General features: G+C 63.0%; 106 protein-coding genes, 1 tRNA gene, 1 other RNA gene and 2 pseudogenes (2 of these 110 running past the window's edge). 38 read left to right on the top strand and 72 right to left on the bottom strand.

Features of this window, described 5'->3' with window-relative positions:
• The 10 genes from GTW23_RS03655 to GTW23_RS03610 all read right to left on the bottom strand — a co-directional run.
• A protein-coding gene (locus GTW23_RS03655; protein WP_252914660.1) for a UDP-N-acetylmuramoylalanyl-D-glutamyl-2,6-diaminopimelate--D-alanyl-D-alanine ligase crosses the window boundary here: on the bottom strand, positions 1-889 show its 5' portion. The gene continues 545 nt to the left of window position 1, outside the view; the window shows 889 of its 1,434 coding nt (coding positions 1-889); its start codon is at positions 887-889; its stop codon lies off the left edge, out of view.
• Entirely contained in the window at positions 886-2,355 is a 1,470-nt protein-coding gene (locus GTW23_RS03650) for a UDP-N-acetylmuramoyl-L-alanyl-D-glutamate--2,6-diaminopimelate ligase (protein WP_252914659.1), read from the bottom strand. Before GTW23_RS03650 ends, GTW23_RS03655 begins: the two co-directional genes overlap by 4 nt.
• 78 nt (positions 2,356-2,433) lie before the next feature.
• Complete coding sequence (locus tag GTW23_RS03645; RefSeq protein WP_252914658.1) at positions 2,434-4,176, bottom strand: peptidoglycan D,D-transpeptidase FtsI family protein; 1,743 nt, start codon at positions 4,174-4,176, stop codon at positions 2,434-2,436.
• Positions 4,173-4,529: a cell division protein FtsL gene (gene ftsL, locus GTW23_RS03640; RefSeq protein ID WP_252914657.1), complete on the bottom strand. Its 357-nt coding sequence runs from the start codon at positions 4,527-4,529 to the stop codon at positions 4,173-4,175. The genes GTW23_RS03645 and ftsL overlap by 4 nt, the downstream gene beginning before the upstream one ends.
• Before the next feature lie 3 nt (positions 4,530-4,532).
• Positions 4,533-5,558 (bottom strand): 16S rRNA (cytosine(1402)-N(4))-methyltransferase RsmH, encoded by a 1,026-nt coding sequence (rsmH, locus tag GTW23_RS03635; RefSeq protein WP_252914656.1) that lies wholly within the window; start codon positions 5,556-5,558, stop codon positions 4,533-4,535.
• 26 nt (positions 5,559-5,584) lie between these two features.
• Positions 5,585-6,013, bottom strand: coding sequence for a division/cell wall cluster transcriptional repressor MraZ (gene mraZ / locus GTW23_RS03630; RefSeq protein WP_152007894.1), 429 nt, complete (start codon positions 6,011-6,013; stop codon positions 5,585-5,587).
• A 450-nt stretch (positions 6,014-6,463) separates the two neighbouring features.
• On the bottom strand, positions 6,464-8,218 hold the full coding sequence (locus GTW23_RS03625) for a TRAP transporter permease (protein ID WP_152011440.1): 1,755 nt from the start codon (positions 8,216-8,218) through the stop codon (positions 6,464-6,466).
• Positions 8,219-8,314: 96 nt separating this feature from the next.
• Positions 8,315-9,256, bottom strand: coding sequence for a TAXI family TRAP transporter solute-binding subunit (locus tag GTW23_RS03620; protein WP_152011439.1), 942 nt, complete (start codon positions 9,254-9,256; stop codon positions 8,315-8,317).
• Between the two features lie 153 nt (positions 9,257-9,409).
• On the bottom strand, positions 9,410-9,769 hold the full coding sequence (locus tag GTW23_RS03615; protein ID WP_193217201.1) for an SH3 domain-containing protein: 360 nt from the start codon (positions 9,767-9,769) through the stop codon (positions 9,410-9,412).
• Positions 9,770-9,923: 154 nt separating this feature from the next.
• A complete protein-coding gene (locus GTW23_RS03610) occupies positions 9,924-10,484 on the bottom strand; it encodes a TetR/AcrR family transcriptional regulator (RefSeq protein WP_252914655.1) in 561 nt (186 codons plus the stop codon).
• A 146-nt stretch (positions 10,485-10,630) separates the two neighbouring features.
• Between GTW23_RS03610 and GTW23_RS03605 the strand changes: the two genes are divergently transcribed.
• Together GTW23_RS03605 and GTW23_RS03600 are read left to right on the top strand one after the other, a co-directional pair.
• Positions 10,631-11,089, top strand: coding sequence for a (2Fe-2S)-binding protein (locus GTW23_RS03605; RefSeq protein ID WP_152007891.1), 459 nt, complete (start codon positions 10,631-10,633; stop codon positions 11,087-11,089).
• A gap of 1 nt (position 11,090) precedes the next feature.
• On the top strand, positions 11,091-13,334 hold the full coding sequence (locus tag GTW23_RS03600; RefSeq protein ID WP_252914654.1) for a xanthine dehydrogenase family protein molybdopterin-binding subunit: 2,244 nt from the start codon (positions 11,091-11,093) through the stop codon (positions 13,332-13,334).
• A 45-nt stretch (positions 13,335-13,379) separates the two neighbouring features.
• On the opposite strand, the gene GTW23_RS03595 is transcribed toward GTW23_RS03600, so the two are convergent.
• On the bottom strand, positions 13,380-14,048 hold the full coding sequence (locus tag GTW23_RS03595) for a 5-formyltetrahydrofolate cyclo-ligase (protein WP_252914653.1): 669 nt from the start codon (positions 14,046-14,048) through the stop codon (positions 13,380-13,382).
• 181 nt (positions 14,049-14,229) lie between these two features.
• Between GTW23_RS03595 and GTW23_RS03590 the strand changes: the two genes are divergently transcribed.
• Positions 14,230-14,634, top strand: coding sequence for a DUF427 domain-containing protein (locus GTW23_RS03590; protein WP_252914652.1), 405 nt, complete (start codon positions 14,230-14,232; stop codon positions 14,632-14,634).
• A gap of 136 nt (positions 14,635-14,770) precedes the next feature.
• On the opposite strand, the gene GTW23_RS03585 is transcribed toward GTW23_RS03590, so the two are convergent.
• From GTW23_RS03585 to GTW23_RS03575, 3 genes are all read right to left on the bottom strand, one after another.
• The gene (locus tag GTW23_RS03585; protein WP_152007887.1) at positions 14,771-15,244 is read right to left on the bottom strand and encodes a YciE/YciF ferroxidase family protein; all 474 of its coding nucleotides are present in this window, start codon (positions 15,242-15,244) and stop codon (positions 14,771-14,773) included.
• A gap of 325 nt (positions 15,245-15,569) precedes the next feature.
• On the bottom strand, positions 15,570-16,169 hold the full coding sequence (locus GTW23_RS03580) for a hypothetical protein (protein ID WP_252914651.1): 600 nt from the start codon (positions 16,167-16,169) through the stop codon (positions 15,570-15,572).
• Positions 16,170-16,289: 120 nt separating this feature from the next.
• Positions 16,290-17,315, bottom strand: a complete 1,026-nt coding sequence (locus tag GTW23_RS03575; RefSeq protein ID WP_252914650.1) for a DUF4189 domain-containing protein — start codon at positions 17,313-17,315, stop codon at positions 16,290-16,292.
• A 149-nt stretch (positions 17,316-17,464) separates the two neighbouring features.
• Here GTW23_RS03575 and GTW23_RS03570 point away from each other — a divergent pair, with 149 nt between their 5' ends.
• On the top strand, positions 17,465-18,121 hold the full coding sequence (locus GTW23_RS03570) for a LuxR C-terminal-related transcriptional regulator (RefSeq protein WP_252914649.1): 657 nt from the start codon (positions 17,465-17,467) through the stop codon (positions 18,119-18,121).
• A complete protein-coding gene (locus tag GTW23_RS03565; RefSeq protein ID WP_252914648.1) occupies positions 18,122-19,933 on the top strand; it encodes a sensor histidine kinase in 1,812 nt (603 codons plus the stop codon). It begins immediately after the preceding gene.
• 48 nt (positions 19,934-19,981) lie between these two features.
• Here GTW23_RS03565 and rnpB read toward each other — a convergent pair.
• Positions 19,982-20,421: RNase P RNA component class A (rnpB, locus tag GTW23_RS03560), an RNA gene on the bottom strand.
• Positions 20,422-20,689: 268 nt separating this feature from the next.
• Here rnpB and GTW23_RS03555 point away from each other — a divergent pair.
• Positions 20,690-22,078, top strand: a complete 1,389-nt coding sequence (locus tag GTW23_RS03555) for an MATE family efflux transporter (RefSeq protein ID WP_252914647.1) — start codon at positions 20,690-20,692, stop codon at positions 22,076-22,078.
• A gap of 180 nt (positions 22,079-22,258) precedes the next feature.
• Here the strand turns inward: GTW23_RS03555 and GTW23_RS03550 are convergent, their stop codons facing one another.
• From GTW23_RS03550 to GTW23_RS03540, 3 genes are all read right to left on the bottom strand, one after another.
• A complete protein-coding gene (locus GTW23_RS03550; protein ID WP_252914646.1) occupies positions 22,259-22,771 on the bottom strand; it encodes a lytic transglycosylase domain-containing protein in 513 nt (170 codons plus the stop codon).
• 264 nt (positions 22,772-23,035) lie between these two features.
• Positions 23,036-23,797, bottom strand: a complete 762-nt coding sequence (locus tag GTW23_RS03545) for an N-acetylmuramoyl-L-alanine amidase (protein WP_252914645.1) — start codon at positions 23,795-23,797, stop codon at positions 23,036-23,038.
• Positions 23,794-24,504, bottom strand: coding sequence for a J domain-containing protein (locus GTW23_RS03540; RefSeq protein WP_152007879.1), 711 nt, complete (start codon positions 24,502-24,504; stop codon positions 23,794-23,796). The genes GTW23_RS03545 and GTW23_RS03540 overlap by 4 nt, the downstream gene beginning before the upstream one ends.
• Positions 24,505-24,644: 140 nt before the next feature.
• Between GTW23_RS03540 and GTW23_RS03535 the strand changes: the two genes are divergently transcribed.
• Positions 24,645-25,550 (top strand): DMT family transporter, encoded by a 906-nt coding sequence (locus GTW23_RS03535; protein WP_152007878.1) that lies wholly within the window; start codon positions 24,645-24,647, stop codon positions 25,548-25,550.
• A gap of 113 nt (positions 25,551-25,663) precedes the next feature.
• Here GTW23_RS03535 and GTW23_RS03530 read toward each other — a convergent pair whose 3' ends face one another.
• Both GTW23_RS03530 and GTW23_RS03525 read right to left on the bottom strand, forming a co-directional pair.
• Positions 25,664-26,650 (bottom strand): aldo/keto reductase, encoded by a 987-nt coding sequence (locus GTW23_RS03530; protein ID WP_252914644.1) that lies wholly within the window; start codon positions 26,648-26,650, stop codon positions 25,664-25,666.
• Between the two features lie 61 nt (positions 26,651-26,711).
• A complete protein-coding gene (locus GTW23_RS03525; RefSeq protein ID WP_252914643.1) occupies positions 26,712-27,245 on the bottom strand; it encodes a winged helix DNA-binding protein in 534 nt (177 codons plus the stop codon).
• Positions 27,246-27,366: 121 nt separating this feature from the next.
• Here GTW23_RS03525 and GTW23_RS03520 point away from each other — a divergent pair, with 121 nt between their 5' ends.
• Positions 27,367-30,993: a hydantoinase B/oxoprolinase family protein gene (locus GTW23_RS03520; protein WP_252914642.1), complete on the top strand. Its 3,627-nt coding sequence runs from the start codon at positions 27,367-27,369 to the stop codon at positions 30,991-30,993.
• Positions 30,994-31,029: 36 nt separating this feature from the next.
• Here the strand turns inward: GTW23_RS03520 and GTW23_RS03515 are convergent, their stop codons facing one another.
• Positions 31,030-32,565, bottom strand: coding sequence for a putative bifunctional diguanylate cyclase/phosphodiesterase (locus GTW23_RS03515; protein WP_252914641.1), 1,536 nt, complete (start codon positions 32,563-32,565; stop codon positions 31,030-31,032).
• Positions 32,566-32,910: 345 nt separating this feature from the next.
• Here GTW23_RS03515 and GTW23_RS03510 point away from each other — a divergent pair, with 345 nt between their 5' ends.
• The 4 genes and pseudogenes from GTW23_RS03510 to GTW23_RS03500 all read left to right on the top strand — a co-directional run bounded on the left by GTW23_RS03510 (position 32,911) and on the right by GTW23_RS03500 (position 35,678).
• Entirely contained in the window at positions 32,911-33,804 is an 894-nt protein-coding gene (locus GTW23_RS03510) for a glycoside hydrolase family 25 protein (RefSeq protein ID WP_375590852.1), read from the top strand.
• A 60-nt stretch (positions 33,805-33,864) separates the two neighbouring features.
• Positions 33,865-34,092, top strand: a pseudogene (locus GTW23_RS23545) (GNAT family N-acetyltransferase); the annotation flags it as partial.
• Positions 34,093-34,127: 35 nt separating this feature from the next.
• Positions 34,128-34,370: a hypothetical protein gene (locus tag GTW23_RS03505; RefSeq protein WP_252914640.1), complete on the top strand. Its 243-nt coding sequence runs from the start codon at positions 34,128-34,130 to the stop codon at positions 34,368-34,370.
• A gap of 120 nt (positions 34,371-34,490) precedes the next feature.
• Positions 34,491-35,678, top strand: a complete 1,188-nt coding sequence (locus GTW23_RS03500) for a lytic murein transglycosylase (RefSeq protein WP_252914639.1) — start codon at positions 34,491-34,493, stop codon at positions 35,676-35,678.
• A 4-nt stretch (positions 35,679-35,682) separates the two neighbouring features.
• Here GTW23_RS03500 and GTW23_RS03495 read toward each other — a convergent pair whose 3' ends face one another.
• A complete protein-coding gene (locus GTW23_RS03495; protein WP_252914638.1) occupies positions 35,683-37,251 on the bottom strand; it encodes a cation:proton antiporter in 1,569 nt (522 codons plus the stop codon).
• A 374-nt stretch (positions 37,252-37,625) separates the two neighbouring features.
• On the opposite strand from GTW23_RS03495, the gene GTW23_RS03490 reads away from it, so the two are divergent.
• The 3 genes from GTW23_RS03490 to GTW23_RS03480 all read left to right on the top strand — a co-directional run bounded on the left by GTW23_RS03490 (position 37,626) and on the right by GTW23_RS03480 (position 41,029).
• Positions 37,626-39,728 carry a methyl-accepting chemotaxis protein gene (locus GTW23_RS03490; protein WP_252914637.1) on the top strand — a complete coding sequence of 701 codons (2,103 nt, stop codon included), beginning with the start codon at positions 37,626-37,628 and terminating at the stop codon, positions 39,726-39,728.
• A 159-nt stretch (positions 39,729-39,887) separates the two neighbouring features.
• Complete coding sequence (locus GTW23_RS03485; RefSeq protein ID WP_252914636.1) at positions 39,888-40,391, top strand: RrF2 family transcriptional regulator; 504 nt, start codon at positions 39,888-39,890, stop codon at positions 40,389-40,391.
• Positions 40,388-41,029: a hypothetical protein gene (locus tag GTW23_RS03480; protein ID WP_252914635.1), complete on the top strand. Its 642-nt coding sequence runs from the start codon at positions 40,388-40,390 to the stop codon at positions 41,027-41,029. The genes GTW23_RS03485 and GTW23_RS03480 overlap by 4 nt, the downstream gene beginning before the upstream one ends.
• 23 nt (positions 41,030-41,052) lie before the next feature.
• Here GTW23_RS03480 and GTW23_RS03475 read toward each other — a convergent pair whose 3' ends face one another.
• From GTW23_RS03475 to GTW23_RS03465, 3 genes are all read right to left on the bottom strand, one after another.
• Positions 41,053-41,298: a hypothetical protein gene (locus tag GTW23_RS03475; protein WP_152007867.1), complete on the bottom strand. Its 246-nt coding sequence runs from the start codon at positions 41,296-41,298 to the stop codon at positions 41,053-41,055.
• A 108-nt stretch (positions 41,299-41,406) separates the two neighbouring features.
• Positions 41,407-41,892 (bottom strand): DUF421 domain-containing protein, encoded by a 486-nt coding sequence (locus GTW23_RS03470; RefSeq protein WP_252914634.1) that lies wholly within the window; start codon positions 41,890-41,892, stop codon positions 41,407-41,409.
• 158 nt (positions 41,893-42,050) lie between these two features.
• On the bottom strand, positions 42,051-43,268 hold the full coding sequence (locus GTW23_RS03465) for an alanine racemase (RefSeq protein WP_152007864.1): 1,218 nt from the start codon (positions 43,266-43,268) through the stop codon (positions 42,051-42,053).
• 141 nt (positions 43,269-43,409) lie between these two features.
• On the opposite strand from GTW23_RS03465, the gene GTW23_RS03460 reads away from it, so the two are divergent.
• Together GTW23_RS03460 and GTW23_RS03455 are read left to right on the top strand one after the other, a co-directional pair.
• Positions 43,410-44,321: a DMT family transporter gene (locus GTW23_RS03460; protein WP_252914633.1), complete on the top strand. Its 912-nt coding sequence runs from the start codon at positions 43,410-43,412 to the stop codon at positions 44,319-44,321.
• A gap of 34 nt (positions 44,322-44,355) precedes the next feature.
• Positions 44,356-45,621, top strand: coding sequence for an amidase (locus GTW23_RS03455; RefSeq protein WP_252914632.1), 1,266 nt, complete (start codon positions 44,356-44,358; stop codon positions 45,619-45,621).
• A gap of 596 nt (positions 45,622-46,217) precedes the next feature.
• Here the strand turns inward: GTW23_RS03455 and metF are convergent.
• The 5 genes from metF to GTW23_RS03430 form a co-directional block, all read right to left on the bottom strand.
• A complete protein-coding gene (gene metF / locus GTW23_RS03450; RefSeq protein WP_152007863.1) occupies positions 46,218-47,132 on the bottom strand; it encodes a methylenetetrahydrofolate reductase [NAD(P)H] in 915 nt (304 codons plus the stop codon).
• Between the two features lies 1 nt (position 47,133).
• Positions 47,134-48,147 carry an ArsR/SmtB family transcription factor gene (locus GTW23_RS03445; protein ID WP_152007862.1) on the bottom strand — a complete coding sequence of 338 codons (1,014 nt, stop codon included), beginning with the start codon at positions 48,145-48,147 and terminating at the stop codon, positions 47,134-47,136.
• A gap of 205 nt (positions 48,148-48,352) precedes the next feature.
• Positions 48,353-48,979 carry an MOSC domain-containing protein gene (locus GTW23_RS03440; protein WP_252914631.1) on the bottom strand — a complete coding sequence of 209 codons (627 nt, stop codon included), beginning with the start codon at positions 48,977-48,979 and terminating at the stop codon, positions 48,353-48,355.
• A 117-nt stretch (positions 48,980-49,096) separates the two neighbouring features.
• Positions 49,097-50,857, bottom strand: a complete 1,761-nt coding sequence (locus tag GTW23_RS03435) for an ABC transporter permease (protein WP_252914630.1) — start codon at positions 50,855-50,857, stop codon at positions 49,097-49,099.
• 9 nt (positions 50,858-50,866) lie between these two features.
• The gene (locus GTW23_RS03430; protein ID WP_252914629.1) at positions 50,867-51,853 is read right to left on the bottom strand and encodes an ABC transporter substrate-binding protein; all 987 of its coding nucleotides are present in this window, start codon (positions 51,851-51,853) and stop codon (positions 50,867-50,869) included.
• Between the two features lie 195 nt (positions 51,854-52,048).
• On the opposite strand from GTW23_RS03430, the gene GTW23_RS03425 reads away from it, so the two are divergent.
• Entirely contained in the window at positions 52,049-52,471 is a 423-nt protein-coding gene (locus GTW23_RS03425) for a hypothetical protein (RefSeq protein WP_252914628.1), read from the top strand.
• 41 nt (positions 52,472-52,512) lie between these two features.
• Here the strand turns inward: GTW23_RS03425 and GTW23_RS03420 are convergent, their stop codons facing one another.
• From GTW23_RS03420 to GTW23_RS03410, 3 genes are all read right to left on the bottom strand, one after another.
• Positions 52,513-53,193, bottom strand: a complete 681-nt coding sequence (locus GTW23_RS03420) for an SDR family oxidoreductase (protein WP_252914627.1) — start codon at positions 53,191-53,193, stop codon at positions 52,513-52,515.
• 100 nt (positions 53,194-53,293) lie between these two features.
• Positions 53,294-54,943: an energy-dependent translational throttle protein EttA gene (gene ettA, locus GTW23_RS03415; RefSeq protein WP_252914626.1), complete on the bottom strand. Its 1,650-nt coding sequence runs from the start codon at positions 54,941-54,943 to the stop codon at positions 53,294-53,296.
• 72 nt (positions 54,944-55,015) lie between these two features.
• Positions 55,016-55,246: a hypothetical protein gene (locus tag GTW23_RS03410; protein ID WP_252914625.1), complete on the bottom strand. Its 231-nt coding sequence runs from the start codon at positions 55,244-55,246 to the stop codon at positions 55,016-55,018.
• A gap of 135 nt (positions 55,247-55,381) precedes the next feature.
• Here GTW23_RS03410 and GTW23_RS03405 point away from each other — a divergent pair, with 135 nt between their 5' ends.
• Positions 55,382-56,326, top strand: a complete 945-nt coding sequence (locus GTW23_RS03405) for an alpha/beta fold hydrolase (protein ID WP_252914624.1) — start codon at positions 55,382-55,384, stop codon at positions 56,324-56,326.
• Positions 56,327-56,349: 23 nt separating this feature from the next.
• Here the strand turns inward: GTW23_RS03405 and GTW23_RS03400 are convergent, their stop codons facing one another.
• On the bottom strand, positions 56,350-58,128 hold the full coding sequence (locus tag GTW23_RS03400) for a hypothetical protein (protein ID WP_252914623.1): 1,779 nt from the start codon (positions 58,126-58,128) through the stop codon (positions 56,350-56,352).
• Between the two features lie 264 nt (positions 58,129-58,392).
• On the opposite strand from GTW23_RS03400, the gene caiB reads away from it, so the two are divergent.
• Together caiB and GTW23_RS03390 are read left to right on the top strand one after the other, a co-directional pair.
• On the top strand, positions 58,393-59,598 hold the full coding sequence (gene caiB / locus GTW23_RS03395) for a succinate--glutarate CoA-transferase (RefSeq protein ID WP_252914622.1): 1,206 nt from the start codon (positions 58,393-58,395) through the stop codon (positions 59,596-59,598).
• Complete coding sequence (locus tag GTW23_RS03390) at positions 59,595-61,259, top strand: thiamine pyrophosphate-binding protein (RefSeq protein WP_252914621.1); 1,665 nt, start codon at positions 59,595-59,597, stop codon at positions 61,257-61,259. The genes caiB and GTW23_RS03390 overlap by 4 nt, the downstream gene beginning before the upstream one ends.
• 12 nt (positions 61,260-61,271) lie before the next feature.
• Here the strand turns inward: GTW23_RS03390 and GTW23_RS03385 are convergent, their stop codons facing one another.
• The gene (locus tag GTW23_RS03385; RefSeq protein WP_252914620.1) at positions 61,272-62,180 is read right to left on the bottom strand and encodes a LysR family transcriptional regulator; all 909 of its coding nucleotides are present in this window, start codon (positions 62,178-62,180) and stop codon (positions 61,272-61,274) included.
• Between the two features lie 125 nt (positions 62,181-62,305).
• On the opposite strand from GTW23_RS03385, the gene GTW23_RS03380 reads away from it, so the two are divergent.
• From GTW23_RS03380 to GTW23_RS03365, 4 genes are all read left to right on the top strand, one after another.
• The gene (locus tag GTW23_RS03380) at positions 62,306-62,857 is read left to right on the top strand and encodes a carboxymuconolactone decarboxylase family protein (protein ID WP_252914619.1); all 552 of its coding nucleotides are present in this window, start codon (positions 62,306-62,308) and stop codon (positions 62,855-62,857) included.
• Positions 62,858-62,912: 55 nt separating this feature from the next.
• Positions 62,913-63,392 (top strand): nuclear transport factor 2 family protein, encoded by a 480-nt coding sequence (locus GTW23_RS03375; RefSeq protein WP_252914618.1) that lies wholly within the window; start codon positions 62,913-62,915, stop codon positions 63,390-63,392.
• A gap of 18 nt (positions 63,393-63,410) precedes the next feature.
• Positions 63,411-64,025 (top strand): pyridoxamine 5'-phosphate oxidase family protein, encoded by a 615-nt coding sequence (locus GTW23_RS03370; RefSeq protein ID WP_252914617.1) that lies wholly within the window; start codon positions 63,411-63,413, stop codon positions 64,023-64,025.
• A 138-nt stretch (positions 64,026-64,163) separates the two neighbouring features.
• Positions 64,164-64,577 (top strand): thiol-disulfide oxidoreductase DCC family protein, encoded by a 414-nt coding sequence (locus GTW23_RS03365; protein ID WP_252914616.1) that lies wholly within the window; start codon positions 64,164-64,166, stop codon positions 64,575-64,577.
• Between the two features lie 2 nt (positions 64,578-64,579).
• Here GTW23_RS03365 and GTW23_RS03360 read toward each other — a convergent pair whose 3' ends face one another.
• The 3 genes and pseudogenes from GTW23_RS03360 to GTW23_RS03350 form a co-directional block, all read right to left on the bottom strand.
• Positions 64,580-66,235, bottom strand: a complete 1,656-nt coding sequence (locus GTW23_RS03360; RefSeq protein ID WP_252914615.1) for a glycoside hydrolase family 3 protein — start codon at positions 66,233-66,235, stop codon at positions 64,580-64,582.
• A gap of 80 nt (positions 66,236-66,315) precedes the next feature.
• On the bottom strand, positions 66,316-66,654 hold the full coding sequence (locus GTW23_RS03355; protein ID WP_152007846.1) for a protein tyrosine phosphatase family protein: 339 nt from the start codon (positions 66,652-66,654) through the stop codon (positions 66,316-66,318).
• Between the two features lie 155 nt (positions 66,655-66,809).
• A pseudogene (locus GTW23_RS03350) lies at positions 66,810-66,989 on the bottom strand ((2Fe-2S)-binding protein); the annotation flags it as partial.
• A gap of 198 nt (positions 66,990-67,187) precedes the next feature.
• On the opposite strand from GTW23_RS03350, the gene GTW23_RS03345 reads away from it, so the two are divergent.
• Positions 67,188-68,861 (top strand): ABC transporter permease, encoded by a 1,674-nt coding sequence (locus GTW23_RS03345; protein ID WP_252914614.1) that lies wholly within the window; start codon positions 67,188-67,190, stop codon positions 68,859-68,861.
• 96 nt (positions 68,862-68,957) lie between these two features.
• On the opposite strand, the gene GTW23_RS03340 is transcribed toward GTW23_RS03345, so the two are convergent.
• From GTW23_RS03340 to GTW23_RS03315, 6 genes are all read right to left on the bottom strand, one after another.
• Positions 68,958-69,416, bottom strand: coding sequence for a DsrE family protein (locus GTW23_RS03340; protein WP_152007843.1), 459 nt, complete (start codon positions 69,414-69,416; stop codon positions 68,958-68,960).
• A gap of 113 nt (positions 69,417-69,529) precedes the next feature.
• The gene (locus tag GTW23_RS03335; RefSeq protein ID WP_252914613.1) at positions 69,530-69,877 is read right to left on the bottom strand and encodes a hypothetical protein; all 348 of its coding nucleotides are present in this window, start codon (positions 69,875-69,877) and stop codon (positions 69,530-69,532) included.
• Between the two features lie 551 nt (positions 69,878-70,428).
• A complete protein-coding gene (locus GTW23_RS03330; protein WP_252914612.1) occupies positions 70,429-70,683 on the bottom strand; it encodes a single stranded DNA-binding domain-containing protein in 255 nt (84 codons plus the stop codon).
• Positions 70,684-71,027: 344 nt separating this feature from the next.
• Positions 71,028-71,780: a maleate cis-trans isomerase family protein gene (locus GTW23_RS03325; protein ID WP_252914611.1), complete on the bottom strand. Its 753-nt coding sequence runs from the start codon at positions 71,778-71,780 to the stop codon at positions 71,028-71,030.
• Positions 71,777-72,943, bottom strand: a complete 1,167-nt coding sequence (locus GTW23_RS03320) for a M24 family metallopeptidase (RefSeq protein WP_252914610.1) — start codon at positions 72,941-72,943, stop codon at positions 71,777-71,779. Before GTW23_RS03320 ends, GTW23_RS03325 begins: the two co-directional genes overlap by 4 nt.
• The gene (locus GTW23_RS03315) at positions 72,936-73,979 is read right to left on the bottom strand and encodes a pyridoxal-phosphate dependent enzyme (protein ID WP_252914609.1); all 1,044 of its coding nucleotides are present in this window, start codon (positions 73,977-73,979) and stop codon (positions 72,936-72,938) included. The genes GTW23_RS03320 and GTW23_RS03315 overlap by 8 nt, the downstream gene beginning before the upstream one ends.
• Positions 73,980-74,156: 177 nt before the next feature.
• Here GTW23_RS03315 and GTW23_RS03310 point away from each other — a divergent pair, with 177 nt between their 5' ends.
• Positions 74,157-74,639, top strand: a complete 483-nt coding sequence (locus GTW23_RS03310; protein ID WP_152007837.1) for an Lrp/AsnC family transcriptional regulator — start codon at positions 74,157-74,159, stop codon at positions 74,637-74,639.
• Positions 74,640-74,722: 83 nt separating this feature from the next.
• On the opposite strand, the gene GTW23_RS03305 is transcribed toward GTW23_RS03310, so the two are convergent.
• The 7 genes from GTW23_RS03305 to GTW23_RS03275 all read right to left on the bottom strand — a co-directional run bounded on the left by GTW23_RS03305 (position 74,723) and on the right by GTW23_RS03275 (position 81,478).
• Positions 74,723-75,175, bottom strand: coding sequence for a MarR family winged helix-turn-helix transcriptional regulator (locus GTW23_RS03305; protein WP_152007836.1), 453 nt, complete (start codon positions 75,173-75,175; stop codon positions 74,723-74,725).
• Entirely contained in the window at positions 75,172-76,332 is a 1,161-nt protein-coding gene (locus GTW23_RS03300; RefSeq protein WP_252914608.1) for an Acg family FMN-binding oxidoreductase, read from the bottom strand. Before GTW23_RS03300 ends, GTW23_RS03305 begins: the two co-directional genes overlap by 4 nt.
• Before the next feature lie 221 nt (positions 76,333-76,553).
• Positions 76,554-77,372, bottom strand: a complete 819-nt coding sequence (locus GTW23_RS03295) for a sugar phosphate isomerase/epimerase family protein (protein ID WP_252914607.1) — start codon at positions 77,370-77,372, stop codon at positions 76,554-76,556.
• Between the two features lie 10 nt (positions 77,373-77,382).
• Positions 77,383-78,201, bottom strand: coding sequence for a carbohydrate ABC transporter permease (locus GTW23_RS03290; RefSeq protein ID WP_252914606.1), 819 nt, complete (start codon positions 78,199-78,201; stop codon positions 77,383-77,385).
• A complete protein-coding gene (locus tag GTW23_RS03285; protein ID WP_252914605.1) occupies positions 78,198-79,070 on the bottom strand; it encodes a carbohydrate ABC transporter permease in 873 nt (290 codons plus the stop codon). The genes GTW23_RS03290 and GTW23_RS03285 overlap by 4 nt, the downstream gene beginning before the upstream one ends.
• A gap of 61 nt (positions 79,071-79,131) precedes the next feature.
• The gene (locus GTW23_RS03280) at positions 79,132-80,406 is read right to left on the bottom strand and encodes an ABC transporter substrate-binding protein (protein WP_252914604.1); all 1,275 of its coding nucleotides are present in this window, start codon (positions 80,404-80,406) and stop codon (positions 79,132-79,134) included.
• Complete coding sequence (locus GTW23_RS03275) at positions 80,393-81,478, bottom strand: ABC transporter ATP-binding protein (protein WP_252914603.1); 1,086 nt, start codon at positions 81,476-81,478, stop codon at positions 80,393-80,395. The genes GTW23_RS03280 and GTW23_RS03275 overlap by 14 nt, the downstream gene beginning before the upstream one ends.
• 331 nt (positions 81,479-81,809) lie before the next feature.
• Here GTW23_RS03275 and GTW23_RS03270 point away from each other — a divergent pair, with 331 nt between their 5' ends.
• Together GTW23_RS03270 and GTW23_RS03265 are read left to right on the top strand one after the other, a co-directional pair.
• Positions 81,810-83,117, top strand: a complete 1,308-nt coding sequence (locus GTW23_RS03270) for a hypothetical protein (protein ID WP_252914602.1) — start codon at positions 81,810-81,812, stop codon at positions 83,115-83,117.
• A gap of 17 nt (positions 83,118-83,134) precedes the next feature.
• On the top strand, positions 83,135-83,911 hold the full coding sequence (locus GTW23_RS03265) for a COG3904 family protein (protein WP_382265808.1): 777 nt from the start codon (positions 83,135-83,137) through the stop codon (positions 83,909-83,911).
• 277 nt (positions 83,912-84,188) lie between these two features.
• Here the strand turns inward: GTW23_RS03265 and GTW23_RS03260 are convergent, their stop codons facing one another.
• From GTW23_RS03260 to GTW23_RS03240, 5 genes are all read right to left on the bottom strand, one after another.
• Positions 84,189-84,797 carry a glutathione S-transferase family protein gene (locus tag GTW23_RS03260; RefSeq protein ID WP_152007828.1) on the bottom strand — a complete coding sequence of 203 codons (609 nt, stop codon included), beginning with the start codon at positions 84,795-84,797 and terminating at the stop codon, positions 84,189-84,191.
• On the bottom strand, positions 84,794-85,801 hold the full coding sequence (locus GTW23_RS03255; protein WP_252914600.1) for an SDR family oxidoreductase: 1,008 nt from the start codon (positions 85,799-85,801) through the stop codon (positions 84,794-84,796). The genes GTW23_RS03260 and GTW23_RS03255 overlap by 4 nt, the downstream gene beginning before the upstream one ends.
• A gap of 45 nt (positions 85,802-85,846) precedes the next feature.
• Complete coding sequence (locus tag GTW23_RS03250; RefSeq protein ID WP_252914599.1) at positions 85,847-86,599, bottom strand: type 1 glutamine amidotransferase domain-containing protein; 753 nt, start codon at positions 86,597-86,599, stop codon at positions 85,847-85,849.
• Positions 86,600-86,701: 102 nt separating this feature from the next.
• Positions 86,702-87,802 (bottom strand): AraC family transcriptional regulator, encoded by a 1,101-nt coding sequence (locus GTW23_RS03245; RefSeq protein ID WP_252914598.1) that lies wholly within the window; start codon positions 87,800-87,802, stop codon positions 86,702-86,704.
• Between the two features lie 140 nt (positions 87,803-87,942).
• Positions 87,943-88,974: a Fe(3+) ABC transporter substrate-binding protein gene (locus GTW23_RS03240; RefSeq protein ID WP_252914597.1), complete on the bottom strand. Its 1,032-nt coding sequence runs from the start codon at positions 88,972-88,974 to the stop codon at positions 87,943-87,945.
• 417 nt (positions 88,975-89,391) lie between these two features.
• Here GTW23_RS03240 and GTW23_RS03235 point away from each other — a divergent pair, with 417 nt between their 5' ends.
• Complete coding sequence (locus GTW23_RS03235) at positions 89,392-89,979, top strand: TetR/AcrR family transcriptional regulator (RefSeq protein WP_252914596.1); 588 nt, start codon at positions 89,392-89,394, stop codon at positions 89,977-89,979.
• Between the two features lie 61 nt (positions 89,980-90,040).
• Positions 90,041-91,018 (top strand): zinc-binding dehydrogenase, encoded by a 978-nt coding sequence (locus tag GTW23_RS03230; protein ID WP_252914595.1) that lies wholly within the window; start codon positions 90,041-90,043, stop codon positions 91,016-91,018.
• Positions 91,019-91,080: 62 nt separating this feature from the next.
• Here the strand turns inward: GTW23_RS03230 and GTW23_RS03225 are convergent, their stop codons facing one another.
• A complete protein-coding gene (locus tag GTW23_RS03225; RefSeq protein WP_252914594.1) occupies positions 91,081-92,058 on the bottom strand; it encodes an aldo/keto reductase in 978 nt (325 codons plus the stop codon).
• 59 nt (positions 92,059-92,117) lie between these two features.
• The gene (allE, locus tag GTW23_RS03220; RefSeq protein ID WP_252914593.1) at positions 92,118-92,864 is read right to left on the bottom strand and encodes a (S)-ureidoglycine aminohydrolase; all 747 of its coding nucleotides are present in this window, start codon (positions 92,862-92,864) and stop codon (positions 92,118-92,120) included.
• Positions 92,865-93,125: 261 nt separating this feature from the next.
• Between allE and GTW23_RS03215 the strand changes: the two genes are divergently transcribed.
• Positions 93,126-94,019, top strand: coding sequence for an NAD(P)-dependent oxidoreductase (locus tag GTW23_RS03215; RefSeq protein ID WP_252914592.1), 894 nt, complete (start codon positions 93,126-93,128; stop codon positions 94,017-94,019).
• A 140-nt stretch (positions 94,020-94,159) separates the two neighbouring features.
• Here the strand turns inward: GTW23_RS03215 and GTW23_RS03210 are convergent, their stop codons facing one another.
• Positions 94,160-94,324, bottom strand: a complete 165-nt coding sequence (locus GTW23_RS03210) for a hypothetical protein (RefSeq protein ID WP_193217195.1) — start codon at positions 94,322-94,324, stop codon at positions 94,160-94,162.
• Positions 94,325-94,603: 279 nt separating this feature from the next.
• Between GTW23_RS03210 and GTW23_RS03205 the strand changes: the two genes are divergently transcribed.
• Complete coding sequence (locus tag GTW23_RS03205) at positions 94,604-95,851, top strand: GGDEF domain-containing protein (RefSeq protein ID WP_252914591.1); 1,248 nt, start codon at positions 94,604-94,606, stop codon at positions 95,849-95,851.
• Between the two features lie 126 nt (positions 95,852-95,977).
• On the opposite strand, the gene GTW23_RS03200 is transcribed toward GTW23_RS03205, so the two are convergent.
• Positions 95,978-96,703, bottom strand: coding sequence for an alpha/beta hydrolase (locus tag GTW23_RS03200; protein WP_252914590.1), 726 nt, complete (start codon positions 96,701-96,703; stop codon positions 95,978-95,980).
• Between the two features lie 60 nt (positions 96,704-96,763).
• Here GTW23_RS03200 and GTW23_RS03195 point away from each other — a divergent pair, with 60 nt between their 5' ends.
• The gene (locus GTW23_RS03195) at positions 96,764-97,807 is read left to right on the top strand and encodes a helix-turn-helix domain-containing protein (protein WP_252914589.1); all 1,044 of its coding nucleotides are present in this window, start codon (positions 96,764-96,766) and stop codon (positions 97,805-97,807) included.
• Between the two features lie 152 nt (positions 97,808-97,959).
• Here GTW23_RS03195 and GTW23_RS03190 read toward each other — a convergent pair whose 3' ends face one another.
• From GTW23_RS03190 to GTW23_RS03180, 3 genes are all read right to left on the bottom strand, one after another.
• Entirely contained in the window at positions 97,960-98,328 is a 369-nt protein-coding gene (locus GTW23_RS03190; protein ID WP_252914588.1) for a hypothetical protein, read from the bottom strand.
• Between the two features lie 16 nt (positions 98,329-98,344).
• The gene (locus GTW23_RS03185; RefSeq protein WP_252914587.1) at positions 98,345-98,599 is read right to left on the bottom strand and encodes a hypothetical protein; all 255 of its coding nucleotides are present in this window, start codon (positions 98,597-98,599) and stop codon (positions 98,345-98,347) included.
• A 724-nt stretch (positions 98,600-99,323) separates the two neighbouring features.
• Positions 99,324-99,399, bottom strand: a tRNA-Ile gene (locus tag GTW23_RS03180).
• Positions 99,400-99,777: 378 nt separating this feature from the next.
• Here GTW23_RS03180 and GTW23_RS03175 point away from each other — a divergent pair.
• Complete coding sequence (locus GTW23_RS03175) at positions 99,778-100,533, top strand: SIMPL domain-containing protein (protein WP_252914586.1); 756 nt, start codon at positions 99,778-99,780, stop codon at positions 100,531-100,533.
• 131 nt (positions 100,534-100,664) lie between these two features.
• Here the strand turns inward: GTW23_RS03175 and GTW23_RS03170 are convergent, their stop codons facing one another.
• From GTW23_RS03170 to GTW23_RS03150, 5 genes are all read right to left on the bottom strand, one after another.
• Positions 100,665-101,051 (bottom strand): hypothetical protein, encoded by a 387-nt coding sequence (locus tag GTW23_RS03170; RefSeq protein ID WP_252914585.1) that lies wholly within the window; start codon positions 101,049-101,051, stop codon positions 100,665-100,667.
• 282 nt (positions 101,052-101,333) lie between these two features.
• Positions 101,334-101,705: a hypothetical protein gene (locus GTW23_RS03165; protein WP_252914584.1), complete on the bottom strand. Its 372-nt coding sequence runs from the start codon at positions 101,703-101,705 to the stop codon at positions 101,334-101,336.
• Positions 101,706-101,921: 216 nt separating this feature from the next.
• Positions 101,922-102,530, bottom strand: coding sequence for a GNAT family N-acetyltransferase (locus tag GTW23_RS03160; protein ID WP_252914583.1), 609 nt, complete (start codon positions 102,528-102,530; stop codon positions 101,922-101,924).
• Between the two features lie 20 nt (positions 102,531-102,550).
• A complete protein-coding gene (locus tag GTW23_RS03155; protein WP_152007810.1) occupies positions 102,551-102,964 on the bottom strand; it encodes a ketosteroid isomerase-related protein in 414 nt (137 codons plus the stop codon).
• 1,198 nt (positions 102,965-104,162) lie between these two features.
• Complete coding sequence (locus tag GTW23_RS03150) at positions 104,163-105,368, bottom strand: DUF930 domain-containing protein (RefSeq protein WP_252914582.1); 1,206 nt, start codon at positions 105,366-105,368, stop codon at positions 104,163-104,165.
• A 227-nt stretch (positions 105,369-105,595) separates the two neighbouring features.
• Here GTW23_RS03150 and GTW23_RS03145 point away from each other — a divergent pair, with 227 nt between their 5' ends.
• Both GTW23_RS03145 and GTW23_RS03140 read left to right on the top strand, forming a co-directional pair.
• On the top strand, positions 105,596-106,270 hold the full coding sequence (locus GTW23_RS03145; protein ID WP_152007808.1) for an SDR family oxidoreductase: 675 nt from the start codon (positions 105,596-105,598) through the stop codon (positions 106,268-106,270).
• Between the two features lie 155 nt (positions 106,271-106,425).
• Positions 106,426-107,040: a glutathione S-transferase family protein gene (locus tag GTW23_RS03140; protein WP_252914581.1), complete on the top strand. Its 615-nt coding sequence runs from the start codon at positions 106,426-106,428 to the stop codon at positions 107,038-107,040.
• Between the two features lie 15 nt (positions 107,041-107,055).
• Here the strand turns inward: GTW23_RS03140 and GTW23_RS03135 are convergent, their stop codons facing one another.
• The 3 genes from GTW23_RS03135 to rpoD form a co-directional block, all read right to left on the bottom strand.
• Positions 107,056-107,289, bottom strand: coding sequence for an RND transporter (locus tag GTW23_RS03135; protein WP_152007804.1), 234 nt, complete (start codon positions 107,287-107,289; stop codon positions 107,056-107,058).
• A gap of 135 nt (positions 107,290-107,424) precedes the next feature.
• The gene (locus GTW23_RS03130) at positions 107,425-107,697 is read right to left on the bottom strand and encodes a DUF2442 domain-containing protein (protein WP_252914580.1); all 273 of its coding nucleotides are present in this window, start codon (positions 107,695-107,697) and stop codon (positions 107,425-107,427) included.
• 297 nt (positions 107,698-107,994) lie between these two features.
• Entirely contained in the window at positions 107,995-110,040 is a 2,046-nt protein-coding gene (gene rpoD / locus GTW23_RS03125) for an RNA polymerase sigma factor RpoD (RefSeq protein ID WP_152007801.1), read from the bottom strand.
• Between the two features lie 121 nt (positions 110,041-110,161).
• Between rpoD and GTW23_RS03120 the strand changes: the two genes are divergently transcribed.
• Positions 110,162-110,413 (top strand): hypothetical protein, encoded by a 252-nt coding sequence (locus GTW23_RS03120; RefSeq protein ID WP_152007800.1) that lies wholly within the window; start codon positions 110,162-110,164, stop codon positions 110,411-110,413.
• Positions 110,414-110,472: 59 nt separating this feature from the next.
• Here GTW23_RS03120 and dnaG read toward each other — a convergent pair whose 3' ends face one another.
• On the bottom strand, positions 110,473-111,778 hold the 3' portion of the coding sequence (gene dnaG, locus GTW23_RS03115; protein WP_252914579.1) for a DNA primase. It continues 716 nt past the right edge of the window; the window shows 1,306 of its 2,022 coding nt (coding positions 717-2,022); its start codon lies beyond the right edge, outside the window; its stop codon occupies positions 110,473-110,475.

Below are 111,778 nucleotides of genomic sequence, written 5' to 3'. Positions count from 1 at the left end.
CCAGCGCGTTCTGCACCTGATGCCGTCCGGGCGCGCCGATCTTGACCGCAACTTCATCCGGTCCGATCCGTGCGGTGATTGTCGAACAGTCAGGCAACAGCTTGCATTTGAGCAGCCGGTAGTCTGCCTTGGCGTTTTCCCCGAAACTCAGAACGTTCCCGACACCCAGTTCTCCGGCGCGCTTTTTCAGCCAGCCATACTTCTCGTTGTCGCGATTGAGAAGCACATGACCGTCTTCCACCACGCCTTCCATGATCTCGGACTTTGCCGCCGCGATTTCCGTCAGGTTCTTGAAATTGCCCAGGTGCGCCGCGGCAATGGTGGTGATGATGGCAATATGCGGTCTGACCATCTTGACCAGCGGACGGATCTCGTCGGGATGGTTCATGCCGATCTCGAACACGCCATAGGCCGTGTCCGCAGGCATCCGCGCCAGTGTCAGGGGAACGCCCCAGTGGTTGTTGAACGACGCCGCAGACGCGTGAACCGCGCCGCTGGGCTCGAGCGCATGGCGCAGCATCTCCTTGCTGGAAGTCTTGCCCACCGATCCGGTCACCGCGATGATCCTGGCTTCCGACCGCTCACGGGCGGCGCGTCCGAGGTCTTCGAGCGCGGCCAGAACATCCTTGACCACGATCATCGGTGCGGTCAGCCGGCCGAGCGCCGGCAGTTTGGCTTCCGACACGACGAGCAGGCTGGCCCCGTTGGCCACCGCCACACTGGCGAAATCATGACCGTCAAAACGGTCGCCCTTGATGGCGAAAAAGGCGTCGCCCTCACCCACGGTCCGGCTGTCGATGGAAATGCCCGTCACGCCATCCGGCACAGCGCCGACCGGACGCCCGTCCATGGCTTCGATCATCTCTTGCGCGGTCCACAGCAGGGTCATGCCTTGAGTTCCTCCAGTGCCTTGCGGATTTCGATATGGTCTGAAAAGGGCAGCACTTTCTCGCCGATGGTCTGTCCTTCTTCGTGCCCCTTTCCGGCAACAATCAGCGTGTCGCCGGCGTTGAGCATGCCGACCGCCTGACGGATCGCCGCCGCCCGGTCGCCGATCTCGGTCGCGCCTTGAGCCGCAGCCATGATCTCGGCGCGGATGGCCGCAGGGTCTTCAGAGCGCGGATTGTCGTCGGTGACGATCACCACGTCGGCGAGTCGCGTCGCGATTTCGCCCATGATCGGCCGCTTGCCGCGGTCGCGGTCGCCGCCGCAACCGAACACGACAATCACCCGGCCGGTGGTAAACGGCCGCACCGCCTCCAGCACATTTTCCAGCGCTTCGGGCTTGTGGGCATAATCGACATAGGCGGGCGCCCCCTTCGACGTCGTGCCGACCAGTTCGAGCCGGCCCGATGCCCCGCTCAGATGGTCCAGCGCCGCCATCGCCTGGTCTGCTGACGTGCCGCTGGCAATCGCCATGCCGGCCGCAACCAGCGCATTGGCAACCTGGAAATCGCCCGCCAGCGGCAGGTGCACCTCGAAGATCCGCCCGTCCATGTGAACTTCGGCAATCTGCTTGTCACGCAGGTGCTCAACCCGCTTGAGGCTCAGGAAACCGCCCTTGCGGCCAACGGTCAGCACGCGGGCGCCTGCCCTTTCGGCAACCTCGACAGCCTTCGGCGACCAGCGGTCGTCAGCGAAGATCACCGCCGGCGCACCTTTGGGAAGCAGCGTGTCGAACAGGCGCATTTTTGCCGCCATGTAGTCGTCCATGGTCGGGTGATAGTCCATGTGATCGCGGCCCAGATTGGTGAAGCCGGCAACGCTCAGTGCCACACCGTCGAGCCGGCGTTGATCGAGCCCGTGGCTCGAGGCCTCCATCGCCGCATGGGTCACACCTTCGCTGGCCAACTCGGCCAGCAAACGGTGCAGCGCCACCGGGTCCGGGGTCGTCAGCGTGCCGTATTCGGTACGACCGGGCGCTGTCACGCCGGTGGTGCCGAGCATGGCAGCCTGCTCGCCGGCATGGGCCCAGATCTGCCGCAGGAAGGAGGCGACCGAGGTTTTCCCGGCCGTGCCGGTCACCGCCGCCATGACACGCGGCTGCGGACCGAAGAAGGCGGCCGCCATCCGCGCCAGCGCCTGTCTCGGATCCTCGGCCCTGAGCACCGGCACGCCGATATCCGGGAGCTCCGAGCTCAGGCCCGCCACAACAGCCACGGCGCCGCGGGAGGCAGCCTGTACGGCAAACCGCGCACCGTCTGTCTTCACGCCCGCCAGCGCAAAGAACAGGTTTCCCGGTTCGACCATGCGGCTGTCGGCTGTCAGCCCGGTAACCGGAAGCTCGGTATCGGCGGTCTGCGAAGCGACGACAGATCCGGGTGGCAGGGCGGAGATCAGGGCGGACAGTTTCATGAAGTGCTATGGTCTTTCATTGCTGCGGCGGAACCCGGAATACGAGACAAACAAACGCCCTGCCCGCCACTTGTGTTTTCAGTATGACAGGGACAAAGCCTGCATATCATTTCCAAAACGCGGCCTGACACCCAGAAATGCAGCCGAACGGCGGATGATTGCGCCAACCGTTGGAGCGGCATTCAGACCGGCAGTGGCCGAACGCATGCCCTCTTCCGGTTTGGGTTCGTCGATCACCACCAGTACAACATACTCCGGATTATCGATCGGGAAGGCAGAAAGGAAGGCATTGAAGCGAACAGCCGACGAATAACGGCCATCAACCACCTTTTCGGCCGTGCCGGTCTTGCCGCCGACGCGGAAACCGTCAACAGCCGCACGCGAGCCGGACCCGCCCGATCCCTTGGTTGCGTTGAGTTTCATCAGGTAGCGCATGTTCTGACTGGTCGAGGGCTCGATCACCGGGACCGCGACTGTTGCGGCTTGCTCGGCGGTACGCGGCAGGAAGGTCGGTTCGATCAGCTTGCCGCCGTTCATCAGTGCTGCCGCGGCAACCGCTGTCTGCAGCGGCGTGGTCGAAACCCCGTGGCCGAAGGAAATCGTGATCGAGTTGATCTTCTTCCACTCCGCCGGCTGGTTCGGCATTGCCACTTCCGGCAACTCGGTCTGCATCCGGGTCAAAAGCCCCAGCCGGGTGAGAAACTCCTTGTGGCCGTCGATACCGACGAGATCCGCCATCCGGGCAGTGCCGATATTGGACGAATAGATGAAGATCTCCGGCACGCTGAGGATGCGGTTCTTGCCGTGGAAATCCTTGATGGTGAAGCCGCCGATGCGGATCGCGCCGCGGGCATCGAATGAATCCGACATCTTCACCAGGCCTGAATCGAGCGCCATGGCCGTCGTGAAGGCCTTGAACGTCGAGCCCATCTCGTAGGTGCCCGCCGACATCCGGTTGAGCCGGTCCTTCTGCAGCGCTTCGACCGGGTTGTTCGGATCATAATCGGGCAGCGACGACATGCCGATGACTTCGCCGGTGTTCACGTTGAGCACCACCCCTGCCGCCGCAATCGCCTTGTAGCGGTCCATTGCCGCCGCAAGCTCGTCGCGCAGCACGTGCTGGACCCTCAGATCGAGTGACAGGCGCACAGGCTTGAGATCCTCGTTGACCGTCAGCCCCGCCGCCGCCAGGTCACCAAGCCCTTGTCCGTCGACATATTTCTCCATGCCGGCGATGCCCTTGTTGTCGATGTTGACGTGACCGACAACATGCGAGGCCGTGGGGCCTCCCGGATAGAATCGCCGTGTTTCCGGCCGGAATCCGATGCCGGGAATACCAAGCGCCAGGATCTGGCTCTGCTGCTTCGGTGTCAGCTGACGACGCAACCACTGGAACCGGGAATTCGATGACAGTTTGCGGTGAATGCCGCGCATGTCGAGATCCGGCAGCACCGTGGCCAATAGCTCGATGGCCTCGTCCGGGTCGACGATCTTGTTGGGCTCGGCAAACAGCGACACGGTGCGAATGTCGGTGGCCAACACCTCGCCATTGCGGTCGAGCAGGTCCGGCCGCGAGATCAGCAGCTGGTCTGCGCGCGATATCGAGGAGACGGTTTCCGGGGACCGCATCCCGTATTGTACAAGCCGCGCCCCGATAGCCGTGTAGAACAGGCCGAAACAGGCGATGGCGATGATAATGCGGTTCTTCGCCTGGGCGCCTTGTGCCTTGCGCACACCATCAAATTCGAGCGGCGTCTGGCTTCGGCCCGCCGGCTTGCTGGCTGCCCTTTTTCCGGAAAGGAGTATCCCCAGTTTTCTCATGGCTGCACCGACCCCGTTGTCAATTCCGCATCTGTGACACCTTCGGCGATCTGCGGTTCGAAATCGCTTGCCCGTCCGGGCAGTTCGTCAGGCTCCGCCATCTGCTCGGGAGCGATCGGCTTGAGACCGAGCTCTGCCTCGAATGCCGTGGAAAGCTGCTGAAGCCGCGACGGCTGGTTGAGCAGGCTCCAGTCGGCCTCGAGCAGATCGATGGTTTCTTCCTGCAGCTTGATCTCGGCCTGCAGCTCTCGCACTTCGGCCAGCTTCTCTTCCGCTGCATGCTTGATCTGGTAGGTGATTGTGGCGGCGGCGACCATCGCCACGACAAGCACCACGTCGAGCGTTCTCAGCATGGATCAGCCTCCGAGCGCCGCGAGCGCGGCCAGGTTGGGGACGGGAAGAATATCGGCGTCGGCCTTGCCCGCAGGTGCGCCGGTGCGCGAGCCTGCCCTGAGCTTGGCTGACCGTGAGCGTGGATTGGCCTCGCACTCAGCCTCCCCGGCTGTCACCGGCTGCTTGCCGATCAGTGTGAATGTCGATTGCCGCTCTGCCACCATCGGCAAATGGCGCGAGCCCGACGCCTTGCCGGCCCGGTCCTGGAAGAACCGCTTGACGATCCGGTCCTCGAGCGAATGGAAGCTGACCACCACCAGCCGCCCGCCCGGCTTGAGTGCCCGCTCGGCGGCAAACAGCGTCCGCGCCAGTTCACCAAGCTCGTCGTTGACATAAGTTCGAAGCGCCTGAAACACGCGTGTGGCCGGATGGATCTTGTCCTGCGGCCGCCGCGGCGACACCTTCTCGATCAGTCCGGCCAGCTGCCGCGTTGTCTCGAAGGGCGCCTTCTGCCGCTCCGCCTCGATCGCCCGCGAGATCCGTCCCGCATGCCGTTCTTCGCCCAGAATGCCGAAGATACGGGTCATGTCGGAGGGCTTGGCCCGGTTGACCACGTCGGCGGCGCTGACGCCCGATTGCCCCATCCGCATGTCGAGCGGCCCGTCGCGCATGAAGGAGAACCCGCGCTCGGCCTCGTCGATCTGCATCGAGGACACGCCAATATCGAGCACCACGCCGTCAAGGCTTGCCTCCGCGACATGATCGAGCAGTTCGGAAAACCTTGCATGGATGAGCTTGAGCTTGCCGCCCGAAGCCTCGACCATCGCAGCACCCGCGGCAATCGCATCCGGATCACGGTCAAAGGCAACGACATCCGCCCCGGCCTCGAGGATGGCGGCGGTATAGCCGCCGGCCCCGAAGGTGCCATCGACAATGGTTTCGTCGGAGGCCGGTTCCAGGGCTGTCAGGACTTCCTGGAGAAGAACCGGAATGTGGCGGACAGGTCCGCCTTGGACGTCAGTTTCACCGTCGCCCATGTCCGCCACCATTCCGTTTCTCCATCCGTTGCGGACGGTCAGGAAATGGCCGTCCGTTCTTTCCGGGCCCGCGACTGCATTTCCTCGAATGCCGCCGGCTCCCAGAGCTGAAAATGATCCCCCCGCCCCGCGAACGTCACCCTGTCGGTGATGCCCGTGAAATCGCGGATGAAATCCGTCACCAGAAGCCGACCCTCGCCATCGAGCTTCATGAACACCCCGCCGCCGTGAATAAGCAGCGACATCTTGTTGGCTTCCGCAGAGAACGGGTCCGCCGATCCGATCATCCGCTCGAAGCGTTCGAGCACTTCCGGCCCGGCCATCGAGACCGCCGGAAACACGAAATCCTGCCAGGCGTAGAGCTCTTCCACCGCCGAGCGCGCCAGCACAGCACGGAACATCGATGGCACGGAAACCCGCCCCTTCGCGTCGATCCTGTTTGTCGCATTCGACAGGAACCGGTTCATGACTCTGTACCGCCGCTTCCGCCTGTTGGCCCCACTCCATCGATCCCCCGGTTGGGCACCGCTCATCCGCGCACAGGACTTCCAGGGCGGCGAACACCGCCTTCACGGATTCCGCTTGGAACCGCAGTCCGGATTGGGATGAAACGGCGGATGCCCGCCTGCTGATCTTGGGCATTTGGGATACCATGGGCCACTATGGGCGTCAATGGGAACCACCCCCATCAGGCGCACGAGTTTGCGCCATTAATATCCTGTCAAGATTAACGAAGGGTTAGGAATGATGGACAGAGTGTGAACGCAAAACGAGCCGGGAAGCCGCCTTTCCAGGCTCGAAATACTCCACTGCAGGTGCTTTCAACACATCGAAACCGTCGAGACAGGCGAAGCAGCCGGGACGGCCTCGATCATATCCACTTTGTTTGCGAAGGCCCGAAAGCAGGCAGGCGAGTTTCAGCCGAGCATCACCGGACCAAACAACACCGCAAATCCCGCCAAACCAAGCGCCGCACGGCGCAACGGCGTGAACACGCCGATCAACGCGTAGGAGATCAGCGCCAGCCCCAGTCCGATCTGCACCAGTGCCAGGATGGCCGCAAGCGGCTCGGTCGCAAGACCCATGATCGCCGGGTTGGCAACCATCGTCAGCGGAATGATGTAGAGACCGAGGCCGAGACTCATGGCGGTGACCGCGACCTTCAGCCAGTTCTCGCCGATCATGCCGGCGGCAATGAAGACTGCGCCGCAGACCGGCGGCGTTATCGTCGACAGCAGCGCGAACCAGAACACGAACAGATGCGCTTGCAAGGGTTCAAGCCCCAGCTTGGTCAGCGCCGGACCGGCTACCGACACACAGATCACGTAGGCCGCCGTCGTCGGCACCTCCATTCCGAGCACCAGGCAGGCAAGCGCCGTCAAGAGCAGCGACGGCCACAGCATGCCGCCCGAGGCCGACAGGATCAGCGAGGTGATCTTCACCCCCAGGCCGGTGATCGACAGCACGCCGATGATGATCGAGGCGCACAGGATGATCGCCGCAATCATCGACACCTGCCGGGCCGCCGTGATCACCGCGTTTTCCATCCGGAAGAGGATTCTGCGGATATCCAGCACGCCGTCAGCATGGAAGAACAGCATTGCGAAGCCGACGAGGATGGCCAGGCAGGCGGCATATTGAGGCGTGTACCGGGCTGCGAACATGCCCCACATCAGCACCGCGAAAGGAATAGCAAAAAACGCCGAGGTGATGATCACCGCGCGCAGATCCGGGCGGTCTTCCCTGGCCAGCCCTGCCAGCTCATAGCGGCTGGCATAGCCGTTGATGCCGATCCAGACGGCGAAGAAATACAGAAACGCCGGCAGCAGCGCCGCCGCCATGATCGCCGTGTAGGGAACGCCGGTGAGTTCGACCATGACGAAGGCGCCCGCCCCCATCAGCGGCGGCATGATTTGCCCGCCCGACGACGCCACTGCCTCCACCGCTGCCGCAAGCCGTTTCGGGTAACCGAGCCTGGTCATTGCCGGCAGCGTGATCGCACCGGTCGAGGCAACATTGGCCGACGCCGAACCGGAGATCGAGCCGAACAGCGCAGACGAAATCACCGACACCTTGGCCGCCCCGCCCTTGAGCCGGCCGGCCGCGGCCGAGGCGATGTTCATGAAGCCCTGGCCCGCCTCACCGGCATTGAGCACCGCCCCGAAGATCACGAAGATCGCCACGACACTGACCGACACCCCGGCGAGGCTGCCCCAGATGCCGCCCTCGGCAATGGTCAGCGTGCCGAGAAAACTCGCAAGCGGCGTGCCGGAATGGCCGAATTCTCCCGGTATATGCTGTCCGAAAAGGCCGTAGATGAGCGCCAGCAACGCCACCGTCGGCAGCGGCCAGCTGATCGCCCGGCGCGCTGCCTCCAGCACCACCAGGAGCAGCACGATGGCGATACCAGTCTGCACATCACCTTCGAGAAACCCGTATTGGTCGCCCAGTTCCGAGTGATTCCATGCCACCCAGAGACTTGCCGCCATCCCCAGCCCGCAAAAGGCGGCACCGCTTGCCCGGTAAGCCCGGCTGCCTTCCACGAACAGGAAGATCCAAGGCAGCGCCAGCGCCAGGTGCAGCGGCCGGCTGACCAGGTTCGGCACCAGCCCCCAGAAGATCAGCCCGAGATGAAACACCACCAGGCACACGGCGCTGGCAATCATGGCCATTCGCATCCGACAGGCTCCCGGTTTTCAGGATATTGGGGGCGGATTGAGGTGAGACGTGCTTCCCGGCTTCGGCAGCCGGGCAGCAACTGCAGCTTCTTACTGCTGGTCTGCCGTCAGCTCGATCCCGGCTTCCGTGTAGTAACGGACCGCACCCGGATGCAGCTTGGTGTTGATGTTGGACATCAGCGCCGCGTCGACGCCCTTCCACCAAGGCGCGTCCTCGGCCATGGCAGCCTTGCTTTCCCAGAAGGTCTTGGTCAGCTGATAGGCGGCATCATCGCTCATCGCGGTGGTGGTGAAAGCCGCAACCGGCAGAGAGGTGGTGGCGATGTCGGCGCTCTGGCCGGCATAGGTTCCGGCCGGGATGACCAGCTTCGACCGCTTGGTTTCCGCGATCTGTTCATCGCTGAGCGACAGCACGACGACATCGGTTGAGGCGGCGGCCTCGATCACGTTCGGCGCGGGCCATGAGCCGGCGGTCACGAAGCCGTCGATCTGACCGTTCTGCAGCGCCGGAACAGCGTTCGACAGCTCGACCTCGGCCAGGTTGACCTTGCCTTCAAGGCCGAACAGCTTGAGATATTTCTCGCCCTCGGTCGCGCCGAAAGATCCCTTGCCGAGCAGGATGGTCTTGCCTTCCATGCCGGCGAAATCGGTCACACCGCTGTCAGCCGACATGACGAAATGCATGGTCAGCGACGGGATCGGAAACAGCGCCCGGATCTCGTCGAATTTCGGATCGCCCTTGCCCTCGAACATCGCCTTGCCGCCCTGGGCAAGCCCGATCAACGCCGGCGGCGTGGTAAAGACATAGTCGCCGCCACGCGCCTTGGCTTCCATCACGTTCTGCACCGAGCCCTGGCTTTCCTCCACCGTGACGATGATCTCGCCATCGGTGCCGGCCTTCATCGCTTCAGCCAGTTGCACGCCCATCTGGTAATAGGACGAACCGGTTTTCGCGGACTTGTAGGTGATGCGTGTTTCTGCGAACGCGCTCGATGCGAACATGCCGGCGCAAATCCCCAGCGCCAAAACCATTGTCGTGTTTTTCAATTGCTTTCTCCCAACAAGCGTTTGAATTCAGAATAGCTTCCGAACCGTGGTCTTCGCATGAAAGAAGCGGTTTCGCAATTTGCGATTATCAGCAGACCCGAATATCCGGCCGCGGTTGACCGGCCTTCACGAGGCCTGTCAGGGACAAACCCCGCGCGCATCGACATACTTTCCCGACACCCAGCCCGATGGCATCGGCGTGCCCCACATCGGCTGCATGCAGCGACCCGACATGCAGGTGATCGCGTACCAATTTCCGCGCCGGTCGTAGACCGAAACCTCGTCGCCGCGGTAGACCTCGCCAATCTGCTGAAAGCTCGATCCCGGCCCCGTGCGCACCGCCAGAAAGCCGTTGCCGCGCGCATGGTTGTACTGGCTGATCGGCTTCACCCCGACGACATAACCGGTGCAGTCACCGGCTAGCGCCGGTCCATTCGACCATCCGGCAAACCCTGCCAGCGAGAGGGCGAACAAGGCGGATCTGATTGAAAGGGCCATAAGTGTTTCCTTCGGACATTGAGCAACATCGGCTGTCCTCAATCTGCGCACACATGCATCCCGCCGCATTGACGTGGATCAACGGCCGGATGCGCAAGACCGCCACCATCATGCGCCATTGCAAGCCGCCCGCGCCCTATGCCGCGAGACAGGCTCAGCCCTCGCCGAGCATGATCATCACGCTGCTCTTCAAGGTGGCGAGCAGGCTTTCGAGATGCTTGCCGTCGCGGGCGGTGAACTTGAAGCTCGAGGCGCTCGCGTAGAAGAAATCCGCCAGCTCCGCGGCTGTCATGCCGTGAGCGGCAAGTGCATCCCTGCGGGTGTCGAAGAGGCCCGCCAGAAGGTCGATCTTGCCTTGCTCGGCACCAAGATGGGTCGCCGCACCATCCCCGCTTCCGATCATCAGGTCGCCTGAATCCGGCATCTGCTTGATCTGGTCAAAGAACCGCACGATCGCGCAGTCGAGAAAGATGTCGATCCGTTCACTGATCGTTTCGGCGGATTGCCACGCCTCGACCACCTCGTTGATCACGCGTTCGGAGATCAGCTGCATCGCTGCCGCCATGATCTCGTCCTTGTTGGCGTAACGGGCGTAAAGCGTTGGCCGCGACATGCCTGCCTGTTCGGCAATGTCGCCCATTGTCGCCTTGCGCACGCCGTAGCGCGCAAACACCGCGATGGCGGCATCAAGAATTTTGTGGTCACGGTCTGTCATATCAATACATCTTGACAACTATTGTAATTTTGTAAAATACTTTCTTCGACGATGTCGGGAAAACGACCAATGGCCACGCCCTGCTGCCGGTTCCGCTCCCCATATACCGCATTGACCAAACCCTGCTGCTGCTTGGAGGCACGCCGATGAAACTCACCGTAGACGGAAAAATCCATGAGGTCGATGTCGAACCCGACATGCCGCTGTTGTGGGTGCTGCGTGACGAACTCGGCATCACCGGCGTGAAATACGGTTGCGGCATCGCCCAATGCGGCGCCTGCACCGTCCATGTCGATGGCTATGCCATCCGCTCCTGCCAGCAGCCGGTTGGCGATCTCGAGGGCGAGGTCACCACCATAAACGGCCTCGGCACACCTGACGCGCTGCATGCGGTTCAGGCGGCCTGGATCGAACATCAGGTCGCCCAGTGCGGTTATTGCCAATCTGGCCAGATCATGTCCGCTGCGGCATTGCTGGCGGAAAATCCCAACCCGAGCGACGAAGACATCGACGATGCAATGAGCGGCAATCTGTGCCGCTGCGGCACCTATCCACGCATTCGCGAAGCGGTGAAAACCGCCGCCAGAACCGTCAGGAGCGCTTGATATGGGCCGTTTGAAGACATTCACCCGCCGCGCCTTCCTGATCGGCTCCGTCGCAGTCGCCGGCGGCGTCGCCTTCGGCGCCTACATGGTCAACAAGCCGCACGCCAATCCGCTGCTGGACAATCTTGGTGACGGCGAGGCAGCCCTCACCCCTTACGTCCGCATTGACGCGGATGGGGTGACCCTGATCACCCCCCGCGCCGACAAGGGCCAGGGCGCCTACTCGGTCCAGGCCGCCCTGATCGCCGAGGAACTCGACGTCGAGCTCGACCAGGTAAAGATCGATCCGGGCCCGCCCTCGCCCGCCTACTGGAACACCGCGCTTGCCGACGAAGCCGCCACGTTCATGGCGCCCGGCGGCGGTGTGGGCGAAAGCATCGCCTACGGGGCCCTGTCTGCGGTGATGAAGACCATCGGCATGCAGATCACCGGCGGCTCCACCACCGTTCCCGACGGTTTCGTCAAGCTGCGCCAGGCCGGTGCCGTGGCCCGCGAAACCCTCAAGCTGGCCGCAGCGCAGAAGACCGGAGCAGCTGCCAGCGAGCTGAGGACCGAGGCCGGACGCGTGCTGCTTCCCGATGGGTCGTCCCTTGCCTATGCCGAACTGGCACCGATCGCCGCCACCATCGACCCGCCGCAGGACATCCAGTTGCGGGCACCATCCGAGTGGCGCCTGATCGGCAAGCCGATGCAGCGCGTCGACATCGTCGCCAAGTCGACCGGTACGCAAAGCTATGGCATCGACCACAAGGTCGACGGCATGGTCCACGCCGCGATCAAGCTCAACCCGGCGCAGATCGGTCCCTTGATTGGTTTTGACGCCGGTGAGGCGCTGAAGATGCGCGGCGTCAGCAAGGTCGTCGCGGTCACCGGCGGCGTGGCGGCAATCGCCGACAACACCTGGCGCGCCTTCCAGGCCGCCGAGGCGGTCGAGGCCGAATGGGGGCCCGCCCCGTTCCCGGCTACAATGGATGAACACTGGCAGGCGCTCGCCGACAGCTTCACCGAGGATGCGCTCGACAGCCGCAAGCGCGATGACGGCGATGTCGAGATCTCGATTGCCGAAACCGGCGAGATCATCAGCGCCGAATACCGCGCGCCCTACCTGGCCCATGCGCCGCTCGAACCGATCAGCGCCATCGTCCGGGTCGATGACGACCGCGCCGAGGTCTGGACCGGCACGCAGATCCCGCGCTTCATCCAGAACAATGTCGGCAAGATCGCCGGCATCGATCCGGAGAAGGTCACCGTGCATGCGCTCTACATGGGCGGCAGTTTCGGTCACCGGCTGGAGGACGAAGTGGTCAAGCAGGCCGCAGAGATCGCCGTCCAGATGAAGGGCACGCCGGTCAAGCTGACCTATTCGCGCGAACAGGACATGAGCCACGATTTCACCCGCCAGATCGCCATGGCGCAGTTGCGCGGCGTGGTCCGGGACGGCAAGGTCGAGACCTATGATCTGGGCATCGCCATGCCTTCCGTCGTCGTCTCGCAGATGAGTCGCCAGGGCCTGTCTGTGCCCGGTCCCGATAGCCAGATCGTCGCCGGGGCCTGGGACCAGCCCTTCACCATCCCCAACCAGCGCGTAACCGGATACCGCGCGCCCGAACTCGCGCCGATCAGCTCCTGGCGTTCGGTTGGGGCTTCCTCGAACGGCTTCTTCTACAATGCGGGCCTCGACGAACTGATCCATGCCGCCGGTGCCGATCCGATGGAGGAACGGCTGCGGCTGTGCAGCAACCCCGAGGCGCGCAAGGTGCTCGAGGCGGTCGCCGAGATGTCGGGTTGGGACGGCGTTCTCGGCGATGGCCGCGGCCGCGGCGTCGCCTTGACCCAGTCCTTCGGCGTTCACTGCGCCGAGGTGATCGAGGTCAGCAACACCGAATACGGCATCAGGATCGACAAGGTCTGGGTCGCCGCCGAAGTCGGCACCGTCGTCGATCCGGTCAATTTCGACAATCTGGTCAAGGGCGGCGTTGTCTTCGCACTCGGCCATGCCATGAATTGCGAGATCACCTACACCGACGGCATTGCCGACCAGAGCAATTTCGACAGTTTCCAAGGCATGCGCATGTACCAGTGCCCGACAATCGAGGTGCGCGGGCTTGAAAACGGCGACCGTGTGCTGGGCATCGGCGAACCACCGGTTCCGCCCGCGGCCGCGGCCCTGGCCGGCGCCATCTTCGCCGCGACCGGAACAAGGTTGCGGGAAATGCCGTTCAGCAAGTTCGTCGATTTCGCCTGAGCCGCCAGAAACAGTTCGCCCGGCATCATCTGCCGGGCGGCTTCGTCAGCCTGAAGAGTGGTCGGAGACCGTCCCGTCACCCAGCACCACCTTGTGCATGGGAATGTCCCAGGGCATCGGGAAGATCGTCTTGATCCGCGCGAACGCCTGACCAACGCCAATGATCAGCACCTCGCCGTCAAGCCGCGCCAGCGTCCGGTCGTAGTAGCCCCCGCCATTGCCGAGCCGGTACCCGTCTTCATCGACACCGAGAAGCGGAACGATCACCACGTCCGGTGTCACCGGATCCGGCTCTGCCGGCACGGGAATATCCCAGATCCCCTTGGCCATGACGCATCCCGGGCTCCAGCGATGAAACTCCACCGGATGGTTCTTCTCCACCACGACAGGCAGGCCGATCTGCGAACCACGGTCGATGGCCCCGGCCATCCAGCCATGCAGGTTGACCTCGCCACGGATCGGCCAGAAGGCGGCAATCCTCCGCCCCGCCACATCGCCAAGTATCTCGTCCAGCCGCAAGGAGATGGCGGCCGAAGCAGATTTCCTCTCGTCGGCGGACTGGTTCTGCCGGGCAGCATAGAGCCGCTTGCGTTCGGATTTGCGGAATGTCGAGACATCCTGCCAGGTCTGCGGATCGACGACATGGCCATCGACAAGCAGATGCGCAAGGCAGACCGTGGAACCCGGAACGTCATCTTCGTCTTCATGGGTCATGGCAGCGATTAAACACCCCGCACGAGGCCATTCACAGGTCTGATTGCGGCATGCCTCGTCTCACCGGCTGACTTTGCCAATGGTTGGCACACCTGCGCCCTTACCATGTCAAAGCGGCCCGGATCATGATAAACCGGAAAGCAGGGTCACACGCCCGCCACCTCAAACCACAGGCGAGACCATGCAAGGCTCAAACTCCGGCGATGCCAATGTCCCTTCGCTCGAAGGGGCCATTCGAAACCCAAACAACCCGAACCATCTCATGGTCATCAGGCGCGTCAGGCGAACCGTAAGCGTTCATGTCGGCGACACGCTGATTGCGCAAACGCAAGACGCGCTCCGCGTCTTGGAGATGGGCAAGTCCCTCTACGATCCAGCCATATACATCCCTGCGTCTGATATCATTGCCAGTCTCGAACCCGTCGACAAATCCACCCACTGCCCGCTCAAGGGCGATGCGAGCTACGTTTCGTTCAACGGCAACGAGATCGCCTGGACCTACGACCGGCCGCTTGAGGGCTCCCGGCAACTCGCGGGACATTTCGCCTTCTGGCCGGACAAGGTCAGGATCACGGAAGGCGACTGAGTTCGCACGCCGACTGCCCCTCCTGCCATCCTTCATGTGGCTTGCCGCGAACAAGCTGCGGGAGCACGGCATAGAACCGTCCTCCCGCAGCAAGCCTTAGCGCACGCAGCATGGCAGTGCGCAGATCCTGATTGCCCTATTCTTCGTTGATCGATGAAACCGCCAGGTTGGTCAGCTTGCTGTTGGCGGCCTTTTCCTCGTCGAGTATCCGGGTGAGCAGGTCATGGGCTTCACTGTGGCCAAGCACCTTTGCCCATTCCCTCAAGGTACCGTAACGGGCGATTTCATAATGCTCGACGGCCTGGGCGGCAGCAATCAGCGCGGCGTTCTTGGCCACGCCGGTGGCCTCGTCGATGATCCCGTCGGTTTCCTTGATCAGACCTTCGATGGCATCGCATTTTTCGCCTGAAGCGGTCTTGCCGATCGACTTGAACACCTTCTCCAGTGTCTTGATCTGGCCCTTGGTTTCTTCAAGATGCTCGCCGATCGCATCCTTCAGCTTCTTGCCGTTGGCGGCTTGCTGAACCTTCGGAAGCGCTTTCACCAGCGCGTTCTCGGCATAGTAGATGTCTTTCAGAGTGTGTTCGAATGCATCGGACAGGGTCTTCATGGCGTGTTTCCTTTGAAAATGATTTTGTGCGGCATGGTTTCTGAGCGGCCAGGATGGAACGACCTGATCCCTGGAATGAGGGTGATCGCCGTCCTGTCTGCGCTCAACGAAGTTGCTGATGATTGGTTCCCGGCACTGCGGTGCAACCGGGCCCTGCACCGTTCAAAGGCGGCCTGCCTCACTCTGTCGCGGAACACGCCAGTTCCGTAGGAAGGGATAGAGTTGGAATGATCTGGAAAAATACCAAAAAGACCTGGGGCACCACGGCGAGCTGAGCTGCGCCGGGTGCCCAGGTCCCTGTCACAAGCCGGACCAGTGGCTTGAGTTAGAATTTCACTTTAAGGCCGGGCGACAAAAGCACCGTGGTCCGGTTGGTCTGAGCACCGAAAGTGCGGCCGACCTCGGCTTTCATCGTCAGGTAAACCCGGTCCTGGACAAGGCTGTAGTCCAGTTCCACGCCGCCATAAACCGCATTGGCATTGTCGGTGAGCTTGGTGGTTGCGCCAACGCCGGTCACGGTCGTCTGGGTAAAGAAGCGCCGCAGGCCCACATAGGGCGCGATGCCAACCTGCTCCATCTGCTTGCGCGCCTTGACGAAGCCGCCAACCGAGGCAACCCGTGTGCTGGTGGTCATGGTGCCCGTGGTCTTCTTGCCATTGCCAAGAGTGTGAAACACGTTCAGGCCACCGCAAAGATCGAACCCGCCGGCATTGGCGCGGCAGACCTCGCCGCTGGCATCAACACCGTAATAGGTCTTCGCCACATTCGAAGAACCGCTGAAGATCAGCGCGCTGCCGCCGATCGTGCCGTTGAAATAGAGATCGCCGGAAGACATAAGCGCTCCATCCTGGGCCTGTGCGGCGGTCGAAAGGGCCAGTCCTGCGGCGACCACTACTCCTGCGGTCAGATAAGATGCGAGCTTCATGACATACTCCTGCTCAATATCGTGATGAAACCAGACTACCCGCCCGGCCCCTCGGCCTGAATGTATGGAATCATACACTTTTGTCGTTTGGCGACCGGCGGCCTTGCGGCAGTCCTCGATTCAGCGGCAATGCGAATAACGGATCGCGCAGGATCCTTCGGCATTGCTGCAAAATCCCATGGCGAAGCTTTCAGCGGCCCGCTTGCTGTTTCCCGCACCGAACCAGTGGCCGTTGCGATTGCCGCCCACCAGCGCATGGCACTGGGCCTGTGTCATGTCCTCGATGCCGCAGGAAGCATCGCCGCAATACTGCATCGCGTAAGACTGTGCTTCCTGGCGGCTGGCCCCGGCACCGTGGCCGAACCGCCCGTTCGCGCCAATGGCAAAGGCCATCCAGCCACCGCCGCTCGCGACCGTCTGGACCCGGGCCGGCGCCTGGCTGCGAAGCAGCGAGGCGCAGTCACCAAACATGCCCGCGATCGCGCCTCCATCCGAGCACATGATGCCGCCCCACTGGTAGGCGACCCCGCCGCCGTGCCGGATTTCGAACCAGTCATAGCCATCGAACCGGACACCGGTATTGGCCAGCACCGATACCGGCGTCCCTTCGGCGAGGCTTCCAGCAACCGAGAAGTTCGTTCCCGGACCGTTGCGCAGCTTGCCGCCGAGCGACCGCGCCTTCTGTCCGCCGAGCGGTGTCTCGTTGCCACCAACAGCACCCGAAGCATGGTCCTGTGATATCGCGCGTTCGGCGCAGGGAACCGGTGCGTCGTTCGGATACTGCTTGAAGCGAAGCCGGGCATCGGTGCCCTTGCCAAAGAAACTGTAGCTGCGGCTGTCGAAGCTGAACCCGCTGGCCACGCGCTGCTCGCGCGCGGTTTCAGTTTGCGCCGCCGATTCCGCCGCGCTGATGTATTCGCTCTTGGGAGAGATCCGCGCGGTGGAGCTTCCGTCAACCCAGAACACTTCGACCTCGTAGAAGACGTCACCCTCGGGTTCGCACTCATAGACCGTAAGCTCCGAGGCCTGAGCGGCTGGCATCGCTGCTGTCAGCACTGCGCCGAGCGCCACTGCCATGCCGCCGGTGACAAGCAACATGCGACGGAAGCTTTGCAGGGCGGAAATGCGAGGAGAGTGGACAGACATGGCAGTATTCCCGATCATGGTTTGGTCTTGGTCGGGGGAAATCTATTGCCGGCTCGGGTGCAGGCACAATAGATGGATTAATACATGCAAGCCTGGCTGTTCCTTTGCTAGACTTGCCACCATGCACACTCTCGCAATCGACCCGCATCATGGCTGAAACTGTTTCTCACTCCGTTCTCATTGTCGAAGACAGGCGCGAGATCGCGCTGCGGCTCAAGTCAGCCATCGAGAAGACGGACGAACTCAGCGTCTGCGCCATCGCCGATGACGTCGACGGCGGCCTCAACCAGCTGTACGCGCACAGGCCCCGCATCGTGCTCGTCGATCTCGGCCTTCCCGACGGCTCCGGCATCGAGGTGATCAAGGCCGTCTCCGGGGCTGACTGGACCTGCGAAGCGCTCGTCGTCAGCATCTTCGGCGACGAGGCACGCGTAATCGATGCCCTGCGAGCCGGCGCCCGCGGCTACGTGCTCAAGAGCGGATCGCTGGCCGCCATCGGCAAGGACGTACTGTCGGTAATCGAGGGCGGCAGCCCGATAAGCCCGCAGATTGCCCGTCATCTGCTGGCCATGGTCAGTTCGGGCACCGCCGGATCCTCCGAAGGAGCCCCGCAGATCGATCTGACCAATCGCGAAACCGAGATCCTCAATGCCGTCGCCAAGGGCTACAAGCGCCGCGAGATCGGGGAAAAGCTCGGCATCTCCACCGGGACCGTCGGCAACCACATCAACAACATCTACCAGAAGCTCAACGTCAATTCGAACACCGAGGCCATTGCCCGGGCGACACGCATGGGGCTTCTCTAGGTGCAGAACAGCCGCACGCTTCTTGCCGTCCTCGCCTGGATCGCAGCCATTGCAGGGCTGATCTGGGCGTTGAATATCGGTGCCATCGAGCCGATCGACCCTGCGGTGATGCTGACCGCGGGACAGGTCTGTGAAACACCCGGATGCGCGCAACCCCGCGACATTGAGCTTCCTCATCATTTTCCCGCACGCCATGCCGCCGGCCACGAAACCCGGCACCTGCGCTTTGATATGTCCCTGCCAAAGATCCCCGACAGTCTCCAGGCGCTCTATCTGCCGAGTTACGCCGACGAAGTCTTTGTCAGCGTCAACGGCGCACAGGTTTACGGCAACGAACTCACCGACCGCCAGCCTGCACGGATGTGGAACATCCCGGTGCTGGCGACGGTTCCGCAAAGCCTGTTGCAGCCCGGTCAGAACCGGATCGAGATCACCCTCTACGGCTATCCTCAGGAAGGCCTGGTGCTCGAGCCCTTCCATTTCGGCGAAGCACAGCTTCTCACTCCGCACTACAATTGGCGGTTCATCACCAGCGCCGGGATGGCGCGCTTCAATCTCGGCTTCATGACCATAGCCGGAATCATGCTCGGCATCATCTGGTTCGCCCGGCGCAGCGAACCGATCTACGCGCTGCTGGCCACCTCCTGCGGCTTTGCCTGCATCATCTGCATCCATTTCGGCTTCGACACCAGTGCCATCGGCTACCGCTGGTCGACCCTGATCTGGCAGGTCTCGGTGAGCATTTATGTCTATCTGATATTCAGGTTCTGCAATCATTACATCGGTGAAGGCCTCAAACCACTCGAGACAGTCAGTCTGGTTCTGATCATCGCCGAGTTGGCTGCCGGTTCCCTCGTCCCGGCCCCTTATCTCTTCGACACACTGCTGCTTTTCAAGCTGCATCCGGCGATCCTGTCGTTCCTCGTGCTGGCGGTGCTGCTCGGCAACAGGAGCAAGATCGACAAGCCCGACCTGCGCATCTTCTTCTTCTTCCTCTCGATGGCCTCGGCCATGGGCGTCTATGAACTCTACATCACCGCGGTCGTGGATCCGGGGCGCAATCAGCACATCTTCCAGTTCATGCCGCTGGCCATGCTCTGCGTCTGTCTCTGGCTGGTGATCTCACGCTTCATGCTGTCGCTGCGCAGCTACGAGGAACTGACCGGAACGCTCAAGCAAACCGTCGCGGCCAAGACCGAGGAATTGCGTCTCACCTACGAGAAACTCGGCCAGGCCGAACGTTTGAAAGCGATCAACAACGAGCGCCAGCGCATCATGCTCGACTTGCACGACGGCATCGGCGGCCAACTGGTGAACACGCTGGCTTACATGCAGAACAACGAAAAGGGCGACGCGGTCATCAAGACAGCACTTGAAGACGCGTTGCGCGACCTGTCACTGATGCTTGACAGCCTCGAGACCGATGCCAGCATCTCGACCTTGCTCGGCATGCTGCGCACCCGTCTGGAAACGCTTCTGGCCGAACATGCGCTCGAATTCGACTGGCGCATTGATGATGAACCGGAACTGCCCCATCCCGGCCCGTCGCAGAATCTCAACCTGCTCCGGATCGTCCAGGAGAGCATCACCAACATCATCAAGCACGCCGAAGCCAGTATCATCACCATCGCCTCCGACCGCAATTCGATCACCATCAGTGACAATGGAAAGGGTTTCGACCCGAGGCCGGACGGCCGCAGGCACCATGGCCACGGCCTCGCCGGCATGCGTCGCCGCGCCGGAAGCATCGGCGCCGATTTCGACCTCAGCAGCGATCCAGGTGGCACAACGATACGGCTGGTCTGGCGTTGAGCCGCGCCACACGCACCCTCACCGCCGCGGGTTGCCGATCAGATTGAAAACGCCAGCCGGCCTGTAAGCCGGGTTCTGTATGGCCCTGGCCCTTGCGGACCAGAACGTGGCAGCCATTCCTCTGGGATACGCATTGCTGCGCACCTCAAGCAACCTACCCGGATGATCAACCCCGGAAAAAGGGCCGGGCTTGCGCCCTGCGTCATCCCTATTCGGTTTTGCTCCCGGTGGGGTTTACCGTGCCGCTTCCGTTGCCGGTCGCGCGGTGGGCTCTTACCCCACCCTTTCACCCTTACCCCGCCGCCTCATTGCCGCTCGACCGTGGGATCGGATCCGGCAATCAGGTGGCGGGGCGGTTTGCTTTCTGTGGCACTTTCCCTGGGGTCGCCCCCGCCGGATGTTATCCGGCACCGCTTATCCGTGGAGCCCGGACTTTCCTCACCCTGCTGTCTTTCGACGCTGCAGGGCGCGGCTGCCCGGCCGACTGGCGCGCCCTCCTTAGACCACCGTAGCACGGATGGCCAGAACAATAGCGGTTGCCCGCGCCAAGGGTTCCGCCTGCGCAAGATCGACAATTGACAAATCCAGCATCGGGGCCTATCGAACCCACAGGGTGAAGGCCCCTGCCGCTCGCTGGCTTGTCCATGGTGAAGCCCTTCGCATCAAAGTCTCATCCACCGATTTCAGTTGAATGCGGTCCGATGGCAACGCGAGCACCCTTCCTGATCCGCATCCAGACACTGAAAGAGGTTTGTGATGACAGGATTGTCCACACCCCACGACAACATCTATCTTGCCGGATCATTGCCGGCACTGTTTGCGAAAACCGCCACGCCGATCATTGTCGTCATGGGCGTCAATGGCCTTTTCACCGTGGTCGACGCCTATTTCCTGGGTGCCTATGTCGGAGCGGACGCGCTGACAGCGGTCACCCTGATGTTCCCGCTCTACATGCTTCTGGTCGCGCTCGCGACTCTGGTCTCGAACGGCTTCGCCAGCGTCTTCGCGCGCATGATCGGCGGCGGCGAGCGGAACAGCGCAGGTATCGTGTTCGCCCAGGCCGTTCAACTGGCGCTGGTTGTCTGCGCCATGCTGATCGCACTGTTTCTGCTCGTGGGCGACGCGCTCAGCCTGATGGCCGCCAATGGCGACACCGCTTTGGCCGGGATGGGCTATACCTATATCTCCATCCTGATCCTGTCTTCGCCGCTGGTCTTCGTGCTCTCGATCAACATCGCCGCCCTGCGCAGCGAGGGCCTGCTCACCGCCATGGCAGCGATCACGCTGATGTCGGCATTGCTCAACATCGGCTTCGACTATGTCTTCATCGTCGAACTTGGTGCAGGCGTCGCCGGTTCGGCCTATGGAACCGTGCTGGCAGAGCTCTGTTCAATGCTGGCCGTGATCCTCTACCGGAGATCTGCCGGGCGGAGAACTATGGCCCCGAGACTTCCCGCCTGGCCCGGAGCCGGACATTGGGGCGAATTGCTGGCACTCGGCGCGCCCTCGAGCCTGGGCTATATCGGCATGTCGCTGTCGGCGGGTCTGACACTCTACTGCCTGCAGCTCTGGGCGGCGGAGACCTATGCCGCGACGGCAGGCGCGTTCGGCATCATCACCAGGCTGATCACCTTCACCTTCCTGCCATTGCTGGGGCTGAGCATGGCGTTCCAGACCATAGCCGGCAACAATTTCGGTGCCAGACTGCCAGTGCGAACCGACAGGAGCATCAAGATTGCTGTCCTGCTCGCCCTGGTCTACTGCATCATCGTGGAGCTGGTCTTTCTCGGCACCCGTTCCCAGATCGGCTACATCTTCATCGAGGATCACGCCATCGTCGGCGAGATCGCCCGGATCCTGCCCTACATCGTCCTGACCACCTTCATCTTCGGTCCGGTGATGATGATCGGGTCCTACTTCCAGGCGATCGGTGATGCGCCCAGAGCAGCGCTGCTGGGCCTGTCGCGAACATATATGTTCGCGCTGCCCCTGACCTTCACGCTGCCGTTCTGGTTTGGTGAACCGGGCATATGGTATGCGGGCATTGTCGCCGAGCTGCTGGTGTTGATCACGACCATGCTCGTGCTCATGCATCGCAAACGGCGAACTGGAAATCGCTGGGGGCTTCTCGAAGCACGGGGCTGAACGCGGAACAAGCGACCCGGCGGAATTGGCTGTTTGCCAAAATAGCGCCGGACACTTCACCTGCAAACGCAAAGCGACCGCCAGAAATGGCGGTCGCCAATTCTTCTTTTTCCCGGAACCTTTTTCACCAAACCGCGTTGTGTGATCACCAGGTTGATGAAAGCAGGGGCACCTCCAGCCTTATTTCATCAGCCTGGCAACCTTGCCGCAGTAGCGCTTGGAAACGGGATTCATCCGTTTTGCGCCATGGCCAGCATTGTATTTGAGTATGGTGCCGCAGGTGCTGCCGCCGCCAAGCTCATGCGCCTTGGCAAGATACAGCATGCCGTACTTGATGTTTGTCTCTGGGTCATAGAGCCCTTTGGAAGACCCGCGATATCCCATCATCCGCGCGGTCGCTGGCTTGATCTGCATCAGCCCGATTTCTCCCGCCGCTCCGCGCGCCGTCGGCCTGTAATTGCTTTCCACCGAAATCACCGCATGGGCCAGCGCCTCGGGCACTCCGTGGCTCTTGGCGTAGCTTGAAATCAGTTTCCCGTAGGGCCGCGTGGAATAGCCAAAGCTCATGCTCGAGCTCTTGATCTTGCTGTTCGAGATCGAGCCGGTCGTCTCGTTGGAGGTGCCGGTGGTTTCGCAGCCCGAGAGCGCAAGTGAGAGCAAGGCCGCCGCGGCAGCCGTGAAAATGAGACGCATGTTTTTAGATCACTCCGATAGCGCCATGCCCGAACGTTCATCGATGAGGACGGGTCATACCCTTGGCGCGTTGCTTTTCAGTCCGGAACCGTGACCGGCTTATGCCGTCGCCCGTTCCGTGCGTGGAAGCCACCTCAATCAGGGCGCAGGCCGGCGTATTTATGGCCGGTAACCCAAAAAATGCTGCATCGCAATAAACTTAGATGTCAGAGTGTAACACTGCGCTTGCCGTGCGGTGGTTTTGCCACGGCATTCGAAAGCCGCTCACGCCACCGTCGGAAGCGCCGTCAGCAGCTTGTGCAGGGTGCCAATGGTCGAGGCGTCGGCGATGCCGTCGACCCGCTGGGGACGGAAGTGCCGTTGGAACGCCCGAACCGCCGCGGCCGTCTCGGCGTTGAAGGCCCCGTCGACGCTCACCTGGTAGCCGTACAGCGCCAGCATGGTCTGCAGCGCCTCCACCGGCTGGCCCGCATCGCCTTCCTGGAAAAACCGCCCACCACCTACCGGCAACGGTTCGACCCAGTGGCCGATGCCCTCTTGATGAAGCCGTTGCCAGGGGAAATTTTCGCCCGGATCCTGCTTGCGCATCGGCGCGATGTCGGAATGGGCCAGCACCCGGTCGGCTGAAATCGCATGACGTTCGATGATGTCGCGGCACAGCGCGATCACCGCCCGGATCTGCGCCTCTTCGAAATCCGGCGAGCCGGCATCGTGGCCGGGATTGGCGATCTCGATGCCGATCGAGGACGAGTTGATGTCGGTCTCGCCCTTCCAGCAGCTCTGGCCCGCATGCCATGCCCGCGCGGTTTCGGGCAGCAGCTGGGTCACCACTCCGGCCTCGTCGACGAAGTAATGCGAGGACACCTGGCTCTCCTCGGAGCACAGCCAGTCCAGCGCGGCCTGGGCGGTCGGCATGCCGGTATAATGCAGGATGAGCATGTCAGGGGTACGCCCGCCCTTGCGCTCGCCACAATTGGGGGACGGGCAAATCCGTGCGGAGCTGTAGTCGGGAACAAAGGCACTCATGCGGCGGCGCGGGCTTTCTCGATCACCGAGAACGCATCATTGAGCGTCGCCATCCTGTCATTGGCGATGGTCAGGAATTCCTCGGGCACACCACGAGCGCGCAGCCGGTCGGGGTGGCTTTCCGAGGCAAGAGCCCGGTAGCGCTTCTTCACCTCTTCGAACGGCGCAGTCTCGGGCAGGCCGAGCACCGCATAGGGATCGATGCCGTCGGGATGAACGTGACGGGCCATGATGCGCTCGAAATAGGCTTCGTCGAAGTGGAAGATATCGGCCACGTCGGCGATGAATTCGAGCTCCTTGTGGTGGATCACCCCGTCCGCCTTGGCGATGTGAAACAAACCGTCGAGCACATCCTCGAGCATGGCGCAATTGGCCTCGCCCGAGCCGCACATGCCCGCCACCCGCTGGGCGTAGGCCTGGTAGCCGGCGACATCCTGCTTGGCGAGATTGTAAAGCCGCGCCACATTGTTCGCCTCGGCCTGCGGGATCGCGAAGATTTCCTGGAAGGCGCGCACTTCTTCCGGCGCCACGATGCCGTCGGCCTTGGCCATCTTCGCCGACAGCGCGATGACAGCCACCGAAAACGCCACCTTGCGCCGTGTTTCCGGATCGCCGGCGAACACCGTGCGCACGGCTTCGATCACGCCCGAAAAGGCGGTGGAAGCGGTTTCGCCAATGGCGTCAAACAGGCGGCTGAACAAGGACATTGAACCTTCTTACGTGATTTGGTCTCAAAAATCGAGTATGGCGCAATGCACAATCGTTGAACGATGCATTTCGCATCGCGATCGGTTCCATCGCCGGAATTCGTTGGACCCGCGCCGGATCGCCCCGTAATGCCGTTGTCATGACAGATACACCGCTTCCCTCCGCGCCAACCCCGAAGGCCTCCGCCCACCCGCTCACCGGCATGGCGCTCGGCTTCATCGGGGTCGTCATCTTCGGCGCCACCCTTCCGATCACCCGCATCGCCCTCGAGGGGTTCTCGCCGGCCTTCATCACTTTCTGCCGCGCGGCCATCGCCGCCTCGGTGGCGGGCGTCACGCTTGCCCTTCTGAGAAAACCATTCCCGCGCCAGCATTCGCTCTCGTTTTTTCTTGCAGGCCTGTTGCTGGTCTATGGCTTCCCGGCTTTTTCAAGCGTCGCGATGCAGACCGTGCCCGCATCCCATGGCGGGGTGGTGCTGGGCGTGCTGCCGCTGATGACCGCCACCTTCGCAGCCCTTTTCGGCGGCGAGCGGCCCGGCCTCGCCTTCTGGGCCTGGAGCCTGACAGGGGCGGCACTGGTGCTGGTCTTTTCCCTCTCCGGCGCCGATATCGAGCCCGGCATCGGTGATTTCTGGCTCGCTTGCGCCGCCCTGTCGGCCTCCTGCGGCTACGTCATTTCCGGCAAGCTCGCCCGCACCCGGTCGGGATGGGAGGTCATCAGCTGGGCACTGGTGGTCACCGCGCCGCTGTCGCTGGCGGGCACGGTTTTTACCTGGGAAAGCGGCATCATCCGGCCCGACGGCCATGCGCTCGCAGCACTCGCCTATCTCTCGCTCGGCTCGATGTTCGCCGGCTTCATCTTCTGGAACCAGGGTCTCGCCATCGGCGGCATTGCCCGTGTCGGCCAGGTGCAGCTGTTGCAGAGCTTCGTCACGCTCGGCCTTTCGGCCCTGCTCCTGGGCGAAACAGTGACCCCGGTCATGCTCGGCTTCGCGCTCGCCGTCGGCATCGTCGTCTGGTGCGGCCGCAAGGCCAAGGTTGGGTGACGAGGGCTTAGAGCCGATCATCTTTAGATTACAATCGTCCTGTCTTGGCGAAACATCCGTGTGCACCAAGCTTGGAAGTCCACCAAATCGCTTCCAGCTAAAGATGACCGGCTCTAGCTGTGCCCCGCCACCTCGCGCGGCTTGTAGGCGCCTTCGAGCAGCCGGATCGAAGCCGCGTCGAGCTTCACGTCAAGCGCACCGATGGCTTCCTCAAGCTGTCCGATCTTGGTGGCGCCGACAATCGGTGATGTGACGTAGGACTTCGACAGGACCCAGGCATAGGCCACCTGCGCCGGCTTGACGCCGAGCTTGGCCGCAACCTTCTCGACCCGACCCAGGATCGCGTAGTCCTGTGCCGAACCGAAATAGCCTTGCGCCATCTTGTCTGTGGCTGCCCGGTTGGTGGCCTGCCCCTCTTTCGGCCGGTTGCCCGCCAGGAACCCGCGCGCGATCGGAGACCAGGGCACGACACCCACCCCTTCGGACGCGCAATAGGGCATCATCTCACGCTCTTCCTCGCGGTAAGCGAGGTTGTAGAAATTTTGCATCGCCACGAATGGCTGGTAGCCCCGCGCCTTCTGCATTTCCCTGAGCTTGGCGAACTGCCAGGCCCACATCGACGACGCCGCGACATAGCGCACCTTGCCGGCCTGGATAACCGCTTCGAGGGCTGCGAGCATCTCTTCGTGCTCCGTGTCGGGATCGAGGCGGTGAATATAAAGGAGATCGATGTAGTCCATGCCGAGACGGTCGAGCGACTGGTCGACCTGGTCGAAGATGTGCTTGCGCGACAGCCCGCGGTCATTCGGCCGGCCGTCGCTCATCCTCAGCCCCACCTTGGTCGCCACCACGATCTCGTCACGCCGGGCGTAGGTTTTGAGCGCCTTGCCGGTGATCTTTTCGGAATCACCGAAATTGTAGTGATTGGCCGTATCGAAGAAATTGATCCCGCTCTCGACCGCCTTGCGGAAGAACGGCTGCGCCTCGTCTTCCGGGATCACCCAGGGGTGCGTCGGTCCGCCCGGTGTGCCGAAACTCATGCAGCCAAGGCACAGCGGCGAAACCTTAAGGCCTGTCTTTCCCAGCCGGACATAGTCCATGCGCCCTCTCCCGTCGTGATTGAAAATATGGCTCGACGATAGGCAGCCGACAGGCTCGCGGTCAATAGCTGGCGGCAGCCCGCGAGGCCTGGTCATATTGACCCGACATCACCCGCATCAGCGCTGCTATCTCGCTGACCCGGGATTCGTCCAGACCAAGTGACTTGACTGACTCAATCAACAATTTCTCCCGCAGATCCCGGTAACGCAGGCACAGATCGGCCCCGTCCCTGGTGATCCGCGCCGTCTTTTCCTTGCCGCGGCGGCCCGATTCCACCAGCCCCAGCGCCTCGAGCTTCTTCAGCGCATAGGCCACCACATGGGTGTCCTCGATGTTGAACATCATGCACAGTTCCGACTGGCTCTTGTCGCGCTCACGATGATTGACCGCGTGCAGGATCTGCACCTCGATCGCCGACAGCCCCTCGCCGCCCGCAGCGGAAGTGCAGCGGGTGATCCAGCGCTGGAAGGCATTGCTCAGGATCACAAGTGCGAATTCCATTTCGGAAAGTGCAGGCAAGCCGCCATCGGCCAGATGCGACGCCGAAACAATCGGGCCGATGCCCTTCTGGGTTGCGGAATCCTGTCGGGCCATTTTTCACTCACATTTTATCGACAAAATATTGACGTTATGCTGACAATAAGCATTATACGCGGACAAGAGCCGCTGTCCATGGCAAGATCCGGAGCGGCGAGAACCTGCTGGAGGCATGATCATGACGGGCGTTTGGGATTTCTGGATCGATCGTGGCGGCACCTTCACCGATGTGGTCGGCCGCGCCCCCGATGGCACGCTGCACCAGCGCAAGCTCTTGTCGGAAAACCCAGAAGCCTATCCCGATGCCGCCATCCAGGGCATCCGCGATCTGCTTGGCGTCGATCAGGACAGCCCTATCCCCGCAGAACGCATCGGCCACGTCAAGATGGGCACCACGGTTGCGACCAATGCGCTGCTCGAGCGCAAGGGCGACCGCACCGCTCTGGTCATCACCAGGGGCTTCCGCGACGCGCTCCGCATCGCCTATCAGGCCCGGCCCGACATCTTCGCCAAGGAAATCATCCTGCCAGAGCAGCTCTATGAACGCGTCATCGAGGTCGATGAGCGCACCATGGCGGACGGCAAGGCGGTGCGTGGTGTCGACCTCGAAGCGCTCGAGCCGGAACTCGCAAGGATCCGCGCCGACGGCATCGATTCCGTCGCCGTGGTGCTGATGCATTCCTGGCAGAATTCCATCCACGAGATCATCGTCGAGGATGCCTGCAAGCGCGCGGGCTTTGCCCAGATCTCGGTCAGCCATCAGGTCTCGCCGCTGGCCAAGCTCGTCGGCCGTGGGGACACCACCGTGGTCGACGCCTACCTCTCACCCATTCTCAGACGCTATGTCGACCGCGTTGCGAGCGTTCTCGGCGCTACGCCCTCGGGCGAGCCCGGACCAACATTGCAATTCATGATGTCATCCGGCGGCTTGACCGCGGCAGACATGTTCCGCGGCAAGGACGCCATCCTGTCGGGCCCGGCCGGCGGCGTCGTCGGCATGGTCGAGACCGCGGCCCTTGCCGGTTTCGACAAGGTCATCGGCTTCGACATGGGCGGCACTTCCACCGATGTCGCCCACTATGATGGCGACTATGAGCGCGCCTTCGACACCGAGGTCGCCGGTGTCCGCATCCGCGCGCCGATGATGCGCATTCACACGGTGGCCGCCGGCGGCGGCTCGATCCTGCATTCGGGCGAGGGCCGCTTCCGCGCGGGCCCTGATTCCGCCGGCGCCAATCCCGGTCCTGCCTGCTACCGCCGCGGCGGTCCGCTCACCGTCACCGATGCCAATGTCATGCTTGGCAAGCTGCAGCCCGACTTCTTCCCGGCCATCTTCGGTCCCGGCCAGGACCAGCCGCTCGATGTCGACGCCGTTCGCCGGGCATTTGACACCCTGGCGAGCGACCAGCCCGGCAAGAGCGCCGAAGAAATAGCCGAAGGCTTCATCACCATCGCCGTCGAGAACATGGCCAACGCCATCAAGAAGATCTCCGTGCAGCGCGGTTATGACGTCACCCGATACCTGCTCAACTGTTTCGGCGGCGCCGGCGGCCAGCACGCCTGCCTTGTCGCCGACGCGCTGGGCATGGAATCGATCCTCATCCACCCCTTCTCGGGCCTGCTCTCGGCCTACGGCATCGGCCTCGCCAGCGTCTTCGCCAGCCGCCAGCAGGCATTGATCAAGCCACTGGAAGAAGACAGCCGCACCGATGTCAAACTGCTCGTCGATGTGCTGTGCAAGGGCGTGTTCGAGGAACTCAAGACCCAGGGCGTGCCCGACGATGCCATCAGCTGGCGGCCGATGCTGCAATTGCGCTATGACGGAACCGACACCACCATTCCGGTCGCCTTCTCGGATTTCGATTTCGCTGCTGCCCGCACCGAATTCGAGACCGCCCACAAGGCCCAGTTCGGCTTTGTCTACGAGAACAAGACGGTCATCATCGAGGCCATATCGGTTGAAGGCATCGACGACCGGGAAGACCACCGCATCGAGCCCGAACACGCGCTCGATTCGGCAGAGATATCGGACGGAGAAACCCGCCCGGTCTACGCCAATGGCAAATGGCACGACGCGCGGATTGTCCGCCGCGACCGGCTCAGCCCCGGCAACCGCCTCAAGGGCCCGGCGCTGATCATCGAGCCCAACCAGACAATTGTCCTGGAGCCGGGCTGGGAAGCAACCATCAATGCCCGCGATCACGTCTTGCTGACCCGCTATGAAAAGCTCGACCGGGCGCTGGCCATCGGCGCCGACAAGGCCGATCCGATCATGCTCGAGGTGTTCAACAACCTGTTCATGTCGATCGCCGAGCAGATGGGCGTGACGCTTCAGAACACCGCCTATTCGGTCAACATCAAGGAGCGGCTCGACTTCTCATGCGCCGTGTTCGACCGCAACGGAGCCCTGGTCGCCAATGCGCCGCACATGCCGGTGCATCTGGGCTCGATGGACCGCTCGGTGGAAACCATCATCCGCTTGAACGAAGGCGACATCCATCTCGGCGACGTCTTTGCTTTGAACGCCCCCTACAATGGCGGCACTCACCTGCCCGACATCACCGTTGTCACTCCGGTGTTCTCCGACGACGGAACCGAGATTCTGTTCTGGGCGGCCTCGCGCGGCCACCACGCCGATGTCGGCGGCACCGCACCCGGCTCGATGACGCCGCTCGCCACCACCGTCGACGAGGAAGGCGTGCTGATCGACAATTTCCGCATCGTCGAGCGCGGCCGCTTCCGCGAAAAGGAGCTGATCGAGCTTCTGACCGACCATCCCTACCCCGTTCGAAACGTCACCCAGAACGTCGCCGACCTGAAGGCCCAGATCGCCGCCAACGAAAAGGGCGTCGCGGATCTGAGAAAGATGGTCACTGACTTCGGTCTCGATGTCGTCGAGGCCTATATGGGCCACGTCCAGGACAATGCGGCGGAAAGCGTCGCCCGCGTGATCGAGACCCTGTCGGATTGCGAATACGAGTATCCGACCGACACCGGCCAGGTGATCAGGGTGAAGATCTCGGTCGACCGCGAGCGTCGCGAGGCGACTGTCGATTTCACCGGCACCTCGGATGCGATGGAAAACAACTTTAACGCCCCCGAACCGGTGGCCCGCGCCGCCGTGCTCTACTGCTTCCGGGTGATGGTCGAAAAGCCGATCCCGATGAATGCCGGCTGCCTGCGCCCGATTCACATCGCCATCCCCGAAGGTTCGATGCTCAAGCCCGCCTATCCGCGCGCCGTGGTCGCCGGCAATGTTGAGACCTCGCAGCACGTCACCAACGCCATCTTCGGGGCGCTGGGCGCTCTCGCCAACAGCCAGGGCACGATGAACAATCTCACCTTCGGCAACGCCAGGTACCAGTATTACGAGACCATCTGCTCGGGCTCGCCGGCGGGTTACGAGAACTCGGGCCGCGGCTTCCATGGCACCTCGGGCGTCCACACCCACATGACCAATTCGCGGCTGACCGATCCGGAAATCCTGGAAATGCGCTTTCCCGTTGAACTCGAGGATTTCCACATCCGAGACGAATCCGGCGGCAAGGGCCGCTTCAGCGCCGGCAATGGCACGAAGCGAACCATCCGCTTCCTCGAGCGCATGGATCTCGCCATCCTGTCCTCGCACCGCAACCGCCCGCCGCTCGGCATCGATGGCGGAGGCGAAGGTGAAGTCGGCAAGACCGAGGTCCGCCGCCGCGATGGCAGCATCGAAACGCTGAAGGCCTGCGACCAGACGGTTCTGGAAGCCGGCGAAGCCGTCATCCTGACCACACCGACCGCAGGCGGCGCCGGCAAGCCCTGATCGGACCGGGAAAGCCGGTCAGGCCTGGTTCTGCTGTCAGGCAGACTTGGACAATGTCGGCACCTCGAGAGGCGCCGTTTCCCGGAAGGACGTGGAAAAGCGTGAGACCTGCAGGGCGCAGAGCCGGACACCGGCAAAGCCGCCCTGCACCTGTTCCGCACCGGCGTCACAGGCGCATTTGAGATCATCCTCGCTGTCCACACCGGTCAGGATCACCGCGGTTTCAACAGTGGAAGCGAGCTGCAGGAACAGGGTCAGCATCTGCACGACACGGGTCTTGCCGGCGAGCTTCCTGATCTTGCCAAGGTCAAGCCGCACCCGGTCGACCGGAAAATCGCGAACCATCGACAGTCCGGCAATGCTGGCGGCAAGTTCGCTGACCGATATCTTCACACCGTGCTCGCGCAGCTGCTCGAGGTTTGCCAGCACGATTGCGGCCTCGCGCCGTGCCGCGTTCGACTCCACATCCAGGACCAGCCGTCCCGGCTCGAAACCGGACTTTTCAAGCGCAGAGATCACGAAACCGGCAAAGCCCGGATCGCGCAACTGGACTGCCGCGACCGGCAAAGTCAGATCCGCCTTGTCGATCCATCCGCTTGCATCCTCAAAGGCGCGCTCGAGCATCCATTTGCCCAGCGGCAGGATCAGGCCGCTTGCCTCGGCAACAGGAAGGAACACCTCCTGCGCCAGATCGCCATCCTCGGGATGCGCCCAGCGCAGACGAACCGAGAACCCCGAAACCGAAAGGGTCGAGATCTTGACCACCGGCTGGTAATCAAGATGGAATGCGCCCGTTGCCAGGCCATGGCGCATGTTTGCTTCCATCTGCTGACGACGCCGGTGGCTGCTCTCCATTTCATGGGTAAAGAAGCTGTGCTTCACGCCCGGCTTTTCCTTGGTGTGGTACAGCGCCAGGTCGGCCCGCTTGAGCAAATCGGAGAGGCTGCCGACCTGCTCGTCGGTGATGGCAAAACCGATACTGCCACCAGTGTCTATCTTCCCGGCCGGGCTTTCGACCGGACGGAACACAAAGGCCGACAGGCCGTCGCAGAAGCTGGAAATGGTCTTGATTCCCGGCGCGTTTTCCCACAACAGCACGAATTCGTCGCCACCCAGCCGATAGACGCGCTGTCCCGCCTGGCAATAGGCCTGCATCCGCTCTGCCAGCACCTTGAGGACCAGGTCACCGGCCGCATGGCCCATTGTGTCGTTGATGTATTTGAAGCGGTCGAGATCGAACAGCAAAAGGGCCGTGTGCTCGGCCTGCCCGCTCCTGCAGCGGAGGATCCGCCCGACATCTTCACCAAGCGCATGGCGGTTGCGCAAACCGGTCAGGCCATCGTGATAGGCTGCCTGACGCAGCTGCTCTGTCGCCGCCCGTTCGCTGCGGATCTGCCGCGCCAGCCGGTCATGGCGATAGCCCAGCCCGGCAACCAGCAGGACCATTCCCAGCGGCGCAGCAATGGCTGCCATTCCGAACGGACTTGTAAGAAAGACATACCCTGCATGCGCCATGCTGGCGCCGGCAAGAACTTCAGTTGCAATGGCCGCCAGTGGCGTCACAATTGCCATAACCAAACCAGCGATTGCATATCGCCTGAATGCGTTTGGTACATACGTATTCAGCATCATGCCAAAGACTCCTGTTCCGAAGTCCAGATGCCCCCTCATCGCTTAACAAAAAGTGACCACGCGGACGCCGTGGTAAACGACTGATTGATGGCATTTTTCAAAATTTAACGATTTGTCAGTAAACAGGGGAAGAGTTCAGGCGTGGCCAGGGTCCCGCAGGATGGCGCGGACCCGCAAGCATCCGCTAAACCACTGAAATGAAACACTGTTTCGCTGAAAGTCTCATTCATGCACTCCCGTAAGACAGTATTAACGCTATCGAAGCTTAGTTTCGCCTTGCGACAAATGCTGGGGCGCTCCCGGCCGGTACGCCAGGAGACAGCCGGCTGGCTGTCGTCCAGGTCTGTCGCCGCGCTGCTGCTGGTTGCCGCCACCAGCCTGGCCGGCTGCAGTTCGACAGGGCTTGAAGACAGCCTGCAGCCCATCGGCAACGCCAAGAAACAGACGGCGCAGTCGAACAGGCCGGACGTCAAGAAGCTCGATCCGCCCGGGAACGGCCGCTACGGCGACCGCAAGCCGGTCGATTTCGGCAAGTATCACCCCGACCGTTATCCCGTTCACGGCATCGACGTGTCCAAATGGCAGGGCGATATCGATTGGAACGAGGTCAAGCGCGCCGGCGTCGCCTTCGTCTTCATCAAGGCGACCGAAGGCGGCGACCACAATGACAGCCGCTTTCCGGAATACTGGCGCGGCGCCCGCGCCGCCGGCATCCCGCACGCACCCTACCATTTCTACTATTTCTGCCGCCCGGCGCGCGAACAGGCCGAGTGGTTCATCGCCAACGTACCGCGGGAATCGGTGCAGATGCCGCCCGTTCTCGATGTCGAGTGGAACCATGCTTCGAAGACCTGCACGACACGTCCGGATCCCGAAACCGTGCGCATCGAGATGAAGGTCTGGATGGATATGGTCGGCCGCCATTACGGCAAGCGCCCGATCATCTACACACCGGTCGATTTCCACCGCGAGAACCTCGACGGCCATTTCCAGAACTACCAGTTCTGGCTCAGATCCGTTGCCGCCCACCCGCAGGACATCTATCCCGACCACCCCTGGACCTTCTGGCAATACACCGGCACCGGCATGATGGACGGCATCAAGGGCGACACCGACATCAATGCCTTCGCCGGCAGCAAGAAGCAGTGGGAAGCCTGGCTGAGGAAATATGCGCGGTAGGCAGCGGTTTCGCCCCACGCCATTCCAGCCTAAGCTGTGAGTGGAACAGTGCAGAACCGGATGGAGGCGAAACTGCAAGATATTGAGATTCGACCGAGCCGGTCCGATGACATGGCCTCCATCGAGAGGCTGTATCCCGCGGCCTTCCCGGAGGAGGACTTGCTGCCGCTGGTCCGGCAACTGCTCACGGAAGACCCCGGCATCCTCTCGCTAGTGGCCGAAGCCGGCGATGCGACGGTCGGCCATATCCTGTTCACCCTGTGCGGGATTAGCGGAAGTGACGCCAAGGCCGCACTCCTGGCTCCGCTGGCCGTCGCGCCCGAATGGCAGCGAAAGGGCATCGGCTCAAGCGGGACGGCGTGGCCCATGTCTATGTGCTCGGTGATCCCGCCTACTACGGGCGCAGCGGCTTCAGCCCGGAAACCGGCGTCGCCCCGCCCTATCCCCTGCCCGAGGAATACCGTGAAGCCTGGCAATCGCTCGGCCTGGGATCAGCCCCATTGCCGGATCACGGAACTCTCGGGCTCCCGGACGTCTGGATGCAACCGGCGCTGTGGGCTCCGTGAAGCCGATCCTCCGGCGCCAGCAGCTCGGCAAGACCCAAGACTTTGCGCATCCAAGGAATCACCTCATCATCGCCACAAATCCGGGGTCCATTCATCGCCCCATCAGGAGTTGACGCCGCCATGACATCGAAGCTTCCCTTAGCCATCCTTCTCGCAGGCCTCGCAGCCACCCCGGCCATGGCGCAGGCGCCCGCCTGCGGCGGCAATTTCGCCCAGTTCCTCGAAGGCGTGAAAGCCGAAGCGATGGCCAATGGTGTCAGCGGTGAGGTTGCGACGCGCGCGCTGCGCAACGCCTCAATCGACAACAAGGTGCTGTCGCGCGACCGCGCGCAAGGCGTTTTCCGCCAGACCTTCCTCGAGTTTTCCAGGCGCTCGGTCAGTTCCAACCGCATGCAGGTCGGCGCAAAGAAGATGAAGCAATACGCCAACACCTTCGCCCGCGCGGAGGCCGAGTATGGCGTGCCGGCCGCCGTCATCACCGCCTTCTGGGGCCTGGAGACCGATTTCGGCGCGGTGCAGGGCGATTTCAACACCATGAACGCGCTGGCGACGCTGGCGCATGATTGCCGCCGGCCCGAACTGTTCCGTCCGCAGCTGATCGCGGCCGTCGAGATGGTCGGCCATGGCGATCTCGATCCGAACGGCACCACCGGCGCCTGGGCCGGAGAGATCGGCCAGGTCCAGATGCTGCCAAGGGATATCATCGAATACGGCGTGGATGGCGACGGCGACGGCCATGTCAATCTGAAGACGTCTTCCGAAGACGCAATCATGACCGCCGCGAAATTCATCAAGTCGCTGGGCTGGCGCGCCGGTGAACCCTGGTTTGCCGAAGTCTCGGTGCCATCGGGCAACTTCCCCTACGAGAAGTCAGGGCTGAACGGCGGCATGACGCTCAACGACTGGACCGCGCTCGGCGTCAGCTTCCCCAACGGCCAGCCGACCTCGCAGAACCTGCCCGCTGACCTGCTGTTCCCGCAGGGCCGCAACGGCCCGGCCTTCCTGGCGTTTCCGAATTTCTCGATCTATCTCGAATGGAACCAGAGCTTCATCTACACCACCTCGGCGGCCTACTTCGCGACAAGGCTGGCCGGCGCCAAGCCCTATGACGCGGGCAATCCCGGCAACGGTCTGGACGATGCGTCGATGAAGCAATTGCAGCAGAAACTGGCCGCCCGCGGCCATGATGTCGGCAAGATCGACGGCATTCTCGGCGGGGGCACCCGCGCCGCGGTCCGCGCCGAACAGCTGCGCCTCGGCCTTCCCGCCGATGGCTGGCCGGATCCGGCGCTGCTGGGCAAGCTCTGAAGCTCTAGGCGGTTCCCTTCTCGGGCTTCTCTGCCGCCGGCGGAGCACCGTCACCCGAAGGCTCGGGCACAGTCTCGCTGTCCGAAGCCGGGGCGGCTGCAGCATCGTCGGCGCTTTCAGCCGCTGCACCGGCTGGTTCCACTGGCGGCACGGCACTGTCTATGGATTCCGCCTTGAGCGCCGATTTGCGCATCTTCCGCTGATAGAGCGCGAAGCGTGCCGCGCGGTAGCGGGCCCTGGCAGCCCACACCACGTTCTCGACGCCGTCGAGTTCGTCCTCATAGGCCTGTGCCAGCGCTTGCTTGTAGGAGCTCAGGCTTTCACTCGCCAGGTCCTCGACACGCTCCATCAGATTGAACCAGATCGGCGACACCAGCAGCGAGATCGCCGTCACCGCGATCGCAAGCCGGTAGATGTCGGAGCCGAACGCGCCCGAAGCAAAGCCTGCAGCCGCCAGCACGAAGGAAAACTCCCCGATCTGCGCCATCGACAAGCCGGCCAGCAGCGCCGTCTTCGGATCCGATCCTGTGATCCGGAGCAGGAAGATGTTGAGCGCCGTCTTCAGCCCCACCACGAGAAGGGCCGCGGCAAGCACCAGAGAAATGTTGGCGAGAATGAAGTCGAGGTCGATCAGCAGTCCGATCGAGAGAAAGAACACCACCAGCAGAATGCTCTGGATCGGCTCGATCACCGGGATGATGCGGCTTCTGAGCGTGGAGTTGCCGATGACGATGCCCGCCAGGAATGCGCCATAGACCGGCGACAGACCGGCGAGACCTGACAGCGCGGCCGCCGAAAAGCACAGCGCCAGCGATCCGATCGCCAGCAGATCGACATTGTTCTCGATCGCTTCGGCAAACGGCAGCTTGAGTTTCGGATGCCGTCCGAACCACCACAACAGCCCGGCAAGCAACGCCACCGCGACCACCACCTTGAAGGCGACATCGGCAAGGTCGAACTCGTCACCGCCCAGGCTTGAGACCAGGATCAGCATCGGCACGACCGCGAGATCCTGCGCAATCAGGACGCCGACCGCAATCCGGCCCGGCGCGGCGCGCAACTCGCCCATCTCGTCGAGCATCTTCATCGCCACCACCGTGCTCGAGAGCGCGATGATAAAGCCCAGGATCAGCGTCTCCGACGGGCTGGCATCAAGCATGAAGGCCAGAAGCGCCGCCAGCGCCATGGAGGCCACCAGTTGCCCGCCGGCCACGATCACTGCCGGCTTGAGGCTGAGCACGAAGGCCTTGATCGACAGTTCCATACCGATGAAGAACAACAGCACCACCACGCCGAGTTCAGCCAGCAGCGACACGTTTTCAGATGTCGAGATCACGCCCATGCCGGTGGGGCCGAGCGCCAGGCCGGCCAGGATGAACCCTACCAGCGGCGGCTGCCTGAGCCGCATGAAGCCGAGCCCGAGAAGGGCCGCGATGGCGACGGCGATCGCGATCGCCACCATCGCATCGCCATGGTGCCCGCCCTGGCCGACAGCCTGCTCGACGACTTGCGCGACAGCCTGCTCGACCACGCCGCCAACCGCTTCCACTGCACCTGAAATCTGTTCTTCCATCAATTACTCCTTGCCGGCAAGCCTAGTGTGCTTTGCAGCAAAAAGGAAACGGCATTGATGCCGGAGACCGCGGATGTTCTGACGGCCGATAAGGGACTTGGACAATTCGCGGGCTTGATCTCTTGCTTTGCAATCATGGCTTTTGCAGTCCTCCATGACGCAGATCCCACCAAACTGCACCCCTATATTTCGAGCTCACCCGTTTACCGAACTGCAATGATTACAATTGATATTCATTTTAATATTTTAATTTGTGCATATTTTAGAGTTGCCTTCATTTCAGCGGATACAGCCTGCTCGTCACTGAACCGTGGACCGCAACAGCCACATGCCCTCGCCCGCAGCGGTATTTCTCCGCACCTAAGGATCCCGACATGATCAAGATGAACATCAGCAGCAAGTTCAACACACTGCTTTTTGGCGGCGCCCTCATTTCTGCCGTCGCTGTCGCAGGAACGGTGTTCACGCTGAGCGAGCTCTTTGTCTCCCAGGCAATGCAGGACAAGCTCACCAGCGTTGAGGGAGAGTTCAGGTCCGAACTTGCGAGTTCGCAGCGCGCGGCCACGATGCTGGCTCTGTTTGTCTCCGAACAGCAGACATCAAAGGATGCGATGGCAGCAGGCGATCGTGATACGCTGACACGCGAAAATCTCGGCGCATTCAGCGCTTTGAAAGACAAGTACGACGTTCGCCAGTTTCAGTTTCATCTTCCGCCCGCAACCTCCTTCCTGCGGGTTCACAAGCCCGAGAAGTTCGGCGACGACCTCTCCGGGTTCCGCAACACGGTGCTGGAGGTCAACAGGACCAAACAGACCCTGAACGGTCTTGAAGCCGGCGCTGCCGGCATCGGCATCCGCGGCCTGGCACCGATCTCGAAGGATGGCCAGCATCTTGGATCTGTGGAGTTCGGGCTCAGCCTTCACAGCGGTTTCGTCGAAAAATTCACGAAGAACAGCGGGCATCCTGCCGCCATCTTCGCCATCGGCGACAACGAACTCAGGCAGATCGGCAACACCTTCTCGGGTGACATCAGCCCCGACAAGGTTTTCGATCTTGCAGGCCTCGTCGACAAACGCGAGACATTCGAGACAATGCCCGGCACCGGCGAAGCGTTCGCCGCCGTCATTTTCCCGGTCAAGGATTTTTCCAACACCACCATCGGATTGGCGGTCGTGGCGGTGGATCGAACCAGCTACAACGCCATTGCAACGACCGGCCAGTGGGCAGCCGCAGCTGTTTTCCTGCTGATGATCCTGATTGCCGGCGCCATCTCGCTGATCAGCAAGCCGATGATCTACCGGCCGCTTTCCAGCATGACCGATTACATGGGACTGCTGGCCAAGGGCGATCTGAAGACCGAAGTTCCGTTCACCGGGCGCTCGGATGAACTTGGATCCATGGCCAAGGCCGTCGAAGTGTTCCGCACCTCGGCCCTGCGCAACATCGACCTCGAGAACGAAGCCGAGGAAACCCGCTTCGCTACCGAGGAAGAGCGCGCCGCCAACGAAGCTGAAAAGGCCCGCCAGGCGCAACAGCTTCAGGAAGCCGTCGCAGCCCTTGCCGAGGGTCTGGGGCAATTGTCCAAGGGCAATCTTGCCTTCCGGGTCACAAAGCCCTTCCCGGCTTCTCTCGAAGCCGTTCGTCAGGATTTCAACACCTCGATCGAAAGCCTCGAGGCGGCCTTCACCTCCATCGCCGGAAGTTCTGCCAACATCGGCCAGGGCACAGCTGAGATCCGCAGCTCGACCGACAATCTGTCACGCCGGACCGAACAACAAGCCGCATCGCTTGAGCAGACCGCAGCCGCCCTCGACGAGATCACCTCCACCGTCCAGGCCGCCCACCAGCGCGCCACCGACATCGGCCGCATGGTCAGCGAGGCATCCAGTGTTGCCAGCGAATCCGAGACCATTGTTCAGGACACCGTGACCGCCATGAGCGAGATCGAAACCTCGTCAAGGCAGGTGACGCAGATCATCGGCGTGATCAACGAGATCGCCTTCCAGACCAACCTGCTTGCGCTCAATGCCGGCGTCGAGGCCGCCCGTGCCGGGGAAGCCGGCAAGGGCTTCGCCGTCGTGGCCCAGGAAGTGCGTGAACTGGCCCAGCGCTCGGCAAGTGCGGCCAAGGAGATCAACTCGCTTCTGGAAAAATCCGAGGCCCATGTGCAGTCCGGTGTGGTTCTCGTGACCCGCACCGGCGAGGCCCTGCAGAAGATCGGCGGCCACGTTCAGTCGATCAACTTCAACGTCAAGGCAATGGTTACCTCCTCGCAGGAACAGTCTGTCGGCATTCAGGAAATCAACACTGCCGTCAACCAGATGGACCAGATGACCCAGCAGAACGCCGCCATGGTCGAGGAAACCACCGCCGCCGTTCACACCGTGTTCGAGGAAACCGAGACCCTCAACCAGGCCATCTCGCGTTTCCAGATCAGCGGCCAGGCAAGCCACCAGAGCCACGCCCGCGCCGCCTGACACCAACCAGCATGAATGCTGGAAGGACCACGTTCACCAGCCGGTGAGCGTGGTCCTTTTGCGTTTTGGCGAGCTCCGCCTCGACGGGCGCGTCCTGAACCGGCCATCCGCGGCAAGTCTTCTTGACATCATAATAATGGACATAACATATCCATTATTATGAAGCACTCTGAAGGCCTGGAATGGGCCATCCACTCCTGCGCCCTACTGGCCATGATGCCGCCGGGAACCCCGCTTCCCCGACGTCTGCTGGCGGAGTTCTTCGAACTTCCAGAACCCTATCTCGCCAAGCAGTTGCAGAAGCTGTCGCAGGCCGGCATCGTCGAGACCCGGCGCGGGCCGCGCGGTGGCTATGTCCTGGCGCGCAAACCCGAAGACATCACGCTCCTGCAAATGGTCGAGGCCATTGATGGCCCGGACCGTCATTTCGTCTGCACCGAGATCCGCAGATGCGGCCCGACCGGTGTCGCCGGAAAGCATTACACCCGCCCCTGCGGCATAGCCCGGTCGATGTGGAAGGCCGAAGCCGCCTGGCGAAAGGAACTCGCCGCAACAAGCCTTGCCGATATTCAGCATCTCGGAATGGCGGAAACTCCACCGGAACAAACCGCCAAGGCAATCGCCTGGTTTCAAGCCAATCTCTTGCAAGGCGAGACCGAATGACACCATTGCTTTTCCACCGCTGGAACTCGGCGTTCCTCGCGCTGTTTATCATTCTGCACTTCGCAACCCATCTCACCGGCGTGGCCGGAATAGAGGCTTACAACACCGTGCAGAGCGCGCTGCGGCTCATCTACCGCAATCCTGTCGTCGAACCATTTCTGCTGCTCTCGGTTGTCCTGCAGATAGGAATTGGCCTGCTGCTTCTGATCCGCAAGACCCGCCGCGGATTGCGTGGGCGCTGGGCCTACGCGCAGGTGATTTCGGGATTCATAGTCCTGTTTTTCCTCGCCCAGCATTTATCCGCGATGGCTCTCGCCCGCTGGGTCGAGGGTCTCGACACCAACTTCTATTGGCCGGCATCGGTGATGAGCGGCGCGCCATTCATCTGGTATTTCCTGCCCTACTATTTTCTCGGAGTTGTGGCGCTGTTCGTCCATCTCGGTTGCGGCATCCGGCTGGCGCTGTTTCGCAGCAACCTCAGGTCTTACGCCACGATTGGTTTCTGGGCGCTCAGCGCGCTCGGACTGGCAATGGCCGTAACAATTAATCTGACATTGATGGGCGTCTTCTTCGAGATCGAACTGCCACCCGCCTGGCTCACCTATCTTCAGGGGTTTGTTGCAGGCTACACGCAATAAGCAGAAGACAAGGACCAAGGCCGCTACAACTTGTCGAACTCGTCCTTGTCGACCGGCATCAGCATCACCGCCGTCGCCATCACCGCGAAGCCGAAGGTCGAGCCGAACGAGACCAGCAGGATGAACACCGCCGCGATCCGGCTTGAGGAGCCAAGCACCAGGTCTCCGAAGCCGTTGATGTTGAAATAGACCACGGCTGCAGCCACGAACCATCCGATCAACACCCCGAGAGCTGTATTGATGAGCACAAAACGGATGAGTTTGGGCATGCACGACCTCCAGACCAGCCAGACGGCTGAGTATCGAAGACCATCCTACTCCAGAACCGTCATTCGCACCGCGTGACACATGCGCGCGGTGCAATATCCCGGTTCATGTCAACGAGAAACGGCCTTGAACACGTTCAACGCCCCATCGGTCTCGAGCACCACCGAACAGGACGCGGGCATGTCGCCATGCCCGTTGGCATGCAGCGCAGCCGTGATCTCCTCCCGTGTCACCCTTTCGGCCCGCATCGCCTTGTCCTGGTAGACACCGCGGTGCACCAGAATTTTCGGCTCGCTCTTGATCAGCTTCTCGAGCGGCTCCCAGCGCACCGAGAGCCAGGTCATCGCGAACTGCAGCGCGATGAGCAGCGCCAGTGCAACGACCCCTTCCAGCAGCGGAACCGACTTGGTGATGATGATCGACGACAGCATCGAGCCCAGGCAGATCGTGACGATGAAATCGAACGCGTTGAACTTGCTCAGCGTTCGCTTGCCGGATGTTCTCAACATCACGATCAGCGCTGCATAGGCAAGCACTCCGGTGATCAGGATACGGCCAATTCCGGCCCAGTCGTCGAAAAAGATCGGATTGTCCATGGTCGGCATCTCCCGCGAGGTCATCGATTGCAAACCCGGCATCGAGACGGAGCGGACCGATGACCGGCTCGCCATCGAGTGACGGTACACCTCAATCCACCAACAACCGCTTTGGTTCCGCCCGCCGCCTCAATCACACCTCGGAAGGCCCCTCCGCCTCAATCCGCCATCGTTTCCAGGCTGGCAAAGCCATCAGCCCCCTCGCCGTCAAACGGTGTTGTCACCTCGACGAAATCGTCCGGATAGAACCCGTTGAACCGGGTTCTCAGCGACAGTGAGTAGGCGCCGATATGGCCGATCTCGATCCAGTCTCCGGTATCGACCGTTTCCGGCAGCCAGAACGGCCGTGACAGGATATCGACCGAATCGCAGGTCGCGCCGCACACCTTGAACGGCACCACATTCTCGGCATTGCCCTTGCGGATGCGCCGTGCCGGATCGGGAATGAAGCGCGCCGGCAGGGTGATCTTGCCGGTCCAGCTGTCCGAAAGCGAGGCCCAGATCCCGTCATTGATGTAGAGCCTGCGGCCCTTTCTCAACAGCACCCTTACCACCAGCGAAAACGCCCGCGCCACCACCACCCGGCCGGGCTCGGCCACCAGCGGCATGTCGTCGAAGGCCCATTCGGTGATATTCGACCTGAGTTCGCCCATCAGCTCCTCAAGCGGTGGCATCGGCTTGGCCTTGCGGTTCGGATCATGGCCGTAAACAGCCGGGAAGCCGCCGCCGACATCAAGCCCGACCAGCGCCACGCCGGCGCGGTTGCGCACCCAGTCGGCGGACTTGAGCGCCAACTCGTAGGATTCGGCCTCCTCAACCTGGCTGCCTACGTGAAAGCAAAGCCCCACCTTGAAGCCGATCTTGTCGAGCCGTTGCACCAGTTCCACCGCATGGCCGGGTGCCGCGCCGAACTTCTTCGACAATTCGTACATCGCGTGGCCCTTGGTCTGCAGCCGCACGAAGATCGTGATCGAGCCCGGATCGAGATCCAGCGCCCGGACGATCCGGAGCACCTTGGCAATCTCGTCCTCATGATCGAGCGACATCACCCTGATCCCATAGGTCTCGAGCGCCAGGCGGATATCGGACTGCGCCTTGACCGGATGCATGTAGAGCATCTCTGCATCGGGTGAGGCCGCCCTCACCGCCTCGAACTCGCCGGGCGAGGCCACATCGAAGATCTTCACTCCGGCTTCGACCAGTGTCTTGAGCACCATCGGCTCGCCATTGGTCTTGACCGCATAGGCCGTCTCGCCCGGAAACAGCTTCATGAAATGGCGTGCATCCTGCTTGAGTACCTCCGGCCGGAAACAATAAAGCGGATGGTCCGGTCTGAGCGCCAGGGCTGCGTCGGTTCCGGTGGCGAATCGTTGCATTTGGTGTCTCCAGATTGGTTCGCGACACTATCAACAGGCCGGACGACCGGCAAATGACGGTTGTCGGGCCGGTCGCGGATTTCGGGTGGTGCACATCCCTGACCTGTGGCAAGCAGCGGCATCTGCAGCCAGGAAATTTCAATGTCCCAAACCGCCAATCGTTCCATGGATCTTGCCACATGGAGCCTGCTTCTCCTGCTCGGGTTCATCTGGGGCGGGTCGTTCTTCTTCGGCCGCGTTGCCGTGCAGCACGTTCCGCCCATGACTCTGGTGCTGGTCCGCGTCGCACTGGCCGCCCTCGCACTGCATCTGGCGTTTGCCCGCCTGCCCGGCTTCTACCAGACACTTGTGAGCCGATGGCGCGAACTGCTGGTGATGGGACTGATCAACAACGCGATTCCCTTCACCCTGATCTTTGTGGGCCAGACCGAGATCGGCTCTGGCCTCGCCTCGATCCTCAACGCCACCACGCCTTTGTGGGCGGTTCTCGTCGCGCAAGTGTTCACCACCGACGAGAAGATCACCGCCGCCAAGCTGATCGGCTGCGCACTGGGGCTTGCGGGCATGGTCATGCTCATCGGTCCGGCGGCGCTCGGCATTGCCGACAGTCCGCTCTGGGCCAAGCTCGCCGTGGTCGGTGCGGCGATCTCCTATGGCTTTGCCGCTTCCTTTGGCAAACGCTTCAAGGGCATCTCGCCACGCGTCACCGCCACCGGCCAGCTCACTGCCTCGACGCTGATCATGCTGCCCATGGCCTTTATCGTCGACCGGCCATGGACGCTGCCGGTGCCACCGCCAGATGTCATCGCGGCGATTCTTGCGCTGTCGCTGGTCTCCACCGCCTTCGCCTATGTCGTCTTCTTCCGAATCCTCAGCGTGGCAGGCGCCACCTCCGCCTCACTGGTCACGCTCCTTGTGCCTCCCGCCGCCATCCTGCTCGGCATCCTGTTCCTGGGGGAAACCCTTTCACTCACCGAAACACTCGGCCTCGGCCTGATTGCGCTCGGGCTCTTGTCACTGGACAACCGGCTCGGCATAAAACGGGGCGGATAGGCCGAACGGCCTTGTCCGGTTTGAGAGGGGCAGGATGGACACCAACAGCATGATGAGCCTTGCGGCACTGGTCAGGGCGCGCGACGCGGGCAAGGCGAGCCCTGAACTGATGCTGGCGCTCTGCCGTGATGCCATCGCCCGCAAGGACGGCAGAATCCGCGCCTTCGCCCATGTCGCTGAGACAGCACCCGCCCAGGCCGCCGGACCGCTCGCCGGGATAGCCATCGGCGTCAAGGACATTCTCGACAGCTTCGACCAGCCGACCGCCTACGGATCGCAGGTCTATGAAGGTTACCAGCCCCGCGTCGACGCCGCGATTGTCGATCTCGCCCGCAGGAAGGGCGCCACCATCATCGGCAAGACCGCAACCACCGAGTTCGCCTTCTTCAGCCCCGCCGCCACCGTCAACCCGCACAATCCCACCCACACGCCGGGCGGTTCCTCTTCCGGCTCCGCCGCGGCGGTCGCCGCAGGCATGATTCCCGCCGCCATCGGCACCCAGACCGGCGGTTCCGTGGTCCGTCCCGCGGCTTTCTGCGGCATCGCCGGCTACAAGCCGAGCTACCGCCTGCTGCCCGCCACCGGAATGAAGCACTTCGCCCCGTCGCTCGATACCGTCGGCCTGTTTGCGGCCGGCGTCGTGGATGTCGCACTCTTCGCAGCCCTTCTCACCGGCCGCGATCTTGTGCCCGGAGACGGTGAAGCGCCTCTCGATCCGGCGACGATTCGCGTCGGGCTTTACCGCTGCTCCCAGCTGGAAAGCGCTGATCCCGCCATGCGCGATGCGCTCAGCAAGGCCGCGGATCTGGCGGCTAGTGCCGGTTTCGATGTCGGCGAGATCGGCGAACCCGAAGCCATGGCCCGCGCACGCGAGGCGCATGCCACCATCCAGAACCATGAGGCCGGCCTCAGTTGCGGCTCCGACCTGGCTCGTTTCAGAGACCGGTTGAGCGGTATCCTGACCAGCACCATCGAGGACGGCCAGGCGATCACGCCTTCGCAATACGACGAAGCACGAAGGCTGGCCAAGCGCGGCCGCGGCGCAACCCGGGGGCTGTTCGGTGAGGTCGACATCCTGCTTACGCCGTCCGCCCCCGGCGCGGCACCGCGCGGGCTGGAGACCACCGGAGATCCGCGCTTCAACAAGCTCTGGACCCTGATGGGCTCACCCACCATCAACATTCCGGGCTTCAGGGATCAGGCCGGAATGCCGCTCGGCATCCAGGCCGTGGCGCGGTTCGGCCAGGACAGGACCTTGCTCTCCGTTGCCGCCATGCTCGAAAAATCGTTCCGGACCTAGCGAAGTTCCAGGGCAAGTGGAAACCGGTTTCGCGCCCGGAATTCCATGACACAACATGCGAGGGCATTTTCGGTGATTCCGTTGTCACCGCAAATGTTCCGGCCCCTTGATGACGGCTGTCCCTGTCAGACCATTGCCGTTGCGCGGGCGCAAGCCGTTTACAAGTGCGGCGGAAATGCGGCAGGCCGAATTCGGTTGCCGATTGAGAAATCACCCTCATAGGCAGTATTTTACAGTTTCTTAACAGTTTATTAAATTGCTAATATTCAAATTTTTTCAATAAGATGGAATGCGGTCAATACTCGGAATTTTCAATCTTAGCTGCAGTGCAGCAACGATTTTCCTTTCCTCGGCCCCAAACCCGTGCCTATCATTTGCCGGTAAACGCGATGGAGGACCACCATGGGATTTACGCAGTCGCTCAATGCCCTTGTGATCTGTGCAGCGTTCATATTCGTTGGAGCAATGCTCTTCATCTGATCATGAAAAGCATTGAATAAAATCAGAAATTCAATGACGGGAGCGTTTCGGCGCTCCCGTTTTCTTTGACTATCAGACAGCCGCTGACCTGCAGCACAGCCCATCCGATCGGTTGATCAGGCGGCAGCGCCAACGGAGCCGGCATCGTCGCCGCGCAGCCCCAGCATGTGGCAGATTGCATAAACAAGCTGGGCGCGGTTCATCGTGTAGAAGTGAAAATCGTCGATGCCGCGCTCGACCAGGTCGTTGACCTGCTCGGCGGCGATCGCCGCTGCCACCAGCGCCCGGGTTTCCGGGTCCTTTTCGAGGCCGTCGAACCGCCGTGCCAGCCAGTCCGGCACCGATGCGCCGCACAGCTTGGAAAACCGCGCCACCTGCCCGAAATTGTGGATCGGCAGGATGCCGGGCACGATCGGGATGTAGATCCCTGCCCGCCGTACCCGCTCGACGTAGCGCTCGTAGATGTCATTGTCGAAGAAGAACTGGGTGATCGCCCGCGTCGCGCCAGCGTCAACCTTGCGCTTGAGCATGTCGATATCGGTGGCGAAATCCGGGCTTTCGGGATGCCGTTCGGGATAGGCCGAGACCGAAATCTCGAAATCGGCAATGGCGCGCAGTCCCGCCACCAGTTCCGCGCCATTGGCGTAGCCCTCCGGATGCGGCTCGTATGCGGCACCAACGCCCTCCGGCGGATCGCCCCTCAGCGCCACGAAATGATTGACGCCCACAGCCTGGAATTCACGTGCCACGGCATCGACCGTCGCCTTGTCCGATCCGACGCAGGTCAGGTGGGCGGCGGCGGCGAGCTCGGTCTCGTCGCAGATCCGGGTGATCGTGTTCAGCGTCGGCTGCTTGGTCGAGCCGCCCGCACCATAGGTCACCGACACGAAATCCGGCTGGAATGGCGCAAGCCGCGAGATGCTTTCCCACAGCTGGCTCTCCATGTCGCCGTTTTTGGGCGGGAAGAACTCGAAGGACACCTTGATGCGTTCGGAAAGAGCTTCTGCGCTTGAGCGGAAGGAGCTGGTCATGTCAGGCAATTCCTGTGCTGGAAGAAGGTGTATCGGCGGCAATCAGCAGGCGCGGGTCGCGGGCCAGCCAGATGGTCACCGTCAGCGCTCGGGTGGCGCCGGAATCAGGTGGAAGGTCGACGATCTTCTCGACCGTCAGCCCCGCCTGCTCAAGCCATTCGGCAACCTGGCCCTGGCTGAAGCCGAGCCGGGCATGGGCATGGTCGCTGCGCAGCTCTTCGTGATCATGGGCCGCGAAGTCGACCAGCACGATCCTGCCGCCGGGCCGGAGCATGCGGGCGGCCTCGGTGATCGCCGGCAGCGGATCATGCAGAAAGTGCAGCACCTGGTGGATGGTCACCACGTCAAAGCTCTCGCGTTCGAGCGGCAGGTTCAGGATATCGCCCTGCCGGACCGAGGCATGAGTGATGCCCGCATCATCGAGCTGGGCGCGGGCGATCGCCAGCATGCTGCGGCTTGAATCGATGCCGATGGCGCGGCGGTAGCGATCGGCCAGCAGCTCAAGCATTCGCCCGGTGCCTGTTCCCAGATCCAGCAGTCCGTCAAACGGAGTGCGTCCGATCAGCTTGAGAATTTCAGCTTCGACCTTTTCGTCGGCCACGTGCAGGCTTCGCAGATCGTTCCAGCTTTCGGCATTGGCAGAGAAATAGGCTTCCGCCCGGCTCGCCCGCGCCTGCTTGACGCTTGCCAGACGTTCGGAATCGCGCGCCAGGTGCGCATCGGAAGACGACGTTGCATCGAGAGCCTTCTGCATCAGCTTGGCGCGCACGCCGTCGCGCGTCAGCCGGAAATAGGCCCAGGCACCTTCCTGGTAGCGCTCGACAAGCCCGGCTTCACCGAGCAATTTGAGATGCCTCGATATCCGCGGTTGCGACTGGCCCAGCACTTCGGTCATTTCGCTGACCGTCAGGTCGCCATGGCTCAACAGCGCAATCAGGCGCAACCGGGTGGGCTCGCCCGCCGCCTTGAGAACTTCGACGCATTCCTCGAGAGTGAGGGGAGAAAGTGACAACATCCGGCAACCTCGAAAATGATATAAAGATATGTTTATGTCATTTTCGAGTTGTTGGCAAGCGCAATCTCGCGCAGATCATACAATCTGTCGCAATTCCCCGGGAACTCGGGCACTGGCAGGATCATTGCCGGGTCAGGCATGTCAGGCTCCCAAACGCCTTGCCGCCATCAAGCGAAAGACCTGCGGCGTTACCGGAAACGGGTCTTCACGCGCCGGGATAGACCCACTGTTCCCAGATCCGTGCGGTAACCGCTTCGCCGGCAGAAATGACGCCGGGTTTCTCCACCCAGGCCACCACCCCGCGGCGGCGTTTGGCAGCACTGACGAAACTCAGCGCCAGCCTGGTCTCATCCATATGCGGAAAATTCCGGGCAATCTGGGCCCCGGCAATCCGGCACGGCGCGTTGTCGCCATCGATCCTGAGCGTCACCCCGCCTTCGAAAAACAGCTGCGTGCGCGGCGGCAGCATCGACAGAAGCGGAATGCCCTCGATCACCAGATTGGCCCCGATCCAGCCGGGCTCGATCCGCTCGATTCCCATATCCCTTGCGGCCAGCGCCAGTTCGTCCGCTGCCACGATTGAAAGCTGACGCTCGTTGCGGATTTCGGTGCCGCGCGGATACCATGGTTCGCGTCCACCCGATTTGCGGGTGGGCCCGGCATGGTAATCCCCCTCCACGCCGTCAAACCCGATTGCCAGGGAAGAAACGGCCTCGGTCGGAAAATCTCCGCCCAGCGCTGCCAGCAGCAGCGGTGCTGTACCCTTGATCCGGCGCGCCGGGCGTATGTCCGGCAGAACCGGCGCTGCGTCGGGAAACATCGGCAGGGTCATTATATGCTCCAGGCTGGTAGGTCGATCCAACTTGAGGCTTACCCGTTCCCCCGCTGATGAACCAATCAAAAATCATGAACAGGGAAGACAGAGCCGGGTGAATGGCCGGAATCCACTCTACCCGCGCCGTTCCCTGTCCGGCCCGGCGAGCGCCTGCCAGGGCAGCGCATTGGGGGGCAACCGGCGCGCCAGCATCTGCATGGCCAGCATCAGCACAAGCACCAGCAGCGTTGCCGTCACCGCAACGGCGGCTGCTTCCGCCCCGAGCCCCGAATCCTCAAGGCTCAACAGCGCCACGCCCAGCGTCTCGGTGCCAGCCGACCACAGCAGCGCCGACACCGTCAATTCGTTGAACGCCAGAAGAAACACCATCAGCATTCCGGCGAACACCGCCGGAAACACCAGCGGCAGCACAATGTGGCGAAGCCTCTGGCCAAGCCGCGCGCCGTCGCAGACCGCCGCCTCCTGCACCGCATCATCAAGCGTCGCCATCGCCGCCATCACCGGTTTCAGCGCGATGGCGAAGAACCGGGCGTGATAGGCAAACAGGATGATCCACGGCGTGGCGTAGATTGAAACCCCGATCAGCGGCAGCGGCTTGATGAACAAAAGGATACAGGCAATCGCCAGTACGATGCCGGGCACCGCATAGGGCAGCTCGATGAGCGCGAAGGCAAACGCCTTGACCTTGGGTTTGGCCCGGTCAAGCACATAGGCCGAGACCAGTGTGATCACCGCAAGGCTGAGCGCCGCCCCGCCGGCCAGCAGCATGGAATTGCGGAACGCCCGGACGGTCAGATCCTGGCGGAACAGCACTTCCACATACTGCGCCAGCGTGAGGCTGCTGGGAGACAGCCGCACGCCATAGGCTGGCACAAGCGAGGTCGCCAGCAGCGAGGCCAGCGGCAACAGAACCGTCAGCGCGATGACCCCCCAGACCCCGGCCTCCACCGCTGGGCGCCAGCGTCCCAGTTCCCAGAACGGCTCGATGCGGTGATCGGTCTCGAGCCGGCTCGCCGACCGGGCCAGCAGCAGGCTGGCGGCGATGACGCCGGTGCCCGCGATCAGCGCAATCAACACCGAGATCGCGGCGGCGTCACCGATCGTGGCGGGTCCGAAACTCGCAAGCTTGCGAAACAGCAGCGTCGGCAGCGTGACATAACCCACCGGCAGCCCGAGCAGCGCCGGAATTCCGAAATTGCCCGTGCCGGCGACGAAGGCCAGGAGCGCCGCCGAAAGCAGGAACGGCCGCAGCAATGGCAGCATGATGCGGTTGACCACCTGCCACGGGCTGGCGCCGTCAAGCCTTGCCGCCTCGATCAGCGGCCTGGGGATCGAAGCCAGGCCCGAGGCCAGCGTGATGGCGACCAGCGGCGCATGGTGCAGCCCCATCACCACAATGATGCCGAATTCGCCGAGCATCGGGTTCGGCGTTCCCGGCGCGGGCGCGAGGCCGACGAGCTTGAGCAGCGGCGACGCCGGTCCGGCCAGCGTCTTGAACGCCAGCGCCGAAATCTGCGGCGCAATCATCAGCGACATCACCATGATGAACGCAAGCGCGGTGCGCGCGCGAAGCGTGGTGACCGACAGGATCAGCGCAAAAACGACACCAATCAGCAGCGCCAGGCTTCCCGACCCGAAGGCCACCACAAGCGTGTTGCGGGTTGCACGCCAAACGTCCGGGGCATCGAGCACCTGCCAGAAGGCGCCGAAACCTCCCTCGAATGCCGCCACGATCAGGCGCCCTACGGGAATGAGGGAGAAAACCAGGATGAACAGGGCAAGTGCCAGCGTCGGGCCCCGGCCCTCCCGCTGCCGCCAGCCGTTGGAAGGTCCGCGCCACGAGAAGCGCGGACCGGCAATGGATTGAACCGTCAACGGTCCGCCTTACTGGCCGAAGATATTGGCGAAACGCGCCGTGTTGGCCTCGGCCTCTGCAAGCGCCTTGGCGGCATCGAACGGCATCACCTTGATGGTCGAGCGGTCGGGAAATCCGGCCGGCACGGCCACATCGGGATGCGCCGGCAGATAGCCCTGGCTCAGTGCCAGTTCCTGTCCTTGCTTCGAGATCAGGAAGTCGACGAAGGCCTTGGCGGCGTCCGCGTTCTGGGTCGACGCAAGGATCGCCACCGGCTCGGAGATGGCCGACACGCCTTCTGCGGGGAAAACGAATTCGACCGGAGCGCCCTTGGCCTTCTCGCGGATCGGCAGGAAATCAACCACCATGCCGTAAAGCTTCTCGCCGCCGGCAACCTGCTTGAGCACGCCTCCATTGCCGCCCGAGGCCTGCGCCCCATTGGCGGCCAGGCCCTCGTAATAGCCCCAGCCGGCCTGCAGATTGCCCACCAGCGTGGCGGTGTGGATCAGCGCCGCACCCGAGGTCAGCGGCGACGGCATCGCGAGCTGGCCCTTGGCCTCTTCCTTGAGCAGATCGCTCCACGAAGACGGGATCATGGTGGCCGCGGTGTTGTACATGATGCCGGTGGTGATCAGCTTGGTGCCGAACCAGGTCTTGTCGGCATCATGGACGCCCTCGGCGTAAGCCGAAACATCGGCGTCGGGATAGGCCATCAGAAGATTGCGGCTCTTGAGCCCTTCCATGGTGACGCTGTCGGCGATCAGCAGCACATCGGCCGGTGTGGATCCGGCAGCAAGTTCGGCCTCGAGCTTGGCCATGATCTTGGTGGTGCCATCGCGCACGAAGGTCACCTTCACATCCGGATAGGCCGCCATGAAGGCGTCGACCGACTGCTGCGCATCGGTGTTGGGCTGGCTGGTGTAAAGCGTCAGCGTGCCGTCGACGGCGACGGCCGGGGAAGCGAGGAGAGCGAGCGAGGCAACGAGGCCGAGCGACAGCGGGATGATACGATTCATGGGGGCAACTCCGGGGTTTTCAGGGTCGGTTCCCGGGAGCCTTATGCAGCCCCGATGACACCCCGATGACACCACCCCCCACAACACCTCACCGGCATTGCAATCCTGACATGCAAGCCCAATTCACCTCGCAGCAACAGCGTGCTATGATCCCGCCGCGGGGAGCTGATTGCCACGATATCATGGAGATGATCGATGATGCTTGCCCACCACCTTTCAACACCCGCCAGCCTCGCCCTTGCTCTGCTGCTGGTCCATCCCGCAGCTTCACTCGCCGCGGACCTCTCCTGCAACGGCCTTCTCGAGACCGGCCAGACCATGATCTGCTCCGGCTTCGAGCCCAACTGGGCGCTGGAGATCACCTGCAACGGCGAAGCCGCATCAAACTTGATCGACGCCTTCTCGGGCGACGGCATCCAGACCACGCCGGGCACCGTCACTTTCACAACCGAAAACCCCTGGCAACTCGAAACCAGCCACCCGGTTTCAGGCTCGATCGCCTACACGCCGGGCAGTTGCACCGACGAGAGCGATGCCGTGCGCGACTTTACTTTCACCCCCACCGCCGCACCGGGCCTGTCGGAGCCGTTCTTCCCGTTCTGCTGCCGGATCAGGTAGTCGCACGAGGCGAGACAACATGCTGCCTTAGGTCAGCGGCTTCACCACTCGGACGGCGAACCGTCCCAGTTGTAAAACCGTCCGGTCCCTTCGAGCGTCAGCCCCTCGGCGAGTGCGAGGATTCCGCTTGCACTCTCGGTCGCATCGATATCGGCGCCCGCCCCGCCCATATCTGTGCGGACCCAGCCCGGATGCACCAGCGCCACGGCGATGCCCATCGGCGCGAGATCGGTGGCGAGCCCCTGCATCACCTTGTTGACCGCCGCCTTCGACGCCCGGTAGGCGATCCTGTCGGACTTGGCGTAGGACATCCGCCCCATTTGCGAGGAGACCGTCACGATACGTGGGTTGGTGCTTTTCTTGAGCTGCGGCAGGAAAGCCTGGCTTACCGCCAGCGGCGCCAGCGTGTTGACGGCCAGAGTCTGCGCGAACCCGTCGAAATCCATGTCCAGCGTCGACTGCCGCTCGGGCCCGATGATACCGGCATTGTTGATCAGGATATCGATCGGCGCATCGATGGCTTCCGCCGCCGCCCGCACCGCCGCATGGTCGGTGACATCGAACCTGAGATCATGAAACTTCGGATGTTCGCAGATATGTGCGTCCGCATCGGTGACTTCGCCGCGCGCCGAGCCATACACGGTCCAGCCCTTGGCCAAAGCCTGTTTGGCCATTTCCAGCCCGATGCCGCGATTGGTTCCGGTAATGAGGATGGTGGTCATGACTGGGATCTCTCAGGTCGGGGACAGTTTACTTTTCTTGCTGATTTTCAGCGCATCAGCAACAAAGTAAACTGTCCCCGATTTTCCCTAACTCCGCTCCCTACCGCTTCAACGGCTTGTACGTCACCCTTCTCGGATTGACGCTGTCGGCACCAAGCCTCCGGATCTTGTCGGCTTCGTAGTCCTCGAAATTGCCCTCGAACCATTCGACATGGCTGTCGCCTTCAAAGGCAAGAATGTGGGTGGCGAGACGGTCGAGGAACATGCGGTCATGCGAGATGATGACGGCGCAGCCAGCGAAATTTTCCAGCGCATCTTCGAGCGCGCCGAGCGTTTCGGTGTCGAGGTCATTGGTCGGCTCATCGAGCAGCAGCAGGTTCCCGCCCGATTTCAAGAGCTTGGCCAGGTGCACCCGGTTGCGCTGGCCGCCCGAAAGCGTGCCCACCTTCTGCTGCTGGTCGCCGCCCTTGAAGTTGAACGTCGAGCAATAGGCGCGGGAGTTCATCTCGTGCTTGCCGAGCTTGATGATGTCGTTGCCGCCGGAGATTTCCTCCCAGACAGTCTTGCTGCCGTCAAGCGAATCGCGGCTCTGGTCGACATAGGCGAGCTGCACGGTTTCACCCACGGTGACAGTGCCCGAATCAGGCTGTTCCTGGCCGGTAATCATCCGGAACAGCGTGGTCTTGCCCGCACCGTTGGGACCGATCACGCCGACAATGCCGCCGGGTGGCAGCTTGAAGCTGAGATCATCGATCAGCAGCCGGTCGCCATAGGCCTTGGAAATACCTTCGACATCGATCACCTGGTTGCCCAGCCGCTCTCCGGTCGGAATCACGATCTGCGCTTCGCCGGGTCGCCGGTCGCCGGCGGCTTTCACCAGCTCGTCATAGGCACGGATACGCGCCTTCGACTTGGCCTGGCGGGCTTTCGGCGACGACGCGATCCATTCCTGTTCGCGCGCCAGCGATTTCTGACGGGACGCTTCCTCGCGGCCTTCCTGCTTCATCCGCTTGGCCTTGGCGTCGAGATAGGCGGTGTAGTTGCCCTCGTAGGGAATGCCACGGCCGCGGTCGAGCTCGAGAATCCAGCCCGTCACATTGTCAAGGAAGTAGCGGTCATGGGTGATCATGATCACGGCGCCGGGATATTCGCGCAGGTGCTTTTCGAGCCAGGCGATGCTTTCGGCATCGAGATGGTTGGTCGGCTCGTCAAGCAGGATCAGGTCGGGCTGCCTGAGCAGCAGCGCGCACAGCGCCACGCGGCGCTTCTCGCCGCCCGACAGCGCGTCGACCGAGGCTTCCGGCGGCGGGCAGCGCAGCGCTTCCATCGCCATCTCGACCTGGCTGTCGAGATCCCAAAGGTTCTGGCTGTCGATGATGTCCTGGAGTTTCGCGCCCTCGTCGGCGGTCTCGTCGGAATAGTTCATCATCAGCTCGTTGTAGCGGTCGAGGATCGCCTGCTTGTCGGCCACGCCCTGCATGACGTTGCCGAGCACGTTCAGGCTCTCGTCGAGCTGCGGCTCCTGCGGCAGGTAGCCCAGCGTCGCACCTTCGGCCAGCCAGGCCTCGCCGGTGAACTCGCTGTCCAGTCCGGCCATGATCTTCAGGACCGTCGATTTACCCGCGCCGTTGGGGCCGAGAATACCGATCTTGGCGTCCGGGTAGAACGACAGGTGAATGTTTTCGAGGATCTTCTTGGCGCCATAGGACTTGTTGAGTCCCGCCATGTGATAGATGAACTGCCGTGCCACGATACGCTCCAGACATGATTTGGATAATTGCCCGCTGTCTAGTCGAATTGGCGCTCAAGGGCAATGATCGGCTTAGGCCGAGAAACCGACCGCTACGCCCTTCTTGCGGAAATAGGACTGCATGATCTTGCGGCCCTGCCGGTTGGGCTGCACCAGCTTGCCCGGCTCGAACACCGCTTCCTTCACGCCCTCGCGCGCCATCGCGGCCTTCAGCGCGGCAATGTGGATGTCGAGGTCTTCATTGTCATTGTTGATCGACGTGTAGATATTGTCGATGGCTTGGTTGAGGGTCAGATCGCTCACGTATCGGCACTCCATGGCTCGTTGCCCCTCAACTAGCGATTTTTGCGCCAAGAGCAAGCGCGGCACGCATTGGCGGCGCGGTCGATCTCCGATCATTGCTCTTGATTTTCCTCCGTCGGCCATGGCCAATGGGTCATGAGCGATTTTTCAGCCTTTCCCCATTCGAGCCCGAGCGGCGCAACGCTGGCCGTCCGCCACGTGCCGGCAACAATCACACCGCGCGCCGTGGTGCAGATCAATCACGGCCTGGCCGAACACGCCGCCCGCTACCAGCGTTTCGCCCGCTTTCTCGCGACCCGCGGCTATCATGTCTATGTCCACGACCACCGCGGCCACGGCGCAACCCGCGCGTCTGATTCGATCCCCGGCGCCTTTGCCTCGAAAGACGGCGCATCGAAGGTGATCGCCGATGTCGCCGCCATCCACGCCCTGATCGGCGAGCGTCATCCGGGTCTGCCGGTCGTCACCTTCGGCCATTCGATGGGCGGGCTGATCGCGCTCAATTTCGCTGAGACCCATCCCGCGGCCAGCGCCGCGCTGGCGGTCTGGAACTCCAATTTCAATGCCGGACTGGCCGGCCGCGCCGGTCAGGTTGCCCTCAGGCTTGAAGCCTTTTTCAAGGGCTCGGACACGCCGAGCGCGATTCTGCCCAAGCTCACCTTTCAGGCCTGGGCAAATGCCATGCCCGACCGCCGCACCGACTTCGACTGGCTGTCGCGCGATCCGCTCGAGGTCGATCTCTATGTTGTCGACCCGCTGAGCGGCTGGGACGCGACGGTGAGCATGTGGCAGGACGTGTTCAGGCTGATCTATGCCGGCGGAGACGCCGTCAATCTGGCGAAACTGCCGAAGGCCCTGCCGGTTCACCTGATCGGCGGCGCCGAGGATCCGGCAACCGACAAGGGCGAGGCGATTGCCTGGCTTGCCGAACAGATGCAGAAGGCCGACCTGAGCGATGTCACGGTCGAGATCCTTGCCGCAACCCGGCACGAGACGCTCAACGAGATCAACCGCGACCAGTCAATGGCCGGTTTCGCCGCCTGGCTCGACAGCCGCATTGCCGCCCCGATGCAGGCCTGATCGGCGCGGCAAAATCCGGCGCCTCAGCGCAGGGCGCCGTGGTCGATCGCAAACAGCATGAACGTGTCGTCAGCTCCGCTCAGCCGCCTCAGGCCGGGCCAGTCGCCGCCACGGGCGACGACGGCAAACAACGTGTCAGCTCCAACGGAGTCCGGCACGGGCAAGCGGCACAGCGCAATGTAATCGAAGTCCCCGAGCGCCGCACGGCGGGTCGCGCCGTCGGTGGAGGCAAAGCCCTGCAGGGTCCTGCGCATGCCGGGTGCCGCCCGGTGAAAGGACACGGAAGCAACCGTCATCCCCGGTGGCAGCTGGTCCATCAGTTGCAACCCCAGCCAGGGCGGCGCCATGATCCGGCCCGGTTCAACCCGTTCGAGAACGCTCACATCAGCCTGTTCGCAATGGGGATAGGCCAGGTAATCCACCACGTCGAATTGCTCGGATCGGGCAGGCACCAGGGCCTGCAACGCCAGGCCTGTTGCTGCAACCAGCGCCACCGCTCCCGCCAGCAACTTCGACGTGGCTTGTCTCTTGTGTGAGACCATGCTCAGGACATAGGGCACGAAAAGCGTCGCCAGAGCGATCGGAAACCGCACGTAGCGGGTCTGCAGCAGCGTCAGCACCAGCGCGACGACGGCGCATGCATAGATAATGGCAAGCGCCGAACGTCCCTTTCTCAGCGTCGCCAGAACCATCGGTGCGGACACCGCCAGAACAACCGCCAGGGTGCCGAGCACCACCAGTGTGGCCGAATTGCCGTTCTGGAAATAGAGCAGGAATGATTTCTCCTGCTCTACCCGCTCCAGCCAGAAGGTCCGCGAGAGCGGATCGATCATGTGATAAGGCCCCTGCAGGCAAAGCGGATACTGCCAGCCCAGCCAGCCGGCGAGCGCCGCACCTGCCAGAACCAGGAGCGCGCCCCGCCCGATCCAACCCGCCCGGACAGGCATCCCGGCAAGCGCCGCGATGATGCCGCCATAGCCCGCAAGCGCGATCGCGAAGGGAGCGGACAGGGCATCGCACTGGGTCGAGACAAGCTCCGAAGGCCCGATCAGCAATAACCCGAAAAGCGGCGTCGCCACCAGCATGGTCAGTCCAAGCGCGAAGGCAAATGCCCGGCTTCCCGGCCGGTCGAGCATCCAGCACAGGCTGACCCCGCCCAGAACGACACTGATCACGGGCAGCAGTTCCAGCCCGACGGCAACCGAGCCAACGCAGCCGATCCCGGCCAGCACCGCGCCGCGCGGCGTCCAGAGGCTCAGGCCCCAGAAACTGAGCATGATCAGCAGCAATTGCACATTATGGTGGTCGATCCGGCCCGGGCTGAACTCCCACAGCGCCAGCCACATCAGCATGAGGCTGGCGATCAGGCCGACCCTTTCCACTGGCACGATCCCGTCGAACATCGCCAGAAGTGTCTTGACCAGGATTGCGCAGAAACCCACCAGCATGATCATTGGAACGAATGAGAACGCAGCTTGCAGCGCGGTCTCTGTCCCCAGCACCGGGCTCAACACCCAGGCGAAGACCGCATAGGGCAGATCGACCAGCCGCGACCAGGGAGAGATGTAAGCCTCGGGCATCTGGATCATCGGGATGGTCCGGTCGAACCAGGATCCGCCCTCGACCAGCAACCGGATCTGGACGGCCCGCAGATCGTCATCGATGTCGCCGAGAAAGTTGACGCCGTCGACGGCATCAAACAGCACCATCGGCAAGGTCACGCAGAGCGCCAGCAGGAACAGCGGCCAGAATCGCGCTGTTTTTTCGCTGTCCCGGGCCATTGCCGGCTCTGATGTGGCCATGTTCACGGGTCCTGCCTTGCAAGCCAGCATCACACTGATCAATAGTCACTCAAGACATAGCCCCGAATGCCTAAGATTGAGTATCTGACTTCACCCTGAGCCAGGGTTTGGCTCTCGCTGCCGATCAGCATGCCCCGGCTCGCCTAAATCATGCCATCACAGAAATTAATGTGTCAGCGCTGGTTTGCGACGCTATACAGGCATCACTTGTCAGAACCCCAAGGGTGGCGCCCCTCACCCCGCCAGACGTCAACGGAGACCCGCATGAGTGAAACCAGGACCGACAATGCTCCGCTTGCCGGAATCCGTGTGATCGAGCTTGCGCGCATCCTCGCCGGCCCCTGGGCCGGGCAGCTGCTTGCCGATCTCGGCGCCGACGTGATCAAGATCGAGCACCCCGAAGGCGGCGACGACACCCGCCGCTGGGGCCCGCCCTTTGTCGAAGGCGCCGATGGTGAGAACCTCTCGGCCGCCTATTATCACTCGACCAACCGCGGCAAGCGCTCGATCACGCTCGATATCGCCAGTCCCGAGGGCGCAGAGACCGCCCGCCAGCTGATTTCGACCGCCGATATAGTTCTGGAAAACTTCAAGGTCGGCGGCCTGAAGAAATACGGCCTCGATTACGAAAGCCTCAAAGCCACCAATCCCCGGCTCGTCTATTGCTCGATCACCGGCTTCGGCCAGACCGGGCCCTACGCCCCGCGCGCCGGCTACGATTTCATCATCCAGGCCATGACCGGCATGATGTCGATCACCGGCGAGCCGGGACGCGAACCGCAAAAGGCCGGCGTCGCCATCTCCGACATCTTTACCGGGCTCTATTCGGTCATCGCCATCCAGGCCGCGCTTCGCCATGCGGAAAAGACCGGCCAGGGCCAGATGATCGACATGGCGCTGTTCGACACCCAGGCGGGAATCCTCGGCAACCAGAACCTCAACTATCTGGTCTCCGGCGTCGCACCGGTGCAGATGGGCAACGCCCACATGAACATCGCCCCCTACGAGGTGTTTCCGGCTTCAGACGGCCACGTCATCATCGCGGTCGGCAATGACGGGCAGTTCCAGCGCTTCTGCAAGCTGCTTGGCGCTGCCAAACTCGGCGCCGATCCCGAGTTCCAGACCAACCCGTCGCGCGTCGCCCACCGGGTTCGCCTGCGCGCCGAGATCATCGCCGAAATGGCCTCCTGGACAAAGGCCGACATGCTGTCCGCCTGCGACGCCAATGCTGTTCCAGCCGGGCCGATCAACAATATCGAAGAGATGTTTGCCGACCCGCAGATCATAGCGCGCGGGCTCAGAATGGACCTCACCGATCAGGCCGGCACAGAAATTCCCTCGGTGCGTGCACCGATCCTGTTGCCGGCCTCGCCGCTGCACTATGACCGGCCAAGCCCGCGGCTCGGTGAGCATACCGAAGAGGTGCTGGCCGAACTCAAGACCATCAAATCCAAAGGACCAAGCACATGAAAACCGGCGGCCAGCTGATTGTCGATACACTCAAGGCCAATGGCGTCGAGCGCCTGTTCTGCGTGCCCGGCGAAAGCTATCTCGCAGTTCTCGATGCACTGGTGGATTCAGGCGTCGGCGTCACCGTCTGCCGCCAGGAAGGCGGAGCGGCGATGATGGCCGACAGCTGGGGCCGGCTGACCGGCAAGCCCGGTATCTGCTTCGTCACCCGCGGCCCCGGCGCCACCAATGCCACCGCCGGCCTGCACATCGCGCGCCAGGATTCGATCCCGATGATCCTGTTCATCGGCCAGGTCCAGCGCGACGCCCGCGAGCGCGAGGCCTTCCAGGAAGTCGAGTATCGCCGCGCCTTCACCGAATTCGCCAAATGGGTGGCCGAGATCGATGATCCGGCCCGAATCCCCGAATTCGTCAACCGCGCCTTCTCCGTGGCCATGTCCGGCCGCCCCGGCCCGGTGGTGCTGGCCCTGCCCGAGGATGTGCTGCGCGAGGTGGTTGAAAACCCGCCGGCCACGATCCTGCCCAACCCGGTGCCGGCCACCCGTCCCGGAGATGCCGAGATGAAGGATCTCGGTGAACGTCTCGCCCGGGCGGAGCGTCCGGTGATGATCCTCGGCGGCACCCGCTGGACCGAAACCGCCGTGCGCCAGGTCGAGCGCTTTGCCGAGCGGGCCCAGATCCCGGTCGGATGCTCGTTCCGCCGCCAGATGCTGTTCGATCACACCCACCCCTGCTATGCCGGCGATGTCGGCATCGGCATCAACCCGGCGCTGGCCGAGGCAATCAAGGTATCCGATCTGGTGATGCTGGTCGGCGGCCGCTTTTCCGAAATGCCCTCCTCCGGCTACACCCTGCTCGACATCCCCTGCCCTGAGCAGCCTCTGGTCCACATCCATGCCGACGCCGGCGAACTCGGCCGGGTCTATCGCCCGACGCTGGCGATCAACGCTGATCCCGCCTCCTTTGCCGACGCGCTGTCAGCGCTGGACGTCGACCCGATGCCCGGCCGCGCCGACGTGGTGGCGCAGATGCATGCAGCCTATCTCGACTGGTCGACGCCGCCTGAAACCGGTCCCGGCGACGTCCAGATGGGCCCGATCATCGACTGGCTCCGGGACGAACTGCCCGAAGACGCGATCCTGACCAACGGCGCCGGCAACTACGCCACCTGGGTTCACCGCTACGTCCGCTTCCGGAACTTCGCCACCCAGGCCGCGCCCGCCTCGGGCTCGATGGGCTACGGCGTGCCCGCCGCCATCGGCGCTCAGCAGGCGTTCCCGGACCGGCTGGTCGTGGCCTTTGCCGGCGACGGCTGCTTCATGATGCACGGCCAGGAATTCGCCACCGCGATCCAGCACAAGCTCCCCATTATCGTCATCGTCGTCAACAACTCGATGTACGGCACCATCCGCATGCACCAGGAGCGCGATTACCCCGGCCGCGTCAGCGCCACGGAGCTGACCAACCCGGACTTCGCAGCCCTTGCCCGCGCCTATGGCGGCCATGGCGAGACCGTGGAGAAGACCGAGGACTTTGCCCCGGCCTTCAAGCGGGCGCGGGCCACCGGCAAGGCATCGATCATCGAGATCAAGCTCGACCAGCAGGCGATCACCCCGACAAGGACGCTGGCCCAGATCTCGGGCACCGGCGTGAAGAAATAGGACCTGTCGCGTTCACTTTCCCGCAAGGGTCCGGAAGTCCCAGTTCTGCGTCGCACTTGCCTGCTCCATGAAGGCGCGCACCTTGACCGAGAGCAGGCGCGAACTCGGATAGATGAACTGGACCGGATAGGGGTCGGGCTCGTGGTCGGCCATGACCAGCGAAAGCCGGCCGTCGCGGAGATGATCGGCGACCTGATAGCTCAGCGCCATCGTCAGGCCGCCGCCCTGTGTCGCGTGCCAGATTGCGGCATCAGCGCTGTTTGTCGCATAGCTGGGCTCGACCGCCACCCCGACCGATGCGCCCCCGACCCGGAAACGCCAGTGATCGTCAGCGGTCAGTGCCGTGAACGAAATCAGGCGGTGCTGCCTGAGGTCCTCGGTGCTGCGCGGCACGCCCTGGCGAGAAAGATAGTCAGGCGACGCCACCAGCACCCGGCGCACGGCTCCCACCTTGCGCACGATATCGCTTGAATCGGCAAGATTGCCGATGCGGATGGCGATATCGATCCCGTCCTCGACAAGATTGACGTTCCGGTCGGACAGCGTCAGTTCGGCGCTCACTTTCGGATGCCGTGTCATGAATTCGCAGATCAGCGGCGCGACATGCAATCGCCCGAAGACCTGCGGCGCGGTGACGACCAGACGTCCCATCGGTTCGCCGCGCTCGCTTTCGGCCATCTGCTCGGCGTCCTCGAGATCGGCCATGATGCGACGGCTGCGCTCGAGGAACCTCAATCCCGCATCCGTGAGGCTGACTGCGCGGGTGGTCCGGTTCAGGAGCCGCACCCCCAGCCGCTCCTCCAGCGCCGCCACGTGACGGGTGATCGCCGAGGTCGACATCCCCAGCTTCCGTGCGGCGGGCGCAAACCCGTTCAGTTCCGAGACCGCGATGAAGGCCCCGATGGCGTCAAATCGATCCATTTTCATTATCCCGATATTTGCAATGGTATATGGAATCAATAGTATATTCTCTAATTTTGGGAAACAATCATATTGCCTCCTGTGAAGCGCGGCACGTGCCGTGCACCAGACAGGAGATCAAACCAATGTCCCGTATCCCAACGCCCGCAACGATCGCCGCCGCCCCTGCAGCAGCACAGCCGCTGCTCGAGGCCGTCAAGAAGCAGCTCGGTTCCGCCCCGAACCTCTTCCGCATCACCGCCACCAGCCCTGCCGCGCTCGAAGGCTATCTCAGCCTCAACGGCGCGCTCGCCAAGGGCGCGCTTGACGCAGCCACCCGCGAACGCATTGCCCTTGCCGTGGCCGAGGTCAATGGCTGCCGCTACTGCCTCGCCGCCCACACCTATCTGGGCAAGAACGTCGCCAAGCTCGCCGACGCCGAGATCGCCGCGAACCGCAATGGCCGTTCGAGCGACCCCAAGGCGGATGCCGCTGTAAGCTTCGCAAGGAAGGTGACGCTCGACCGCGGCGCCGTCACCGATGCCGACTTCGCCCGGGTGCGTGGCGCCGGCTATTCCGATGCCGAGATTGTCGAGATCGTCGCCCACGTCGCGCTCAACACGCTCACCAACTACATCAACGAGGTGTTCGGGACGGAAGTCGATTTCCCCGCCGTGCCGGTCAGCCAGGCCGCCTGATTGTTCACCCCGGGGCGCCGGCAATGGCGCCCCTTCCACCTTGAAGGACACGATCATGCCGACACCGGAAACTGCCCGCCCGCCCCTGCCGCCATTTACGGATCAAACCGCCGCCGAGAAGGCACGCCTCGCCGAGGACGCCTGGAACAGCCGCGACCCGGAGCGCGTCTCGCTCGCCTATACGCCCGACAGCCAGTGGCGCAACCGTGCCGAATTCCTCACCGGACGCCCCGCAATCGTCGAATTCCTGACACGGAAATGGGCGCGAGAACTCGAATACCGGCTGATCAAGGAAGTCTGGGCCTTCCATCACAATCGCATCGCCGCCCGCTTCGCCTATGAGTGGCGCGATGACAGCGGCCACTGGTTCCGCAGCTTCGGCAACGAGAACTGGCAGTTCGATGCCCGCGGCCTGATGCGGTTGCGCATCGCCTCGATCAACGATCTTCCGATCAGCGCCGACGAGCGCCTGTTCGACTGGCCCATGGGACGCCGCCCGGATGATCATCCCGGCCTGAGCGAACTCGGCCTGTAAGCAAAGAGCGAGAACACCATGAAGCCCAGCCAGCCCCCTGCGAGCGACATCGCCTTCACCCCGACCGTCAAGGCCATCCAGAGCCGCAAGGGGTCGCGCGCCACCTATGCCGGGATGGAACAACGCGGCGGCTGGCAGACGGCGATCGAGCCGGACCTCGCGGCCTTCATCGAACAGGTCAGGAGCTTTTTCCTCGCCACCGCCAACAGCGAGGGCCAGCCCTATGTCCAGCATCGCGGCGGTCCGCCGGGATTTCTCCGTGTGCTCGACAATCAAACGCTGGGCTTCGCCGATTTCAAGGGCAACCGCCAGTTCATCACCACGGGCAATCTTGAAGACAATCCGAAAGCCTTCATCTTCCTGATCGATTATGTGCTGCAACGGCGCATCAAGATCTGGGGTACGGCGAAAATGGTCGAGGCAACGCCCGCGCTCCTGTCCCGCCTGATGCTGGAAGGCTACCGGGCAAGGCCCGAGCAGATTGTCCTATTCGAGGTAGAGGCATGGGATGTCAATTGCCCGCAGCACATACCGCAGCGCTTCGAGGCCGACGATGTCGCCCGCGTCCTCGCCAAGCGCGACGCTCGAATAGCCGAACTTGAGGCGCTTCTTGCGGCCAGGGACGGAACCTGACCGCACACCCAACCATCGCAGCCCGCCTCCCGATTGGGCGAAAGCCTCGACGCCTGTAGAACCCGGGGTTTGCATCAACCGTTCCCCTGCGGCCAATCGCCCCTTGTCCCGGCGACCTGCCGCACCAGATTGGCGCTCATGAACAGCACACAGCCAGCAATCCCGCTTTCCGTCTGGTATGACGGCGACTGCCCCGTCTGCCGCCAGGAAGTGGCGCTCTATCGCCGCATCGACCGCGACGGCCGAATCGATTGGATCGACATCACCGCCCTCGCCGATGGCGATCTGCCCCCGGACAAGAGCCGCGCCGATCTTCTCGGCCGGTTTCATGCGCGCGAGGCGGACGGGCCGTGGCAGATCGGCGTCGATGCCTTCGCCGCGATCTGGCGGGTGCTGCCCGGGTTCAGATATTTCGCCTTCCTGTTCCGCCTGCCGGTGATCAGGCAGATGGCGCAGGTTGCCTATCTCGGCTTCCTCAAGTGGCAGCGCCATCACCGAGCACGACGCGAGCAGGTGGCCCAGCCGGCCCCCGCGCCCGAACCCGGGAGCTGAATTCAGTAGCGCGCATCTTCGAGCCCGCAGAACGGGTCGACCGGGTTGTTGCTGTTCCATTCACCTTCGCCGGTCAGCAGATCGGCCACCGCGCGCTGCATGGTCTCCGTCGTCGAATAGGCGTTGATATAGGTCGGCACCCGCGGCGCATCGTAGAGCAGGTAGGGATAACCAAACGAGATCATCACGGTGGGGATCTCGTGCCAGTGCCGCGCCATCGCCGCACCGAAATGCCCGGTCAGCCCCAGCCAGTCGAGAAAGATCCGCCCGCGCGTCAGAAGCGTCTCGTCGCCGAACAAATAGAGGATCAGATCGAATTTTTCCGCCCTGACGTCCATCCCCGGCTCATGCATGGTGATCTCGAAGCCCTTATCGGCAAACATGTCCGGCAGCGCGAACGGCAAGGGCTCGGGCAGGAACGGGAACACGATGCCGCCGGAAATCACCAGCACCCGCTTGTGGCTGTCGGGATCGAGCGGCAACAGGTCTCGCACGTCCTTGACCAGCGTCGGCGCCCGCCGCGCCACCTCAGCCGCATAGGCTTTCGCGGCTTCCGGTTCGGTCCGCCGGGGTGGCTCCGCGGCCGCATGCAGCCCGAGCGCCGCCTTCAGGCCGAGCTGGCGCATCACCGCCTCGTCAACCCGCTCCCAGGTCAGCCGTCCGTCGGCAAGGGCTGCCTCAAGAAAGCGCAGATCCTGTTCTGGATCGTTTGAAAACAGGATCACGTCGCAACCCGAGGCGATGATTTCGGGCAGATGCTCCGAGCGCTTCGACCAGGCTCCGAGCCCGGCCATCGCCGTGGCGTCCGAGACGATCAACCCGTTGAACCCGAGCCGCCTGCGCAGCAGGTCGTCGTTGAGAATTCGGCTGATCGAGGCCGGCCGGAACGCTTCCACGCCCGCACCATCCCCCGCCTGCTCGCGCACGAAGGCGGGCAGCGCGATATGCGCCGACATCACCGACATCACTCCGGCCTCGATCGCGCCACGATAAAGCCGCCCGAAGCTTGCTTCCCACTCGTCCATCGACAGCGGATTGATCGTGGTCACCAGATGCTGATCGCGGTCGTCATGGCCCTCGCCCGGCCAGTGCTTGACCGCTGACGCGATGCCATGGCGCTGGAACACCCGCATCTGGGTCAGCGCATGCCGCGCGATCACCTCCGGGTCCGAGCCGAAGCCGCGGGTGGCGACGATCGGGCTGCGCCAGGCGGCATTGATGTCGAGAACCGGCGTGAAGCTCCAGTTGATGCCTGCGGCGCGCGCCTCCTCCGCCATCATCCGGCTGACGGTCTCGGTCACCTCGAGATCGTCGATCGCCGCCAGCGCCAGCGGGTTGGGCCATTCGGCGCCGCCCGCCAGACTCATTCGGCTGCCTTCGAGATCCGCCGACACCAGCAGCGGCACCTGGGCTTTCACGTTGAAATCGTCGATGACCGCCCGCTCATGCGCGATGTCGCCTCCGCGCATCCGGGTGATCCCGCCGGGCCGGAACGCCTGCACCCTGGCGATCGCCTCGGGATCGTCGCCGACCGAGAGCAAATTGAACAGTTGCCGGAGCCTGTCGTCCGGGCTGAGCCGGCCGAGCGTCTGCCGCACCCAGCTGATTGCCGGGGCGTCAAGATTGAACGGTGGCTTGGCGAGATCCTCGATGCGCATGCGTCCCCCCGCAACAGCCCGTATTCAGGCCGGCGTCCCTCACCCGGCGCCCCCCGGCACCGGGCCGTCATTCCGCACCTTCAGTTGCGCAGATGCGCCGTGTGCTGGAAGATCGCCGTCGAACGCGCGCCTGAGCGGCAGTAGCCCAGCATTGGTTGCGGCATTTCGTCGATCGCGTCGACCATCTCGCGCACCGCCTCCGCGGTCACGCCCATCGGACCGACCGGGATGTGACGCGCTTCGATGCCAAGACCCTCGGCCGCCTGCCTGATGCTGTCAAAGCTCGGCTGGTCCGGCGCTTCGCCATCGGGACGGTGGCAAACGATCGACTTGAAGCCGGCGGCCTTGATGGCGGCCAGATCCTCAGCGGAAATCTGTCCTGAAACGGAATAGGTTGGGGTGACTGGGCGAAGATCCATGAAGTCAACTGCCTTTGAAACGTGGCGCGCATCGGTTGGCGCGCCGAAATTCGGTTTGTCCGACTGACTTAAGCAATGGCCGCCGACGCGTCAATGCAGCGGCGATGCCGCAGCCTGGTGTCAACCGCCTATTCCGCTCCGTTTCTCACCCGTGCGGTGACCTCGCCGATGATGTCCACCACGTCGGGAAAACAGCCGCAGCAGCGGCCACGGATCCGCATCGAATGGTAGACCTTCGACGGCACGATCAATTGCCAGGGGTCCTCGGCAAGCAGTTTTTCGACCGCAGCCTCGATCTCGTCTTTCGACACAAGGTTGCACTGGCAAACAATCATCAACGTTCTCGATACTCGCGCGCAAGTGCCAGTCCTGCCTGCCAGTTGACGCTAAAACCTGTATGAATTACTCCACAATCTTTGACCGAGCTGCCGTCCGCTGTCAAACATCGGGTGGCGCCTGTGACCTGTGCCGCAGATTGTATTCTGAGGCTCCGGTGGCAGCCCCGGAGCCAAATGTAAAGGAAGACCCCGCCCGTGGGCGAACGCGCACTCAAGACCGCAGCCTGGATCGTCTCCCTGCTTTGCCTCGCGCCGATTGTCGCGGTGGCGTTCGCGGCGGTCTCCGGCACTCTTGACACCTGGAACAGCCTGATGGCGACGGTGTTGCCGCGCTATGCCTGGACCACGGTCGAACTGGTGGTGCTGGTGGGGATCGGCACGGCAATCGTCGGCACCTCGACCGCCTGGCTGGTCACCACCTGCTCTTTCCCTTTCCGCCGCACCTTCGAGATCGTGCTGGCGCTGCCGCTCGCCTTCCCGGCCTATGTGCTGGCCTATGCCTATACCGACCTGCTTGATCATCCAGGTGCCGTGCAGACGGCGCTGCGCGCCATCACCGGCTGGGGCCCGCAGGACTACTGGTTCCCCGAAGTCCGCTCGCTCGGCGGCGCGAGCGCCATGCTGATCTTCGTGCTCTACCCTTACGTCTACCTGCTCGCCCGCGCAGCCTTCCTCAAGCAATCGCCGACCGCCTATTTCGCCGCCCGCACGCTGGGGCACACGTCCTGGTCGGCCTTCTGGCGCGTCAGCCTGCCGATGGCCCGCCCGGCCATTGCCGGCGGCGTCATCCTGGCGCTGATGGAAACCATCGCCGACTTCGGCACGGTGGCGCATTTCGGCGTGCAGACCTTCGCCACCGGCATCTACGCGGCCTGGTTCTCCATGGGCGACCGCATGGCCGCTTCGCAGCTGGCGCTGTGCCTGCTGGTCGTGGCGCTGAGCTTCGCCTTGCTCGAGCGCGCCCAGCGCGGCGCGGCAAAACGCTTTCCGGCCGGCTCGCGGCTTGAAACCATGGAGCGGCATCAACTCCGCGGCTGGCGGGCAGCCGCTGCCTTCACCGCCTGCATGGTGCCGGTCGCCGTCGGCTTTGCCATTCCGCTCGTTGTCCTTGCCGACATGGCGATCAGCGCCGGAAGATCGCCCTTCTCGCCGCGCTATCTCGGCTATGTCCAGAATTCCCTGACGCTGGCATCGATCACCGCCTTCGTCACCGTCGCCGCCGCCATCATCATCGGCTTCTGCGCCCGCATCGCGCCGAGCCTCGCCGCCCGCTTTTCCGCAGCCGCCGCGGGCATCGGCTATGCTGTTCCCGGCGGTGTCATCGCGGTCGGCCTGCTGGTCCCTTTCGCAGCCCTCGACAACGCCGTCGACGCCTGGGCCCGGGCCAACTTCGATGTCTCCACCGGCCTGTTCTTCACCGGTTCCATCGGGCTTCTGGTGGTTGCCTACATGGTGCGTTTCATCGCCGCGGCCCTTGGCGCCTTTGACACCGGCATCTCGGCGATCAAGCCCAACATCGATGCCGCCGCCCGCACATTGGGCCGCACCTCAGGCCGCATGCTGGTCGAAATCCATCTGCCGCTATTGCGCCCCAGCCTGCTGACCGCACTGCTGATCGTCTTCGTCGACGTGATGAAGGAACTGCCCGCAACGCTGATCATGCGGCCGTTCAATTTCGACACGCTCGCCGTCCAGGCCTATCGCCTCGCTTCCGACGAACGCCTGCAGCAGGCAGCCCTGCCCTCGCTGATGATCGTCGGCTTCGGCCTGCTGCCGGTGATCCTGCTCTGCCACACCATCGGAAAATCAGGCCGGCAGCAGACCCGGCTCATCCGCCCGAAAGCCGATGCACTGCTGCCAAGCGCTTGATGTTCTTCAGCTTCGCTCGACAGATGTGAGAAGCTGCGACAAGCCGTTCGGGCGGGCTTTGTGCAAGGACACTGGCCCGCCCGTTCTGGTTGGCCCTTACCAGGACAAGGTCTTTATCGCAGGATCGAAGAGGTATCCTTCCACGACCGGCCAGCTGCCCATTTCAACACCGTCGATATAGTCATCGACGGTCAATCCGGCTGCGGCCGAGCAGGCCTGGCACATAAGTACGGTTCCACCATCCTTCATGAAGGCCGTCAACATGTCCTGGATCGACATGTTCTGTTCGCGCATCAGTCCGTGTACATGCGACGGGCGCTTTTTGTCAGCCAGGTACACGCCACGGACATTCAACCAGATGACCACCGGCTTGTGGCCGTTTTTCAGTGCCTTCTGATGTGCAAACATGATCGCCTTACCGGCAGCCCAGGTGTCGTCAGTGGTGAGATTGACGAACAGGCCCGGTTTGGCGTCCTGAGCCTGGGCAGCCGCTGCGGGGATAAGGGTTGCCAGCACCAGAGCGATGGTGGCGAGTATGTTTCTCAAGATATTCATGGGTAAGTCTTTCCGAATTGCTGGAATTGTCGTGAAGTAACGCAGGCGCCTTTCCATGCACCCACGGCTTCCGTCTGATGAGATGCCCGGCCATCAAGCCGCGCACTCACGGGTCATGCAGCAATCGAAGGCGGGCCGCGCACCGGCGGCAGCAGATCAGCCTTCCTGGCAAGCAGCGGCTCGGCTTGCTCTGGAAGCAGCGGTTGCGAAATCCCGATGCGGGTAGCCCGGTCGAAATGATCTGGTGCGGGAAGAACCACCGAACTGGCAAGGCGGCAGAAATCACAGGCGTCCTGATGGGCCCGTTGGCCGCTGCCGCTGTCATTGTCGCCAGTCAGGCAGAGAACCGGAAGAGTGCCGTCCGGCAACACATATCCGGCAAGATCGGCATCCTGAGAATCTGCAAGGTCCACAGGCTTGTGAGCGAACCCGGCCATGATCAGCGCAAAAAGGCCAATCATGCCGACTGTCAGCTGCCATGCGGGAATTCTGGACCTCAACATAAACCCTCCGCGGTCAAACTCGCAGATCAGTTTCCCATTGCAAAGGTGCGGGATTGTCGCACGGACAGTACGTCGCCTGTTCCCGGTTCCGGGACCCGAAACCGAACGTACTCAAGCCAATAGTCTGATGCAGCAAGTGGTTTGCGCCCGGTACAGCAACTTCCGGCAGTCTCCGTCCAGGCTGTGGTCGAGCTTGCGCATTTTCTCGGCGTCGTCCGGTGCGCCCGTGGTCTGTTCGAGAGTGATCTTGACCGGCGACGGCATGTCGGCGCGACCCTAACGGTGCTCGGGATCCGACAGATGCGAGCAGGGGAACGCCTTGGCGCAATGTATGAAGGCCTCCCTGACCCTGAGCACGATGGCGAGCCTGGACCAGGTATTCCCTGCCGTCAGGCCTCTTCGGCAGCCTCAATTGGGCGCTCCGCAGCCCTGTTGTGTCACGACACCGGGAACTCAAAGCACAATGAATTCACCGGAACAATTGTTGGTCTGATCGGGATTCCCGCGCTCTATGCCCTGTCGTCGGCGGTCTCGTCGCTTGTTTCCCGCCCGTTGTGGTCTCCGGGGTCAAACTCATCGGGATCGTATCCCTCCGCATCCTCGGCAATAGCGGTCACGTGGGTCGTACCGCTCTCTTCATCGTACACAAGTCCGTATCTCGCCCGGCCCTCGGATTTGTAGCGCTGGTATTCGTGGATGCCCGAATAGAGGAACAAGAGGGCGAAGGGCAGCAGCATAATGATGGCTATCAGTCCGGCGTGCATGGTCGATACTCCTTTGCAAGGAAGTGTTAGGGAGGCGCGGGCGCTCCGGGCAACGATCGCCATTGCGCTCGTTGAGTGGGTCGTTGGTCGGTCCAGCCGGCAACGAAAGCCTTCGGGCTTTGCTGATTGGCAAGATGCCTCGGGAGTTCGCGCGACATGACCCGCAGATCGCCGACAGCGGCATGTCGACCAGGCGCTTGATGCTGCGAGGCTCGGCAAACGCAGCGCCCGCTGTTGAGGGCGTCCAGCAACAACCTAGTTGGAAGCAGGCGTCCTTTCAACCTTCGGCCTGGGCAAAGGCGGGCTCGGTCCAGCCGTCGCTTGGATGATCCAACAGTACCCGCCTATGCGCTCTTGCCCGCCCTGAACAGCCGCCCCGGCGCATCCCCGGCCACTGGCGCTCCTGTCGCCTCGGCCATGTGCCAGGCCAGCACCTGGTTGCTGCTGAGAACCGGAATGCCCAGTTCGGCTTCCAGCGCATCGATGCTCCCGAGCGTCCTCAGATTGGTGCAGGAGAGAAACACCGCGTCCGCGCCCCCGGCCGCATCCCGTGCCGCAGCCTCGATCGATCGGGGCGCAATCCGGGCCACGCGCGCCTCGACTTCCTCGCCGAAGGTCAGCACCTCCCCGACCGCGAAGCCCGCCGCAATGAAGGCATCGCGCACCGGCCCCGCGACACTTTCCACGTAAGGCGTCACCAGCCCCAGCCTGGTCACGTCGAGCGCCCGCAGCGCGGCGAATGCCGCCGTCAGCGGGTCGGTGACCATCGGTGTCTCCACCCCGCGCCTCAGCATTTTCGCCACGGCCTCCGCTCCGATCAGCGTCGTGCCCGATGTGCATGCATAGGCAACCGCGTCGAAGCGCGCGCCCCGCGGAAACAGCCCGGCGCTGCGCGGCAGTTCGGCTTCCATCGCCGCAATCGAATCAGTCGACAATTCCTCGCCCGAGGCGATCCGGCTGGTGTAGATCGCCACATCCGGGTCGGAAAACAGCCGGCGGAAATCCTGCTCCAGCGTCTCATCGGCCTGCAGCACGACCAGCCCCAGCGTCGCCTTTGTCCCGATCGGTCCGGTGAGATCGAAGCCCGCCAGTTTCATCCTAAAATCTCCGGCATCTCGGCGGGCGCGCGGCACGACAGCAGCTCCGGTCCGTCGGCGCGCAGCACGATGTTTTCCTCGTGCACCAGTATTCGCCCAGGCGCGATTTCCACACCCGGTTCCAGCGTCAGCACCATGCCCTCGCGCAATTCGGTCGCATCAAGCGGCGTCACCGAAGGCCACTCCGTCAGCGTCAGCCCCAGGCCGTGGCCCAGCCTGCCACCTCCCGTCTTGGTGCCCTGCCGCGCAAGCGCCTCGCTCAAAATCCGGTGCAGGTCACGTGCGAGCATGCCCGGCCGCAGGCTGGCGAGCGCGGCATCGGTAGCGGCAAAGAGAGCCGCATGGGCCCGGCGCACATCGTCAGTGGCGCGGCCGATGGAGAAATTCCGGTCGAAGTCGCAGAAGTATCCCTCGCGCACCGCGCCGGTATCGAGCATCAAGACATCGCCAGTCTGCAACGGGCGTTCATCGGCGGGCGAAATGACGTCGCCATAGCCACCCGGCCCGGCGCCGCCCGCGACATAGCTTACCCAGTCCGCCCCCTCCTGCAAAAGCGCCACCTGGAAATCGCGAAACACCCGGGCAAGCGGCACCCCCTGGCCTGCGAACTCCGGAACCCGCTCGAAAGCGGCATCGGCAACGGCGCAACTGGCGCGGATCTTCGCGATTTCCGCTTCGGACTTGATTTCCCGCACCCGGTAGACGGCCGCAGTGCCATCGGCAATCCGGCGCGGCGTGATCATCTCCTGCAGCCTGAGGAAATCGGCAACCGGCATGCGCAGATGGCTTTCGAGCCCCATCGGAATGCCGATCCGGCCCGAGGCCGGCACCAGGCCTGTGAGCGTGTCAGCCAGAAGGCTCACCCCGTCATCGACAGGATCGGGCGCATTCCATGTCCTTACGTCCGAAATCCAGCAGCGCCCCATCAGTTCGGCGCCGATCGAGGGAATCACCGCGACAGGATCTCCCTGAGCAGGCACGACAACGAACCACGGCCGCGCCGGGCTCTCCCAGAACCGGGTGAGAAATCCCGTGGTGTAGAACACATCCGCCGGCGTGGTCAGAAGCAGGGCATCGAGATCATGGCGTGCCATTTCCCGCTGCAGCGCCCGGATGCGGCCCCGGTATTCCCCGGAAGGAAAGATCAGCGATTTTTCAGGCATCTTCCGGCCCCTCGCTCAGGATACACAGAACGTGCGACTGCGGTCCGATGCCGTCAATCCCGGCCAGCAGCGCGGCAATGCCCGCAGCGCCCGACGGCGTCGAGGCAAGCCCGGCCTCGACCACCGCCGCGGTTCCCGCCGCTGCCTCGGCTTCGCTCAGGGTGACGAAAAGATCGGCGTCCCGGGCAAGATCGGCAAGCGCCAGCATCGACGGCGTTTTGCAATCAAGCCGCCCCATGGCCGAGTCCGGCCCTTCGGTGACCACCACCCTGCCTGCGCGAATGCTCTCGATCAGCGCCGGAGCGGCATCAGGCTCAACCACGATCATGTCGGGCGCATCGCCCCAGGCAAGCCGCAATTGCCCGGCCACCGCTGCCGCCAGTCCGCCGACCCCTGCCTGCAACAGCACGTGGCTCGGAATGTCGTCGATCTGGGCTTCGATTTCCGTTGCCATCTGCCGGTAGCCTTCCATGACCCTGTAGGGCAATTCGACATAGCCGGGCCAGGAACCATCCGACAACAGTGTCCAGCCGTGGGCGTCCGCGGCGCGGGAGGCTGCCTGCATGCTGGCCTCATAGTCGGCCCCGGCCCGCACCACCTGCGCGCCCATTGCCTCCAGCCGCCTGGCGAAGGCTGCCGGCACCGCCTCGGACAGATACACCACTGCCCCGGCACCGAAGACCCGGGCGCCGGCCGCCACCGACATGCCGTGATTGCCGGCGCTGGCCGTCACGTAGGTGCGGCCGGAGAGAGCCGTTCGCAGATCGCCACCCATCGCGGCCGCCTCGCGGGCAATGGCGTAGGCCGCACCCAGCGCCTTGAAGCTGCCAAGCCCCATCCGTTCCCGCTCGTCCTTGATTGTCAGCCGTGCAACACCGGCCGCCCTTGCCAGCTCCGGGCAATCCAGCAAGGGGGTGGGCTGATGTTTCGGACACTGCGCCAGCAAGGCCGCAACGGCCTGCGCATCGACCCCCTGCATCGGCGGAAGGTCCGGCATGCCGGTACCGCGATATCTGTTCTCAAGTGCCTTGGTCATATCCGCCTTCCCTTGGTTATCGTGTCTCAAGGATAGCTGCGGATGACGTGCCGTTTCCCGGAAATCTTCACACCATATGGTCCGGTTTTCAGATCACCATCGCCTTGCCGTGCGGATTTCCGGAACAGATGCCCCATTTTCGCTGGCGCAGAAGCCGGTTTCCGGCAAGTATCGGGCATGGACAGATTTGACGCAGCCATTCTCGATGCCATCCAGACCAACAACCGCCTCACCGCCGAGGCGCTGTCGAAGCTCGTGCATCTGTCGCCTGACAGCTGCCGCAAGCGCCTGGCGAGGTTGCGCACCGAGGGCTATATCGACGCCGACATTGCGGTCCTCAACCCGGCCAGGCTCGGCCGCGGTCTGATTGTCATTGTCGAGGTGGCGCTGACCTCCGAACGGCCCGCCGATCTCGACCGCTTCCGTGAAAAGATGAAGGCAGCACCCGAGGTGATGCAGTGCTACTACATCACCGGGGCCAGCGATTTCCTGCTGATCCTGTCGGCCAGCGACATGGCCGATTACGATGCCTTCACCCGCCGCTATTTCTTCGCCGAGGAAAACATCATGAAGTTCCGCACCAGCGTGGTGATGGACCGGGTCAAGACCGGGTTCTCGATCCCGCTGCCCTTTCTCAATGATGACCGGACGACGCAATAATCCGCTTCTCGGTCAACCGGACGCAAGACCGGACCGAACAGGCATTGGCCCGGGCCACGCCATTGCCGCGGATCATTGCAGGTTCAGTTCCGCCGTCCATCGAGCCAGGCGCGCACCGCGGCCAGCACTGGCAACGCACCGGCGATGTGCGTTGCCGGAAATTCCTGCACGAACTCCTGCATCATCGGCGCTATCGCTCCGATACAGGCATCGCGCATGGCCCGCCCCTGGTCGGTGATGGCGACCCGCTTGGCCCGGCCGTCGCTCGGATCGGGGGAGACCACGACAAGGCCCTTGCCCTCGAGATGCTTCAGTGTCCCGGTCATCGCACCTTTCGTCACCTGCATGGCGCGGGCAATCCGGTGCGGCGTCCAGCCATCACCCAGCCGGCAAAGATGATTGAGCACCGAAAATTGCGCCAGCGTCATGCCCTCCGGCATCGCCTTCTCGAAGGCGTGACCGGAGAGCTGCGAGATGATGCCGATCTCGTTGAAGAAGCCGAAAAGGGCTTCCATGTCTTTGGGACCTGCGCTCATGCACTCCTGATCCGGGTTTCGAGTGGCCAGCGCGGCGCCGGCCTGATCCCGGGACCATAGCCCAGCCGGACGAACATTTGCAGCGTTTCATTGTCGCTGATCCGCAAAGCCGTGCGCATCTCCATGTATTTTCCGGCCATCTCGTCATATTCCTGCAAGGCCTGGCTGAACGGCTGCAGCGCAAGCCCGGCGGCGGTGACGGCGAGATGCATGCGAAGATAGTCGCGTCCCGCGGCAATCTGGTCGGCGCGGCTGTTGCCCGGCGTCGCCAGCCAGAAAAAACCCATCGCGGTGTCGAACTGCACCTTCTGCGCCTTCATTCCTTCGGTAAACACCATCGCGTTCGGGTCGAGCATGGCCTGCCTGTCCATAAGGCCGAGCAGGTCGAGCCCCTCGTTCAGCGGGCCGCCGAGACTGATTCCGTCGGGATTTGCCTCGATCTCGGCCTTGCCGATGCGCATCAGGTCGACGCTCTCCTTCATCGTCCGGTAGGTGCGCAACTCGATCTCCATCGCCTCCCAGGAAAGCGCCCTCAGCGTGGCCACCTCTTTCTCGCCGGTTGCATGGGCAATCCGCGCGGTACGCGCCGCCGCGGCAATAGTGTCAAGCGCCTGGGCGGAAACCGGCCTGGCGGTGTCATAGGCTTCGCGGTTGGTATGACGCGCGAAGACCTGCGCAAACAGCGGATCGCGCGCAACGCCGCTGTCGGCGACAAGGCGGATATGCGCCACCGGACGCCGGTCGAGCATCGGCTGCGGCTCGCCCTCAGGAAACAGGTTCACCTCAGCGCGGTGGCCGGTTTCCGCCGCCGCCATGGAAAGCAGCTCGACAAAACAGCCAAGCCCGATCGTCAGCTGCCGGTCATAGGGATCGGTTTCGGGCAGCCGCCGCGCGGTGTCGAAATAGAGCTTGATCTCGCCGGGCGTCGAAAGCTCCGCCACCCAGGGCTGACGGTTGTGTGGATTGGGCGCAAGGATGGCATGCGCCAGCGCAAAGACGCGCGGATCGCCGCTCGCGCCCGCATCCAGCGCTTTCGCTGCCTCCCACGGCTTGCGCGCGCCCGCCGGGTCGCGGCTCGTGGCCCAGGCGCCGATCCCGCCTGCCGCCAGGATCACACCGCCGCCAAGAATCGTCATGAATTTCCGTCTGCTGGTCATGTTGGGCTCCATATCGTTTAGTAATAAACGAAATATAGTTTATCACTAAACGATATGTCAAGCCCAAACCGGCAGGCCCCGGCGCGCTGACCGTGACCGCATCAACACCCTCTCGCCGAAGCTCTCAGATGGTTGAAGGCAACGGTTTTCTGGCGGGGCCGCGGCCCTGCCTCCAGCCGCGCCACGTCAAATCCTGTCAGTTGCTTGATCAGACGCCCCGTCTATTCGGACCGGCCAAGGCCTTCGAGCCAGCGCACGGTGGCGGGAAGCCGTTCGGGGTGATGCCGCACTTCGAGGATCAGCCGCGGCGTCTCCTCGAGCCCCTCGAGCGCGTCGAGCAGCGGCTGCCAGCTGATCCGCCCCTCGCCCGGATGCCAGTGGCGGTCGGCATAGCCGTCGACATCCTGCAGGTGGACATGGCCCAGATGACCGGCGGCGGCGGCGATGAAGTCATTGACCGGCGGCGCCTGGTAGCGCCCATGCGCGAGATCCGCATGGCCGGTGTCGATCGAGATCTTCAGGTTGGGGTGATCAATCTGCCGCACCAGCTCGACGCGTGTCGCCGGATCGGTATCGTCGATATTTTCCAGCATCAGCGTGCAGCCGGTCTCGGCGGCGCGCTTGAGCACCGGCTCAAGGCAGTCGGCGGCAGCCGAAAACATCAGCCCCAGGACATCGGGATAGTTCCGGTGGTTGAGCAGGTGCCAGTAGGTGAACGGGCTGTGGATCACCATGTGCGTCGCCGAAAGGCTTTCCGCGATCTCCAGCCCCTTGAGGAAGCGCTCCTGGATGACGGCCCGGATCGCCCGGTCGGGATTGGACAGATCGAGGCCGAAGAACGGACCGTGGATGCCGCGCGGGCCCCGATGCGGCTCAAGCGCGCTTTTGTACTTGCCGACCAGATCCGAGCAATCGCCGGCGATCACCTCCGGGAAAACGAAGTCCTGGATCTCGATTGGCCGGTCGGCATCGCAGATCCAGTTTCTCAGGGATTGATAGCTGTCGAATTTGACGGCCGCGCCAAAGGTGGAAAGGGTCATTGGAAAATCCTCATTTGATGCCGGCGCGCATGAAGCTCTGCACGAACTGGCGTTGAAACAGCAGGAAGCCAAGCAGAAGCGGCGCGGAGGTCATCAGCGTCGCGGCGTTGATCACCGCCCATTCGGTACCGCTGTCGGTGGTGGCGAAGATCGACAAGCCAACGGTCAGCGGCCGGGTTTCGACGGAATTGGTGATGATCAGCGGCCAGAGGAAATTGTTCCAGTGGTGGCTCACCGACACCAGCCCGAAGGCGAGCATCGCCGGCTTGCCGAGCGGCACGTAGACCCGCCACAACAGCCCCAGAAGCGAACAGCCTTCCACTCGCGCCGCCTCGTCGAGTTCCTTCGGAATGGTCATGAAGGTCTGCCGCAACAGGAAGATCGCAAAGCCCGAGGCGAAATAGGGCAAGCCTATGGCGATGATCGTGTCGACCAGGCCCAGCGCCCGCATGGTCTTGTAGTTTTCCACCAGCAGGATGTCGGGCATCACCAGGAGCTGCATCAGGATCAGCGTGAACAGGAACGTCTTGCCCGGAAATTCGAGCCGGGCGAAGGCGAAGGCCGCCAGCGTGCACAGCACCAGCTGCGCGCTCAGGATCATCGTCACCAGCACGATGGTGTTGAGGAAATAGCGCGCAAACGGCGCCTGCGACCATGCGGAGGCGAAATTGTCGAGCGTCAGCGGCGCCATCAGCTCGAACCGCGCCTCGAAGGCGGGCGGATGGAACGCGGCCCAGACCGCATAAGCCAGCGGCGCGATCCAGATCAGCGCCAAGAGCGCGCCGCCGCCACGGATCAGGATCCGGTCGAATGTGGTCTCGCCGATCATTTGTAGTGCACCCGTCTGTCAGCCAGGAAGAACTGCCCGATGCCCACCACCGACAGGATGGCAATCAACACCACCGTCAGCGCGGCGGCATAGGCCGTGTCCCAGAACCTGAACCCGGTCTCGAAGATGTAGTAGAGCAGCAGCATCGTCGCGCTGTCCGGCCCGCCCTTGGTCATGACGAAGACATGGTCGACCAGCCGGAAGGCGTTGATCACGGCATTGACCGAGACGAACAGCGTTGTCGGCATGATCAGCGGCAGCGTCACCCGCCGGAAGAAGGTCCAGCGGCTGCAGCCCTCGATCGCGGCCGCCTCGCGCAGCGACAGCGGGATTGTCTGCAGCGCGGCGAGGAAGAAGATCATGAAGAACCCCGCTTCCTTCCAGATCGTCACGGCGGCGACCGAGTAGAGCGCGGTGTCGGGCTGGCCGACGTAGTTGGCCGATGGCAGCCCGAAAGTGAGCCGGATCTGGTCGATCAGACCGAAGCCGGGCGCATAGAAGAACAGCCAGATGTTTGCCACCGCGATCAGCGGCAGCACCGTCGGCGTGAAGAACGCCATCCGCACCAGGCTGACGCCGCGGAACGAACGGTGCACCAGAAGCGCCATGGCCAGCGACAGCGCGATCGAGGCCGGAATGGTGATTGCCGCATAGATCGCCGAATTGACCATCGCCTTCACGAAGATCGGATCCTCGAGCATCTTCTGGTAATTGCCCAGTCCGGTGAACACGGCCGGGCGCCGCCCCTTGGCGGTGGTGAAGAAGCTGTCGATGAGGGTGGTGACGGCGGGCAGATGCGTGAATGCGATCAGGAAAACGAACGCAGGCAGCAGCATGAGCCAGGCATAGATCCAGTTGCGGCTGTTCATCTGCGGGTTCTCGGATAGGAAAATGGCGGGGCGCTGATGGCGCGCCCCGCCGGAGTTGAGATTAGCGGTAGGCCGACAGGATGGCGTCCGCCTCGGCCTGGGCGCCGTCAAGCGCTTCCTTGGCCGGCTTCTGGCCGGTGATCGCCGATTCCAGCGCCGAGTTGAGAAGCTGCGTCACCTTCGGTCCCTCGAAGGTCGACAGTTCGGCGACCGCGTAGTCGAGCTGGTCGCGGGCAACGAGTGCCTGCGGGAAGCCCTTGACGTAGTCCTTCATCGTCTCGGTTTCCCAGACATCCGGGCGCGGCGCGACGTAACCGGTCGCGATCGTCCACTTGGCGGCCTGTTCGGGCGCGGTCGCCCACTTGACGAAGTCGGCGGCTGCCTGCAGCTCCTCGTCGGTCGAGCCCTTCAGCAGGTAGAAGTTGCCGCCGCCGGTCGGCGCGCCGTTCTGTGTCAGGCCCGGCAGGAAACCGACGCCGAAGTCGAACGGGGCATTGGTGCGCACGTTTGTGAGGTTGCCGGTGGTGGTCCAGATCATCGCGGCCTGGCCTTCGAAGAAGGCCTTCGGCGTGCCGCCCCAGTCGAGGATGCCCGGCGCCATCACGCCGTCGGTCGCCGACAGCTTGACCAGCGATTCGAGCGCGCCCACGGCGGCGTCCGAATTGAAGGTGACGTTCTTGCCGGTGTCATCGGCCAGCAGGCCGCCATTGCCCGCGACGATGCCGGTCCAGAGCCATGACGGGAAGCCCGACGAAGGAATGTGCACGCCCCACTGGGTGACGTTGCCGCTCGCATCCTTGACGGTCAGCTTCTTGCCCATCTCGACCATTTCGGCCCAGTTGGCCGGACCCTTTTCCGGGTCGAGACCGGCGGCCGCGAAGGCTTCCTTGTTCCAGTAGAGCACCGGCGTCGAGCGCTGGAACGGGATGCCCCAGGTCTTGCCTTCGGTCTGGCTGTTGGCCATGAACGCCGGGTAGAAGCCGCCGATCCAGTTCTTCTGCTCGTCTGCGGTGACGTAGTTGTCCCAGGCGACGATCATGTCCTCGTCGATGAAGGTGTACATGTCGGTCGACAGCGATATGATCAGCTGCGGCGCGTTGCCGCCGCGCACGGCGGTGATCGCCTTGGTGGTGGTGTCGGCATACGACCCGGTGTAGATCGCGTCGATCTTCACGCCGGGATTGGCGGCCATGTAGTCTTCGGTCAGCGACTGGATCGTGCCGGCAGCGGCGCCGCCGACGGCGACCGGGAAATAGAATTCGAGATCGACGGCATTTGCTGCCGTGGCAAACATCGTCAGCGCCGAAGTCGCCAGAAATACGTTAAGCAGTTTCATGGGTCAGGTCCTTCTTGGGGTTGGAAGCGGTGGGATGGTCGAACTGTGTGAGACGGGCGCCGGTGGCCGCATCGAAGATGCTTTCACGCCCTTGAGCCCAGCCAAACGCGAACCGCGCCGGCGGCGGCGGAGCACTGGCAGGCGCGCGCATGATGAAATCCGTGTCGCCCAGCCGGGCGGAGACAAGCCGGTCGGCGCCGAGATACTCGATGCCGCGCGTATCCGCCTCCGGACCGCTTTCGGCGATGTGAATGTCTTCGGGCCGCAGACCGATCAGCTGGGCATCGCCCACCCCTTGCGGCAGGCCGTCCTGCCCTGCGAACAGCCGGCCCGGAAACAGGTTCATCGGCGGCGTTCCGATAAAGCCGGCGGTGAAAATCGTCGCCGGCCGCGCATAGACCTCTTCCGGCGTGCCAACCTGCTCGATCCGGCCGGCATTCATGACGATGATCTTGTCCGCCATCGTCATCGCCTCGATCTGGTCATGGGTGACATAGACCACCGTCAGCCCGAGTTTCTGCTGGATCGCCCGGAGCTCGACGCGCATGTCGGCACGCAGCTTGGCGTCGAGATTGGAAAGCGGCTCGTCCATCAGGCAGATCGGCCGCTCGCTGATCACCGCCCGGGCGAGTGCGACGCGCTGCTGCTGACCGCCCGACAGCTCCGACGGCTTGCGCGCCAGCAGGGGCGTGAGCCCCATCATCGCAGCCACCAGGTCGAGCCGCGCGAGCCGCTCCGCTTTCGAGACCTTGCGGACCTTCAGCCCGAAGAGAATGTTCTCTGCCACCGAAAGATGCGGAAACAGCGCGTAGGACTGGAACACCATCGACAGGTCGCGCATGCTCGGCGGCCGGTCGCCGACGTCCTCGCCGCCGATGCGGATTGCTCCGCCGGTCTGGCGGTCAAGCCCGGCGATCAGCCTGAGAAGCGTCGATTTCCCGCAGCCCGATGGCCCGAGAAGCACGGAAAAGTCGCCCTTGCTCAGCGAAACCGAAACATCATCAAGCGCCGCCGTCTGGCCAAAAAGCCGCGACACATGCTCAATCTGGATCTGGGCTTGGCTGGTCTGCATGAGCGAGCAGGAACCATTGTTGCGTGAACGCTCGATGACAGGTTTGCGAAGTTTTTGTGTACCCCCGATCGTTTCACACGGTCCCGGCTGAGGTGGTGGGCCCTGCGGGATATCCACGGGCCGGAGACACCGGGGATTTCCGGCTGTGCAGACGACATCCGCCACGCTGCGGCATGGGGAAAAGCAGGCGAACAAGACCGAAAAGAACGACGCGCGCGGCAGCAGCGCGACAGGAGTGAAGCGGTGCACAGAGCAAAGAAGCCTTGCGACAGCCTTCATTTTGCCCCCTTCTTAAGGGCTTGTTAAGAACTCTTTCCTGACGGAGGTCTTCATGGCGCTCGCCGCATCGCATCGCTTGCAGGACGGCGTCCTCGCTGTCGAAACCATGACGCGCTTTGCGCTTGCTGTCCTGGCTCTTGCCTCCGGCGTCTACACCTATTTGGGTGTCCGCAGCCTGCTCGATGGTTCTCCGACAGCCGTGTTCTTCGCCGCCATCATCTACTCGGCTTCGGTCTCGGTGGCGATCTATGCCTTCTGGTCCTACATGGCGCGCTTCTATCCGCATGTCATCGGAGCGTCGTCCCGCGGCGCCATGATGGGGGTGATGGCACTCGGCTGCGCCATGATCATCGCCATGTCGAGCTGGCTCAACGCGGCAGCCCTTGCCGGGTCCGCAGCGCTCGAACAGCATCTGGCAGAAACCGTGCAGGATTACACCGCCGACCTCGACCAGGCGCATCAGAACGCGCTGGCCGCGCAAAGCCTGCTGCCCGACATCCAGCGGACATCGGAGCGCTTTTCAAGGCTTGCCGAGGACGAACGCGAGAACGGGGCGTTGACCGGAACCACAGGCTCCGGCAGCGTCGTCCAGCTTCTGTCGCAGATGTCCTCGCAATTGAGCGAACTCGAGGCTGGCGTCCTTGCCTCGCGTGAGCGGGTCACAACCCTCTTCGATGAGGGGCGGAGCCATCTTGCGACCATGCGCACGCTTGTGTCGGCGCCGGGCGCCATCGCACCGCGCAGCGACGACTTCTCTGCCGAGGTCGTCGCCCTTTCCGGCGTCATCACCTCGCTCGAACAGACCTCGATCGCGCCCTCGGTCAAACGCGCGGCCGAAGACCTGTCACTCGGTTTCATCGCGCCCGTGGCCGATGGCCGCGGCGCCGATCTCGCCAATCGCCAGGACCAGGTGATGCAGACCATCCGCGCTTCGGTGGCCGCTCAGTCGCAGGTGCTCTCGCAGGCAGCCGATGACATTCTGGCGCGTGAGCCGGTGGCCGAGCGCCGCTTCGTGCCGCTGTCTTCCGCGGAAGCCGTTCTGCGTTATGCCGCCGACTTCATTCCGGCCTGGGCCGGCGCCATCTCCATCGACCTGCTGCCTGCCGTGCTCGTCTTCATCCTTGCCGTCGTTCACGGCGCGATCCGGCGGCAGGAGGAGCGGCTCCCCTTCGCGCAGCGGATCACCGCGGCGGAACTTCTCGAGGCCATGGAAGTCCAGCGCGCGCTCGGCCGGCAGGGGATCGGCATTGAGGAGGCATTGCAGGCAACGGAAAACGAGGACGAGCGCACGCATACGGATTCCAACATCACCAGCCTCGACACGTCGGTGAAGACGCCGCGCAAGGGCCCGCCTGCATGAAATCACCATCATTTGCCCTGCGCCTGAAGACAGCCTTTCTTACCGCTGACGACGGTCTGCTGATGCGTGGCGCATTCTTCACGCTTCTGGCGGCGGCAGGCGCCTTTCTCTTCGTCGATCTCAGGGAAATGACCCAGGCAAGTGCGGCCTTTCCCGGCCACGATCCGATGACCACAGGCGCGCCGGTGCTTCCTCCCGCGCTCACGGATGGCGTTCCGCAAACAGCACCGGTCGACCCGGCGAGTTCGCCCGAAATCCTGCGCCAGCCGATGCGCTTCGAACTCCTGCCCGGGGGCCAGCTCAAGGCGGAAGGCTCGATCGATCCCGGCGCCGCCGGCCGCTTCGCCGAGGAGATCGCGGCGCGCGGCGAGTATGTGAAAGAAGTGACGCTGAATTCGCCCGGCGGCTCTGTCGCCGATGCGCTGGTGATGTCGGCGCTGATCCGGGAAAAGGGCCTGAACACCAAAGTGGCGACGAAGGCGCTCTGCGCCTCCTCCTGTCCGCTGGTCTTTGCCGGCGGCGTCGCGCGCGAGGCGGAACAGGACGCCATTCTCGGCGTCCACCAGGTCTTCAATGGAAGCCAGGATCAGCCCTCTCCCGAGCAGGCCATGTCGGGCGCCCAGAGCACGACCGCGCGCATAGCCCGCCATCTCGACGAGATGGGCATCGGCAACGGCCTCTGGATCCACGCACTGGAAACGCCGCCGGACCGGCTTTACTACCTCACGCCCGAAAAAATGGCGGAGTTCAAGCTGACGACCGAACCGGTGGCGACTGCCAAAAAGGCGGATTAGGGGGGCACGGCGCGAGCGAGTGCCGGCGGCTTGAATGGAGTCTGTAACAAATGGCAGGCCGTGGATATACCGCGCACTTCAGTGGTCATTGAAATGCAGCTGATACCCTTACGCTTTCGACCCGGAGTGGACGTTCGTGCCGAACGAAAAGAATGTTCTGAATGAGCCCATTCCAGTCCTTCGCCTCCCCCAAGTGAAATGGTAAGATCGGCAAAACCGCTTGCAGACCGGGACGTGGGCGCTGCTGCGCAGCGTTATCAGATCAGTCATTCGTGCGTCAGCCGGGCGACAATGCGATTGCACGGGCCGTGGCCGGACGGGCGACGTTGCGTTTGATCCACGCCATGACATTGGTGCAGTTGGTCAGGCGCTCATCTTCCATCATCGGGGCCATACCCGCCCAGACGACAGCAGCCATATCGGCAATGGAATATTCACCGGCGATATAGTCGCAGCCTTCCAGCTGTCGGTCGAGAACGCCAAACAAGCGCGCGGTTTCGTTCCCGTAGCGGGTCTCGCCATAGGGGACTTTTTCTTTCAGACCGCGAAAATGGTTGGCTTGTCCCATCATCGGGCCCAGCCCGCCAATCTGCCAGTGCAACCATTGCGCCACGGCCATGCGCTCTTGCAAGGTATTGCCCCCGAACCTGCCTGTTCTTTCTGCCAGATATTGCAGAATCGCGCCCGACTCCATCAGGCTGATCCCGGTCTCGTGGTCAACGATTGCGGGGATTTTTCCATTGGGCGAGATCTTCAGATACTCCAGATCATGCTGTTCGCCTGAACCGATGTTTACCCAGTTGATCTCATAGTCGAGGCCCATTTCCTCAAGTGCGATGGCTACTTTGTAGCCATTGGGTGTGCCCCACAGATATGCAGTGATCATTTGGACTTCTCTTTCAGCTTGAAGGTTTGGACAGCTTTCGCCGAGGCGACCAGTGCGTCCTTTACCGGAATGAATTTGAACCCGAAGGTTTTCTCGGCCTTCTCACCAGAGACAGCGAGGGTACGACCAACATTCGCGAGAACCCCTTGGACGTCCCTGGAAAACAGCCCCACGATCCGGAGCAGCCAGACGGGAGCTTCACGGCCCGGCGTCTTGAGCGCGGAATCCCATGCCTTCAGCATCCGCCCAAGTTCAAGCAAGCGATGCGTCCCGCTCGCGGCGGCGAAACGCTCGCCCTTGGTGGCCTCCAGATCGATGGCCGCAACATGCATCCGCGCCACATCCCTTACATCCACCGCGACCATGTCCATCGGCGGGGCCATCGGAACCTTGCCGGTCATGAGCTGCTCGACCAGTTCAAGCGACGATCCGTAGCGCGCGTCCATTGGCGGTCCAAAGACAGCACCGGGGTTGATGGTGGTCAGCGCGATATCCGGGTTTTCATCGACAAAGTCCCAAGCCGCTTTTTCGGCAAGTGTCTTGGACGCTTCATAGGCCCCGACGGACGGATCATCCGGACTTGTCCAGTTGGTCTCGTCCGAGGGCTGCATCTTCGGCTTACCCGCCTGTTTGTAGATCGCGGCGCAGGAGGATGTGAGGATAACCCGCTTTATGCCGGCCTCCTTTGCTGCGCGCATTGCGCGGAGCGTGCCATCGACCGCCGGGCGGATCAGGTCTTGCGGATCTTTGGGCTCTGTAAGCGGAAATGGCGAGGCCGTGTGCATCAAGACATCACAGCCTTGCAACGCATCCTGCCAGCCTTCGTCCTTGGTCAGGTCCAATGTGGCAAACTCCAGTGACGCGTCTGGAAACAGGCCCTGCAACTCCTCCTTGCGCTTGTCGGACCGGATCGAGGCGCGGACCTGATAGCCTTGTGCCAGCAATTCGCGCAGGATGTGTTTGGCTATAAAACCGGACGCACCGGTCAAGAAAACCTTCGTCATTTGAATACTCCCTTGAATTTTCGATAATGGCGGAGCCTAGACCGACTATTCGGACAAAGCCTCGATCAGCAGATCCGAGAAAAGCCGCGTACTGTGCTGCTGTTGGCCAGTGATGATCTGCCCGTCGCGGATTGCGAAAGGTGCAAGAGGAGCGGCGGACTCGAAGGTGGTGCTCGGGTTCTTCTTTGCCTCGGTCTCGATGGTGAATTCGTTCACCGTCGTTCCAAGCGCCGCGTTCATCATTTCCTCTTCACTGTCGGGATAGCCGGTCCAAGTCTTGCCGTCCGCCATCAGCGTGCCGTCGCTGAGCGTCGTCCAGAGCATCAGGCAGGTGCCGTGGCAAATCATACCGATGATCTTGCCGCTTTCGTAGAAATCAGCGATCAGCTTGTGGAGCGCCATGTCGTCCTTGAAAGTGATCAGCGGACCGCCACCGCCTGCAACGCAAACCGCATCATAATGGCTGACATCGACATCTGCGATTGAAGGCGTATTCTCCATCAGCTTGCTGAAGCTCGCGTGGTATTTGAATCCAAGCGTGATCAGGTCGTTGGGGTATTGCGTCATCTCGTTTTCAGGATCCGAGAACCCGTCAAACTCAACTTTTCCCCCTTTGGGCGAGACGATGTCGACCGTGCAGCCAGCCTGCATAAGGTCAAAGAATGGGCCGGTCATTTCCTCGGCGAAGAAACCGACCGGAAACCCCATCAGTGTGGCGGGGTTCGAGACGATGTAGAGGACTCTCTTGCCGGCCACGTCGGCATGGGCATGTCGGCGAACAACGGAAGTCGTGGTCATGTTTCCTCACTGAGATCGATTGCGTTGATCTCAACTTGGGTGTTCCCGCCTCCCCAGTCACTCGCAGGCTGCGCCAGAACACTTGCGATACGTGCCAGCGTCTTAGGCACGCATCCGCTGAGCCTCGCGCCATGCCTCCGGCGTGGCATCGGTCCAGCGGCGAAACGCCCGGAAGAACGAGTTCGGGTCCTCGAAGCCAAGCAGGAAGCTGACCTCGGCCGCACTCAGGGTTGTGTTCTTCAGGTAATGCTGTGCCAGTCTCATGCGCGCGGAATTGAGGACATCCAACCAGGTTGTCCCTTCTTCGGACAACCGCCGTTGGAGGGACCGGCGGCTGACCGCGAGTTCGCTGGCCACATCGTCGATCTGGGTCCGTCCGCTCGGCAGCAGTTCCAGAAGCGTGTTCTCGATCCGGGCACGGGTACTCAGGTCTTCGCGGGCATCCTCCATCCGGCGGCGCAAGCCGGGCTCGAACGATTGCCACATCTGATTGTCCTGGGTCAGGAACGGTCGCATCGCATCGATCGGATCGAGGCTGAAGGATGCAGTGTCACCATAGGAGATCCCGCTTCCAAACCAGTCTTCGAAGGCAGAGGTCTCTTGGAGTGCCGATGGCAGGAAAACATCCTTCGGTACAACGCGCCAGCGTGTAGCGCGACGCAGCAAATTGATGAGGAAAACGATCTCGGTTGCCGCAAGCGTCGTTGGCAAATCGGGGCGATACTTGCATCGGTAAGTAAACCGCGTAGCAGTGGACATCACCTCAACATCAAGGCTGAAGGCTCCCACAAGGCGTTTGAACTCGCCGAGCCGCTGTCCCGCCACGGTCATATTGGGCGCGCACATGGCCGCAAAGAAGGCAGGATCGAAGAATTCGCTCGCCTCGATCTGACCGAGTTTCAGCGCCAGTGTCGGTGATTGCGCCTCAGCGTCAAAGCTTTCCCAAAGTGCATAGAATTCATCCAGCGTGATACGGCTGCCATCACCGTCCAATAGCCCGCTTGGCAGGCCCGCACGGCGCAAGACAGCCACGGCGTTGAGGCCAAGATCGGCCAGCATCAGCCGCCAGACTTTTCCCACATGTACCGTCGGATGGTCGGATGATCGCTCCATAGGTCCCTCCGTTGGTCCATAGATACAGGGAAGGTGTCTTCCAGCCAAATGCATTACACGCCAAGCCACTTGCCAGATGCGCCATCGCATCTGTCTATCGCCCGACCTGCATCACCGGCGGCGCGAGCAATCCCCCAAAATAAAAAGGCCCGGACGCCAAATGTCCGGGCCTTTCCTGGTGCCGGGGGAGCGGTCATTTATCCCCCGGCGGTATGGGTCACGCGGCGGGCTTACTTGTAGCCGACCTCGTTGTAGATTTCCTGGGCGCGGGCCTGATTCTTGCCGAGCTCGTTCAGGTTCAGCGTGTCGGCGGTAAACTCGCCCAGGCCCTCGACCACCGAGGAGGCCGCCACCGACGGCACCGCCGGATATTCGTTGTTGCCGTTGGCGAAATAGGACTGCGCGGAGTCCGAGGTGAAGTATTCGAGCAGCTTGACCGCGTTGTCGCGGTTGGGCGCATTCGCAGCCACGCCGGCGCCGGAAATGTTGACATGGGTGCCGTTGCCGCCCTGGTCGGGGAAGACGATGCCGATCTTGTCGATGCCCTCGGTCAGCCCGTCGACCTGGCCGGCGACGCCACGGGCAAAGTAGTAGGTGTTGGCGACCGCAATGGCGCATTCGCCCGAGACGATGCCCTTGAGCTGGTCGGTGTCACCGCCCTGCGGGTCGCGCGCCAGATTGTCCTTCAGTCCCTGCGCCCAGGTCTTCGCGGCCTCCTCGCCATTGTGCGCGATATAGGCCCCCATCAGCGACAGCATGTAGATGTTGGAGCCGGTACGGGTGCAGACCAGGCCCTTGTATTTCGGATCGGCCAACGCCGCATAGGTCTGCGGCGGCTCGCTCACCTTGTCCTTGTCGTAGAAGATCACCCGGGCGCGCTTGGAAATGCCGAACCAGTGGCCGTCGGGATGGCGCAGGCTGTCGGGAATGCGGTCTTCCAGCACTTCGGAATCCACCGCCTGGAACAGGCCGGCCTCGTCGGCGCGCCACAACCGGCCCGCATCGGCGGTGATGAACACGTCCGCCGGGCTGTTGGCGCCCTCGGCCTTCATCCGCTCGATCAGTTCGTCTTCCTTGCCCTCGATCAGGTTGATCTCGATGCCGGTGGCTTCGGTGAAATCGCTGTAGAGCCGCTCGTCGGTGTCATAGTGACGCGACGAATAGATGTTGACGACATCATCAGCCTGGGCCGGTGCAGCGAACGCTGCAAAGGTTGCGACGGAAGCAAGAAGCGCGATCATGCGCGGTGCCGAAATGGCCATTGGGAACCTCCCTGGGTTTGAAAATGTAAACATGACAGTTGCGATCATGTTTATTCAGCCCCCGAAATCCTGTCAACCGACCGCCAGGCAATAAGTTGAGCTTTTGAGAAAACTTTTTCGGGGCCCATGCACGGCAGCCAACCATTCAACAGCGGAGCAAGCGCCTCTAGAACTTTACTCAGCACGCCTGCGCGTCGAACCGACCGGAACCGGTGCTTGGCGAGGCAAGCGAAGCCGAAACCGGGTGCAGCGTTGACCGTCTCCTCACCAAGCAGGCCCTCGGGCAAAGCGCTGGCCGGGACAGATCGGCCCCCGGGCAGCCCAATCGGACGACAGCCTGCAACCACGAAAACCGTTCCTCGAAATCTCACGCCATCGTGACTAGACGACCGGTCTATTTTTGCCTATGTCGCCATCATGAACGCACCGAAGAAATCAGACCTGACCCGCTCGCGCATCCTCTCGCAAGGCCGCGCCCTGGTGCTCGCCCAGGGTTTCGGCGGCCTCGGACTGACCGAGCTGCTCACCGCCTCCGGCGTGCCCAAGGGGTCGTTCTACCACTACTTCGGCTCCAAGGAGGCCTTCGGCTGCGACATGCTCCACGCCTATGTCGAGGACTACCTTGCAGCCCTCGACGCCATCATCGCCCGTCCGCAACCCGCTGCCGAACGTCTCGACAGTTTTTTCAGCGCAGCACTTGCAGGCGATGCCGGATCGATGGCCGACCGCTGCCTGGTGGTCAAGCTTGCCGCCGAGATTGCCGACCTGTCGGAGAACATGCGCAAGATCCTCGACGAGGGCGTCGCCGCCGTCTGCGGCCGGCTTGCGATCCTGTTGCGCGAGGGCGCCGGGGACGGCTCGGTCATCCCGCAACCGGACCCCGAGACGGCCGCCGCCCTGCTCTACAGCCAGTGGCTGGGAGCCGCGATCATAGCCAAGCTCTCGCGGCGGCCCGAACCGCTTGAACAGGCGCTCGCCGACACCAGGCGCCGGTTCTTCGCCTGAAGCCCCATCTTCTTTCCATCGCGGAATCCTGCACGAAGCAGGCAAACCAAAGGAATTTGTCATGAAAGCTGCAACCTACACGCAATTCGGCGAGCCCGCCGAGGTCCTGATCGTCAAGGATGTGCCCCGTCCCGAGCCCAAACCCGGCGAAGTCCTGATCCGCACCATCCTGTCGCCGATCCACAATCACGACCTCTGGACCATCCGCGGCACCTATGGCTACAAGCCCGAGCTGCCGGCGCTGGGCGGCTCCGAGGCGGTTGGCATGATAGAGGCGGTCGGCGAAGGCGTCGATGCGGCCATGATCGGCAAGCGCGTCGTCAATGCCGGCAAGATCGGCACCTGGGCCGAGTATTTCACCGCCTCCGCCGCCGGCGTGCTGCCGCTGCCGGACGTGATTTCCGACGAGGCCGGCGCGCAGCTGATCGCCATGCCGTTCAGCGCCATCTCGCTGCTGGAATTCCTTGAGGTGAAGGAAGGTGACACGGTCATCCAGACCGCCGCCAACGGCGCCGTTGGCAAGATCTTTGCCGATCTCGCCCGCGCCCGCGGCATCACCACCGTCAATCTGGTGCGCCGCGCTGAAGCCGTCGCCGAACTCGAAGCGCTAGGCATGGAAAACGTGCTGTCGACCGATCAGGACGGCTGGCGCAAGCGCGCCCGCGAGATCGTCGGCAAGGACGGCGCCCAGGCCGCTATCGATTCCGTCGGTGGACCGATCGTCGCCGACATCGCCGACCTGCTCGGCGTGAGTGGCCTGCTGGTGGTCTTCGGCACCGCCACAGGCCAGCCGCTCGAACTGCGCGCCGGCTCGATGATCACCAACCACCTGACCGTCAAGGGTTTCTGGGGTTCCCGCGTCTCAAGCGAGATGGCCGCCGACGAAAAGGTCCGCCTGATCACCGAACTGGTCACACTCGCTGCCCACGGCAAGATGAAGCTGCCCTCGGGCGGAGAGTTCAGCCTCGACAACGTCACTGACGCGGTCAAGGCCTCGCTGACCCCGGGCAAATCGGGCAAGGTCCTGATCCGGCCCTGATCTGCTGCATGATGAAAGCGCCCGCGCCGGATGCTCTCCGGCGCGGGCCTTTCCTGAACTAGCTACCGCCCGACCTGTTCCTCCAGCCGGTCGGTTGCCGGCGGCGGCGTCCGTGACAGCGCGGCGATCCGGGCATGCAGCTCCGGCGTCATCTCGACCTCGACCGAGGCCAGCGACGGCTGCAGCTGCTCCACAGTGCGCGCACCGAAGATCGGGCTGGTCACCGCCGGATGCGCGCCGGCCCAGGCGACCGCCAGCGAGACCGGATGCACGCCGAGCTCGTCCGCCAGGCTGGTGAACGCCTCCGCCGTGTCGACAAACCACGCCTCGCTGTAGCGGGTCGCATATTTGTCGTTGCTGACGACTCGCCCGACGTCGGGCCGCCGGCCCTTGCCGTACTTGCCGCTCAACAGCCCTGCCGCCACCGCCGAATAGCTGATCACCCCAAGCTCCTCCGCCATTGCCAGCGGAAAGATCTCGACCTCGGCCTGCCGCTTGACCAGCGAATACATCGGCTGCAGCACATCAAACCGCGGCCAGCCGTGCTTTTCCGAAATCCCCAGCCCCCTGGCGATCTGCCAGGCCGCGTAATTGCTGGCGCCGAGATAGAGCACCTTGCCGTCCGCCACGAGTTGCTCGAGCGCCCTCAAGGTTTCCTCGAGCGGCACCGTGGCATCCCAGTGATGCATGAACAAAACGTCGAGCCGGTCGGTGCCAAGCCGCTTGAGGCTTGCCTCCACCGACTGCAGGATGTTGCGCCGGCTGGCGCCGCGGGCATTGATGTCACCCCCCATCGCGCCAAAGCATTTCGAGGTGATCACCAGCTCGTCGCGTGTGCCCTTGATCAGCTTGCCGAGAATGGTTTCCGCCGCCCCGTCGGAATAGACATTGGCGCAATCGAAGAAATTGATCCCGGCCTCGCGGCAGGCGGCAAACATCCGCCCCGATTCCCCGGCGTCGGCATCGCCGCCGAACGACATCGTGCCAAAGCACAGTTGCGACACCTGAACGCCTGTCCGGCCAAGCTGCTTGTACCTCATTTCGCTTCCACCCTCGCCTGTTCAATCTTCCATCCACGACCGGTCACCGGTTCCCGGTATCAACCGTCCAGCGGATCCCGGTTCCAGTTCTTGTAGATCAGGTAGCGCGCAGGCGTGGCGCCCAGCGCCCCGAACCATTGCGGGCAATAGGGACCCATCCAGATCACGTCACCCGCCGCCACCGGAAACCAGTCGTCATCAAGCCTGTAGACACCGCCACCATCGAGCATCACCAGGCCGTGCTCGACAAAATGCGTCTCCACGTAAGCCAGGCTGCCGCCCGGCTGGAACTCCATCACGTTGATCTCGCAGTCAAACCGCTCATCCACCGGGATGAGCTTGCGCACCGAAAGCAGGCCGTCCTCCGACATCGGCCTCGATGGCTGCTTTCCCACCGAGCCGATGACGAGGTCCGGATGCGCAGCACCTTCGAGCGGCACGAACATCTTTTCCAGCACCATCAGCCGCGCAGCACTCACGGCTTCGATCTCGTGTGCCGTCCCGGCGGGAACCAGCGCGTAGTCCTCCGCCTCGAGCCGGTGCGCCTCACCACCGAGAGTGAGCGTGACCGCCCCTTCGAGCACGAACACGAACCGCTCGACACCTTCCCCCGGCGCCTGCGCCGCGGCACCTTCGGGCATGCCGGCGAAAAACTGCACGAACCGCGCCCCCATATGCGGCGAGATCACCACCACGATCCGCGCCCCCGGCCAGCCCGGCATCGGCGTGACTTCGTGGCTGTCGGCCGAGATCAGCGCATGCCGCCGCCCGACAACCGAGCGGGTTTCACCAAATTGTCGTCTCACGGCATATCCTTCTGAAGGGCATCCGGGAACCGGAGAGCCGGTCCCGCGTGCGAATCCGGGCAGGCCCGTATAAAAGCACCAAGTGGTGCGAATGGCGACCCGCCGCCATCAACTTCCCACGCAAACACGAGACCCGCCGGACAGTCGCAGCATCACCCACCACCCGTGCTTGCATCCGCGCCGGCAAGCTGCAAAAGTCGGAGCAGCGGATTGATTGTAAGTTTCTGCTTACTTATTTGATGCCACCACCGGAGACCGGACATGACGCGGACAGAAGAGAAAACCGGCTTTGTCGGCGTCGGCCTGATGGGCCACGGCATGGCGAAGAACATTGTCGAGAAGGGCTACCCGCTGACGGTGATCGCCCACCGCAACCGCGCCCCTGTCGAGGATCTGGTTTCGCGCGGCGCCACCGAGGCGAAGTCGATGCAGGAACTGGCAAGCGCCTGCTCCGTCATCTTCCTCTGCCTGACGGGATCGCCGCAGGTCGCAGAAGCGGTCGCAGCGCTGAAGCCGGGCCTGGCCAAGGGCAGCGTCATTGTCGATTGCTCGACCAGCGATCCGACAGTGACCGAGCGGCTGGCAGCGGAGCTGGCCGAAATCGGCGTTGCCTTTGCCGACGCCCCGCTCAGCCGCACGCCGAAGGAAGCCTGGGAAGGCACGCTCGACTGCATGGTCGGCGCCGATGAAGCGACCTTTGCCCGCGTCGAACCGGTGATTGCCACCTGGGCCGCCAAGATTGTCCGCGTCGGCGGTCTCGGCGATGGCCACCGGATGAAGCTGCTCAACAACTTCATCTCTCTCGGCTACGCGGCGATCTATTCGGAAGCGCTGGCCATGTCGCAGAAGGTCGGCATCCCGATTGCCGAGTTCGACAAGGTGATCCGCGGCGGCCGGATGGATTGCGGCTTCTACCAGACCTTCATGGGCTACGCGCTGGAGGGCAACCGGGAATCCCACAAGTTCACCCTGACCAACGCCTACAAGGACATCCGCTACGTCGAATCCATGGCCAATGCGGCCACCGTCGCCACGCCGATGGCAAGCGCCATCAAGAATTCCTTCGCCACCGCCGTCAACACGGGCGGCGACGGGCCGGAAGACTATCTGCCGCATCTGGCCGATTTCGTCGCCAGGGCAAACGGGATCGGGTAGCCGGCAGCACACAGCAGATCAGGCACAGGAGACACAGCCGGTCTGACAGCAAGCCACCGCGCCTTGCAACCTGTCAGGCCACCCAATTCCTGCCCCGCATCAGCGATGCACTGTTGGGAGCGTTCCGCCGCAAGCCGGAATCAGTCACCATCACCCAGATATCTGCCGCTTGAACCACCGCCTCCACATCCGACTGCCGTCACAGCCGTTGCCGCCAATGCCCCGAGCAGGACCAGGCGCGACCGCTCGACCTTGCTTTCGGCATTTGCAGGCTTGGCGGTCCCGTTTGAAGTTGATTTCACCATGCTCGAACTCCTTTTGAGGAATACTCGATCTTGACGGGAGCAAGTGTAGGACCATCACGCCGCTTTCACAAATCAGCCGCGCCAAGGTCTTGGGCAAGGTCTTGGGGAGAGCGCTCGCTTCCCAGTTAGACTGCGCTGCGAAGAACAGGCAGAGAGCGAGGCAACACATTGTTTACAAAAGACTTATAAAAGAATTGCTGAAACCTGGTCGGGTCATCTGCCGGCCGGGTCGTTTCAACAGGTTGAACTTGGCGCAAAGACGCCCAAAAAGGTAGCCTTATGCGTTTTTTTGCCCTGTGGAACCCCTTCGTCTTCGTCGGATATGACATCGCGTCGAAGCAGCAGATCAAGGAAACGGTCCGCGAACTCTACAGCAGCAAGCCCCATCTCACCGCAACGATCGGCTTCAGCTTCGCCGGCCTCAGCGCCGCCTTGTCAGGCGCAGTCTGGACCGGCGCCGTGGCGACGCTGATTGTGCTGGCATGCATGATGTTCCGTGTCTGGATGGAACACCATTTCCGCGCCCGCAGCTCAGAGGATGTGGGAGAAAAATGGGTCCGGCTTTTTGTCTTCGGCTCGCTGCTCTCGGGCTTTGGCTGGGGCCTGTCCGGTGCGCTTCTGCTTTACGGCACATCGGCGGAAACCCAGGCCATCACCATGGGCATTGCCTGTGCGATCCTGCAGGGGGCCGCCGGCAGGGCCTACATGACGCCGGGAACGGCACTCATCAACATCTCCCTGGTCATCGGCCAGATGAGCATCGGAGCCTTTGCCGAGGGCAATTACATCTACGTTCCCGCTTTCCTGCTGTATTTCACCTTTCTCGCATCGTTCATCCAGCAGATGGTGGACAACCGGCTGCGTCAGCTCAATGCAGAACAGACCGCCGAGCGGCTCTTCAGGGAGATCACCGAAAAGAACGAATTGCTCCGCATCGCCAACGAAAGACTTGCGACCAAGGCCTATGAGGATCCGCTGACCGGCCTCGCCAACCGGCGCAAGTTCGATCTTGCGCTTGCCGAGAGCCTGGCTGCCAGCAATGATACGGGTTCGACGATCTCGTTGATGATGATCGATGTCGATCATTTCAAGGCCTTCAACGACACCTACGGCCACCAGTCCGGAGACGAATGCCTGCAACTCATCGCGCGGGCGATCGGCAGCAGCCTGGCCGGCAGGGACAGCCTCGTCGCCCGCTACGGTGGCGAGGAGTTCGTAGTCATCGTGCGGGGTGAGGCGCCGGACATGGCAATCGCCATAGCCGAACGCATCTGCCTGGCCGTCAGGCTGACTTCGCTTGACAGCCTGCCCAGTGCGCCGCCGCGGCAGACGATCAGCATCGGCCTTGTCTCAAGCCGGGCTGGCACCCCTGAAACCCGCGAAGCCATGCTCGCCGCCGCGGACGCCGCTCTCTACAAAGCCAAGAAGGGCGGCCGGAACCGCGTCTGCGTCCACCGGGGCCCGTGCCCGGGCCAGCAACAGGAACAGGACACGGTCGTGCCCTTCGACGCGGCGAAACAGGCTTGAACCCCACAACGGGCCCCGCTGTTCGGACGCGGCCTTTGCCGTGGCCTGCCACCTGCCGCACCCCCCAATTTCAGTGCGGCAGGACTGACCCCGCTCCGGAGCGGGGTCAATAACGATACAAGGCCCTCAGTCCCGTCCCGCTTGCAGGATGGCTGCCGCAAGTGCTGCCGGATCGGTGAAGCAGAGCTCGTGGCTGCCGGGGATCTGCACCAGCCGGAACAGCCCGAGTTTTTCCGACAGCCGCGGATGCCAGCCAAGGCTCTGCGGCAGCGCCGTGTCCTCGGTGCAGTTGATGTAGGATTTGGCGATCTCCATCTCGGCCGGGTTTTTCTTGAGCCCGATCCTGTCGGTGAAGGTCGCATAGGGATGCGGGTTGAGCCTGTTGAAGGCGGCTTCGGCCTCCTCGCCGCTGGCATCGTTCATGAAGGCTTCGCGCCAGATCGGATAGGGCAGCATCACGCTGTTGTCGGAGCTTTCCGAACTCACCGCGTCGAACAGCCCGACATAATGCGCGGGCACCATGTCGTTGAGGCATTCGCCGTCATTGGGCACGAAGGCGTTCCAGTAAACCAGCCGCCGGATGCGGCCGGGCACGCGGTCGGCGGCCCCGGTGATCACCATGCCGCCATAGGAATGGCCGAGCAGAACGATGTCAGTGAGGTCATTGTCCTCGAGATAGGTGACCAGCGACGCGATCGCCGCATCGAGCCCCAGCGTGCGCGCGTCGCCCGGCCGGTTGCCGGCAAGCGTCGGGCAATGCACCTCGTGGCCTGCCGCCCGGATCGGCGCCGCCACATCCTCGTACAGCTCTCCGGTGTGCCACGCGCCGTGAACCAGAACATAGGTTGCCATTTCAAAATCCTCCCTTTGGCGTTAGGATCACGACGCTAGACAGGCGGGAAAATCGCGACAATGGACCAGGGTGAACAGACATGGTCTGAGACTGCACAGCCCGCCGGGCCGCGCATCTGGCGCACCTCGGAAGTCGCCGCCAGCGACGCTTTCGACTACTACCGCGAGGGCATCTGCTCGGCCTTCATGCCGCTCAGGCCCGAGCTCGACCGGTCGCTCCGGCACAGCTTCCGCGCCACCCATTATGCCTATGGCATCGGCGCGGGCACCCTCAACCTCGTCACCGCGCAGTCGCACCTGGTGCAGAAGGGGGCCGCCGAGATCGCCGCCTCCGCCGAGGATTGCTACTATCTCAATCTGCAGATTTCCGGCGAGTGCCGGATCGCGCAGAACGGTGCCGACATCCTGCTCGGCCCCGGCGATGTCGGCCTGTTCGACAGCGCCCGCGTTTTCAGCCTGCACCACGAACGCTTTCCCGAGCTGAAGGTTGCCTCTCTGATGCTGCCCAAGCAGGCCATGGCGACGGGCACGGCAGGCGGACCCGGCAGAACGCCGGAGCTTGTGTCACGCCACCCGGTCTATGGCCGGCTGATCGCGGAAGCCATGCAGACGCTGGTGGAAACGGCTGCCGCGGGCGCGCATACCGATCTTGAAGACCTGCAGATGCTGATTGCCTCGCTGGTGGAGCTGGCAGGCCGCCCGGTGTCCGGTCCGGACAGTCTGCCCGGCCGCTCACCCACCACCTGGAAAAGCGCCCGGCCCGACGACAGCCCCCGCAGTGCGGCGCACTTGCTCAGAATCAAGCGCATCATCCGCGCCCGCTGCACCACGCCGGGCTATTCGGTTGCGGCCTGCGCCGCCGAGGCCGGACTGTCGGAACGCTACATCCATCGCCTGTTTTCAGGTGACGAGGACAGTTTCGGCACGTACCTGATCAACCAGCGCCTGAACGCCGCAACCCGCATGCTGCGCCACCCCGGCTCCGCGCATCTGCCGCTCGCCACCATCGCCATCGAGGCCGGCTTCACCGACCCCTCCCACTTCACCCGCACCTTCCGCACCCGCCACGGCATGACGCCCGGGGAATGGCGGCGGAGGGGGTGAAGGGGTTTGGGACATGGGCGCCGCAGCCATCGCATAAGATGGATATATGGAACTGGATGCTGTCTCACGTCGAGTTCGAACTACAGCCGAAAGCGAGGACCGAGGGGCGAGAAAACTCGGAGTTATTCAGCCATGTACATCACAGATGACACCTAAAACAAGATGATTAGGCATAATAAGCATAGGGTACATCCACCCTTTGCGACGACACCATTTGACTCCATGAGAATAGGGTCTTTCCCGGGAGACATTTGAAATACGAGGCGTGTCGCAACTTCGTCCTTATCGTCTTCGGTAGGAACGAGCATATTGCCATCTAACCAATGGACATGGAAACCATCAGGAACCTCCTGTCCTTCAGAAATCAAATTGCTAATCATATAAGACTGCGGGTCTTTTTTGAACGCCTCCCTTTTTTCTGCGTCAGCAAGTTCGTCTATAATTTCCTTGGCTACTGACAAATCAAATTTTTTGAAACCAGGTGCACTATTTCTTACGATTAGATCTACTGATGCTAACATGTAAATATCCCCACTCTTAGCAATTTCCTCGTGATACACTTACGGGCTTACCCGGCTTATGCTTTTGACACTTCAACATTGCACTGACTGAATTACTCGCACGAACCGCCCTCTTACTTCCGTCATGCCATCGACAACAATAGTCTTTTCGCCCTTTGTCGCCATCACTATTCTCTTGAGCATCAAATATTTTCTGTAGCTCTTCAATTTCGGCTTGGTCGAATGTGAATTTTTTACCATCTGAGGTGCCAACTATGTCTGCGTCATCCATGCTACAATCTCCAATTATTGAAACGCAATAATAGTTGGGCAAAAAAATACTTATGTCAACTTGCAACAAATCGGCATTCTCCAGAATCTGCAAAATCGGGTTGAAGTGTTCCCCGTCTTTGGATCGCCTCGAACAGGAACTTCCAAGGGTGTTGAGCCTGCCCCGAATGCTGGACCGCCGGACTTTGGAGTTTTCCGGGAACATAGCCCTCCATTTATGAGACGATGATGTTTAAGAACGCTATGCTCTATGGCGCAGTCGGCGCTTCCAACTTGCAGGACCACGTCATGGACCGACGCATCGCGAACCTGGAAAAGCTAACACCATGATTTGCCAACTTACACAGTTCACGTCTGACCATGAGCACGGATTAAACGGATTATGAAGTCACCTTCTCAGTCCCGTTTGGAGTTTGCCATCGCTTGAATTCAAGCAGCCGACTGAAAAACCAGGCCTTCAAAGTCATGGAGACATAGATTCTATTTGCATTCTTGGAAATCTCAAACCGCCCTCAAAGCCGATTTGAAAGAATCTTGAAATCGCGCCCCGAACATACGAGCCCGCCCCCGGGACCAACCAGACAGCAAATCCCACCCACAGCTCACTCTATAACCACTCCCACAAACCACTGTATTCACAAGAATTCCCGCAATTTCCCGCGCAATCCCACCATTTCCCGCCTTCCTATAGGACCGGGTGACAAACTACAGCGATGGACAAAACTTGGTAGGCCTGGAGGGATTCGAACCCCCAACCAAGCGGTTATGAGCCGCCGGCTCTAACCGTTGAGCTACAGGCCTTCCTTGCGGGTGCGGCGCCTTGGATCGACCCTGTTGCGGGCGGAGCAAGCCGCCGTTTGCAGGACCGGATGCGCCGTCCGGATGCTGGCGGTTTAGCCCAAATCAAATGCGGCGACAAGACGTGCCGGCACGACATCCTCAAGCGGCCGCAGGGAGGACCGGGCATGGACGGCGCGCCGCCTTCCCCATCGGCAGAGCGCCGCCGCAATGCGTCCACATTCGCTCGCCATGACTTTCGCTGTCGGGACATCACAGCGCTTGCGCTTCCAGCCGGATGCGCAATGCACGTTGCAACCCTATGAATTGATGCATGGACGTCATCGGACAAATGGTAGATTCGAACGCAACATGCATCAGGTACCAGATCGGAGATTTTTCATGACCTCATCCTTCCACGCCCGCCGCCGCATGGCTGTCGCCGGCGCACTCTCCGCGCTCATGCTCACCGCGGCCCCCGCGGCCTTTGCCGATGATGTCCGCGCGCCGCAGCCCGGCGTGATTTCCGTCTCCGGCGAGGGCGTGGCGGCGGTGGCGCCCGACATGGCGGTGATCTCGCTCACCGTGCTGCGCGAGGCCGAGACGGCACGCGAGGCGCTTGACGCCAACAACGCCGCGATGAGCGATGTGCTTGCCGCGATGAAGGCCGAGGGCATTGCCGAGCGCGACCTGCAGACCGGTGGCTTTTCGATCCAGCCGCGATGGGTCTACCCTGAAAACCGGGACGGCGAGACCCGCGAGCCGCGGATCGTCGGCTACACCGTCAACAACACGCTGACCGTGCGCATACGCGATCTGAGCCGGCTCGGCGCCATTCTCGACACCTCCGTCAGCCTCGGCGTCAACCAGGGCGGCAACATCATCTTCACCAATGATGACAAGGACAAGATCCGCGAAGCGGCCCGCCTCGACGCGGTCGCCAATGCCAGGGCCAAGGCCCAGGCGATGACCGGCGCGCTGGGCGTGGGTCTGGGCCGCATCACCCAGATTTCGGAGAACTCCGGTTCCGCGCCGCCGATGCCGATGGTCCGCGCCGAAATGGCGATGATGTCGAAGGCGGCCGATGAGGTGCCCGTCGCCTCGGGCGAGAACGAATATCGCGTCACCGTCAACGTCACCTGGGAAATCGCCCAGTAGCCACAGTCTACCCTGGTTTTCCGCGACGGGGATATGAATACGACCAACAGCACCAAACCCCGGGATGGAAACATCCCGGGGTTTGGTTTTCAGGCGGTGGCCGTGACCGCCCGTGAAACGGCGTATCCGCGTTAGCGGCGGAAGCCGATCACCGGGCAGTTGCGCTCGTTGGCGAAAACCACCCGCACCGGACGGTGATGGCGGAAGCCCTCGACGACAACCCGGCGGTCACCGGCGCGGACCACATCGGCGCGGCGGACGCCCATGTCACGGGCCTTGTCGACAGCGATGTCGGGCCGGCAGACATCGCGGTAGCCGCCGAAACCGTCCCGACCGCCACGCCGGTCATGATCGCGGCTGCCGCGACGGTCAAGATCGCGAACGGCAATACCGCCGCCCGGTCCGCCGATGGAAAATTCGAAACCGATGCCGCCTGCATTGGCGGAAGCGGCCGAGGCGGCAATGCCGGCGGTGGCGACAACGAGAGCGGCAAACGTGGAACGGATGAAACGGTTCATGACGGTATCTCCTGGGGGCGACATGGCGCCTGGGGCTGGTGGTGTCTGTCTCGACCGGCTGCCCGTTCGATTGATCCGACACTAGCCCCGCCGACCTGAACCGAACTGGAACCAGCCGTTAATCCGCGGTTCATGCCGGCGGGGCCGCCGCCGGTTTGAAAGCACCTGTCAGACCGCCGTCACCGCGTCGCCGCCCGGACCGGGTGAGGCAAGCTGCGGACATGAAAAACCCCGGCAGGCAGGCGCCCCCGGGGTCTTGCTTGGTCTGGATGGAAATGCGGCTTAGCGGCGAACCTTGATCACCGGGCAATGGCGCTGGTTGGCGAAGACCACACGGACCGGGCGGTGATGGCGGAAGCCCTCAACGACGACGCGGCGGTGACCGGCGCGGACGACATCGGCGCGGCGGATGCCCATGTGGCGGGCCTTCTGCACGGCGCGGTGCGGACGGCAGACATCGCGATGACCGCGGTGCCCCTCGAACCGGTCCCAGCCGCCGCGGCGATCGTAGTCGCGGATGACGACACCGCCGCCGGGACCACCGAACGAAAATTCGAATCCGACACCGCCCGCAGTGGCGGCAGGAGCGGAAGCGGCAAGCCCGGCGGTGGCGACAACGAGGGCGGTGAGTGCATTGCGGATGAAGCTGTTCATGACTGTTCTCCAGATGTGGCGGCGTTTGATGCCTTGAGTGGGTGTCCATGACTTCGAACTTGTCCCGATCGGATGTCCCGTTCGCCGGGTGTCCCTATCGATTGACCCCACACTAGTCCCACCCGCCTGAACCGAAGCGGAACCGGCCATTCATCCTGTGTTCATGAAAAGATCCGCGCCGCGAAAGCGGCGACGCCGCGCGTCGGGCGGCATGCCTCAGAGATCCCGGCCCCAGACCTGCAGCCGCTTGACGCTTTCCGCCGTCTTGCCGATGTCGCGCCAGGAGAACTCTGCCTGAAGCCCCTCGAGCGGACGGTAGCCGATGCGACGCCAGAACCCGTCCAGGGGCACGTAATCGTCGGGCCTTGCCGGATGATCGGTGGGCCGCATCACCGAGGCAAACACCGCGCGCCCGAACCCCTGAGCCCGGCCCTCAGCCTCGCGCATTTCGAAAAACGTGCGGCCCGCGCCCTGCCCCCGGTAGCCTGGCAACAGAACCGATTCCGCCAGGTAGAAGAAGTCCTTCGGATCAAGCCCGGCACCGGCGAAGGGCGCGGCAAACTCATCGGCGTGATCGGCAAGAGGTGCTGCCGTCGCAGCCCCCACCATGCGGCCGGCATCATCCCGGGCCGCAACCACCACCGCGCCCGGCGAGGCGGCGAAGGTGCTCAGATAGCGCGCCTCATAGGCGGCATCGCCCTCATAGAGATAGGGCCAGGCGGCAAAGACAGAGATTCTGAGCTGCGCCAGGTCATCGAGCGCCGCCTCGATCTCGCCCTTTGCCAGCACGGAAAAACTCAGAGCCGACCTTCCAGCCGCTGCCATAGCGTTTTCTCCGGGCCGGCTCAGCCGGCTTTGACCTGCTCGATCCAGTGGTTGAGATTGTAGCTGGTTGTCACCCGGCTGATCAGGCGGTCATCGATCTCGAAGAAGATCCCCGCCGGCAGCGAATAGCGCTGCCCATTGGCGTCCGGCAGGCCCTCGGCGGTGGCGAGATAGGTCCCGCGCACGGTGAATTCCGCCGCCGCGCGGCTGCCGCTGTCATCGACCATGATGGCGATGTCGCCGAGCTCCTCGTCGTAATGACGGCTCATCATTCCATTGAACCAGCGGAATTTTTCCTTGCCGATCTCGCGATCGCCCTGGTTGATGTCATGCGCCACGTCATCGCTGAGGCACGCCAGCATGGCTTCGGAATCCTTGGCGTTGAACGCGTCGAGATAGCGGCGGATCAGGGCGGTGGTGTCGTCTCGGCTCATCAGGGGTCTCCGGAAGGGAATTTCGGTTGCAGCACTGGTGCCACAGCCGGGGCGCGGGTGGCAAGGGCAAGGGGCAAGTAGCGAACGCGCCAAGCGGACCGCCGCGGATACGGTCGTCAACTCAGACTGTAACGCCGGAACGGGTGATCCGGTTCCGCGGGAGAACGACGCACGAAAGCCCTCCGCGCGTCTCGACGCGAGGAGTTTTGGAAGGGACAGTCCGGAGGGCCGCGCGCAGGCTGTGCCGTTCGGAAGTGGATTTGGTGCGCATGCCACCGCCGTGGCGGAGACATGCGGGGGGTGGCGCAGATTGCGCGCGGGCCCGAATATCGCCGGATGATGTCCACATCCGACAGGCAGTGGCGTGCCGCGTCCTGCCACCCGGACATGGGCAGCGATCAGCGGCGGGTGGCATCGTCCGGCACGGGCTGGGCCTTGCGTAAAAGATCCGGGAACGCCAGGGCGGCTGACACTGCGCCAGACACCCTCCCCGCATCCGCAAGACGACCCGCCACAGGCCCGTTTCCACCCTCACCCTGACAGCCGGCCGGCGCTGGCCGGCACAAGGGGCAAAGGTTTCTCCGGTGGCTGGCTTGGCCGATCCTCCCGTTGGACATCCCATTGGAGATCCCGTTCAGGCTGACCCTGCTGCCAGCGGAACCCGCCGGTGCACCGCCTCCTCCTTCGTTCCGCCGCACGTTACGACAGATACCCGGAGGCCTTCCTCCCGCCTGGACCGGCACGTTTCCGGTCCATCCGGTGACAGGAGCGGCATGAGTGTGGCACGGAGTTGGAGGGTGTGGAAGAAATGGGCGCTGATTTTCATGCAATGGCGCGGCGCACACCCTTGCCCCCTCAGTGGCGAAAAGGCGGGAGCGGAACAACGCGGGGCCTATCTCCCCCCTTGCGGGGGAGATGTCTGCGAAGCAGACAGAGGGGGGCATGGTTCTGCTTGTCTCGAACGCGCGCATCTTGGAGAGGATTCACCCCCCTCTGTCACCTACGGTGACATCTCCCCCGCAAGGGGGGAGATTGGGGCTTGTCCAGACCGGTTAGGTTGCCAAGAAAATGAACCGGATTGGGTGTCTACATTCCGGTATAGGCAGTCCCCCCTCACCTGAAAAATCTACGACTTGGCGCTCTCGCGCCAAGACCGTGATTTTTCTTCCTCTCCCACAAGGGGAGAGGCTTCGGGGCCTCAAAACTCGGGAAACCCCCTCGCGCGCCAGTCCTGGCGCGGGATCGGCGTGCCGACCTTGAAGCTGAAGTCGGTGACGCGGAGCGCGTCTCTGTCGACGGTGCAGCGAAAGCTCAGATTGTACCAGGCGCCACCGGCGCGGAAGGCGGCGTTGGGGACCGCGAGCAAGGTGCCGCCTGGCAGCCGGTAGGCCGGTAGCAGTTCCACCCGGTAAGGTTCGGGCGCGCGGCGCAGCTGCTCGCGCAATTCGGTCGTGCAGAGCCTGCTGCCGCGTTCTTCGCGCGGCAGCGCCCGCATGGCCGTGGTCGCAACGGCATGACCGGTGTCGACGATTGAAGACAGCGCCCGCACCCCGGGCAGGCCGTTGTCAACGGCGGGCGCGGTGTCCGCAGGCGCGGCGGACGGCGCGCGGGTGGCGGAGGCGGGCGGCGGGCTTTCAACCGGGTCGGGCACGACCGGCTCCGGCGCCACAGGTGGCGGGGCGTCCACGGGATCTTCCGGCAGCAGCGCCAGCTCGGCCTGGTCAGCGGCGTCAGGCAGATTGCCCGGGGCGTCGCCCGCCAGAACCTCGTCCGGCGGGGTGATCTCGGCAGGCATGGCCGGCGCCGGGGCATCCTGCTGCGCCGGCTGCTCGACAGGGGTTTCAGCCAGCTCTTCGGCCGCTTCTTCGGCGGGGACTTCGTCTCCGGCTTCCGTCTCCGGCGGAACCTCCGCTGCGGTTTCAGCTTCGGGCTCGGGTTCGGGCGCGACTTCCGTTACCTGCGGTTGCGCCTCCGGTTGATCCTGTTGCGGCGCTTGCGCAGCCCCGCCATCAAGTGCGATCTCCGGACCCGCGTCTTCCTCGCCGAACTGGAACACCGGCCGCATAACCTGGATCGGCACGGCCCTGCCTTCGCCCTCACTGTCCGGCCCGGCGGGAGCAGGCGGCGTTTCCTCAGCCTGCTCGGGTTCAGGCTCCGGTTCGGCCGGCGCTTCGGCCTCGGGCTCCGGCGCGGGCTCTTCCGGCTCAGGTTCTGGGGCTGCCGCCGGTTCGGGCTCCGGCGGCGGCACGATGGTCACCGCGACCACCTCTTCCTCCGGTTCCACCTCGGCCATCGGCTCGGGCAGGTCAAACAGCAGGACGGCCACGACCAGCCCGTGCAGCAACAGCGACACAAGCAGACCGCCGCTCAGGGTATTCAGTCTGACATTCGACCAACGCATCATGAGGCGATGCTTAGCAGAAAATCAGGCGGAACAAGGACACGACCGCGTGAGGCGGCATTTTTGTCTGGGGATCTCAGTCCCGCCCGGCAGTTCACCCGGCAAGGCCCGGCGAAACAGACAGCACAGCTGCGGGCTCCTCGCCACCGGGAATTCGGCCGCCCGTCCATGGAACACCTCCCGCGCTCGCGCGTTGGCGAAGTACACCCCATGGCCAAGGAGAATGCCTTATGACCACCAAGACCCTTTTCATCACCGGCGCATCGAGCGGCATTGGTGCCGCGACCGCACGGGCGGCACGGCTGGCAGGCTGGAATGTCGGCCTGTTCGCCCGCTCGGAAGACAAGCTCACCGCGCTGGTTGAGGAACTGGGCGACCGCGCGCTGGCGCTGCCGGGCGACGTCACGAGCCTGGATGAGCTGAACCAGGCCATGGCCAATCTGCGGCACACCTATGGCGGTGTCGACGCCGCCTTCGCCAATGCCGGAATGGGGCTTGAGACCGCCGGCACCGAGCACGGCGACCCGGACGAATGGCGCAGGCTCATCGACGTCAACATCGTCGGCCTGCTCAACACCGCCAAGGCGGCGATCCCGCATCTCCGGGCACGCAAGGGCCACATGCTGATGACCGGATCGGCAGCCGGCCGGGTGCATATTCCCGGTTCCGTCTACGGCGCCTCGAAATGGTTCGTCCACGGCTATGCCGGCAACCTGGCCGAGGAAATGAAGGAATGGGGCGGCCGCTGCACGGTGATTGCGCCGGGCATGGTCAACACCGCCTTTTTCGACGAGGAGAAACCCGACAAGCTGCAGCCCGAGGACGTTGCCGACGCGGTGATTTTCGCGCTCGAGGCCAAACAGCGCAACACCGTGCGCGAGATCTTCCTGATGCCCTCGGACTGACCCCCAAGGGCAGCAGAATCGGCCTCTGCAGCCTTGCAGCCCCCGACCGGTGCATGGCGGCCACAAGCTGGCCGCGATCCCGTCAGCGGGCACCTTGCTCCTGCCGCCTGAACCTGCCATGACAGATGCAATCTAGGCAGGCGGGAGAGGTCCCCATGAGCGGCTATACGCTATACTGGAAACCGGGTTCGGGCTCGATGGTGGTGGAAGCGGCACTGCGGATGATCGGCGTCGCTTTTGACGCGGTTGAAGTCGATGACACCGCCGATACCGCGTTCCTGGCGCTTAACCCCGCCGGCAAGGTACCTGTTCTCAAGCTCGCCTGCGGTCCGGTGATCGCCGAGAGCGCCGCCATCCTGATTTCGCTCGACGACATGTTCCCCGAGGCGCGCCTCCTGCCGCCGCGCGGCAGGTCCGGTCACGTCAAGGCGGTGCAGTGGCTGATCTTCATGGCCACCAACATCTACCCCGCCTGCCTGCGCTACTATTACCCCGAGCGTCACACCACCGACCCGGCGCACGAGGCCGCCGAGGCGATCCGGAGCCAGGCAGCCCTCGACATGGACCGCGATTTCGCCCGGCTCGCAGCAGTGGTTCAAGGCCCGTTCCTCGCCGGCCAGACCATGACCATCACCGATGTCTACGCGGCGATGCTGGCCGACTGGTACGATCCGGCGAAGAACACGCCGGAGATCAAGGCGCTGGTGGGCCGCGTGCTCGAGAACCCGGCCGTCAGCGACGCCTGGCGGCATCACGGCTTTCGGGCGTAGCTTGACTGCCCCCGGCTATTTTGCCGGAAGAAACGTCAGCGCCAGCTTCAGACCGGCGATCAGGAACGGGGTGGCGTGCATCAGGAGATCGAAGATATCGATCGGCTTGACCAGCGTGCCCGACGCCAGCATCTTCAGCTTCTCCCAGATATGTGGCTCGGGAAAGAACGGCGCCAGGCCGAGCGTCAGGCACAGGATGATGACGATCGGCCAGGAAAACTGGTTGAGGATCTGGGCAAGCAATTCCATCGCGACAGGCTCCGGCGTGAGATAGCCGCGCGCTGGACGCGGGCGGCTTTCACCCGCATGTCATGCGGATCGCCGGGGATTTCCAGAGGAATACATGCAATTGCGCGAATATGTCGCGGTGCGGCCGTGTGGCGATCAGGCCGCAGTTCTGCGCAGGCGGCCCTGCTCCGCCATTTCCCGATGCAGATTGATCGCATCGACATCGAAACCGTTGGGCCATGTCGGGACGCCATTCGAGAGAAAGACGCGGCTGAAAAACGCCTCATCGGCAAGCGGTCCGACCATCTCGCCGGTTGCCTCGCAAAGCAAGGAGAAATCCGCCTCGCCTTCCTCGCCGGTCGAAAACCGGACGAAAGCGGTATGATCAGCCAAGAGCTTCACCTCGACAACCTTCACGATCTCAATCATTCGACGTCGGCTCCGGGAACTTGATTGAACGCCATGTGAAGTCTGCCACGCTCCCAGTTTTCCAGCAAGTCAGCCCTGCGCAACTCTATCCAGTCGGCATACACCTCCTACCCCATGGCTGAGAAAGCTCTCGCCGCGAGACGACACGCCAAAGCCACACCCCGCGCAACAAAAAACCCGGCGCAATGGCCGGGTCTTGATGTTTTGGGCTTCCCCTCACTTGCGATTTCTAGCACTTGGCTGACGCCAAGGCGCTGAAATCGCTTTCTCTCCCACCAGGGGAGAGAGAGGCGAGCATCAGCTATCCAGAAAGCTCCGCAGCTTGCGTGACCGGCTCGGGTGCTTGAGCTTCCGCAAGGCTTTGGCCTCGATCTGGCGGATGCGTTCGCGGGTGACGGAGAACTGCTGGCCGACTTCCTCGAGCGTGTGGTCGGTGTTCATGCCGATGCCGAAGCGCATCCTGAGCACGCGCTCCTCACGCGGCGTCAGCGAGGCGAGCACGCGGGTCGTGGTTTCCCTGAGGTTCGCCTGGATCGCCGCGTCGATCGGCAGGATCGCGTTCTTGTCCTCGATGAAGTCCCCGAGGTGCGAATCTTCCTCGTCGCCGACCGGCGTTTCGAGGCTGATCGGCTCCTTGGCGATCTTGAGCACCTTGCGCACCTTCTCAAGCGGCATGGCGAGCTTTTCGGCCAGTTCCTCCGGCGTCGGCTCGCGGCCGATCTCGTGCAGCATCTGGCGCGATGTGCGGACTATCTTGTTGATCGTCTCGATCATGTGCACCGGGATACGGATGGTCCGGGCCTGGTCGGCGATCGAGCGGGTGATCGCTTGCCTGATCCACCAGGTGGCGTAGGTCGAGAACTTGTAGCCGCGGCGATACTCGAACTTGTCGACCGCCTTCATCAGGCCGATATTGCCTTCCTGGATCAGGTCGAGGAACTGCAGCCCGCGGTTGGTGTATTTCTTGGCGATCGAAATCACCAGGCGAAGGTTGGCCTCGACCATTTCCTTCTTGGCAATCCGCGCCTCGCGCTCGCCCTTCTGCACCATCTGCACGATGCGGCGGAACTCGGAGATCGAGATGCCGGTCTCGGTCGCCAGGAACTGGATCTCGGCGCGGATCTCGCGGATGTTGTTGGACTCGGACTTGGCGAAATCCTTCCAGCCCTTGGCCGACAGGTTGGCGATCGACTTCATCCAGTTCGGATCGAGCTCGGCGCCGGAATACTGCGTCAGGAAGTCGTCGCGCTTGACGCCATAGCTTTCGGCGAGCCGCAAGAGCCTTCCCTCGTTGGAGACCAGGCGCTTGTTGATGTCGTAGAGCTGCTCGACGAGCGAATCGATGCGGTTCTGGTTGAGCGACAGCGACTTGACCGCGGTGATCAGCGCGTCTTTCAGCTCCTTGTAGCGGCGCTCCTGCGCCGGCGACAGCGTGCCGGTGGCGGCAAGGCGGGCCTCCACCTGCTGGTCCTGCAGCTTGCGGAGCTTCTTGTAGGTCTCGGCGATGGTGTCGAGCGTCTCCATCACCTGCGGACGGAGTTCTGCCTCCATGGCCGCGAGCGAGAGATTGTTCTCGTCGTCGTCCTCGTCGTCCTCTTCGAAATTCTGGCTTTCACCGCCGACATTGGTGACGTCGTCGGAGGCTGCCTTCTCGGCGCGGGCCTTTTCCTTTTCCTCGGCCACCTTGCGGTCGGCCTCGATCTTTTCCGGGCTCTGGAACTGCGGTGCAGCCTTCGCCTCGGGACCGGAATAGGTGGTCTCCAGATCGATGATCTCGCGCAGAAGCGTAGCACCCTCGTTGAGTTCCTCGCGCCAGATGATGATCGCCTGGAAGGTCAACGGGCTTTCGCAAAGCCCGGCGATCATGGTCTCGCGGCCGGCCTCGATGCGCTTGGCAATGGCGATTTCGCCTTCGCGCGACAGAAGCTCAACCGAGCCCATCTCGCGCAGATACATGCGCACCGGATCGTCGGTACGGTCGGTCGGCTCTTTCTTCTTGGTCGCGGCAACGGCCGAGCCCGACGCGGTGGCGAGTTCGCCGCCTTCGCTGTCGCTGTCCGAATCGTCCTCGGCTTCCTTGTCTTCGCCGGCCTCGTCTTCCTCGACCACATTGATGCCCATGTCGGAGAGCATCGACAGGATGTCCTCGATCTGTTCGGAGGTTACCTCCTCGGAGGGCAGCACGGCATTGAGCTCGTCCATGGTCACATAACCCCGTTTCTTCGAGGTCTTGATCATTTTCTTGACGGCGTCATCCGACAGGTCGAGCAACGGCCCGTCAGGCGAAGTGCCCTCGCGCTCGTTCTCTGTGTCGTCTGCTGCTTCTTTTACCTTGGTTGCCATGGGCAGTCACTTTCCCCGGATTTCATTCGGTTGACATCGTCTGCGCCTGCCGTGAGGCGCGCGCTGCCGCCCCGATGGGCAGACAGCATGTGCGAATCATCCGGATTGTTGTGGCGTATGCATGCTTAATTCCCCATTAACCATGCCGATCATTGAACTCTTCGGTCGTTGGCTCTGCGGTCATCCGAACCCCGGAAAGCAGGACGTCATCGCACGCCGCCCGGCGCGCATGTTCCCGCGTGTTTTTGATCCAACAGGTGATTCCCACAAAAAACCTATCCGTCAAGGCTTTACGGGCAAAAAGCGCCTGGATCCGGCGATTAACGCCATTTTGCCTGCATTTTCGGTTTCACCGCCGGATAACCCTATTTAGGAGCCCGGTTTGATTCCACAAGTGCGCCGGAAACGAATTGCGACAGACCGGCCCGGGGGTCAGCCGCCGCGCGCACCCTTGACCCGGCCTGAAAGAACACCGAAGCCGTCGATGATGGCTTCCTGGTTCTCGAGCCGCGCCACCTCCAGCTGGACTTCCTGCAGCGCCAGCATCAGGCCGGGGATGGCATCCCCGTCGCCAGCTTCCGTGGCCTCTGCAATATCGCGCTGCAGCTCCGCCTTCTGCCATTTGAGCGCACGGGTGCGCTTGTGCAGCGCCAGCGCCTGCTGATAGCCCTCGCGCGCATCCTCGGCCGCGGCCTCCACCGTCGCCGTCCAGATCCGCGCATTGCGGATCTGTGCTTCGAGCCGGGCAATGAACTCGGCCTGCCCCCCGGCTTCAAGCGCCTCAAACAGCCGCTCGCGGTCAAACCGGCCGCCGACCGAGGCCGCGTCAAGCATCACCTGCCAGACCCGCATCAGGTTCTTGTCGTCAAATTCGAGCGCCGCCAGTTCATCGAACTCGTCGTGCAGCATCTGCGGGTGGTTGGCCACCGTCATCACCAGCACCGTTTCGCGCAGCGACGGCATCGCGCCATGGCCGCGCACCAGACCCGATTGCGTCAGCCGCTCGGAAACCGCCACGGTGCGGCCCGCCTGCAGACCGCCGCCACGCCCCTCGCCCGGTCGCCCGCCGCCGCCATAGGATCCGCCGCCACGCCCGTAGGATCCACCGCCGCTTCGGCCGTAAGACCCGCCGCCGGCCTTGCCCGGCTCGCGATTGCCATAGCCCGTCCCGCCGCCGAAGAAGGCCCGCATCCGGTCGCGCATGTCCTGCTGGTAGTGGCGGCGCAGACTTTCATCGGCGATCTGCCCCGTGGTCTGCCTGAGTTTCGCCTCGAGCTCGGCCCGGCTCTCCGGTGTCTCGAACACGCCGCTGCCGGCTTCGCGCGACCAGACCACATCGGCCAGTGGCCGCGCCGAGCCAATCACCTGGTCAAACGGTTCCCGCCCGTCATCACGGACAAGGTCGTCGGGATCCTTGCCCGGCGGCAGCACCGCTATCCGAAGCGAGCGGCCCGGCGCGATCAGCGGCAGCGCCAGATCAACCGTCCGGTTAGCCGCCCGTTGTCCGGCCTCGTCGCCGTCGAAGCACAGCACCGGTTGCGGCGTCACCCGCCAGAGCAGCTTGAGCTGGTTTTCACCCAGCGCCGTGCCCAGCGGCGCCACCACATTGTCGATGCCCGCCTGCGCCAGCGCAATGACGTCCATGTAGCCCTCGACCACCACCAGCGTACCGTCCGGTCCGCAGGCGCGGCGGGCGCGGGCATAGTTGTAAAGCACGTTGCCCTTGTGGAAGAGCTCG

Source organism: Parahoeflea alexandrii (genome assembly GCF_024105735.1).
Taxonomy (GTDB): Bacteria; Pseudomonadota; Alphaproteobacteria; order Rhizobiales; family Rhizobiaceae; genus Hoeflea; species Hoeflea alexandrii.
This window is presented reverse-complemented; position numbering and strand designations above follow the sequence as displayed.

Bases quoted from the DNA above. Each gene is read 5' to 3' on its own strand.
- GTW23_RS03650 (WP_252914659.1), bottom strand. From the start codon at position 2,355: ATGAAACTGTCCGCCCTGATCTCCGCCCTGCCACCCGGATCTGTCGTC.
- GTW23_RS03645 (WP_252914658.1), bottom strand. From the start codon at position 4,176: ATGAGAAAACTGGGGATACTCCTTTCCGGAAAAAGGGCAGCCAGCAAG.
- ftsL (WP_252914657.1), bottom strand. From the start codon at position 4,529: ATGCTGAGAACGCTCGACGTGGTGCTTGTCGTGGCGATGGTCGCCGCC.
- rsmH (WP_252914656.1), bottom strand. From the start codon at position 5,558: ATGGTGGCGGACATGGGCGACGGTGAAACTGACGTCCAAGGCGGACCT.
- mraZ (WP_152007894.1), bottom strand. From the start codon at position 6,013: ATGAACCGGTTCCTGTCGAATGCGACAAACAGGATCGACGCGAAGGGG.
- GTW23_RS03625 (WP_152011440.1), bottom strand. From the start codon at position 8,218: ATGGCCATGATTGCCAGCGCCGTGTGCCTGGTGGTGTTTCATCTCGGG.
- GTW23_RS03620 (WP_152011439.1), bottom strand. From the start codon at position 9,256: ATGGTTTTGGCGCTGGGGATTTGCGCCGGCATGTTCGCATCGAGCGCG.
- GTW23_RS03615 (WP_193217201.1), bottom strand. From the start codon at position 9,769: ATGGCCCTTTCAATCAGATCCGCCTTGTTCGCCCTCTCGCTGGCAGGG.
- GTW23_RS03610 (WP_252914655.1), bottom strand. From the start codon at position 10,484: ATGACAGACCGTGACCACAAAATTCTTGATGCCGCCATCGCGGTGTTT.
- GTW23_RS03605 (WP_152007891.1), top strand. From the start codon at position 10,631: ATGAAACTCACCGTAGACGGAAAAATCCATGAGGTCGATGTCGAACCC.
- GTW23_RS03600 (WP_252914654.1), top strand. From the start codon at position 11,091: ATGGGCCGTTTGAAGACATTCACCCGCCGCGCCTTCCTGATCGGCTCC.
- GTW23_RS03595 (WP_252914653.1), bottom strand. From the start codon at position 14,048: ATGACCCATGAAGACGAAGATGACGTTCCGGGTTCCACGGTCTGCCTT.
- GTW23_RS03590 (WP_252914652.1), top strand. From the start codon at position 14,230: ATGCAAGGCTCAAACTCCGGCGATGCCAATGTCCCTTCGCTCGAAGGG.
- GTW23_RS03585 (WP_152007887.1), bottom strand. From the start codon at position 15,244: ATGAAGACCCTGTCCGATGCATTCGAACACACTCTGAAAGACATCTAC.
- GTW23_RS03580 (WP_252914651.1), bottom strand. From the start codon at position 16,169: ATGAAGCTCGCATCTTATCTGACCGCAGGAGTAGTGGTCGCCGCAGGA.
- GTW23_RS03575 (WP_252914650.1), bottom strand. From the start codon at position 17,315: ATGTCTGTCCACTCTCCTCGCATTTCCGCCCTGCAAAGCTTCCGTCGC.
- GTW23_RS03570 (WP_252914649.1), top strand. From the start codon at position 17,465: ATGGCTGAAACTGTTTCTCACTCCGTTCTCATTGTCGAAGACAGGCGC.
- GTW23_RS03555 (WP_252914647.1), top strand. From the start codon at position 20,690: ATGACAGGATTGTCCACACCCCACGACAACATCTATCTTGCCGGATCA.
- GTW23_RS03550 (WP_252914646.1), bottom strand. From the start codon at position 22,771: ATGCGTCTCATTTTCACGGCTGCCGCGGCGGCCTTGCTCTCACTTGCG.
- GTW23_RS03545 (WP_252914645.1), bottom strand. From the start codon at position 23,797: ATGAGTGCCTTTGTTCCCGACTACAGCTCCGCACGGATTTGCCCGTCC.
- GTW23_RS03540 (WP_152007879.1), bottom strand. From the start codon at position 24,504: ATGTCCTTGTTCAGCCGCCTGTTTGACGCCATTGGCGAAACCGCTTCC.
- GTW23_RS03535 (WP_152007878.1), top strand. From the start codon at position 24,645: ATGACAGATACACCGCTTCCCTCCGCGCCAACCCCGAAGGCCTCCGCC.
- GTW23_RS03530 (WP_252914644.1), bottom strand. From the start codon at position 26,650: ATGGACTATGTCCGGCTGGGAAAGACAGGCCTTAAGGTTTCGCCGCTG.
- GTW23_RS03525 (WP_252914643.1), bottom strand. From the start codon at position 27,245: ATGGCCCGACAGGATTCCGCAACCCAGAAGGGCATCGGCCCGATTGTT.
- GTW23_RS03520 (WP_252914642.1), top strand. From the start codon at position 27,367: ATGACGGGCGTTTGGGATTTCTGGATCGATCGTGGCGGCACCTTCACC.
- GTW23_RS03515 (WP_252914641.1), bottom strand. From the start codon at position 32,565: ATGGCAATTGTGACGCCACTGGCGGCCATTGCAACTGAAGTTCTTGCC.
- GTW23_RS03510 (WP_375590852.1), top strand. From the start codon at position 32,911: ATGCTGGGGCGCTCCCGGCCGGTACGCCAGGAGACAGCCGGCTGGCTG.
- GTW23_RS03505 (WP_252914640.1), top strand. From the start codon at position 34,128: ATGGCAGCGAAAGGGCATCGGCTCAAGCGGGACGGCGTGGCCCATGTC.
- GTW23_RS03500 (WP_252914639.1), top strand. From the start codon at position 34,491: ATGACATCGAAGCTTCCCTTAGCCATCCTTCTCGCAGGCCTCGCAGCC.
- GTW23_RS03495 (WP_252914638.1), bottom strand. From the start codon at position 37,251: ATGGAAGAACAGATTTCAGGTGCAGTGGAAGCGGTTGGCGGCGTGGTC.
- GTW23_RS03490 (WP_252914637.1), top strand. From the start codon at position 37,626: ATGATCAAGATGAACATCAGCAGCAAGTTCAACACACTGCTTTTTGGC.
- GTW23_RS03485 (WP_252914636.1), top strand. From the start codon at position 39,888: ATGAAGCACTCTGAAGGCCTGGAATGGGCCATCCACTCCTGCGCCCTA.
- GTW23_RS03480 (WP_252914635.1), top strand. From the start codon at position 40,388: ATGACACCATTGCTTTTCCACCGCTGGAACTCGGCGTTCCTCGCGCTG.
- GTW23_RS03475 (WP_152007867.1), bottom strand. From the start codon at position 41,298: ATGCCCAAACTCATCCGTTTTGTGCTCATCAATACAGCTCTCGGGGTG.
- GTW23_RS03470 (WP_252914634.1), bottom strand. From the start codon at position 41,892: ATGGACAATCCGATCTTTTTCGACGACTGGGCCGGAATTGGCCGTATC.
- GTW23_RS03465 (WP_152007864.1), bottom strand. From the start codon at position 43,268: ATGCAACGATTCGCCACCGGAACCGACGCAGCCCTGGCGCTCAGACCG.
- GTW23_RS03460 (WP_252914633.1), top strand. From the start codon at position 43,410: ATGTCCCAAACCGCCAATCGTTCCATGGATCTTGCCACATGGAGCCTG.
- GTW23_RS03455 (WP_252914632.1), top strand. From the start codon at position 44,356: ATGGACACCAACAGCATGATGAGCCTTGCGGCACTGGTCAGGGCGCGC.
- metF (WP_152007863.1), bottom strand. From the start codon at position 47,132: ATGACCAGCTCCTTCCGCTCAAGCGCAGAAGCTCTTTCCGAACGCATC.
- GTW23_RS03445 (WP_152007862.1), bottom strand. From the start codon at position 48,147: ATGTTGTCACTTTCTCCCCTCACTCTCGAGGAATGCGTCGAAGTTCTC.
- GTW23_RS03440 (WP_252914631.1), bottom strand. From the start codon at position 48,979: ATGACCCTGCCGATGTTTCCCGACGCAGCGCCGGTTCTGCCGGACATA.
- GTW23_RS03430 (WP_252914629.1), bottom strand. From the start codon at position 51,853: ATGAATCGTATCATCCCGCTGTCGCTCGGCCTCGTTGCCTCGCTCGCT.
- GTW23_RS03425 (WP_252914628.1), top strand. From the start codon at position 52,049: ATGATGCTTGCCCACCACCTTTCAACACCCGCCAGCCTCGCCCTTGCT.
- GTW23_RS03420 (WP_252914627.1), bottom strand. From the start codon at position 53,193: ATGACCACCATCCTCATTACCGGAACCAATCGCGGCATCGGGCTGGAA.
- GTW23_RS03405 (WP_252914624.1), top strand. From the start codon at position 55,382: ATGAGCGATTTTTCAGCCTTTCCCCATTCGAGCCCGAGCGGCGCAACG.
- GTW23_RS03400 (WP_252914623.1), bottom strand. From the start codon at position 58,128: ATGGCCACATCAGAGCCGGCAATGGCCCGGGACAGCGAAAAAACAGCG.
- caiB (WP_252914622.1), top strand. From the start codon at position 58,393: ATGAGTGAAACCAGGACCGACAATGCTCCGCTTGCCGGAATCCGTGTG.
- GTW23_RS03390 (WP_252914621.1), top strand. From the start codon at position 59,595: ATGAAAACCGGCGGCCAGCTGATTGTCGATACACTCAAGGCCAATGGC.
- GTW23_RS03385 (WP_252914620.1), bottom strand. From the start codon at position 62,180: ATGGATCGATTTGACGCCATCGGGGCCTTCATCGCGGTCTCGGAACTG.
- GTW23_RS03380 (WP_252914619.1), top strand. From the start codon at position 62,306: ATGTCCCGTATCCCAACGCCCGCAACGATCGCCGCCGCCCCTGCAGCA.
- GTW23_RS03375 (WP_252914618.1), top strand. From the start codon at position 62,913: ATGCCGACACCGGAAACTGCCCGCCCGCCCCTGCCGCCATTTACGGAT.
- GTW23_RS03370 (WP_252914617.1), top strand. From the start codon at position 63,411: ATGAAGCCCAGCCAGCCCCCTGCGAGCGACATCGCCTTCACCCCGACC.
- GTW23_RS03365 (WP_252914616.1), top strand. From the start codon at position 64,164: ATGAACAGCACACAGCCAGCAATCCCGCTTTCCGTCTGGTATGACGGC.
- GTW23_RS03360 (WP_252914615.1), bottom strand. From the start codon at position 66,235: ATGCGCATCGAGGATCTCGCCAAGCCACCGTTCAATCTTGACGCCCCG.
- GTW23_RS03355 (WP_152007846.1), bottom strand. From the start codon at position 66,654: ATGGATCTTCGCCCAGTCACCCCAACCTATTCCGTTTCAGGACAGATT.
- GTW23_RS03340 (WP_152007843.1), bottom strand. From the start codon at position 69,416: ATGAATATCTTGAGAAACATACTCGCCACCATCGCTCTGGTGCTGGCA.
- GTW23_RS03335 (WP_252914613.1), bottom strand. From the start codon at position 69,877: ATGATTGGCCTTTTTGCGCTGATCATGGCCGGGTTCGCTCACAAGCCT.
- GTW23_RS03330 (WP_252914612.1), bottom strand. From the start codon at position 70,683: ATGCACGCCGGACTGATAGCCATCATTATGCTGCTGCCCTTCGCCCTC.
- GTW23_RS03325 (WP_252914611.1), bottom strand. From the start codon at position 71,780: ATGAAACTGGCGGGCTTCGATCTCACCGGACCGATCGGGACAAAGGCG.
- GTW23_RS03320 (WP_252914610.1), bottom strand. From the start codon at position 72,943: ATGCCTGAAAAATCGCTGATCTTTCCTTCCGGGGAATACCGGGGCCGC.
- GTW23_RS03315 (WP_252914609.1), bottom strand. From the start codon at position 73,979: ATGACCAAGGCACTTGAGAACAGATATCGCGGTACCGGCATGCCGGAC.
- GTW23_RS03310 (WP_152007837.1), top strand. From the start codon at position 74,157: ATGGACAGATTTGACGCAGCCATTCTCGATGCCATCCAGACCAACAAC.
- GTW23_RS03305 (WP_152007836.1), bottom strand. From the start codon at position 75,175: ATGAGCGCAGGTCCCAAAGACATGGAAGCCCTTTTCGGCTTCTTCAAC.
- GTW23_RS03300 (WP_252914608.1), bottom strand. From the start codon at position 76,332: ATGACCAGCAGACGGAAATTCATGACGATTCTTGGCGGCGGTGTGATC.
- GTW23_RS03295 (WP_252914607.1), bottom strand. From the start codon at position 77,372: ATGACCCTTTCCACCTTTGGCGCGGCCGTCAAATTCGACAGCTATCAA.
- GTW23_RS03290 (WP_252914606.1), bottom strand. From the start codon at position 78,201: ATGATCGGCGAGACCACATTCGACCGGATCCTGATCCGTGGCGGCGGC.
- GTW23_RS03285 (WP_252914605.1), bottom strand. From the start codon at position 79,070: ATGAACAGCCGCAACTGGATCTATGCCTGGCTCATGCTGCTGCCTGCG.
- GTW23_RS03280 (WP_252914604.1), bottom strand. From the start codon at position 80,406: ATGAAACTGCTTAACGTATTTCTGGCGACTTCGGCGCTGACGATGTTT.
- GTW23_RS03275 (WP_252914603.1), bottom strand. From the start codon at position 81,478: ATGCAGACCAGCCAAGCCCAGATCCAGATTGAGCATGTGTCGCGGCTT.
- GTW23_RS03270 (WP_252914602.1), top strand. From the start codon at position 81,810: ATGGCGCTCGCCGCATCGCATCGCTTGCAGGACGGCGTCCTCGCTGTC.
- GTW23_RS03260 (WP_152007828.1), bottom strand. From the start codon at position 84,797: ATGATCACTGCATATCTGTGGGGCACACCCAATGGCTACAAAGTAGCC.
- GTW23_RS03255 (WP_252914600.1), bottom strand. From the start codon at position 85,801: ATGACGAAGGTTTTCTTGACCGGTGCGTCCGGTTTTATAGCCAAACAC.
- GTW23_RS03250 (WP_252914599.1), bottom strand. From the start codon at position 86,599: ATGACCACGACTTCCGTTGTTCGCCGACATGCCCATGCCGACGTGGCC.
- GTW23_RS03245 (WP_252914598.1), bottom strand. From the start codon at position 87,802: ATGCGATGGCGCATCTGGCAAGTGGCTTGGCGTGTAATGCATTTGGCT.
- GTW23_RS03240 (WP_252914597.1), bottom strand. From the start codon at position 88,974: ATGGCCATTTCGGCACCGCGCATGATCGCGCTTCTTGCTTCCGTCGCA.
- GTW23_RS03235 (WP_252914596.1), top strand. From the start codon at position 89,392: ATGAACGCACCGAAGAAATCAGACCTGACCCGCTCGCGCATCCTCTCG.
- GTW23_RS03230 (WP_252914595.1), top strand. From the start codon at position 90,041: ATGAAAGCTGCAACCTACACGCAATTCGGCGAGCCCGCCGAGGTCCTG.
- GTW23_RS03225 (WP_252914594.1), bottom strand. From the start codon at position 92,058: ATGAGGTACAAGCAGCTTGGCCGGACAGGCGTTCAGGTGTCGCAACTG.
- GTW23_RS03215 (WP_252914592.1), top strand. From the start codon at position 93,126: ATGACGCGGACAGAAGAGAAAACCGGCTTTGTCGGCGTCGGCCTGATG.
- GTW23_RS03210 (WP_193217195.1), bottom strand. From the start codon at position 94,324: ATGGTGAAATCAACTTCAAACGGGACCGCCAAGCCTGCAAATGCCGAA.
- GTW23_RS03205 (WP_252914591.1), top strand. From the start codon at position 94,604: ATGCGTTTTTTTGCCCTGTGGAACCCCTTCGTCTTCGTCGGATATGAC.
- GTW23_RS03200 (WP_252914590.1), bottom strand. From the start codon at position 96,703: ATGGCAACCTATGTTCTGGTTCACGGCGCGTGGCACACCGGAGAGCTG.
- GTW23_RS03195 (WP_252914589.1), top strand. From the start codon at position 96,764: ATGGACCAGGGTGAACAGACATGGTCTGAGACTGCACAGCCCGCCGGG.
- GTW23_RS03190 (WP_252914588.1), bottom strand. From the start codon at position 98,328: ATGTTAGCATCAGTAGATCTAATCGTAAGAAATAGTGCACCTGGTTTC.
- GTW23_RS03185 (WP_252914587.1), bottom strand. From the start codon at position 98,599: ATGGATGACGCAGACATAGTTGGCACCTCAGATGGTAAAAAATTCACA.
- GTW23_RS03175 (WP_252914586.1), top strand. From the start codon at position 99,778: ATGACCTCATCCTTCCACGCCCGCCGCCGCATGGCTGTCGCCGGCGCA.
- GTW23_RS03170 (WP_252914585.1), bottom strand. From the start codon at position 101,051: ATGAACCGTTTCATCCGTTCCACGTTTGCCGCTCTCGTTGTCGCCACC.
- GTW23_RS03165 (WP_252914584.1), bottom strand. From the start codon at position 101,705: ATGAACAGCTTCATCCGCAATGCACTCACCGCCCTCGTTGTCGCCACC.
- GTW23_RS03160 (WP_252914583.1), bottom strand. From the start codon at position 102,530: ATGGCAGCGGCTGGAAGGTCGGCTCTGAGTTTTTCCGTGCTGGCAAAG.
- GTW23_RS03155 (WP_152007810.1), bottom strand. From the start codon at position 102,964: ATGAGCCGAGACGACACCACCGCCCTGATCCGCCGCTATCTCGACGCG.
- GTW23_RS03150 (WP_252914582.1), bottom strand. From the start codon at position 105,368: ATGATGCGTTGGTCGAATGTCAGACTGAATACCCTGAGCGGCGGTCTG.
- GTW23_RS03145 (WP_152007808.1), top strand. From the start codon at position 105,596: ATGACCACCAAGACCCTTTTCATCACCGGCGCATCGAGCGGCATTGGT.
- GTW23_RS03140 (WP_252914581.1), top strand. From the start codon at position 106,426: ATGAGCGGCTATACGCTATACTGGAAACCGGGTTCGGGCTCGATGGTG.
- GTW23_RS03135 (WP_152007804.1), bottom strand. From the start codon at position 107,289: ATGGAATTGCTTGCCCAGATCCTCAACCAGTTTTCCTGGCCGATCGTC.
- GTW23_RS03130 (WP_252914580.1), bottom strand. From the start codon at position 107,697: ATGATTGAGATCGTGAAGGTTGTCGAGGTGAAGCTCTTGGCTGATCAT.
- rpoD (WP_152007801.1), bottom strand. From the start codon at position 110,040: ATGGCAACCAAGGTAAAAGAAGCAGCAGACGACACAGAGAACGAGCGC.
- GTW23_RS03120 (WP_152007800.1), top strand. From the start codon at position 110,162: ATGCTTAATTCCCCATTAACCATGCCGATCATTGAACTCTTCGGTCGT.